General features: G+C 70.8%; 105 protein-coding genes and 1 riboswitch (1 of these 106 only partly in view). Of the genes, 55 read left to right on the plus strand and 50 right to left on the minus strand.

Going from position 1 to position 112,686, the window contains the following annotated elements:
• Positions 1 to 234: 234 nt before the first annotated feature.
• Entirely contained in the window at positions 235 to 597 is a 363-nt protein-coding gene (locus FH610_RS35860) for a COG4705 family protein (protein WP_205826318.1), read from the plus strand.
• Positions 598 to 687: 90 nt separating this feature from the next.
• Here the strand turns inward: FH610_RS35860 and FH610_RS43080 are convergent, their stop codons facing one another.
• A complete protein-coding gene (locus tag FH610_RS43080; RefSeq protein ID WP_161628159.1) occupies positions 688 to 837 on the minus strand; it encodes a hypothetical protein in 150 nt (49 codons plus the stop codon).
• Between the two features lie 68 nt (positions 838 to 905).
• Here FH610_RS43080 and FH610_RS35865 point away from each other — a divergent pair, with 68 nt between their 5' ends.
• Both FH610_RS35865 and FH610_RS35870 read left to right on the plus strand, forming a co-directional pair.
• On the plus strand, positions 906 to 1,433 hold the full coding sequence (locus FH610_RS35865) for an EF-hand domain-containing protein (protein WP_205826319.1): 528 nt from the start codon (positions 906 to 908) through the stop codon (positions 1,431 to 1,433).
• A 102-nt stretch (positions 1,434 to 1,535) separates the two neighbouring features.
• Entirely contained in the window at positions 1,536 to 2,465 is a 930-nt protein-coding gene (locus tag FH610_RS35870; RefSeq protein ID WP_139579689.1) for an SDR family oxidoreductase, read from the plus strand.
• A gap of 53 nt (positions 2,466 to 2,518) precedes the next feature.
• On the opposite strand, the gene FH610_RS35875 is transcribed toward FH610_RS35870, so the two are convergent.
• Positions 2,519 to 3,427, minus strand: a complete 909-nt coding sequence (locus FH610_RS35875) for an RNA polymerase sigma-70 factor (RefSeq protein ID WP_139579690.1) — start codon at positions 3,425 to 3,427, stop codon at positions 2,519 to 2,521.
• 546 nt (positions 3,428 to 3,973) lie between these two features.
• On the opposite strand from FH610_RS35875, the gene FH610_RS35880 reads away from it, so the two are divergent.
• Positions 3,974 to 6,115, plus strand: coding sequence for a prolyl oligopeptidase family serine peptidase (locus FH610_RS35880; RefSeq protein ID WP_139579691.1), 2,142 nt, complete (start codon positions 3,974 to 3,976; stop codon positions 6,113 to 6,115).
• Here FH610_RS35880 and FH610_RS35885 read toward each other — a convergent pair.
• The 3 genes from FH610_RS35885 to FH610_RS35895 all read right to left on the minus strand — a co-directional run bounded on the left by FH610_RS35885 (position 6,047) and on the right by FH610_RS35895 (position 10,036).
• The gene (locus FH610_RS35885) at positions 6,047 to 7,081 is read right to left on the minus strand and encodes a WxL protein peptidoglycan domain-containing protein (protein WP_161628161.1); all 1,035 of its coding nucleotides are present in this window, start codon (positions 7,079 to 7,081) and stop codon (positions 6,047 to 6,049) included. The two genes, FH610_RS35880 and FH610_RS35885, sit on opposite strands and share 69 nt — an antisense overlap.
• 76 nt (positions 7,082 to 7,157) lie before the next feature.
• Entirely contained in the window at positions 7,158 to 8,687 is a 1,530-nt protein-coding gene (locus FH610_RS35890) for a purple acid phosphatase family protein (protein WP_139579693.1), read from the minus strand.
• 116 nt (positions 8,688 to 8,803) lie between these two features.
• Positions 8,804 to 10,036 carry a HupE/UreJ family protein gene (locus FH610_RS35895; RefSeq protein ID WP_139579694.1) on the minus strand — a complete coding sequence of 411 codons (1,233 nt, stop codon included), beginning with the start codon at positions 10,034 to 10,036 and terminating at the stop codon, positions 8,804 to 8,806.
• A 175-nt stretch (positions 10,037 to 10,211) separates the two neighbouring features.
• Here FH610_RS35895 and FH610_RS35900 point away from each other — a divergent pair, with 175 nt between their 5' ends.
• Together FH610_RS35900 and FH610_RS35905 are read left to right on the plus strand one after the other, a co-directional pair.
• Entirely contained in the window at positions 10,212 to 10,883 is a 672-nt protein-coding gene (locus FH610_RS35900; RefSeq protein ID WP_205826320.1) for a type 1 periplasmic-binding domain-containing protein, read from the plus strand.
• A 152-nt stretch (positions 10,884 to 11,035) separates the two neighbouring features.
• Positions 11,036 to 12,547, plus strand: coding sequence for an alpha/beta hydrolase family protein (locus tag FH610_RS35905; protein WP_205826321.1), 1,512 nt, complete (start codon positions 11,036 to 11,038; stop codon positions 12,545 to 12,547).
• On the opposite strand, the gene FH610_RS35910 is transcribed toward FH610_RS35905, so the two are convergent.
• The 3 genes from FH610_RS35910 to FH610_RS35920 form a co-directional block, all read right to left on the minus strand.
• A complete protein-coding gene (locus tag FH610_RS35910) occupies positions 12,516 to 13,142 on the minus strand; it encodes a class I SAM-dependent methyltransferase (RefSeq protein ID WP_139579695.1) in 627 nt (208 codons plus the stop codon). The genes FH610_RS35905 and FH610_RS35910 overlap by 32 nt on opposite strands.
• A gap of 69 nt (positions 13,143 to 13,211) precedes the next feature.
• Positions 13,212 to 14,087, minus strand: coding sequence for a hypothetical protein (locus FH610_RS35915; RefSeq protein WP_139579696.1), 876 nt, complete (start codon positions 14,085 to 14,087; stop codon positions 13,212 to 13,214).
• A 130-nt stretch (positions 14,088 to 14,217) separates the two neighbouring features.
• Entirely contained in the window at positions 14,218 to 14,850 is a 633-nt protein-coding gene (locus tag FH610_RS35920) for an NAD(P)-dependent oxidoreductase (RefSeq protein WP_139579697.1), read from the minus strand.
• A 52-nt stretch (positions 14,851 to 14,902) separates the two neighbouring features.
• Between FH610_RS35920 and FH610_RS35925 the strand changes: the two genes are divergently transcribed.
• The gene (locus FH610_RS35925; RefSeq protein ID WP_139579698.1) at positions 14,903 to 15,382 is read left to right on the plus strand and encodes a MarR family winged helix-turn-helix transcriptional regulator; all 480 of its coding nucleotides are present in this window, start codon (positions 14,903 to 14,905) and stop codon (positions 15,380 to 15,382) included.
• Here the strand turns inward: FH610_RS35925 and FH610_RS35930 are convergent.
• A complete protein-coding gene (locus FH610_RS35930) occupies positions 15,379 to 16,569 on the minus strand; it encodes an MFS transporter (RefSeq protein ID WP_139579699.1) in 1,191 nt (396 codons plus the stop codon). The genes FH610_RS35925 and FH610_RS35930 overlap by 4 nt on opposite strands.
• Positions 16,570 to 17,286: 717 nt before the next feature.
• On the opposite strand from FH610_RS35930, the gene FH610_RS35935 reads away from it, so the two are divergent.
• The 5 genes from FH610_RS35935 (at position 17,287) to FH610_RS35955 (ending at position 26,084) form a co-directional block, all read left to right on the plus strand.
• Positions 17,287 to 17,979 carry a phosphoribosylanthranilate isomerase gene (locus tag FH610_RS35935; RefSeq protein WP_139579700.1) on the plus strand — a complete coding sequence of 231 codons (693 nt, stop codon included), beginning with the start codon at positions 17,287 to 17,289 and terminating at the stop codon, positions 17,977 to 17,979.
• Positions 17,976 to 18,659: a uracil phosphoribosyltransferase gene (gene upp / locus FH610_RS35940; RefSeq protein ID WP_139579701.1), complete on the plus strand. Its 684-nt coding sequence runs from the start codon at positions 17,976 to 17,978 to the stop codon at positions 18,657 to 18,659. Before FH610_RS35935 ends, upp begins: the two co-directional genes overlap by 4 nt.
• Positions 18,660 to 18,921: 262 nt before the next feature.
• Complete coding sequence (locus FH610_RS35945) at positions 18,922 to 23,019, plus strand: amino acid adenylation domain-containing protein (RefSeq protein WP_139579702.1); 4,098 nt, start codon at positions 18,922 to 18,924, stop codon at positions 23,017 to 23,019.
• A gap of 9 nt (positions 23,020 to 23,028) precedes the next feature.
• Positions 23,029 to 23,970, plus strand: a complete 942-nt coding sequence (locus FH610_RS35950) for a pseudouridine-5'-phosphate glycosidase (protein ID WP_139579703.1) — start codon at positions 23,029 to 23,031, stop codon at positions 23,968 to 23,970.
• A 224-nt stretch (positions 23,971 to 24,194) separates the two neighbouring features.
• Positions 24,195 to 26,084 (plus strand): adenylyl cyclase, encoded by a 1,890-nt coding sequence (locus FH610_RS35955; RefSeq protein WP_139579704.1) that lies wholly within the window; start codon positions 24,195 to 24,197, stop codon positions 26,082 to 26,084.
• Between the two features lie 57 nt (positions 26,085 to 26,141).
• Here FH610_RS35955 and FH610_RS35960 read toward each other — a convergent pair whose 3' ends face one another.
• Together FH610_RS35960 and FH610_RS35965 are read right to left on the minus strand one after the other, a co-directional pair.
• Positions 26,142 to 26,570 (minus strand): SRPBCC family protein, encoded by a 429-nt coding sequence (locus FH610_RS35960; RefSeq protein WP_139579705.1) that lies wholly within the window; start codon positions 26,568 to 26,570, stop codon positions 26,142 to 26,144.
• Positions 26,571 to 26,640: 70 nt separating this feature from the next.
• Positions 26,641 to 27,309: a class F sortase gene (locus FH610_RS35965; protein WP_139579706.1), complete on the minus strand. Its 669-nt coding sequence runs from the start codon at positions 27,307 to 27,309 to the stop codon at positions 26,641 to 26,643.
• Positions 27,310 to 27,586: 277 nt separating this feature from the next.
• On the opposite strand from FH610_RS35965, the gene FH610_RS35970 reads away from it, so the two are divergent.
• Positions 27,587 to 28,681: a glycosyltransferase family 2 protein gene (locus FH610_RS35970; protein WP_205826322.1), complete on the plus strand. Its 1,095-nt coding sequence runs from the start codon at positions 27,587 to 27,589 to the stop codon at positions 28,679 to 28,681.
• Positions 28,682 to 28,683: 2 nt separating this feature from the next.
• Entirely contained in the window at positions 28,684 to 28,848 is a 165-nt protein-coding gene (locus FH610_RS43085) for a hypothetical protein (protein ID WP_161628162.1), read from the plus strand.
• A 77-nt stretch (positions 28,849 to 28,925) separates the two neighbouring features.
• Here the strand turns inward: FH610_RS43085 and FH610_RS35975 are convergent, their stop codons facing one another.
• Both FH610_RS35975 and FH610_RS35980 read right to left on the minus strand, forming a co-directional pair.
• Positions 28,926 to 29,585: a response regulator gene (locus FH610_RS35975; RefSeq protein ID WP_139579707.1), complete on the minus strand. Its 660-nt coding sequence runs from the start codon at positions 29,583 to 29,585 to the stop codon at positions 28,926 to 28,928.
• Position 29,586: 1 nt separating this feature from the next.
• The gene (locus tag FH610_RS35980; RefSeq protein WP_139579708.1) at positions 29,587 to 31,575 is read right to left on the minus strand and encodes a sensor histidine kinase; all 1,989 of its coding nucleotides are present in this window, start codon (positions 31,573 to 31,575) and stop codon (positions 29,587 to 29,589) included.
• Positions 31,576 to 31,727: 152 nt separating this feature from the next.
• Here FH610_RS35980 and FH610_RS35985 point away from each other — a divergent pair, with 152 nt between their 5' ends.
• On the plus strand, positions 31,728 to 32,393 hold the full coding sequence (locus FH610_RS35985) for a DUF4386 family protein (protein ID WP_139579709.1): 666 nt from the start codon (positions 31,728 to 31,730) through the stop codon (positions 32,391 to 32,393).
• A gap of 61 nt (positions 32,394 to 32,454) precedes the next feature.
• On the opposite strand, the gene FH610_RS35990 is transcribed toward FH610_RS35985, so the two are convergent.
• Together FH610_RS35990 and FH610_RS35995 are read right to left on the minus strand one after the other, a co-directional pair.
• On the minus strand, positions 32,455 to 33,858 hold the full coding sequence (locus FH610_RS35990) for a hypothetical protein (RefSeq protein ID WP_139579710.1): 1,404 nt from the start codon (positions 33,856 to 33,858) through the stop codon (positions 32,455 to 32,457).
• Positions 33,859 to 34,125: 267 nt separating this feature from the next.
• A complete protein-coding gene (locus tag FH610_RS35995) occupies positions 34,126 to 35,439 on the minus strand; it encodes an MFS transporter (protein ID WP_139579711.1) in 1,314 nt (437 codons plus the stop codon).
• Between the two features lie 154 nt (positions 35,440 to 35,593).
• On the opposite strand from FH610_RS35995, the gene FH610_RS36000 reads away from it, so the two are divergent.
• A complete protein-coding gene (locus FH610_RS36000; protein WP_139579712.1) occupies positions 35,594 to 39,205 on the plus strand; it encodes a hydantoinase B/oxoprolinase family protein in 3,612 nt (1,203 codons plus the stop codon).
• Positions 39,206 to 39,417: 212 nt separating this feature from the next.
• Here the strand turns inward: FH610_RS36000 and FH610_RS45380 are convergent, their stop codons facing one another.
• A complete protein-coding gene (locus tag FH610_RS45380) occupies positions 39,418 to 41,499 on the minus strand; it encodes a cellulose binding domain-containing protein (RefSeq protein WP_139579713.1) in 2,082 nt (693 codons plus the stop codon).
• Positions 41,500 to 41,627: 128 nt separating this feature from the next.
• On the minus strand, positions 41,628 to 42,107 hold the full coding sequence (locus FH610_RS36010) for a hypothetical protein (protein ID WP_139579714.1): 480 nt from the start codon (positions 42,105 to 42,107) through the stop codon (positions 41,628 to 41,630).
• A gap of 70 nt (positions 42,108 to 42,177) precedes the next feature.
• Between FH610_RS36010 and FH610_RS36015 the strand changes: the two genes are divergently transcribed.
• Positions 42,178 to 43,167 carry a helix-turn-helix transcriptional regulator gene (locus FH610_RS36015; protein WP_139579715.1) on the plus strand — a complete coding sequence of 330 codons (990 nt, stop codon included), beginning with the start codon at positions 42,178 to 42,180 and terminating at the stop codon, positions 43,165 to 43,167.
• Between the two features lie 187 nt (positions 43,168 to 43,354).
• Positions 43,355 to 44,803 (plus strand): hypothetical protein, encoded by a 1,449-nt coding sequence (locus FH610_RS36020; RefSeq protein ID WP_139579716.1) that lies wholly within the window; start codon positions 43,355 to 43,357, stop codon positions 44,801 to 44,803.
• Positions 44,804 to 45,678: 875 nt separating this feature from the next.
• Here the strand turns inward: FH610_RS36020 and FH610_RS36025 are convergent.
• The 3 genes from FH610_RS36025 to lpdA form a co-directional block, all read right to left on the minus strand.
• Positions 45,679 to 46,524 (minus strand): HD domain-containing protein, encoded by an 846-nt coding sequence (locus FH610_RS36025; RefSeq protein WP_161628163.1) that lies wholly within the window; start codon positions 46,522 to 46,524, stop codon positions 45,679 to 45,681.
• A 158-nt stretch (positions 46,525 to 46,682) separates the two neighbouring features.
• Positions 46,683 to 47,864 carry an FAD-dependent monooxygenase gene (locus FH610_RS36030; RefSeq protein WP_139579718.1) on the minus strand — a complete coding sequence of 394 codons (1,182 nt, stop codon included), beginning with the start codon at positions 47,862 to 47,864 and terminating at the stop codon, positions 46,683 to 46,685.
• Between the two features lie 115 nt (positions 47,865 to 47,979).
• Complete coding sequence (gene lpdA / locus FH610_RS36035) at positions 47,980 to 49,380, minus strand: dihydrolipoyl dehydrogenase (protein ID WP_139579719.1); 1,401 nt, start codon at positions 49,378 to 49,380, stop codon at positions 47,980 to 47,982.
• Between the two features lie 174 nt (positions 49,381 to 49,554).
• On the opposite strand from lpdA, the gene FH610_RS36040 reads away from it, so the two are divergent.
• Positions 49,555 to 49,953, plus strand: coding sequence for an SRPBCC family protein (locus FH610_RS36040; RefSeq protein WP_079315200.1), 399 nt, complete (start codon positions 49,555 to 49,557; stop codon positions 49,951 to 49,953).
• A gap of 13 nt (positions 49,954 to 49,966) precedes the next feature.
• On the opposite strand, the gene FH610_RS36045 is transcribed toward FH610_RS36040, so the two are convergent.
• Positions 49,967 to 50,188 (minus strand): hypothetical protein, encoded by a 222-nt coding sequence (locus FH610_RS36045; RefSeq protein ID WP_139579720.1) that lies wholly within the window; start codon positions 50,186 to 50,188, stop codon positions 49,967 to 49,969.
• Between the two features lie 4 nt (positions 50,189 to 50,192).
• Entirely contained in the window at positions 50,193 to 51,116 is a 924-nt protein-coding gene (locus FH610_RS36050; protein ID WP_139579721.1) for a TIGR03620 family F420-dependent LLM class oxidoreductase, read from the minus strand.
• A gap of 383 nt (positions 51,117 to 51,499) precedes the next feature.
• Between FH610_RS36050 and FH610_RS36055 the strand changes: the two genes are divergently transcribed.
• From FH610_RS36055 to FH610_RS36085, 7 genes are all read left to right on the plus strand, one after another.
• Positions 51,500 to 52,072 (plus strand): COG4315 family predicted lipoprotein, encoded by a 573-nt coding sequence (locus FH610_RS36055; RefSeq protein ID WP_139579722.1) that lies wholly within the window; start codon positions 51,500 to 51,502, stop codon positions 52,070 to 52,072.
• A 357-nt stretch (positions 52,073 to 52,429) separates the two neighbouring features.
• Positions 52,430 to 52,903, plus strand: coding sequence for a GAF domain-containing protein (locus FH610_RS36060; protein WP_139579723.1), 474 nt, complete (start codon positions 52,430 to 52,432; stop codon positions 52,901 to 52,903).
• Between the two features lie 66 nt (positions 52,904 to 52,969).
• Positions 52,970 to 53,698: a GAF and ANTAR domain-containing protein gene (locus FH610_RS36065; RefSeq protein ID WP_139579724.1), complete on the plus strand. Its 729-nt coding sequence runs from the start codon at positions 52,970 to 52,972 to the stop codon at positions 53,696 to 53,698.
• A complete protein-coding gene (locus FH610_RS36070; protein WP_139579725.1) occupies positions 53,670 to 54,035 on the plus strand; it encodes an STAS domain-containing protein in 366 nt (121 codons plus the stop codon). Before FH610_RS36065 ends, FH610_RS36070 begins: the two co-directional genes overlap by 29 nt.
• 66 nt (positions 54,036 to 54,101) lie before the next feature.
• Positions 54,102 to 55,154 carry a quinone-dependent dihydroorotate dehydrogenase gene (locus tag FH610_RS36075; RefSeq protein ID WP_139579726.1) on the plus strand — a complete coding sequence of 351 codons (1,053 nt, stop codon included), beginning with the start codon at positions 54,102 to 54,104 and terminating at the stop codon, positions 55,152 to 55,154.
• Positions 55,155 to 55,183: 29 nt separating this feature from the next.
• Entirely contained in the window at positions 55,184 to 55,381 is a 198-nt protein-coding gene (locus FH610_RS36080; RefSeq protein ID WP_139579727.1) for a heavy-metal-associated domain-containing protein, read from the plus strand.
• 75 nt (positions 55,382 to 55,456) lie between these two features.
• The gene (locus FH610_RS36085; RefSeq protein ID WP_139579728.1) at positions 55,457 to 55,849 is read left to right on the plus strand and encodes a hypothetical protein; all 393 of its coding nucleotides are present in this window, start codon (positions 55,457 to 55,459) and stop codon (positions 55,847 to 55,849) included.
• On the opposite strand, the gene FH610_RS36090 is transcribed toward FH610_RS36085, so the two are convergent.
• Positions 55,815 to 56,675, minus strand: a complete 861-nt coding sequence (locus FH610_RS36090) for a pentapeptide repeat-containing protein (RefSeq protein ID WP_139579729.1) — start codon at positions 56,673 to 56,675, stop codon at positions 55,815 to 55,817. The two genes, FH610_RS36085 and FH610_RS36090, sit on opposite strands and share 35 nt — an antisense overlap.
• A gap of 126 nt (positions 56,676 to 56,801) precedes the next feature.
• On the opposite strand from FH610_RS36090, the gene FH610_RS36095 reads away from it, so the two are divergent.
• Complete coding sequence (locus tag FH610_RS36095; RefSeq protein ID WP_139579730.1) at positions 56,802 to 57,272, plus strand: hypothetical protein; 471 nt, start codon at positions 56,802 to 56,804, stop codon at positions 57,270 to 57,272.
• A 145-nt stretch (positions 57,273 to 57,417) separates the two neighbouring features.
• The gene (locus FH610_RS36100; protein ID WP_139579731.1) at positions 57,418 to 58,506 is read left to right on the plus strand and encodes a DUF4037 domain-containing protein; all 1,089 of its coding nucleotides are present in this window, start codon (positions 57,418 to 57,420) and stop codon (positions 58,504 to 58,506) included.
• Here FH610_RS36100 and FH610_RS36105 read toward each other — a convergent pair.
• The 4 genes from FH610_RS36105 to FH610_RS36120 all read right to left on the minus strand — a co-directional run bounded on the left by FH610_RS36105 (position 58,503) and on the right by FH610_RS36120 (position 62,664).
• A complete protein-coding gene (locus tag FH610_RS36105) occupies positions 58,503 to 60,143 on the minus strand; it encodes a beta-N-acetylhexosaminidase (protein WP_139579732.1) in 1,641 nt (546 codons plus the stop codon). The two genes, FH610_RS36100 and FH610_RS36105, sit on opposite strands and share 4 nt — an antisense overlap.
• Before the next feature lie 94 nt (positions 60,144 to 60,237).
• Complete coding sequence (locus tag FH610_RS36110; protein WP_139579733.1) at positions 60,238 to 61,113, minus strand: N-acetylmuramoyl-L-alanine amidase; 876 nt, start codon at positions 61,111 to 61,113, stop codon at positions 60,238 to 60,240.
• Positions 61,114 to 61,179: 66 nt separating this feature from the next.
• Positions 61,180 to 61,446, minus strand: coding sequence for a hypothetical protein (locus FH610_RS36115; protein WP_079315186.1), 267 nt, complete (start codon positions 61,444 to 61,446; stop codon positions 61,180 to 61,182).
• 114 nt (positions 61,447 to 61,560) lie between these two features.
• Positions 61,561 to 62,664 carry a LacI family DNA-binding transcriptional regulator gene (locus FH610_RS36120; RefSeq protein ID WP_139579734.1) on the minus strand — a complete coding sequence of 368 codons (1,104 nt, stop codon included), beginning with the start codon at positions 62,662 to 62,664 and terminating at the stop codon, positions 61,561 to 61,563.
• Between the two features lie 222 nt (positions 62,665 to 62,886).
• Here FH610_RS36120 and FH610_RS36125 point away from each other — a divergent pair, with 222 nt between their 5' ends.
• The gene (locus tag FH610_RS36125; RefSeq protein ID WP_240809397.1) at positions 62,887 to 63,609 is read left to right on the plus strand and encodes a TetR/AcrR family transcriptional regulator; all 723 of its coding nucleotides are present in this window, start codon (positions 62,887 to 62,889) and stop codon (positions 63,607 to 63,609) included.
• Between the two features lie 234 nt (positions 63,610 to 63,843).
• Here the strand turns inward: FH610_RS36125 and bldC are convergent, their stop codons facing one another.
• Positions 63,844 to 64,047 carry a developmental transcriptional regulator BldC gene (gene bldC, locus FH610_RS36130; RefSeq protein WP_013133571.1) on the minus strand — a complete coding sequence of 68 codons (204 nt, stop codon included), beginning with the start codon at positions 64,045 to 64,047 and terminating at the stop codon, positions 63,844 to 63,846.
• Between the two features lie 520 nt (positions 64,048 to 64,567).
• Positions 64,568 to 65,434 carry a DUF8083 family protein gene (locus FH610_RS36135; RefSeq protein WP_139579735.1) on the minus strand — a complete coding sequence of 289 codons (867 nt, stop codon included), beginning with the start codon at positions 65,432 to 65,434 and terminating at the stop codon, positions 64,568 to 64,570.
• A 134-nt stretch (positions 65,435 to 65,568) separates the two neighbouring features.
• On the opposite strand from FH610_RS36135, the gene FH610_RS36140 reads away from it, so the two are divergent.
• Both FH610_RS36140 and FH610_RS36145 read left to right on the plus strand, forming a co-directional pair.
• Positions 65,569 to 66,687 (plus strand): Leu/Phe/Val dehydrogenase, encoded by a 1,119-nt coding sequence (locus tag FH610_RS36140; RefSeq protein WP_139579736.1) that lies wholly within the window; start codon positions 65,569 to 65,571, stop codon positions 66,685 to 66,687.
• 151 nt (positions 66,688 to 66,838) lie between these two features.
• On the plus strand, positions 66,839 to 67,069 hold the full coding sequence (locus FH610_RS36145) for a DUF3073 domain-containing protein (RefSeq protein WP_079315184.1): 231 nt from the start codon (positions 66,839 to 66,841) through the stop codon (positions 67,067 to 67,069).
• A gap of 519 nt (positions 67,070 to 67,588) precedes the next feature.
• On the opposite strand, the gene purM is transcribed toward FH610_RS36145, so the two are convergent.
• Both purM and purF read right to left on the minus strand, forming a co-directional pair.
• On the minus strand, positions 67,589 to 68,617 hold the full coding sequence (gene purM, locus FH610_RS36150) for a phosphoribosylformylglycinamidine cyclo-ligase (RefSeq protein ID WP_139579737.1): 1,029 nt from the start codon (positions 68,615 to 68,617) through the stop codon (positions 67,589 to 67,591).
• The gene (gene purF, locus FH610_RS36155; protein WP_139579738.1) at positions 68,614 to 70,050 is read right to left on the minus strand and encodes an amidophosphoribosyltransferase; all 1,437 of its coding nucleotides are present in this window, start codon (positions 70,048 to 70,050) and stop codon (positions 68,614 to 68,616) included. Before purF ends, purM begins: the two co-directional genes overlap by 4 nt.
• Positions 70,051 to 70,501: 451 nt before the next feature.
• On the opposite strand from purF, the gene FH610_RS43090 reads away from it, so the two are divergent.
• On the plus strand, positions 70,502 to 70,795 hold the full coding sequence (locus tag FH610_RS43090; protein WP_161628165.1) for a hypothetical protein: 294 nt from the start codon (positions 70,502 to 70,504) through the stop codon (positions 70,793 to 70,795).
• Positions 70,796 to 70,807: 12 nt separating this feature from the next.
• Here the strand turns inward: FH610_RS43090 and FH610_RS36165 are convergent, their stop codons facing one another.
• The gene (locus FH610_RS36165) at positions 70,808 to 71,248 is read right to left on the minus strand and encodes a sterol carrier family protein (RefSeq protein ID WP_139579739.1); all 441 of its coding nucleotides are present in this window, start codon (positions 71,246 to 71,248) and stop codon (positions 70,808 to 70,810) included.
• Between the two features lie 119 nt (positions 71,249 to 71,367).
• Between FH610_RS36165 and FH610_RS36170 the strand changes: the two genes are divergently transcribed.
• On the plus strand, positions 71,368 to 71,916 hold the full coding sequence (locus FH610_RS36170; RefSeq protein ID WP_139579740.1) for an RNA polymerase sigma factor: 549 nt from the start codon (positions 71,368 to 71,370) through the stop codon (positions 71,914 to 71,916).
• Positions 71,913 to 72,899, plus strand: coding sequence for a hypothetical protein (locus tag FH610_RS36175; protein WP_139579741.1), 987 nt, complete (start codon positions 71,913 to 71,915; stop codon positions 72,897 to 72,899). The genes FH610_RS36170 and FH610_RS36175 overlap by 4 nt, the downstream gene beginning before the upstream one ends.
• 44 nt (positions 72,900 to 72,943) lie before the next feature.
• On the opposite strand, the gene FH610_RS36180 is transcribed toward FH610_RS36175, so the two are convergent.
• Positions 72,944 to 74,014 carry an FAD-dependent oxidoreductase gene (locus FH610_RS36180; RefSeq protein ID WP_205826323.1) on the minus strand — a complete coding sequence of 357 codons (1,071 nt, stop codon included), beginning with the start codon at positions 74,012 to 74,014 and terminating at the stop codon, positions 72,944 to 72,946.
• Positions 74,011 to 74,874, minus strand: a complete 864-nt coding sequence (locus FH610_RS36185) for an NAD(P)H-binding protein (protein ID WP_205826324.1) — start codon at positions 74,872 to 74,874, stop codon at positions 74,011 to 74,013. The genes FH610_RS36180 and FH610_RS36185 overlap by 4 nt, the downstream gene beginning before the upstream one ends.
• Positions 74,875 to 74,970: 96 nt before the next feature.
• Between FH610_RS36185 and FH610_RS36190 the strand changes: the two genes are divergently transcribed.
• Positions 74,971 to 75,906, plus strand: a complete 936-nt coding sequence (locus tag FH610_RS36190; protein WP_205826325.1) for an Lrp/AsnC family transcriptional regulator — start codon at positions 74,971 to 74,973, stop codon at positions 75,904 to 75,906.
• A gap of 14 nt (positions 75,907 to 75,920) precedes the next feature.
• On the opposite strand, the gene FH610_RS36195 is transcribed toward FH610_RS36190, so the two are convergent.
• Entirely contained in the window at positions 75,921 to 77,366 is a 1,446-nt protein-coding gene (locus FH610_RS36195; protein ID WP_139579743.1) for an MFS transporter, read from the minus strand.
• A 109-nt stretch (positions 77,367 to 77,475) separates the two neighbouring features.
• Between FH610_RS36195 and FH610_RS36200 the strand changes: the two genes are divergently transcribed.
• Positions 77,476 to 78,171: a TetR family transcriptional regulator gene (locus FH610_RS36200; protein ID WP_139579744.1), complete on the plus strand. Its 696-nt coding sequence runs from the start codon at positions 77,476 to 77,478 to the stop codon at positions 78,169 to 78,171.
• Here FH610_RS36200 and FH610_RS36205 read toward each other — a convergent pair.
• Positions 78,078 to 79,529 (minus strand): MFS transporter, encoded by a 1,452-nt coding sequence (locus FH610_RS36205; RefSeq protein ID WP_139579745.1) that lies wholly within the window; start codon positions 79,527 to 79,529, stop codon positions 78,078 to 78,080. The two genes, FH610_RS36200 and FH610_RS36205, sit on opposite strands and share 94 nt — an antisense overlap.
• A 273-nt stretch (positions 79,530 to 79,802) precedes the next feature.
• Between FH610_RS36205 and FH610_RS45385 the strand changes: the two genes are divergently transcribed.
• The 4 genes from FH610_RS45385 (at position 79,803) to FH610_RS36225 (ending at position 83,408) form a co-directional block, all read left to right on the plus strand.
• The gene (locus tag FH610_RS45385; RefSeq protein ID WP_139579746.1) at positions 79,803 to 80,555 is read left to right on the plus strand and encodes a collagen-like protein; all 753 of its coding nucleotides are present in this window, start codon (positions 79,803 to 79,805) and stop codon (positions 80,553 to 80,555) included.
• 272 nt (positions 80,556 to 80,827) lie between these two features.
• Complete coding sequence (locus tag FH610_RS45390; protein WP_276607727.1) at positions 80,828 to 81,682, plus strand: collagen-like domain-containing protein; 855 nt, start codon at positions 80,828 to 80,830, stop codon at positions 81,680 to 81,682.
• Between the two features lie 348 nt (positions 81,683 to 82,030).
• A complete protein-coding gene (locus tag FH610_RS36220) occupies positions 82,031 to 82,576 on the plus strand; it encodes a collagen-like protein (RefSeq protein WP_240809398.1) in 546 nt (181 codons plus the stop codon).
• Positions 82,577 to 82,745: 169 nt separating this feature from the next.
• Positions 82,746 to 83,408, plus strand: a complete 663-nt coding sequence (locus tag FH610_RS36225; protein ID WP_139579747.1) for a class I SAM-dependent methyltransferase — start codon at positions 82,746 to 82,748, stop codon at positions 83,406 to 83,408.
• A 24-nt stretch (positions 83,409 to 83,432) separates the two neighbouring features.
• On the opposite strand, the gene FH610_RS36230 is transcribed toward FH610_RS36225, so the two are convergent.
• Positions 83,433 to 84,599 (minus strand): PucR family transcriptional regulator, encoded by a 1,167-nt coding sequence (locus FH610_RS36230; protein ID WP_139579748.1) that lies wholly within the window; start codon positions 84,597 to 84,599, stop codon positions 83,433 to 83,435.
• A 108-nt stretch (positions 84,600 to 84,707) separates the two neighbouring features.
• Here FH610_RS36230 and FH610_RS36235 point away from each other — a divergent pair, with 108 nt between their 5' ends.
• The gene (locus tag FH610_RS36235; protein WP_240809399.1) at positions 84,708 to 86,816 is read left to right on the plus strand and encodes a M6 family metalloprotease domain-containing protein; all 2,109 of its coding nucleotides are present in this window, start codon (positions 84,708 to 84,710) and stop codon (positions 86,814 to 86,816) included.
• 108 nt (positions 86,817 to 86,924) lie between these two features.
• Here FH610_RS36235 and FH610_RS36240 read toward each other — a convergent pair whose 3' ends face one another.
• Complete coding sequence (locus FH610_RS36240) at positions 86,925 to 87,944, minus strand: aminotransferase class V-fold PLP-dependent enzyme (protein WP_139579749.1); 1,020 nt, start codon at positions 87,942 to 87,944, stop codon at positions 86,925 to 86,927.
• Positions 87,945 to 88,115: 171 nt separating this feature from the next.
• Between FH610_RS36240 and FH610_RS36245 the strand changes: the two genes are divergently transcribed.
• Entirely contained in the window at positions 88,116 to 89,033 is a 918-nt protein-coding gene (locus FH610_RS36245) for an alpha/beta hydrolase (protein ID WP_276607728.1), read from the plus strand.
• A 41-nt stretch (positions 89,034 to 89,074) separates the two neighbouring features.
• Complete coding sequence (locus tag FH610_RS36250; RefSeq protein WP_139579751.1) at positions 89,075 to 89,704, plus strand: antibiotic biosynthesis monooxygenase family protein; 630 nt, start codon at positions 89,075 to 89,077, stop codon at positions 89,702 to 89,704.
• A gap of 69 nt (positions 89,705 to 89,773) precedes the next feature.
• On the opposite strand, the gene FH610_RS36255 is transcribed toward FH610_RS36250, so the two are convergent.
• The 6 genes from FH610_RS36255 to FH610_RS43095 all read right to left on the minus strand — a co-directional run bounded on the left by FH610_RS36255 (position 89,774) and on the right by FH610_RS43095 (position 94,712).
• Positions 89,774 to 90,250, minus strand: coding sequence for a hypothetical protein (locus tag FH610_RS36255; RefSeq protein ID WP_139579752.1), 477 nt, complete (start codon positions 90,248 to 90,250; stop codon positions 89,774 to 89,776).
• 223 nt (positions 90,251 to 90,473) lie between these two features.
• Positions 90,474 to 92,729, minus strand: coding sequence for a phosphoribosylformylglycinamidine synthase subunit PurL (gene purL, locus FH610_RS36260; RefSeq protein WP_139579753.1), 2,256 nt, complete (start codon positions 92,727 to 92,729; stop codon positions 90,474 to 90,476).
• On the minus strand, positions 92,726 to 93,409 hold the full coding sequence (gene purQ / locus FH610_RS36265) for a phosphoribosylformylglycinamidine synthase subunit PurQ (RefSeq protein WP_139579754.1): 684 nt from the start codon (positions 93,407 to 93,409) through the stop codon (positions 92,726 to 92,728). The genes purL and purQ overlap by 4 nt, the downstream gene beginning before the upstream one ends.
• A 183-nt stretch (positions 93,410 to 93,592) precedes the next feature.
• A complete protein-coding gene (locus tag FH610_RS36270; RefSeq protein ID WP_139579755.1) occupies positions 93,593 to 94,042 on the minus strand; it encodes an ATP-binding protein in 450 nt (149 codons plus the stop codon).
• Positions 94,043 to 94,216: 174 nt separating this feature from the next.
• Entirely contained in the window at positions 94,217 to 94,462 is a 246-nt protein-coding gene (purS, locus tag FH610_RS36275) for a phosphoribosylformylglycinamidine synthase subunit PurS (RefSeq protein WP_139579756.1), read from the minus strand.
• Positions 94,463 to 94,538: 76 nt separating this feature from the next.
• Positions 94,539 to 94,712: a hypothetical protein gene (locus FH610_RS43095; protein ID WP_161628168.1), complete on the minus strand. Its 174-nt coding sequence runs from the start codon at positions 94,710 to 94,712 to the stop codon at positions 94,539 to 94,541.
• A 217-nt stretch (positions 94,713 to 94,929) separates the two neighbouring features.
• Here FH610_RS43095 and pdhA point away from each other — a divergent pair, with 217 nt between their 5' ends.
• From pdhA to FH610_RS36300, 5 genes are all read left to right on the plus strand, one after another.
• Positions 94,930 to 96,021, plus strand: a complete 1,092-nt coding sequence (gene pdhA, locus FH610_RS36280; protein ID WP_240809401.1) for a pyruvate dehydrogenase (acetyl-transferring) E1 component subunit alpha — start codon at positions 94,930 to 94,932, stop codon at positions 96,019 to 96,021.
• Positions 96,018 to 96,992, plus strand: a complete 975-nt coding sequence (locus FH610_RS36285; RefSeq protein WP_139579758.1) for an alpha-ketoacid dehydrogenase subunit beta — start codon at positions 96,018 to 96,020, stop codon at positions 96,990 to 96,992. Before pdhA ends, FH610_RS36285 begins: the two co-directional genes overlap by 4 nt.
• A gap of 16 nt (positions 96,993 to 97,008) precedes the next feature.
• Positions 97,009 to 98,445 carry a dihydrolipoamide acetyltransferase family protein gene (locus tag FH610_RS36290; RefSeq protein ID WP_139579759.1) on the plus strand — a complete coding sequence of 479 codons (1,437 nt, stop codon included), beginning with the start codon at positions 97,009 to 97,011 and terminating at the stop codon, positions 98,443 to 98,445.
• A gap of 71 nt (positions 98,446 to 98,516) precedes the next feature.
• On the plus strand, positions 98,517 to 99,443 hold the full coding sequence (locus FH610_RS36295) for an MvdC/MvdD family ATP grasp protein (RefSeq protein ID WP_139579760.1): 927 nt from the start codon (positions 98,517 to 98,519) through the stop codon (positions 99,441 to 99,443).
• On the plus strand, positions 99,440 to 100,429 hold the full coding sequence (locus FH610_RS36300) for a TIGR04500 family putative peptide maturation system protein (RefSeq protein WP_139579761.1): 990 nt from the start codon (positions 99,440 to 99,442) through the stop codon (positions 100,427 to 100,429). Before FH610_RS36295 ends, FH610_RS36300 begins: the two co-directional genes overlap by 4 nt.
• A gap of 96 nt (positions 100,430 to 100,525) precedes the next feature.
• Here FH610_RS36300 and FH610_RS36305 read toward each other — a convergent pair whose 3' ends face one another.
• A complete protein-coding gene (locus tag FH610_RS36305; RefSeq protein ID WP_139579762.1) occupies positions 100,526 to 100,933 on the minus strand; it encodes a hypothetical protein in 408 nt (135 codons plus the stop codon).
• Positions 100,934 to 101,040: 107 nt separating this feature from the next.
• Positions 101,041 to 102,270 carry a serine hydrolase domain-containing protein gene (locus FH610_RS36310; RefSeq protein WP_139579786.1) on the minus strand — a complete coding sequence of 410 codons (1,230 nt, stop codon included), beginning with the start codon at positions 102,268 to 102,270 and terminating at the stop codon, positions 101,041 to 101,043.
• Positions 102,271 to 102,581: 311 nt separating this feature from the next.
• Here FH610_RS36310 and FH610_RS36315 point away from each other — a divergent pair, with 311 nt between their 5' ends.
• Together FH610_RS36315 and FH610_RS36320 are read left to right on the plus strand one after the other, a co-directional pair.
• Positions 102,582 to 103,322 (plus strand): GbsR/MarR family transcriptional regulator, encoded by a 741-nt coding sequence (locus FH610_RS36315; RefSeq protein WP_139579763.1) that lies wholly within the window; start codon positions 102,582 to 102,584, stop codon positions 103,320 to 103,322.
• 156 nt (positions 103,323 to 103,478) lie between these two features.
• A complete protein-coding gene (locus tag FH610_RS36320) occupies positions 103,479 to 103,772 on the plus strand; it encodes a Dabb family protein (RefSeq protein ID WP_139579764.1) in 294 nt (97 codons plus the stop codon).
• 5 nt (positions 103,773 to 103,777) lie between these two features.
• Here FH610_RS36320 and FH610_RS36325 read toward each other — a convergent pair whose 3' ends face one another.
• Entirely contained in the window at positions 103,778 to 104,233 is a 456-nt protein-coding gene (locus FH610_RS36325) for a MarR family winged helix-turn-helix transcriptional regulator (RefSeq protein ID WP_139579765.1), read from the minus strand.
• 134 nt (positions 104,234 to 104,367) lie between these two features.
• On the opposite strand from FH610_RS36325, the gene FH610_RS36330 reads away from it, so the two are divergent.
• Together FH610_RS36330 and FH610_RS36335 are read left to right on the plus strand one after the other, a co-directional pair.
• Complete coding sequence (locus tag FH610_RS36330; RefSeq protein WP_139579766.1) at positions 104,368 to 105,531, plus strand: MFS transporter; 1,164 nt, start codon at positions 104,368 to 104,370, stop codon at positions 105,529 to 105,531.
• Positions 105,532 to 105,936: 405 nt separating this feature from the next.
• Positions 105,937 to 107,448, plus strand: a complete 1,512-nt coding sequence (locus FH610_RS36335) for a sodium:solute symporter family protein (RefSeq protein ID WP_139579767.1) — start codon at positions 105,937 to 105,939, stop codon at positions 107,446 to 107,448.
• Between the two features lie 148 nt (positions 107,449 to 107,596).
• On the opposite strand, the gene FH610_RS36340 is transcribed toward FH610_RS36335, so the two are convergent.
• Positions 107,597 to 109,420, minus strand: a complete 1,824-nt coding sequence (locus FH610_RS36340) for an acyl-CoA dehydrogenase (protein ID WP_139579768.1) — start codon at positions 109,418 to 109,420, stop codon at positions 107,597 to 107,599.
• A 146-nt stretch (positions 109,421 to 109,566) separates the two neighbouring features.
• Positions 109,567 to 109,639, plus strand: a riboswitch (guanidine-III (ykkC-III) riboswitch).
• Between the two features lie 5 nt (positions 109,640 to 109,644).
• Between FH610_RS36340 and FH610_RS36345 the strand changes: the two genes are divergently transcribed.
• Both FH610_RS36345 and FH610_RS36350 read left to right on the plus strand, forming a co-directional pair.
• Positions 109,645 to 109,890, plus strand: coding sequence for a CBU_0592 family membrane protein (locus tag FH610_RS36345; RefSeq protein ID WP_139579769.1), 246 nt, complete (start codon positions 109,645 to 109,647; stop codon positions 109,888 to 109,890).
• 41 nt (positions 109,891 to 109,931) lie between these two features.
• Positions 109,932 to 110,315, plus strand: coding sequence for a VOC family protein (locus FH610_RS36350; protein WP_139579770.1), 384 nt, complete (start codon positions 109,932 to 109,934; stop codon positions 110,313 to 110,315).
• A gap of 3 nt (positions 110,316 to 110,318) precedes the next feature.
• Here the strand turns inward: FH610_RS36350 and FH610_RS36355 are convergent, their stop codons facing one another.
• Positions 110,319 to 110,768 (minus strand): hypothetical protein, encoded by a 450-nt coding sequence (locus tag FH610_RS36355; RefSeq protein ID WP_139579771.1) that lies wholly within the window; start codon positions 110,766 to 110,768, stop codon positions 110,319 to 110,321.
• Between the two features lie 86 nt (positions 110,769 to 110,854).
• On the opposite strand from FH610_RS36355, the gene FH610_RS36360 reads away from it, so the two are divergent.
• Positions 110,855 to 111,301, plus strand: a complete 447-nt coding sequence (locus FH610_RS36360) for a GNAT family N-acetyltransferase (RefSeq protein ID WP_139579772.1) — start codon at positions 110,855 to 110,857, stop codon at positions 111,299 to 111,301.
• Here FH610_RS36360 and FH610_RS36365 read toward each other — a convergent pair.
• Positions 111,272 to 112,686 carry the 3' portion of a molybdopterin-containing oxidoreductase family protein gene (locus FH610_RS36365; RefSeq protein WP_139579773.1) on the minus strand. The gene runs 634 nt beyond the window's last position, so the window shows 1,415 of its 2,049 coding nt (coding positions 635–2,049); its start codon lies off the right edge, out of view; the stop codon is at positions 111,272 to 111,274. The two genes, FH610_RS36360 and FH610_RS36365, sit on opposite strands and share 30 nt — an antisense overlap.

A 112,686-nucleotide genomic window follows, 5' to 3' on the forward strand; every position in this document is an offset into this window, starting at 1 on the left:
GAATCGCCACCCGCTACGACAAGACTCCTGCGAGCTACCTCGCCGGCCTCCACCTCCGCGCTGCGATGATCTGGATCAAAGACCTCACCCGGACCACCCCTTGATCACAACCCGATACGCGCCCTAGCGCGCCCTGGCACAGGGCTAGGCGGATCGGGCACTATGTCATCACAACTCCTTGTATATGAATAGGCACTCTGTGTATTTATCCAAGAGAAGGATGTTATGTGAGGTATGTGGAAAACCTGCGAGGACCGCCTGGCGCACTGGCTTCCACATTCACGCTGCGGCACTCCGACAGCTCAGGTCTCGGCTACGGCGGAGGCGTGTGCTCGTCCCGCCCTGCTGGCGCTGCTCCTCGCCCTGAAGTACGTCCCTGTCGTGCCCAACGTGCTGCTGTTCTGGCTCGCCTTCGTCCTGACCCGACCCTTCGGCGCCACCGCAGGTGATCTCCTCACCAAGCCGACCACCATGGGGGGTCTCGACCTCGGAACCGCCGGCTCCTCCGCCGTCCTCCTCGCCGTTCTGTTCGGCCTCATGGGATGGGCCCATCTCCAGGAACGCCGCAACACCCTCGCCACGGCAAGCATCTCCTGAGCCAGATACAGGCAGCTGAACGGAGCGGGTCTTCTCCACGGGCGCCGTCATCGCGGACAGCCGCAACGACGGCGGTGTGGCGGGCTACGGCTACACCGGCACCACCATCCGCGACTCGATCGCGCTCAACCCGACGGTCACCGCACCGTCCTGGGCGCACCGCTTCCTGGGCCGGGTGCCGGCGAACAACGTCGCCACGCTGAGCGACTGCGGGCGCCATTGCTGTAACGGATTAGTCACCTATTGTGTATGGTCACCAAAAGTGACGCCTAGGCAACATGGAGTCTCCCCGAACAGCGGAGGCGGATGTGGCCAGTGAGTTCCAGCGGAAAAAGGTCAGCGGAGTCTTCCGGGCGATGGACGTGGACGGAGACGGCCGGCTGACCGAGGCCGACTTCCAGGCGCTCGCCCGCCGCTGGACGGCCGTCGCCGGATCCGTCGATCCGGAGCGACTCGCCTCCGTCATGACCGGCTGGTGGCCGGTGCTCCGTGCCGCCTCCGGCCCCGACGGCGACAACGCCGTCACCCTCGACGAGGTGCTCCTCGTCGTCGAAGGCCTCGGCGACAGGGCGGACGCCGTCTCCGCCACCGCCGACGCGATGTTCGAGGCCGTCGACCTCAACGGGGACGGCCTCATCTCCCGTTCCGAGTACGGCGTGCTCGTCGAGACGTGGAACGGGACGCCGGCGGCGACCGACGAGATCTTCCCGCGCCTGGACCTGGACGGTGACGGCCACCTCACCCGCGACGAGTTCCGCACCCTCTGGACGGAGTTCTGGGCGGGCGACAACCCGAACGCTCCCGGGACCTACGTCTTCGGCGCGCTGGTGGAATAGCCCAGGGTCGGCGTCACCGCCGCGGCTCGCGCGCGTCACAGATGGGGGCCCTGTCCTGTCTTGTCGGCAGACCGGAACTCTCTGTCGACCAGGAGGTTTGCTGTGGATGCCGTGAGCGTGCCCGATTTGACCGGCAGGGTGGCCGTGGTGACGGGCGGCAGTGACGGGCTCGGTCTCGGCTTGGCCATACGCCTGGCCCGGGCCGGGGCCGAGGTCGTGCTGCCGGTCCGCAATCCCGCCAAGGGCGCCGCCGCCGTCCAGAAGATCCACGCGGCTGTGCCGGAGGCCACCGTCTCCACTCGTGAGCTCGACCTGGCCTCGCTGGAATCGATCGCGGCGCTCGCCGCCACCCTTCGACGCGAGGCCCGCCCGATCGACATCCTGATCAACAATGCGGGCGTGATGGCCCCCGCCACCCGGCAGACCACCGTGGACGGCCTGGAGTTGCAGTTCGGCACCAACCACGTCGGCCACGTGGCGCTGGTGGCACGACTCCTGCCGCTGCTGCGTCTCAGAGGGGCGCGAGTCACCACGATGTCCAGCAGCGCCGCCCGCTCCGCCGCTGTCGACTGGGACGACCTGCAGAGTGAACGGAAGTACTCGCCGATCCGCTCGTACGGTCAGTCGAAGCTGGCCAACCTTCTCTTCGGGCTCGAACTGGACCGGCGCAGCAAGGCCGGCGGGTGGGGCGTCGTCAGCACCATCGCGCATCCCGGCACGACCCTGACCAATCTCTACGCGTCCGGCCCGAACCTGGGCCGCACCCGCTCCGCGCCCTACGAGAGGATCATGAAGCGGCTCCTCCGGTGGGGTCTGTTCGTACAGACGGTCGACGCCGGGCTGCAGCCGGCCCTGTACGCGGCCACCAGTCCACAGGCGCGGGGCGGCCGTTTCTACGGCCCCGACGGCATCGGCCAGTTCACCGGTCGGCCGACGGAGTTGCCCCTCTACAAATCGGTCCGGGTCGAGCGCGATGCGGCCCGGCTGTGGACCGTCTCCGAGCGACTGGCCCGGGTCGAGTTCCCCGCCTGAGGAAAGAAGGATCCGGCCTCATGCCCATCGGCCGCTACCCGGCGCGCGGCGGGTCAGCTCGCGGCGGACAGTGCGGCGATCTTGGCGGGGTTCATCATCCACAGCACCTGGTCGATGCCCTCGTCGGAGGCGTTGACGGTGAGGACCGTGAACAGCTCGCCGTCGTGGCGCAGCAAAGCGGCCGCCTGCCCGTTCACGTCGGCCCATTCCACCTCGACCCCGGCCCAGAACCGGTCCGCGAACGCTCTGATGTACTTCGCGACCCGGAACGCGCCGATCACGGGGATGCGCGAGGCCCGTACGGCACCGCCGCCGTCGGAGTAACTGATGACGTCCGCGGCGAGGAGCTCCTCCAACGCGGCAAGGTCGCCGGAGCGGGCGGCGGCGACGAAGGCGGTGAGCAGCCTGCGCTGGTCGGCTCGCTTCACCGGTGCTCGGCGCTCGGAGACGATGCGTTTGCGTGCCCTGCTGACGAGTTGCCGCACCGCGACCTCACTCGCCTCGATGATCTCGGCGATCTGCCGATAGGGATAGTCGAACGCTTCTCGCAGCACGTAGGCCGCGCGTTCGGTGGGCGAGAGCTTCTCCAGCAGGAGCAGGACCGCGAAGCCGAGGGCTTCGCCTCGCTCGGCGCCGAGGTGAGGGTCACTACTGGTGTCGACGGGTTCGGGAAGCCACGGGCCGACGTACGTCTCGCGGCGGACCCGCGCGGACTGGAGCGCGTTGATGGCGAGGCGCGTGGTCACCGTCGCCAGGAACGCCCCCGGGTCGGTCACGGTGCTGCGGTCGTAAGCCTGCCAGCGCAGCCAGACGTCCTGTAACAGGTCTTCCGCTTCGGTGGAACTGCTCAGGATCCGGTACGCGATTCCGAACAGGCGTGGCCGCACGCTCTCGAAGGTTGCCGCCGCCTGGTCGAGGTCTTCCGTCCCGCCGCGATGGCTCCCCGCACCGATATCCCCCATGGTGATGGCCCCGTTCCGCCGGCGGATGGACCCATACAGCTTTTCACCTGCCCGCCCGGGGCTTCGACAGGGGATCGCGGTTCGTGACGCCGGGTGGTGGTGATCCGGTCGCGTCCTTCTGCCGCCGGCCCTGGGATCTATCTCAAAAGGTTCCGAATTGCCTTCGTGTGATATTGATCTCCACTCGCATTTCCGTATGGCGTCGTTTCTTTCGGGGAATTTAGCGGGAGGATGATTGACGGCTCTTCGCTTCGCAGTGGTCTGAGGCCCGAGAGGCGGGGCCTGCGTTTATCGATCCCAGGCGCGGGGACGGTTGCCGTCGTAATCGCCTAAACCGGGCGAGTCGAACGGATCCAGGAGGCTGACATGACTGGATACCTGCCGTATCGCGATTCCACTCCCGCTGCCCGCATCGGCGGCGTACGCGGCTGGCAGGCGGACATTCTCCGCGGCGAGTCGTAGCCGAGTGAATCGAGGTACTGCGGCGCATGCGGGCCGCAGTGCCTCGACCTGTTACGGGGACCTGATAGAGGCGGGGGGAATTCAATGGCGCGATTGTTCTACCCTGCCGCTTGGCGCAGCGATGTGGTGGAGGATCTGTTCGGATTCCGGGTGTCCGATCCTTATCGGTGGTTGGAAGACGGCGATGACGCGCGCGTGCGGGACTGGGGCGCGGCCCAGGATCGTCTCTTCCTGGCCCACCGCGAGCAATGGCGTGAGAAGGAATCCTGGGCGTCTTCGGTGGACCAGGTGTCCTCCTTCGGCGTGTCGGAGCCCCCGATGGTGCGGGGCTCGCTCATGTTCCTCGCCGAGCAACTCCGCGGGGACGAGCAGCGGCGCCTGCTCGTCGTCGACGCCGAGGGCGACAGGCGGGTGCTGGTCGATCCGGTGGACGTCGATCCGTCCGGCCACACTGGGATCTACGCCTGGTGGCCGTCCCGCGAGGGCGAACGCGTGGCCGTCCAGATGGAGGTCGCCGAGCAGCCCGGCAGCGACATCACGGTGCTCGACGTGCGCACCGGCGAGGTGGTGGACGGACCGTTGCCGCGTGCCCGCAACACCTCGCTCGCCTGGCTGCCGGGAGGGGCCGCGTTCTACTACGTCAGCCGGGTCCCCGACGAGGAACTGGCCCCGGGCGACATGCGGCTGCACCGGCGGGTGCGGCTGCACCGGATCGGCGCGCCCTGGCAGGCCGACACGGTGGTGTTCGGCGGGGAGGACGCCCCGGACCACTATTACGGGCTCACGGTCGGTGCGGACGGTCGTCATCTCGCCGTCACCGCCGTGGTCGGGCCCGCCGCGCGGAACGACGTGTACGTGGCGGAACTCGTCGATCCGGAAGCTCCGCGCTTCGTCAAGGTCGTGGACGGGGCGGCCGTCGGCGCCCGCGTCCTCCCCCGCTTCCTCGCGGACGGCACCCTGCTGCTCGTCACCGACCACCAGGCTCCATGCGGCCGCGTCTGCGTGGCGGACCGGTACGACGCCGGCCCGGCCGCCTGGCGCACGCTGGTAGCCGAAGATCCTGCGGCTCCCCTGGACGAGTGCGTGGTCCTGGACGGCCCGGCGCTTGCGCGGCCTGTCCTGCTGGTGGCACGCGCCCGTCATGGCACCTCCGCCCTGACACTGCACGACCTGGCCGACGGCCGGCCGCTCACCGCGCTGCCCCTTCCCGGCGCGGGCGTCGTGTCCTCCCTGCGGACGAGCGTCCCGCACGGGCACCAGGCGTGGTTCAGCTACTGCGACGCGACCACACCTCCCACCATCTACCGCTACGACGCGGTGCTCGGCACGACGGAGCAGGAAGCCGGCGCCGCGACGGCGGGCCACACTCCGGAGATCCGCAGCCGCGCCGTCCGCTATCGCGCCGGCGACGGCACGGAGATCACGCTGTTCCTGTTCACTCCGGACGAGGACCACCAGGGGCCGCGCCCCACCCTCCTGTACGGCTACGGCAGCTTCGGCATGCCGATGCGCCCCTGGTTCTTCCCCCTGGCGGCCGCATGGGTCGGCGCCGGCGGCACCTACGCGGTCGCCTGCGTACGCGGAGGCGGCGAAGAGGGCCAACGCTGGCACGACGCGGGCCGGGGACCACACAAACACCGCGCGATCAGCGACTTCAACGACGCCGCGGCGTGGCTCATCGAGACCGGCGCGACCACCCGCGACCAACTGGCGATATACGGCCAATCAGCGGGCGGTCTACTGGTCACGGCCGCCGCCGTCCGGCGACCGGACCTGTACGCCGCGGTCGTCGCCGAAGGCCCGCTGTGTGACATGGTGCGCTACGAACGATTCGGCCTGGGATGCACATGGACCGACGAATTCGGCAGCGCCTCCCAGCCCGAACAACTCCAATGGCTCCTGTCGTGCTCCCCCTACCACAACGTCACGCCCGGAACCCTCTATCCCGCCTTCCTCTTCACCGGCGCGGTGACCGATCTGCAGACCGGAGAGGCCCATGTCACCAAAATGTGCGCGGCCCTCCAGCACGCCACCGCCGGCGACCGGCCGATCCTCATGCGCCGGGAACCCGACACCGCCCACGCCGCCTCGCCCGCGAGCAAGGAACGTGCCCTGACCGCGGACATCCTGGCCTTCGCCGCCGAACACACCGGCCTGTCACCGAAGACGACGGCCATGCCCCTTCGCGACCCCGCGGCGGAGCGTGGTCTTCCGGCGGCGCCGTGAGGCGAGAGCCGCGACGAAGAGCCCGCAGAGGACGACGAGGACAAGCAACAGCGCCCAGGGGAGGGTCCACGCGTGCGCGGTGCTCTCCACGACGGCGAGCGGGGCGACCGAGCCCGCCGCGTCGGTGAGCAGCGGGACGAGCGTGACCGTCCCCGTCAGTCTCAGCGCGGGAGTCACTCCGTGCACCGGTACGGAGACCTTCCAGGTGTCGCCGGGGAGCAGCCGGGGCGAGTCGTCGATGCGTCCCGCGCGGGCGCCCCAGTGCCCGAAGGGTCCGGACAGGGACACCGCCTGACGAGCGGTGAGAACGCTGTCGCCGCCGTTGCGGATCGTGTAGGTGACGGTGGCGTCGCCCGTCCCGAGCGGATTGGGCGTGCCGGAATAGCGCACCCGCAGGTCCTCCACCGACAGGCTCGGCTTCAGTTCTCCGCCCACGCGCAGGCGGATCCGGATGCCGCGACGCCGCCCGTCCGCCGCGCCGGTCGGGGCCGGTGCGGCGACGATGCCGCCCATGTACTCGCCGGGCGCGGCGTCGTCCGGAAGCGTGACCGTGAACGGGACCTCGGCCGACTCTCCGGGCCGGACCGTCACGTCGGGCCGGTCCGGGTGGACCCATGCACCCACCCCGGTCGACGTCGCGTCCTGGCCGAGCAGGTCGAGCCGGCCCTGCCGGGTGGTGAACGCGTCCGCGGCGTACACGCTGAGGTGGAGCGGCGTCGTGCCGTGGTTGGCGACCACGAGACCGTCCTCGATCCGCCCGCCCGGATCCAGTGTGTAGCTGTAGTTCCGCCGGTCGGACCCGAAGTCGCCGGAGGCCGTCGCGACCGTCCAGGAGACCTCGCCGTCCGCCGCCGCGGCGGGGCCCGTTCCCGCTCCCAACAGGCCGAACGCGGCGAGCAGCGCCACGACGACGGCCCGGGCGAGGGAGCCTGCTGCGGTTGTCGTACGCGGTCTCGGCGGGTGCATCTGCATGATCCTCGGGTGGTCTCGGGGAGTGGGGCCGGATCGGCTGATCGTGAGGGCCCCACTCGCCCTCGGTCGTCTACTGGAGCCAGTCGGACTCGGCCGCGGCCTGCTTGTCCTCGCCGGCCTTGCCTTCGTTCGTGTGGATCACGACCTTGTCGACGGTGGAGCCGACCGGCTGAGCGGCGCTCGCGCCGCTGTCCGGGCCGCACCAGGACTCCTGGCCCAGCTCCACCGCGGCGTTGGGGGCGGCGCAGGTGCCGCTGCGGATGTTCTCGACGACGAGCTTGTTCCCGCGCACCTGGACCCGCACGTACGTACGGACGTGCTCCTGGTTCTCGACCGAGTTGGCCCAGTGGCTCTTGGGGTTCAGCGGGTCGGGACCGTAGTTCGGGTCCTTGGTCGTGTCCGGAGCGGTGAGGTCGTAGTACTTCGAACCCGACGCCGAGTTCGCCGTCACGTAGATGACGCCGCCCGGGCCCTTGGACACCTCGGTGGCGCCGGGCTGCTCGTCCTTGTCCGCCTTCTGCCCGTTCTTGATCACGTAGCTGCGGGAGTAGCTGTGGTCGTGACCCTGCAGGACCAGGTCGACGCCGAGCTTCGAGAAGGCCGTCGGGAAGTCCTGGCGGCGCACCTTGTTGTCGGCGTCGTTCGCGTGGCTGGCCGGCGAGTAGATCGCGTGGTGGTAGATGAGCACCGTGTGCTTGGCGCCGGCGCCGTGCTTGTTGACGACATCGGTGATGTAGGCGATGTGCGCGGCGTCGGAGCCGCTGGCGTACGCGTTGCTGTTGATGTCGATGAACAGGATGTTCTTGTACGTGAACCAGTAGTCGCCGCCCGACCGGGTCGTCGCGCTGCCGTTGTAGTACGGCGCGGAGCGGTCGGTGTTCGGCGTCCAGAAGTGCTGCTCGTACGCCTTGCCGCCGACGTCGTGGTTGCCGATGGTGGCGGCCCAGGGGTACTGGCGCAGCTTGTCGGACGCGAGGAACGCGTTCCACTGCGTCTCGGTGTTGGCGGACTCGACCTGGTCGCCGCCGGAGACCAGCAGCTCGGCCTTCGGGTTGGCGGCGAGGGCGACGTTCAGGGTGTCCTCCCACCCGGCGCCGTCCTTCGCCACGTTGCCGGACGAGCCGATCTGCGGGTCGCCGAAGAACAGGAAGTCGAGATTGTCGCCGTTGAAGTCCTGGGTCGTGAAGGAGTACGTCGGGGACCAGTCGCCCTCGGCTCCGACCCGGTAGGAGTAGGCGGTGTTCTGCTTCAGGCTGTCGATCGTGGCGTGCGCGTTGTAGCCGCCGTTGACGACGTTCGCGGTGACCGTGGCGGGGAAGGTGACGGCGTTCGCGGGGAACCGGCCGTCGACGACCTCGGACGCCGGCGCGACCTGGACCACCTGCGCGGTGCCGGCCGAGGAGTACCACGACAGGACGCGCTGCGTCTCGTCGGCGCCCACCCCGAGGACGACGCCGGTGAGCGTCGCGCTGTCGGCGTGGGCCGCGGTGGCCAGGCCGCCGCCGAACACGGCGCCGGCGCTGAGGGCTGCCGCGGTGGCGCTCATGGCCACCCGGCGCAGGACGAGCCCGGGGCCCTGAGTCCCCTTGTCGAGCTTCATTGCTTTCCATCCATTTGGGGGTATTGGAGCGGTTTGCACGATTTCGGGACTCGATGGCGCGGAGATGAACGTGGAGCAGGCGGGCCGTTGCGCTTGCCGGAAGTTGTGAGGTGATCTCAGATTCCGGGAATTCTCTGCACGAACCACACCAGGCCCATCGCGGACACACCCGCCGCGATCGCCCCGGTCGTCCACAGCCCCACGATCGGCCGCCGGTGACGCAGCAGGGCGAGCAGCGGGAAGACGGCGACGATAACCGTCAGCTGGACGACCTCGATGCCCACGTTGAAGACGAGCAGCGACCACAAGAGCGTCCACGACCAGGCCTGATCGATGCCCAGTGCCGCGGCGAAGCCGAGACCGTGCACGAGGCCGAAGCAGAAGACCACCGCGAGCCGCGTCCAGCCCGTGCCGTCCAGGCCGAGGCGGCCGTGACCGGCCGTCTCCAGATCTGCGGCGTGCGACCGGTGTCGCCAGACGCGCCACAGATGCCAGCCCGCGACGACCGCGATCGAGAGGGCGATGACGGGCTCGACGAACGACGCGGGCGCCTCCACGAGGCCGAGGGCGGCGAGGACGAAGGTCACCGAGTGGGCCAGTGTGAAGGTCGTCGCCGCCAGCACGATCTCGCGCAGGCGGCGTGACCCCGCGATGAGCGCCAGCAGGAACAGGATGTGGTCGAGCCCGCCGAGCAGGTGCTCGGCTCCGAGCCGGAAGAACTCCCAGAACCGCTCGAACCAGGACTGGTGCGTGGAGAACGACCGATGCTGAGCGTCGAGGGCGGTGCTTCCGGACTTCAGGTCGAGATCGTAGGTGACGATCGTCTTGCTGTCGCGCACGTACCCCTCGGAGCCGGCGAACAGCGCGCTGCGCACCTCGTGCGCTTCGGCGGACCCCGGGCACCGGTAGTCGAGGGTCAGCCGCGCGTACGGGACGCCCTCGCGTCGCCCGATCGTGAAGCCGCCGTCCCTGACCGGGGCGCACGCCTCGCCCCCGGCGGTGACGCCGAAGCGTTCGCTGACGTACGCGACGACCGAGCCGGCGTGGGCGTCGAGAGCGGCGGCCTGCTGACCCGAGTCACCGGCCTCGAACGCCGCGGTGCCCGCTCTGAAGAGCGGGTCGTCCTTCTCGTAGTCGGCGGCGGAGACGACGAGCAGGTCGTACTCCAGCTGGAGCTCGGTGCGGACGTGCCCGGCCTGGGGCGAGTCGAGGTTGACGTAAACCGTCGAGGTGAACCCGTGAGCGAGGGCGGGCGGGGCGCCGAGCGGAGCGGAGAGGGCACTGAACAGGACGGCCACGGCTGCGGCGGCGATGACAGCACAGACACGACGCCGAGCGGCGGGGGACATATGACTCCTTTTCGGCTTTGCCGTACGAAATCTGCTCGATTGAGATGAACGAGCGGTATCTCGGACGAGAACCGTCGAGGAACCACGCCCGGCGGAGGCGGCCGCGGCGTCGGAGGCCGCAAATCATGCGGTAGGAAATAGGCGCACTTCCCACCGCCCCCGAAGGACGATCCCCATGCGCTCTCGGCTTCTGCCTGCCTGCACACTGGCCGCGGCAGTCGCGACCGCCCTGCTGGCCGGCGGATGCGGCTCCGGCGACGACTGGTCCCGGCCGCATGCGAAGCCCACCGCCGTCGGCACCCCCGGCCCGGGCTTCTTCCCGGCCGCGTCACCCGCCCCGGAGGCGACGATCACGCCCCGGCCCGGCTCCTGGAACGGGGTCCGTCCGCCGGAGGGCTACCGCGTGGTGCTGCTCACCGCGGGGGAGGACCGCCAGACCACGACGCTGGTGAGCGCGGTGACGGCGTGGGCCGAGGAGGAGCGCGTCAGCCTCAGGACCCTCACGGCCACGCGGCCGGACCAGTTCGTGCCGACCATCAGCAGGGCGATCGACATGAGGCCCGACCTCATCGTCAGCGCCGGCGACGCCCTCGTCGACCCCCTGGCCCTGGTCACCCCCAACCACCTCGACCAGCAGTTCCTCGTGGTCGGCGCGGAGCTGGCCGAGCCCACGGAGAACGTCACCGCCGCCGACTGGACCGGTGCGTCGTTCCGCGGCGAGGGGCTCGGCATGTCCTCGGCGTACGATCCCGCCAGCTTCACCCCCGAGCGCGCCGGGCGTGCGGTCCGGGCGGGTGCCGCGGCCGTGCTCAACGGCATGACCGGCATCGTGCTCTGGCTCGATTAGTGGAGTGTCCACTCAGGTTCGCCGGGCCGCTTCCGGGCCTTTGGTGATCAGACTCCGGGATCACCGTCGGCACGATGATGCGACTGCGGTCGCACGAAAGCGGGGACTCCAGGAGGACGCGCGAGCGGCCTGCGTGATCAACGATTGGTCGCGTGATCGAGACCATCGGGGGGATCGGCATGTCACCCCTGGAGATCCTGCTTCTGCTGGGCGTCGTCGGCCTGCTGTCGTCGCGGTGGTGCCCGCCCCGAGCCCGGCGGCCGGTCGCGCTCGCCGCGGCGGCGGTCGTCGCCGTGTCCGGGATCGTGCTGACCGTGCGCGGATTGCGCTGGCAGATGGCGCCCGCGCTCGCCGGCGTCCTGGTCGCGCTCGCGTTCGCCGTGCCAGTGCTCGCCGGACGCCCGGCGCGGCGGGTGAGACGGTGGCTCGCCCTGCCGGGAGTCGTGGTCTGCATCGGCCTGGTTTGCGCGAGCGCGACCGCTGCCTGGGCAGTGCCCGTGCCCGTGTTCCCCGGGCCGTCCGGTCCGTACGCGGTGGGCACGGCCGTGATGCAGTGGACCGACGTCTCTCGCCCGGAGCCCGCCACCGATGAGCCCGGCGACCACCGCACGGTCGTGGTCCAGTTGTGGTACCCCGCCCCCAAGGGCACGGCCGGTCCCCGTGCCCGGTATCTCGGCCGCACAGAGCGGGAGGCGCGCACGGTCGCCGACGGCCTGACCGGCTACATCGGCGTGCCCGCCTTCCTGCTCGACGACGCGGTCCGTGCCCGCACCGGCGCCGTGTACGACGCGCCCGCGGCGGCCGGGCGGTTCCCGATCGTGCTGTTCTCTCCCGGGCTGGGAGGCGTGCGCACCCAGAACACCGCGTGGGCGGAGGAACTGGCCGGCCGCGGCTACGTCGTCGCGGCCCTCGACCACCCGTACGACTCCGCCGCCGTCGTGCTCGACGATGGACGGACGATCCGCACGCGGGTCGTGGCCACCGGCGACGACGAGGAGGACAGACGGCTCGCGACCGGCTGGACGGCGGTCAGGGCCGCCGATCTCAGCTTCGTCCTCACCCAGCTCGGCCGCCTCGACAGGGGCGAGATCCGCGGCCCGCTGACCGGACGGCTCGACACCGCGCGGGCGGCGGCGACCGGGCACTCCATGGGCGGAGGCGCCGCCCTGCGGGCCGCCCGCCAGGACTCCCGGTTCGCGGCGGTGATCGACCTGGACGGCTACCCGTACGACCCCGCGCCCGGGTCCTACCATCAGCCGGTGCTCGCGCTCACCCATCCCGTCGACCCGGCCGACAACCCGTCGTACATCCCTCGTCTCACCCGGATCCTCTCGCTGAGCACGTCGGAGAGCTACCGGATCACGGTCCCCGGCGCGGCGCACCTCACCTTCGCCGACGCGCCGCTCTACATGCCGCCGGTGCCGTCCGTTGTCGGCTCCCTGGGCCGCACCGGGGGCCTGACCGTCACCACGGCGGCCACCATGGCCTTCCTCGACGCCACCCTGCGTGACAAACCCGGCGACCTGGCCACGCTCCTGCGCCCGTACGGCGATCTCACCGTCCACCGGCCCGTGCGGAAGGACGACACGGGGAACCGTGACGCTGACGACGGCCACGACGGTCTCGATCGGGTCAGGGCCGGACGGCCAGCACCCGGAAGCTGATTCCGCGGGCCGTCCGCGTCACCGACTCGATCGCGAAACCGGCCTGCTCCAGGTAGGGCCGGGGATCGCGGGTGAGATAGTCGGCCTCGAACCGCACCGACAGCGGTTCCAGCAGCCGCATCCCGGCCCGGATGACCGGGTTGCTCGACGGTCCGTGCTCGGCGAGCACGAACCGCCCGCCCGGCCTGAGCACGCGGTAGGCCTCGCGCGCGGCGGCCAGCGGATCCGGGATGGTGCACATCGTGAACGTGGACAGCACCGTGTCGGCGACGCCGTCGGGCAGGTCCAGGCGCTGCACGTCGCCCTGCCGCAGCTCGACCCGCTCGCCGAGGCCGGCCTCCGCCACCCGCCGCCGCGCCAGTTCCAGCATGCGCTCGGACAACTCGATCCCGACGACCGTGGTGCCGGCGCCGTACAGCGGGAGGTTGAGCCCCGTGCCGACCGCCAGCTCCACCACGTGACCGCGCGCCTGCCCGACGGCCCACTCCCGGCTGCCCGGAAACAGGCGGCGCTCCCAGGCCTGCATCTGGCTGTCATACCGGTCCGCCAGCCGGTCGAACACCCGGCGTACGTCGGCATCCGTGGTAGCCCGCATCCCACGACCTTTCACGATGGGGGAGGTCTCCGCGAATCGTTCCACGGCATGGGCCCCCTCCGGGAGGGCCTATTCGGCGGCGACCCTGTCATCCGGGTGAATAACCAGTGGGATTCCGAAGTTCGGCTGCCGGTTCGCCGGCAGGTCGTTGAAGTCCACGATGGCGGATGCCGGCGGCGCCGTGATCTTCACGTTCGCGTGCCATCGGTATCGGGTGTCCACCACGTTCCTCTGAATCCTCCGGACCCATTCGCCGTCGCGGGTGTAGTCATATTCCTTCGAGGAGTACCGCGTGACCAGGCGGACGGGCAACCCGGCCTTGTCCACGAACAACCTGAACGAAACCGTGTACTTGTACGGATTGTAAGGACCCTGCTCGCTGTACAGGTTCTGCGTCTTCAGGGTGCCGCGATACTCACCGGAGCGGAGGGAAGAGGCCTTCGAGATCACGAACTTGAGCCTCGCCGGGCTGAGGACGTCGACGAGCTGGTCGCCGCGCTGGCCGTAGTCCTGCCAGGACGGGTTGTCCTCGCCGAACGTGACCCAGGTCTTGCCTTCCGGCATCGGACCCCAGTGGAAACCCTGGACGTAGGTATAGCGGCCGACGTTGACCGCGCGAAGGGGAGTGCGCATGGCTTCCAGCTCTTCAGGGGGCAGGGCGGCCCGGAGACCGGGGGTGATCACCCCCCGGGAGGTGAGGTCGTAGCCGACTACTCCGGACTTTCCGAACCCGATCCTGCCGGTGGTCCGGCGGATATAGGTCTGCTTGTCTTCCGAAATGCTCGTCCGGGCCGTCTCGGAAACCAGAACCCCTCGCCCCGCCGCGAACTGCTGCCGGAGAGCGTGGACCGGGTCGGCGGATGAAGCGGCATGAGCGGCGCCGGCGCCGGTGAACAGCGCGGCGAGCACACCGAACAGAACGGCAAGCACATTGAGGCGCTTCATATCGCTCCCTGATTCGCGGCACGGGATGGAAATCCTGCCGCCTGCGAATCACGAAGTGATCTCGAAGACGGGCGTTTTTTCACTCTTCATCGATTTCCGTACGCCCGGCTGAGCCGTGGTCTGCCAGAAGTCAGTACGCGACGGTGAAACGGGTCCGGTGGTGGCGCGGTTGTTCGGCTTCGTCGAGCAACGCCACCGCGAGGTCCTCCATCGAGATCCGGGACTCGCCGTCGGCGTCGACCACCAGCTCGTCGCCGCCCACCCGGTACACGCCGGTCCGCTCGCCGGGGACGAGCAGGTCGGCCGGGCTCAGGTAGGCCCAGTCCACGATGGTGTTGGCCCGGCAGGCCGCCAGCTGCTCGACGCACGCCGCCGCGATCGGCAGCAGGAAGGACGGATAGCCCGCCCGGTCCATCAGGCGGCCGCCGCCCTCGACGGTCAGGCTGCCCGCACCGCCGACGAGCAGCAGGCGTACGCCGGTCTTGGCGCACGCCGCGAGCAGTGTGGTGGCGACCGTGACCAGTTGGCCCTCGTCGCCGGGCGCCGGGCAGGTCGCGGTGATCACCAGGTCCTGCCCGGCGGTCAGCGCGACGACGTCGTTCACGTCGGTCGCGTCGCCGACCCGGGCCCGTGCCTCGCCGGGCAGTCCGGCGAGCCGTACCGGATTGCGGGCCACGCCGGTCACCTCGTGTCCGCGGGACACGGCCTCGGCGACGACGCGCCTGCCCACGTTCCCGGTCGCCCCGAACACTGTGATGCGCATGCCGCTACTTCCTCTCGATTTGTGGGGGTGCCGCGGGCGGTACCCTTGCCGTGTGCCGGATCATGTGGACCACGTCCTGCAGCAGTGGGCCGATGCCCGCCCTGACCTGGACGTGTCCCCGATGGCGGTCTTCGGCCGGCTGTCGCGGCTGACGCAGCTCGTCAACAACGAGCTGCGCCGCACCTTCGCCGCACACGACCTGGACCCCTCGTCGTTCGACGTCCTGGCCACCCTCCGCCGCGGCGGCCGGCAGGCCCCGGCCGAGCTGATGCGCTCCGCCATGATCACCTCAGGGGCGGTCACCCAGCGCCTCGACCGGCTGGAGGCGCGGGGCCTGGTGACGCGGACGCCCAGCGACGTCGACGGCCGTGGTGTCCACGTCGATCTGACCGACGCCGGTCGCGAGCTCATCGACCGGGCGCTGCCCGACCACGTGGACACCGAACGGCGCCTGCTCGCCGGGCTCACCCCCGCCCAGCGGGAGAACCTGGCCGAGACCCTCAGGCAACTGCTGATGTCGCTGGGCGACTAGACCCGCTTGGCGGCGGACACCACCAGCGACGTCAGGATCACGAGCCCCGCCGCGACCCACAGCACACCGGTCACCGCGACCGCCCCGACGATGAGGCTGGCGAACAGCGCTCCCAGCGCGATCGCCAGGTTGAACATGCAGGTGTTCAGCCCGGTGGCGGCCTCGATGCCCTGCGGCGCCGCCTTGATGATCCAGGTCTGCACGCTCACCGGCAGGCCGCCGAACGCGAAACCCCACGCGATCAGCAGGATCGACCCGGTGACCGCGTTGCCGCCGAGGAACGGGAACGCCGCCAGGATGACCGCGAGCGCGACGCTGACCACGACGATCGTGCCGCGGACGTTGCGGCCCGCCCACGAGCCGGCGATGAGGTTGCCGACCATCCCGGCCACGCCGTACGCCAGCAGCAGCGGGCCGACGAACGCCGGGCCGACCCCGGAGATGTCCTGCAGGATCGGGCTGACGAACGTGAAGGCGCCGTAGTGCCCGGACACCAGCAGGAAGGTGGCGACGACACCGATCCGGACGGCGGGCGTGCGCAGCTGCTCGCCCAGCGTGCGCAGCCGGACGGGCTCGGTCGCCGGCATCTTCGGCAGCAGCACGGACAGCGCGATCACCAGCAGGAGCGCGACTGCGGCGACCGCGCCGAACGCGATGCGCCAGCCGGTGAGTTCGCCGACGAGCGTGCCGGCGGGGACACCGAGGACGTTGGCGGCCATGGCACCGAAGAAGATCAACGAGGTGGCCTTGGCGACATGCGACTCGGGCACCAGCCGGACACCGAGGCCCGCGGCGAGCGACCAGAAGCCGCCGATGCTGACGCCCACGAACAGCCGGGCCACCATCAGCACGGCGTACGTGGGGGTCACCGCGGACACGACGTTGGCCACCAGCGCCAGCAGGATCAGGCCGAGCAGGACCACCCGCCGGTCCAGCCCGCGGATCGCCACGGGGAGCAGCGGCGCGGTGACGGCGGCGACCAGGCCGGACACGGTCACCATCAGGCCGACCTCGCCGTCGGTGACGTGCAGGCCGTCGCCGATGGCCGTGAGCAGGCCCATGGGCAGGTTCTCGACGGTCACCACCAGGAAGGTCCCCAGCGCGACGGCGATCACCGCGATCCAGTTCTTGAGGGGGACGCGATCTGGCCTGTCGGTCCCGGCGGAGACGGACTCGATGACTGTCATCTGGTTCCTCCTGTGCGCGTGGGCCCGGTCCGGGCAGGCGTGAACGAACGTCGTGCGTCGGTTGGGTCGAGCTGTCGTGCCGATCGGCCCCGGCGGCCGTGGATCAGTGGCAGGCAAGTTCGCTTAGCACTAAGAGACATTACCTTAGTGCTAAGCGATTGGCCAGACGGGAGGCCGTCCGGGTTCGAGGTGCGCGGGCCGGTGGCGGCACCCGGGCAGCGTGGACGGGCGCGAGATCCGGTGATCGCGGCGCCCGGTGCCCGGGAACCGCGCCGGCGAACGATCTGGGGAAAGCGCTTGCTTGTGGTGCATTCTCACCACCGTTTCTCGCGCGTGCTCGTCGGGGCACTCCGAAACGGAGGCTAGTTCCGCGTTTCCCGTCGGGTCAACGAGAGTCGCACGCGACTCGGGGCGGGCCGTCAAACGATAGGGGTTGTAAGGGGTTGCCGGCCGTCTCTTCCGCGTTCGGCCCCGGGGCACCCGAAAAGTCCAAAGGTGTCACGGATCGTCCTGACATGCTGTGGGGCTGCTAGGGGTTGTGGGAAAAGCCCGTCGCCGCGAATTCTGAATACGCCTCGCAGGCCGGAGTATTCGCGCCGTTGCGAATTCCATCTCGACAGGCCGAACTTTCGCGGGCTGCTCAATGCCATCGTTCGTGGCCGATTGCAATTCGTTTCCGACCGAGGCCGCTCAGGCCGGTTCGAAAGGCGGGTCAACATGCAGGGACTGATTCAGGTAGCCGGTGTCATCGACCAGGCCGAGGCGGACCTGATCCGCGAGGAAGGCGCGGACTGGCTCGGCTTCGCCTTGCGGCTGCCGGCGAAGAACGAGGACCTGTCCGAGGAGGAGGCCGCGGCGATCGTCAAGGAGATCCAGCCGGAGCACAGGGGCGTCGTGATCACCTACCTGACCGACGCCGAGGAGATCAAGACCTTCTGCGAGGAGCTGGGCGTCACCGCGATCCAGCTGCACGGCGACGTGACGGGCGAGGAACTGCGGAAGCTGCGGCGCATCGCCCCCGACCTGTACGTGCTCAAGAGCCTCGTGGTCAAGCAGGACAACCTCGACGAGCTGGCCAAGATCGTGGACGAGGCGGCCGAGTGGGTCGACATGTTCATCACCGACACCTTCAACCCGGCCACCGGTGCCAAGGGCGCCACCGGACTGCTGCACGACTGGTCGATCAGCGCGGAACTGGTCCGGATCTCACCCAAGCCGCTGATGCTCGCCGGCGGGCTGAACCCGGACAACGTCGCCGCCGCCATCGCCGAGGTTCGCCCGGCCGCGGTCGACGCGCACACCGGCCTGGAGGACCCGGTGACGCGTCGCAAGGACCGGCTGAAGGTGCGCAAGTTCGTCCAGGAGGCCCGCAGGGCCTTCGCCCAGCTGGAGGCGGGTGAGAAGGCATGACCATCACGGCGACGCAGGCGGCCGGCACCACGAACGACACCGTGCATCTGCTGCCGCAGACCAGGCAGTTGCGGGCGCTGCACACGATCATCCGCGACCGGAACGCCGACCTGGAGCGCTTCGTCACCACGTCGGGCCGGATCATCCGCCAGCTCATCGAGACGGCCATGGATCTCCTGCCGTTCGAGCCGCTCGACGTGCAGACCCCGGTGGGGCGCACCTACCACGGCCTGCGGCCGGCCAGGCCGATCTGCGGGGTGTCCGTCCTGCGCGCCGGGGAGAGCATGGAGCACGAGCTGCGCGTGATGTCGCCGGGAGTGCGGATCGGCAAGATCCTCATCCAGCGGGACAAGGTCACGAAGCTGCCGCGGCTGTACTACTCCGCGCTGCCCGCGGACATCGACCGGCACAGCGTGCTGCTGCTGGACCCGATGCTGGCCACCGGCGGGACCGCGCTGGCCGCCATCGAGGTGCTGCTCGCCCACGGGGTCGCGGAGGACGACATCGTCTTCGTCACCCTGCTGTCGGCGCCGGAGGGCATCGACGCGGTCCACGCGCGTCACCCGAACCTGCGGATCGTGACCTCGGCCATCGAGGAACGGCTGAACGAGAACGCCTACATGATCCCCGGCATCGGCGACTTCGGCGACCGCTACTTCGGTACGGACGTCCCACGTTGACGTCTCCCCTCCCCGAGGGGAGGGGATTCCAACCGTCGCCGGTCAGATTCTTCCTGCTCCACCGGCGACAGCCCCGGGACGAACCCACCCCAGGGTTTCACGTGGCCTCCACAGGCTTCACGTCCCGTCGGCCCGGCGGTAGGCCCGACCGGCCTGCGGCGCAGGCCGGTCACCCCCGCGGGTGAGCGCGGGAAACGGGTGACGGCGTCCGAGGGCCACGGCTTCCCAGTAAACCCTTGTCCGTCCATCGCAGGGGGAGGAAATGATCACCACTCCAGTCGCTGAAGCGAGGCGGGAATCACCCGAGGACACCTGTCTTCCCGATCTGCTCGACGCTCAGGCCCGGTCGCGCCCCGATGCCACGGCGGTCGTCTGCGGAGAGCGGCGGCTGACCTTCCGCGAGCTCGCGGAGGGCGGCGCGGCCCTCGGCGGGCACCTGCGGGAGCTCGGCGTGGACCTCGACGAATGTGTGGGGCTCTTCGTAGAGCCGTCGATCGACCTGATGGTCGGCGTATGGGGGATCCTGCGGGCCGGCGGCGCCTACCTGCCGCTGTCCCCCGAATACCCGGAAGAGCGCCTCCGCTACATGATCGAGGACGCCGGCGTGCGGGTCGTCGTCACCCAGGACGAGCTCGTGGACAGGCTGACCGAGCTGGCGCCCGCCGGGACGCGGATCGTCACCCTGAAGGACGCGGAAGGCTTCGCGGGTTCGCCCGTAGGCGACCGGCACTCCGACCGCCACCCGGGCCTGCGTCCCGGCAACCTCGCGTACGTCATCTACACCTCCGGCAGCACCGGCAAGCCGAAGGGCGTGATGATCGAGCACCGCAGCATCGTCAGCCAGATGCGGTGGCTGCACGCCGGCTACGGGATCGACCAGGACAAGGTCATCGTGCAGAAGACGCCGATGAGCTTCGACGCGGCGCAGTGGGAGATCCTCGCGCCGGTCTGCGGCTCCGTGGTCGTCGTGGGCCCGCCCGGGGTCTACCGGGACGCCGAGCGGCTGATCGACGTCATCAGGACGCACGACGTCACCACGCTGCAGTGCGTTCCGACGCTGCTGACGGCGCTGCTGGACACCGAGGAGCTGCAGAGCTGCACCTCGCTCACGCAGGTCTTCACCGGCGGCGAGGTCCTGTCCAAGGTGCTGGCGACGAGCTTCTTCGACACCATGCCCGGGTGCGCGCTGGTCAACCTGTACGGCCCCACCGAGTGCACGATCAACTCGTCGGCGTACACCGTGGACCCGGCGACCGTCGACGAGGGCCCGAACGCGATCTCGATCGGGGCGCCGGTCGACCACACCGACTACCACATCCTCGACCTGGCCGGGGCGCCTGTGGCCGTCGGCGAGATCGGCGAGCTGTTCATCGGAGGCATCCAGGTGGCCCGCGGCTACCTGCACAAGCCCGAGCTGACCGCCGAGCGGTTCGTGGACAACCCGCTCGGCGAGGGGAGGCTGTTCAAGACCGGTGACCTCGCGTACTGGAACGCCGACGGCACCGTCCAGTTCGTCGGCCGCGCGGACAACCAGGTCAAGCTGCGGGGGTTCCGGGTCGAGCTGGACGAGATCAAGCTGGCCATCGAGACCCACGAGTGGGTCAAGCACGCCGCGGTCATCGTCAAGGACGACCCGCGCACCGGGTTCCAGAACCTGATCGCCTGCGTGGAGCTGAATCCCAAGGAAGCGGCGCTGATGGACCAGGGCAACCACGGCGCCCACCACCAGTCCAAGGCCAGCCGGCTCCAGGTCAAGGCGCAGCTGTCCAACGCCGGGGTCCGGGACGCCGCGGAGCTCGACGGCAGGCCGGTGATCGACCTGCCCGGTAAGCAGGCGACCGCGCGGCAACGCGGGCTGGCGTTCGCCCGCAAGACCTACCGGTTCTACGAGGGCGGGGAGGTCGGCCGGGGCGACATCCTGAAGCTGCTGGACAGGAAGGCCGAGGGCGCGCGCTCCCGCGGCCTCGACACCGTCGGCCTGGAGGATCTCGGCGAGATCCTGCGCTACCTCGGCCAGCACCTCAGCGAGGAACGCCTGCTGCCGAAGTACGCGTACGCCTCGCCGGGGGCGTTGTACGCGACGCAGCTCTACCTGGAGATCAACGGGATCGGCGACCTCCGGCCGGGCTTCTACTACCACCACCCGGTGGAGCACCGGCTCGTGCTGATCGGTCCGGCCGCCGGGGGAGCGGAGCCTCGGGTGAGGCTGCACTTCGTCGGCAAGAAGCGGGCGATAGAACCGGTCTACAAGAACAACATCCGCGAGGTCCTGGAGATCGAGACCGGCCACATGGTCGGCCTGTTCGAGGAGGTGCTGCCCGACTACGGCCTGGACATCAGGCCCCTGGAGTACGCGCCGGCCACGAAGGACCACCTGGACTGCGCCGCCGAGGACTACTACCTCGGCACGTTCGAGCTGGTCCCGTACGCGGGGCCGCGGCAGGACGAGGTCGACCTCTACGTCCAGGCGCATCCCGGGAAGATCGCCGACCTGCGGGCGGGCCAGTACGCCTACGAGAACGGGCGGCTGCGGCTGATCTCCGACGAGCTCATCCTCAAGAAGCACGTCATCGCGATCAACCAGCAGGTCTACGACCGGTCGAGCCTCGGGATCTCGGTGATCAGCAGGAACGCCGAGGACTGGCTGCACTACATCGACCTGGGACGCACGCTGCAGCACCTGTCGATGAACGACGTCAACATCGGGTTCATGTCGTCCGGATACAGCTCCAAGTCCGGCGACGACCTGCCCTCGGCGCGCCGGATCGACGGCATCCTCCGCTCCAACGGCCGGCCCACCGGCCCGTCCTACTTCTTCATCGGCGGCCGCGTGAGCGACGAGCAGCGGCTGAGCGAGGGGATGAAGGAGGACTCGGTCCACATGAAGGGACCGGCGGAGATGATCAGGGACGACCTGATCAACTTCCTGCCGGACTACATGATCCCGAACAAGGTCGTCGTGCTGGACCGGCTCCCGTTCACGGCGAACGGGAAGATCGACGTCAGAGGGCTGGCCGAGTCCGACGCGACGAACGTGGACAACGCCGACCGGCCGTACGTCGCGCCGCGGACGATGACCGAGCGCAGGATCGCCGAGCTGTGGAAGAAGGCGATGAAGCGGGAGACCGTCTCGGTGGAGGACGACTTCTTCGCCTCCGGTGGCAACTCGCTCATCGCCGTCGGGCTGATCAACAAGATCAACCGGGAGTTCTGCGGCTCGCTGCCCCTCCAGGTGCTGTTCGAGTGCCCCACCATCGAGAAGCTCGCCCGGCGGCTCGACGGAACCGAGTCCGAGGCGTGCTCCCGGCTCGTGCCGCTGCAGCGGGAGGGCTCCGACCAGCCCATCTACTGCTGGCCGGGCCTCGGTGGCTACACGATGAACCTGCGCACGCTGGCCGCCAGGATGGGCGTCACCCAGCCCTTCTACGGAATCCAGGCGTACGGCATCAACCCCGAGGAGGTGCCGTACGCGACCATCGGCGAGATGGCGGCCGAGGACGTCAAGGCGATCCGGCGGCTGCAGCCGTCCGGTCCCTACACGCTGTGGGGATACTCGTTCGGCGCGCGCGTCGCGTTCGAGGCCGCCTACCAGCTGGAGCAGGCCGGTGAGCGGGTGGAGCACCTCTTCCTGATCGCACCGGGCTCGCCGAAGGTCCATCTGGCGGGCACGTCCGAGCACGAGCGCGAGGCGGGTTTCGGCAACAAGGCGTACGTGACGATCCTCTTCTCGGTCTTCGCCGGCACGATCACCGGGCCGCTGCTGGAACGGTGCCTGGCCGAGGCCGTGGACGAGGAGAGCTTCGCCGCCTTCATCCACCGCAACTTCCCCGACCTGGACATCGACCTCGTACGCCGGATCATGCGGGTGGTGGGCGAGACCTTCGAGTTCAGTTACACCTTCCGTGAGCTGGCCCAGCGAAGGATCGACGCACCGATCACCATCTTCAAGGCCAGGGGCGACGACTACTCGTTCCTGGAGAACAGCAGCGGCTATTCGGCGACGGCCCCGGTCGTCGTCGACCTGGAAGCCGATCACTACGGCCTGCTCAAGGAACCGGAGATCGACGAGCTGGTCGCAGCCATCAGGGATCGTCTCGGGACGCACTGTAAGGAGATCATCATGCCGCACGTCAGCATCAAGCACTTCCCGGTCCCCCTTACCGAGCAGCAGCACTCCGACCTGGTCGCCGCGGTGACCAAGGCCATGACGAGCGCCTTCGGCTGCGAGGAGGGCTCGGTGTCGATCATTCTGGAGCCGGTCGCGAAGGAGCAGTGGGACGAGAAGGTCTACATCCCGGAGATCCTCAACCAGAAGCACAAGCTGAACAAGCTGCCGAACTACGGCCCGGCCGCGAACTGAGGGGCGACGATGACCCGGGAGCATGGGCGCGTCCCGCTGGTTTACAGCGAGGAGGTCGCGGACGCACTCGCCGAGAGGCGGCCGGTGGTGGCGCTGGAGTCGAACGTCATCACCCACGGCCTGCCCTATCCGGACAACGCCGCGACCGCGCGGAAGGTCGAGGACGCGGTCCGGGCGGGCGGCGCGATCCCGGCCACGATCTGCGTCGAGGGCGGCCAGATCAAGGTCGGGATGACGGACGAGGACGTCGAGCGGTTCGCCTCGACGCCCGGCATCCCCAAGGTCAGCAGCCGGGACCTGCCGGTGATCCTGGCCCAGGGCGGGCTCGGCGCGCTGACGGTGGCCAGCTCGGTGGTGGCGGCCGAACTGGCCGGCATCCCGTTCTTCTCGTCGGCCGGCATCGGCGGCGTGCACCGGGGCGCGGAGAAGACCATGGACGTCTCCTCCGACCTGATCCAGTTCACCCGGTCGAAGGTGGCCGTCGTCTGCGCCGGGGCCAAGAGCATCCTCGACCTGAACCTGACGATGGAGTATCTGGAGACCCACTGCGTGCCGGTGGTGTCGTACCGGTCGGACGACTTCCCCGCGTTCTACTGCGTCTCCAGCGGCATCCGCAGCCCGCAGCGGCTGGACGACGAGCGGGTGATCGCGCGGGCGGTGGAGAACCACTGGGCGCTCGGCAACAACAGTTCGTTCCTGATCACCACGCCGGTGCGGGAGGAGGACGCGATCGACGCGTCCGAGGTGGACGCGGCCATCGCCGGTGCGATGGCCGCCGCCGAGCGGGACGGCGTGCGCGGCAACGCGATCACCAAGTATCTGATGCGCGCCGTGGACGCGGCCACCGAGGGCCGGTCGTCCAAGGCGAACATGTCCGTGCTCGTCAGCACGGCGGAGGTCGGCGGGCGCCTGGCCGCCGCCCACGCGCGGTATCTCGAAGAGACCGCCTGATCCGAGCCCTGGACCGCCCCGGAGCCTGCCCGCTCCGGGGCGGTTCGGCGTTTTGGGGGAGCCGTGTCCGAAAAATCAAGGGATAGCGCCGGGGCCGGTTCGCGCGGTACAAACATCCCACACATTTTTTCAGGGCTTGATACAAGGCGGGCCCGCGAGAGAGCGCTCTCTCGGCTGCGTACGCAGCGGAAAGGACGAACCGTATGACGACCCAGACTCCTGGCATGGGGAGTCCCAGGAGGCGGCGCTCCGGCCGCCGGTTGATCGGCCGGGCGTTCACGTTCGGTCTCGTGCTGACGACCGCCGTCGTGACGGCGGGAACGACGGCCGCCACCGCCGCACCGGCCCCGGCCCACGGAAACCACGGGAACGGAGGAGCCCCCGACCTCGGGCCCGACGTCACCGTCTTCGACCCCGGCATGCCGGTCGACCAGATCCAGGCGACCCTGGACGCGGCGCACACGGCGCAGGTCGACAACGAGATGGGCGCCGAGCGCCACGCCTACCTCTTCAAGCCCGGCACGTACGGCACCGCCGAGCACCCGCTCCAGATCAAGGTCGGCTACTACACCGAGATCGCCGGTCTCGGCGCCTCGCCCACCGACGTCGTCATCAACGGCAAGGTCGAGGTCTACAACCGCTGCCTGGAGAACAACGGCACCGGCAACTGCCTCGCGCTCGTCAACTTCTGGCGCACGCTGTCGAACCTGTCGGTCAACATCAACGCGGCGGGGCAGGACGGCTGCCGCCAGACGGCGAACTTCTGGGCCGTCTCCCAGGCGGTCTCCATGCGCCGCCTCAACGTCAGCGGCGGCACCCTGTCGCTGATGGACTACTGCACCGCCGGCCCGCAGTACGCCAGCGGGGGCTTCATCGCCGACTCCCGGCTGCCGTCCGTCACCAACGGTTCCCAGCAGCAGTGGCTGACCCGCAACACCGAGATCGCCGGGTGGTCCAACGGCGTGTGGAACCAGGTCTTCTCGGGCGTCGTCGGCGCGCCGGACGAGTCCGGCTTCCCGAACCCGCCCTACACCACGGTGGAGAACACCCCCGTCAGCCGGGAGAAGCCCTACCTGTACGCCGACGCGCAGGGCGGGCTCAACGTCCGCGTGCCCGCCGCGAGGAAGAACACGCGCGGCGTCTCGTGGGCGAACGGCATGACGCCGGGCCGCACGGTGCCGCTGTCGGACTTCTACGTCGCCAAGCCGTCCGACTCGGTGCAGGTCATCAACAGCCAGCTCGCGCGCGGCAAGAACCTGCTGCTCACGCCCGGCGTGTACGACATCGCGCGGAGCATCGAGGTCAAGCGCCCCGACACGGTGGTCCTCGGCCTCGGGCACGCCACCCTCACCGCCGTACGCGGCGCGACCCCGATCGACGTCGCCGACGTCCCCGGCGTGGTCGTCGCCGGCGTCACCGTCGACGCGGGTCTCCAGAAGTCCCCCGTCCTGCTGCGGGTGGGCAGGGAACACGGCGGCCACCGGACCTCGGCGGACAACCCGACGACCCTGTCCGACGTGTACTTCCGGGTCGGCGGGCCGCACGTCGGCAAGACCGAGACCGCTCTCGAGGTCGACAGCGACAACGTGCTCATCGACCACACCTGGGTGTGGCGCGCCGACCACGGCGTCGAGGGCTTCACCGACACGCAGCGCTGGAACACCAACATCGGCCGCTACGGCGTCGTCGTCAACGGCGACCACGTGACGGCGACCGGCCTGTTCGTCGAGCACTTCCAGCGCTACAACACGGTCTGGAACGGCGAGGACGGCACGACGATCCTCTACCAGAACGAGCTGCCGTACGACCCGCCGACGCAGGCCGACTGGATGAACGGATCCGTGGAGGGCTACGCCGGCTACAAGGTCGGCGACCGCGTGAAGAGGCACACCCTCTACGGCGCGGGCGTCTACGTCTTCAACCAGAACAACCCGCAGATCCACACCGAGAACGGCTTCGAGGTGCCGCAGACCCCGGGCGTGCGGCTGCACCACATCATGACGGTCAACCTCAGCGCCGGGACGATCGACCACGTCGTCAACGGCGTCGGCGACGCGGCCGACACGACCAAGGTCGGCGCGCCGCAGTACGTCGCGGACTACCCGGCCCAGTAGTCACCCGCGTGGGCCGGGGTCCCCGATCGGACTCCGGCCCACCGTCGGCAGAACCGCTCACACGGCGTCGCCGGATTCGCAGCGCCGTCTGAGGCTCTCGGCCTCCGTGCGTACGAACCTGCGGGTCCGGCCGCCCAGCAGCAGGCCCATCACAGGCGCCAGCGGTCCTGACTGGTCGATCCCGAGCAGGACCGACACCCCGCTCTCCCCGGGCGTGAGCACGTGCGTCCCGACCGTGGTGACGCCCCCGCCGGTCGCCCGCCAGGCGAAGGAAGCGCCCTCGGTGAACTCGGTCACCTGCCAGACCATCGGGGGAAGCCCCGGCTGCTTGATCCGGACTCGGCCGCCGAGGCTCAGCGGGCCGTCGCCGAGGGGCTCGACCGTGGTCATGGTGGGGGTGAACTCGGGCCATCTGGCGACGTCCGTCATGACCCGCCAGACCCGCTCCGCGGCGGCGTCGATGTCGACGCTGGTCTCGAACCGCATGCCCGCCGTCACTCCCTCTTCGTCTCCGACCCGATAGGCCCGGCGGCTCGTGCGAGAGCCGCGGACACCCTTACGATGATGCAGCCGTCCCCTGCGGTCGATCAACGGGGCGAGGGCCGGCGACGAGGTGGGCGTAGACGATGACATTGTCACGGTAGTGGCCACTGGCGGTGTCGAAGGCTCCGCCGCAGGTGATGAGGCGCAGGCCGGGGAACTTCACCATTCCGTAGACCTTGCGGGTGGGGAAGCGGTCCTTCGGCACGCTCTCCAGGGAATCCACCTCGAAGATCGCCTGAGTGCGGTCCTTCCTGGAGATCCTCACCGTGTCGCCCGGCCGCAGGTCCCCGAGCCGGAAGAAGACGCCGGGCCCCTTCTTCGAGTCGACGTGACCGGCGATGACCGCGGGGCCGGTCGACCCGGGTGACGGGCCGAGGCGGTACCACCCGGCCTCGTCGACCCTGTCGAGAGGCGGGACCTCCAGCGTCCCGTCCGGATTCTTGCCCAGCGTCATCAGCGTGGTCCGCACCCCGATCCTCGGAATCTCCAGCATGACCGGGGGTGACGACGACAGGGCGCGTGCGGTGGCCTTCGGATGCGCCCGGGGGGCCGAGGCGCTGACGGGAGGCGCGGGCGGCGCCGCCTGACGGTCGCCGGAGCGCCCGGCGGCGACCGTTAAGGCGACCGTGACGGCGGCGGCCGCGGACAGGCCCAGAAGGGCGGCGACAGCGGCCCTGCCCATTTCATCACCGTTCCCGCGCTGAAATCTCCCGGCACATCTTATGTCGCTTTGATGTCAACCAGTCACCCCCGTCACGCGTGTAACCTTCTGGAAGTAGTCACCACAATGCGGCGGTTTGCTGGGAGCTGGACGGTTTTAAGTGGTTCAGTCGGAAATTCTGACCAGGCCGCCGGAGACCGGGCGCGGTCACGGGCCCGATGCCGGACACCGCGGACATGCCGCCGGGCCGGTCCGCCCGGGAAACCTCGCGGAGGTCCGCACGGGCCGGCACCGGGCCGTGAAGGGCGCCGACGGCAAGCGGGATCTCCCGGAGGTCGACCCCTCGCGCATGCACGTCACCGTGCTGGTCCCGGCACACGACGAAGAGGACCAGATCGCCGAGACGATCACGTCGCTGCACGGCCAGCGGCGCAGGCCCAACCGCGTCATCGTGATCGCGGACAACTGCACCGACAGGACCGCGGACATCGCACGCGCGCACGGCGCCGAGGTGATCAAAACGGTCGGCAACCGCCACAAGAAGGCGGGCGCGCTCAACCAGGTGCTCGAAGTTCTGCTGCCCCAGCTGGGGTCCCGGCATGCCGTACTGGTCATGGACGCGGACTCCGCGCTGGATCCCGGTTTCATCCACCACGCCGTCCTCCGGCTGGCCACCGGCGAACTGGCCGCGGTGGGAGGCACCTTCACCGGCAAGCCGGGCGGCGGACTGGTGGGCATGTTCCAGCGCAACGAGTACGCGCGCTACGCCCGGGACGTGCGGCGACTGCACGGAAAGGCGCTGGTGCTCACCGGGACGGCGACGCTGTTTCGCGCGCTCGCGCTCAAGGAGGTCGTCAGGGCCCGCCGCGGCGGTCGTCTCCCCGGCCGCGACCAGGTGTACGACGTGCGCGTCCTGACCGAGGACAACGAGCTCACCCTGGCGCTGCTGCATCTGAGGTTCCGCATCCTGTGTCCTGCGGAGTGCACGCTCACCACCGAGGTCATGGAGACCTGGAAGGACCTGTTCAAGCAGCGGCTGCGGTGGAAGCGGGGGGCGCTGGAGAACCTCACCGACTACGGCTGGACGCGGGTCACGTTCGCCTACTGGGGCCGCCAGCTCCTGTCGCTGGTCGGGATCATTGTGATCTTCGCGTACCTGGGCGCCACGGCCTGGTCGATCGCGGTCACGGGCACGCTCGACTTCCATCCGCTCTGGGTGGCGGTGACGGGCGTCTTCATGGTCGAGCGGATCGTGACCGTACGGAGCAGGGGCGGCGTGCAGATGGCCGTCGCCGCCCTGCTGGTCGTCGAAATGATCTTCGATGTCTTCCTGCAGATCACGCAGGCGAAAGCATTCTGGGACGCCGCCTGGCGTCGGGAAAGGAAATGGTGAACATGTACAACAACCCACCCATCGGGGGCGTCGCGGCGGGCTTCGGCGGTGCGGCGCTGACCGCCCCGTTCGTGGGCTGGAACGCGCTCTGGATCGCCCTGGGCCTGTTCACGCTGGTCTCGGCAGCGGTGGCGGTCAAGCGGATCATCCCGAAGCGCGGGGCCTGACCCACCCCGCCCCCTCCGTAGAGCGCTGGGCCGGCCGAACGCCGGCTCAGCGCCCGCCGGGCCGGCCGAACGCCGGCTCAGCGCCCGCCGGGCAGGCCGGCGCCGAGCCCGGCGTCCCTGGCCCGGGCCACCGCGGCGGCCCGGTCGCCGACGCCGAGCTTGCCGTACACCGAGCTGACGTAGTTGCGGACCGTCTTGTCCGAGACGTAGAGCCGGGAGGCGATCGCGGCGTTCGACAGCCCGCGCGCCATCAGGTCGAGGATCTCGACCTCGCGCTCGGTGAGCTCGGGCAGGACGGGGTTGGCGACGGGCCGTCGGGACTCGGCGCCGACGAGCCCGGCGAGCGCCCGGGCGGCGTTCCGGCCGAAGTAGGCGCCGCCGTCCCGACACGCCTCGAGCGCCCGCAGGATCTCGGCCCGGCCCGCCCCCTTGAGCAGATAACCGCGCGCGCCCGCGCGTACGGCCGCCGCCAGCGACTCGTCGGACTCCAGCATCGTCAGCACCACGACGGCAACGTCCGGAAGCTCCGCCCGCAACCGCCCCGTGGCCTCCACGCCGTTCATGACCGGCATGTGAAGGTCCATCAGGACGACGTCGGGCGCGAGCCGGACCGCCAGTTCGACGGCGGCCGCGCCGTCACCCGCCTCGCCCACGACCGTCACGTCGGGACGGCCGGACAGCGCCGCGATCAGCCCCTCGCGGTACATGGGGTGGTCGTCCACGATCAGCACGCGCATCTCACACCTCGACTCTCGGCAGCCGCACGCGGATCTCGGTGCCGCCGCCCGCCGGGGCCAGGATCTCGCATTTCCCGTCAAGCTGGGCGGCGGCCTCGGTCATCGACTCCAGGCCGACCCCTGCGCGCCAGCCCGGGGCGGAGCCGGTCATGCCGACGCCGTCGTCTCGAACGGTGAAGTGCAGCGCGCCGGGAGACAGCGCCACGTCGATGTCGCAGCGGCCGGCACGCGAGTGCCGGGCGGTGTTGGCCAGCGCCTCGCCCACGATGCGCAGAGCCGCCGCCTCGGTGGCGGCAGGAAGCGGGGGCAGGCCCTGCGCGGGCAGGTTCAGCCGGACCGCGAGGCCGGGGCGGTCGAAGGCCGCCGCCTGTGCGCGGAGCGCCTCGGCCAGGCCGAGGTCGTCGAGGGCGGACGGGCCGAGGCCGTCCACGATCCTGCGGACGTCGCCCACGGCGCCGGCCAGCCACACGGCGCAGCGGTCGGCCAGCTCACCCGCACCGTCCGGGTCGTCGGCCGCCAGGTCGCGGATGGTCTCCAGCTGCAGCTGTACGGCCGACAGGCTCGGCCCGAGATGGTCGTGGAGGTCGCGGCGCAGCCGGCGGCGTTCCTCGGCGCGCGCGGCGACCAACGCCCGCCGTGACCGGTCCAGGTCCGCGGCGAGCCGGGCGGCGTGCGCCGCCGCGCCCGCCTGCCGGGCCAGCACGTTCAGCAGCCGGGCCTCGGCGGGGCGGAACTCACCGGCCCGCGGCCGGGTCAGCACGAGCTCTCCCACGGCCTCCCCTGCGTGCACCAGCGGCACCCGCACCGGGTCGGCGCCGACGTCGTCCCCGTGGCGGGACTCCGGCCCGTCGAGCACCAGCACCCACACGGCCGGCACCCGCAGGATCCTGGCGACGTCCCCGGCCAGCCGTTCCAGTGCCTCGGCGGGGGCCGCCGCCGTCTCCAGCGTCGCCCCCAGCCGCCCCAGCGCGTCGTACGGGTCGGCCGCGTCGCCGTACAGCAGCCGCCGGACGCCCCGCTGCAGCAAGCGGTGGACGGGAGCCACGCTGATGGCCACCACGGCCGCGGCGACGAGGGGAGCGCCGAGGCTACGGCCCAGCAGGTCCCCGAGCAACGCGACGACCACCGTGTAGCAGAGGGCGATCTCGGCCGACATGAGCGCCCAGACCAGGCCGCGGCGCAGCACGGTCTCCATGTCCCACAGCCGGTATCGCTGGATCGCCGCCACCACGGAGACCGGCAACGGCACGGCGGACGCCGCCAGCAGCACCCCCGAGCCGCGCGCCGGCACCGCCTGGGCGGCGGCCAGCAGGAGCAGCGTGCCGGCCATTCCCGCGAGGACCCAGGCCAGCCGGCCGCGCTCGTCGCCCTCGGCCCGGCGCAGGCGTACGCCCAGGGAGGCGAGCCCACCGAGGGACGCCACGGCGATCAGTGCCAGGCTGACCGGCAGCAGCGCCTCGGCACCCGCGACTCCCAGAGGGTTGGCCAGGCCGCTTTCGGCCAGCGCCGGGTCGTCGCCGTGCTCCCAGGGCAGCAGCGCCCAGGCGGCCGACCCCGTCGCCGCGGCCGAGCAACCGGCGTACATCAGGGGGCGGAACACCCGCGACGGCCGTTCCCCGGACGGCAGCCAGTAGGGGACGACGGCCGCCACGATCACATAGGCGGGCAGCCAGCTCCAGGTCGACAGCCACAGCACGGCCAGGTGGCCGGGCCAGTGCAGCACGGCCGCGGTGGCGGCGTACTCCGCGGTGAGGGCGCCGGTCGCGGCGCTCACGCTCACCGCGAGGAAGAGCCGGCCCAGGACGGCCCGACCGCGCCGGATGAGGAACGCGCCGGGCGGGCCGTACACGAGAGCCGTCACCGAGATCCACAGCCAGTAGTCGTCGGCGAACCCCGCCGGCGACCGCAGCCGCAGTCCGAACGCGGCCAGGGTCGCCGCCGCGGCGGCTCCCGCGACCGACTCCCCGATCAGCACCGTACGCGCATGCATGAGGTGAATTGTCCGTTATTTGATGTCCCGTCCGCATGGGACAAATCGTCCTTATCCCAGAAGGGGGCGGCGGGCTCAGGCGGCCCGGGACAGGGCCACGTCAGTGTTTCGGCATGCGGCGGACGGGCCGCCACGCACGAAGGAAACACGTCATGAGAACCAACAAGCCCTACCTGCTCGCCGCGGCGGTCCTCGCCGGCCCGATCGCCGGAGTGGTCTGGCATCTGGTCGACACGGTCGGTCTGCCCCGCACCGACGCGGCGGACTACCTCGCCCAGGTGGCCGCCGACCGGGACGGCTACGCCCTCGGCACCCTGCTTTACATGATCTTCGTCGGATGTTCCATCCCCGGCGGCCTGGCGGTCGCGCGGGTGCTGCGCGACCGGGCGCCACTGGCCGGGACGATCTCCGGGCTGCTGCTCGCCCTGGCCGGGGTGCTCGGCCTGATCGTTTCCGGCATGCGGCCGGTGGTGCTGGGCCTGGCGCCCGAGGGCGGCGTGGCCGCCGAGGCCGTCGCGGCCTACGAGAGATACCAGGGCTCGGCGTGGTTCGGCGGGATCATGCTGCCCATGCTGGCCTCGGCCGTGGTCGGGCTGGTCACGCAGGTCGCCGCGATCCTGCGCACCGGCGCACTGCCGCGCTGGACGGCTCCGCTCCTGGTGGCGGGTTTCGTCCTGTCCAGCGGAGAGTTCTCCCTCGCCGTCACGGTGGCGGGCGCGCTGCTCCAGCTCGCGGGCACCGTGCCGCTGGCCGCCAGGCTCCTCGCGGCCCCCGGGGCCGCGAGCGAGGCCGAGCCGGCGCCGGCGGTCCTCGCCTGAGGCCGAGACGGCGGAAGGCCCCTCCCGTCGCCGTGACGAGAGGGGCCTTCCCGCTTGGTGATCAGGGACGGACGCCGTATAGAAGACGCCTGCCCACTCCCGGGAACTCGGTGACGGACCAGAGCATCGGCGTGCTCGTGGCCCGATTCCAGTAGAGGTCCTGGACGCCAGTGCCGGCGTAATGACGGGCCACCGCCGTCGAGCCCGGCCGGGTCACGAAGCGCCCGGCGGCGCCTCCGTGGCTCGTGGTGAACTGGTACGTCCCCTTCCACGACACGCCGCCCTGCGCGTAGCGGACCGGCTGGCCGAACACCTCGGTCGGCCTCGCGGTGCCGCCGGAGGTCCGCAGACAGCCCCTGGTGCAGGGGGTGCTGTCCGGCAGCAGCGGGAAGCGCGCCACGCGTCCCTTGCCGCAGGCCGAGCTCGTGCACCACTCACCCGTGAGGAAGCTCGGCGGCGAGGTGCTCCTGTCGAGACCCGCGTACGTGTAGCACGGTGGGTAGTGGAGGTCGCCCGCCCGGCACTTCTGCGGCGTGGTCAGAGGGCCGACCGACGGCCGCCAGATGCCGCGCAGCGGCAGGATGAAGCGGTAACCCTTGGAATAGAACCGGCCTTTGTACAGACCGAAGGGGCGGGTGGCGGCCTGCGGCGACGTCAGGTCGGTGCGCGGGCTGAGCGCCAGGTCGATCAGGTTGTGCAGGTCGAAGACGAGTATCCCGTTGAAGTCGTGCCTCGGGCCGTCGTCCGCGACCAGAAGGTATTGGTGATACCAAACGAAACCGCCCGCGTGGGTCGGCACCGATTCGAACGTGACCCCGTTCTTCCCGTATCGCGGCAGCGCCAGCAGCACATGCTGATAGCGGTGTGCGAAGGACCCCATCGGCGCCTGCTCGTCCAGGAACGTCACCCTGGAGGCGATGGGCGTCCTGTTGGTCGCGCTCGCCCGGCGATACCAGCCGAACGCGAAGGCCCGCTCCCCGTCGACGACCCCGTTCGCGTTCGCGTCCCAGGTGCCGCTGACTCCCTGGGGGAACCACCTGTTCGTCGTGGAATCCACGGTGTTGAGGCAGATCCAGTAATCGCTGCGGACCGGATACGGGCCGCCCAGCGCGCCGTGGGAACGCTTCGCCTCCGGACAGCCGACGGGACCGCTCAAGGCGGTGTGGTCGGACTGGCCCAGCAGTTGGGAAAGGTTCGTGTACCGGTACGACTTCGGCAGGGCAAGGGCACCGCGCAACTGGGTGATGAGCTGCCGGTACGACCTCTTGTCGGGTCCGATCTCATCCCAGCGCAGCGAGTAGAGGGTGTTCGTGTTCGTGCCGAGCCTGGTCATCGGTGTCGGATGGTTCGACGGATCGTGGGCCTGCGGCACGCCGGCCGCCGCGCTCTGGCTCACCGCCAACGCCGCCGTGAGCACGGCGGCGGCCGACGCCGCCATCAGCGCGCGGAAGGGACGGGATCTCACGTGTTCTCCTGACTGGCCCGGATGATTTCGGGCGTGCTTGTCCGCAAGGACGGTGCTGAATGCAGTTGGAATACGCGCGACGGCGAATCGCCTTTCACGCGTGTCGGGCCGCGCCGAATTCCCCGGCGGCCATGCGTCGAAACATAGCAATGGCAGGTCAGGACGTGCGTGGTGCTTGAAGTGCGCTCGCCTTAATGAAACCGCAAACAAACGAGGCGGACGCGTTTGGCGCCGCTCGTTCGATGTGATGTGGCCGGACTTGTCTTTTCAGTCGGAGCCGGAGCCGGTTTCTGCGGGGTGGGCGCCGTGCCGCACGGTCTGCTCGTGCCGTCCGTCGGCCTCCTTCGCGACCGCCCGGCCCCCGCGCAGGGCGGCGGTCGCCGTCGCGACGGCGGGGACCAGGATGACCGCGGCCGCGATGTTGACCGCACGGAAGCCGCCGGCGGCGAGGATCGGCCCGGCCAGCGCGGCCGCAGCGGCGCCCGCGTAGTTCATGCCGGCGTCGGTGGCGCCCTGCAGCGGCACCCGGACGTGGTCGGCGGCGGTGCCGGCGAGCAGCGCGGACGCGGAGATCACCGACGCCGACCAGCCCACGCCGAGGACGGTCAGCGCGAGCGCGGTGAGGGCGCTGCCCTCCGCGGCGGAGGCGGCCACGAAACCGAGCACGACGGCCGTCGCGAGCATCAGCATCCCGGCGCACGCCATGCGGACCGCGCCGAGCCGGTCGGCCAGCCAGCCGAAGACCGGGCTGAGGGCGTACATGCCGAGCACGTGCAGGCTGATCACCACGCCCACCAGCTGCAGTGACATGCCGTGGTGCTGCATGTGCAGCGGCGTCATCACCATGACCATGACCATCATCGCGTGCGCCACCGCGATGAGCACGACCGCGAAGCGCGCCGCCGGGTCGGCCGCCGCCCAGCGCAGCGCCGCCACCGCTCCCACTGCCCGGGTGCTCTTGTCCGCCTCGCCGGCGGCCGGCGCGGACGACCGTGCGGCGGGTCGGAGGAACACCGCCACCACCGCGCCCGCCAGGGCGAAGGACACGACCGAGAACACGTAGGGGCCGGTGAGGCCGGGCAGCCCGAGCCACCGGCCGAACCGGTCGGCCACCTCGCTGAGGTTGGGGCCGGCCACGGACCCGATCGTGGTCGCCCAGATGACGATCGACATCGCCCTGGCCCGGGCGCCGGGAGCCGCGCCGTCCGCGGCGGCGTACCGGGACTGCAGGTTCACCGCCTGCCCGACGCCGAACAAGGCCAGCCCGGCCAGCAGCACGACGAGCTGTGCGACGACGGCGGCCGCGACGATCAACGCGCCGCCGAGCACGGCGATCGCGTACCCGAGGGCGAGCGAACGGCGCCGGCCGTGCCGGGCCGCGACGCCGGCCAGCGGCACCGCGGCCACCGCCGCGCCGAGCACGCTCGCCGCCTGTCCGAGCCCCGCGAGGGACGTGCCGCCGAGCCGCTCCAGGAGCAGCCCGCCGACCGCGATGCCGGAGGCGACCGCGACGCCGCCGAGCAGGTTGCTGGTGACGAGGGCACCGATGCCCCCACTGCGCTTCACGCTCGGCACGGACATCACTGCCGGAACCACCTTCCCCTCGGGCCGGTCCGGTGTGATCCGGGAAACGGCACTCGATGATATGTCCGGCATGAGGTGATGCGTCTCCCCCCGAGAGCCGGGGGCGCGCGGCCTTGATACAAGGGATGTACGGGCGTGCGGAGGGGGTCCGATGCCTGGAGACCGGTGGCAGTTCTGGGTGGACCGTGGCGGGACGTTCACCGACGTCGTCGCCCGGCGCCCGGACGGGCGGCTGGTGACGCGCAAGCTCCTGTCGGAGAACCCCGCCCGCTATCCCGACGCGGCGGTGGCGGGCATCCGCGCCCTGCTGGACGTCCCCGCGGGCGAACCGATCCCGGTCGAGCGGATCGAGTCGGTGCGGATGGGCACCACGGTCGCCACCAACGCACTGCTGGAACGCCGGGGCGAGCGCACGGCGCTGGTGATCACCAAGGGGTTCGGCGACGCGCTGCGCATCGGCTACCAGAACCGCCCGCGCATCTTCGACCGGCGGATCGTGCTGCCGGAGATGCTCTACGAGCGCGTGGCCGAGGTGGACGAGCGGATCACCGCCGACGGCACGGTGCTCCGGCCGCCCGACCTCGAAGGGCTCGCGCCGCGGCTGCGGCGGCTGCGCGAGGAGGGCGTCCGGGCGGTCGCGGTGGTCTGCCTGCACAGCCACCTGCACCCGGCGCACGAACGGGCGATCGGGAGCCTGGCCAGGCGCTCGGGCTTCGCGCAGGTGTCCTGCTCCAGCGAGGTCAGCCCGCTGATGAAGCTGGTGCCGCGCGGGGACACCACCGTGGTCGACGCCTACCTTTCTCCCGTCCTGCGGCGGTACGTCGAGGCGGTGGCCCGGCAACTGCCCGGCGTACGGCTGATGTTCATGCAGTCGAACGGCGGGCTGGCGGAGGCCGGGCACTTCCGCGGCAAGGACGCGATCCTGTCCGGCCCGGCCGGCGGCATCGTCGGCATGGCGCGCATGTCCCGGCTGGCCGGTCTCGACAAGGTGATCGGCTTCGACATGGGCGGCACCTCGACCGACGTGTCCCACTACGCGGGCGCGTACGAGCGGGTGGTCCAGACCCAGGTGGCCGGCGTGCGGCTGTCGGCGCCGATGATCGCCATCCACACGGTGGCGGCGGGCGGCGGGTCCGTCCTGCGTTTCGACGGCGGGCGATACCGGGTCGGCCCGGACTCCGCGGGGGCCGACCCCGGCCCGGCCTGCTACCGCAACGGCGGCCCGCTGTGCCTCACCGACGCCAACGTGATGCTCGGCCGCATCCAGCCCGGCCACTTCCCCGAGGTCTTCGGCCCGGACGGCGACCTGCCGCTGGACGCGGATGAGGTGCGGCGGCGGTTCGCCGAGACGGCCGCGGACATCCGCGGGCGCACCGGCGACGAACGCGACCCCGAGCAGGTCGCCGAGGGCTACGTGCGGGTCGCGGTCGAGAACATCGCCAACGCGATCAAGCAGATCTCCGTGCGGAAGGGCCGTGACGTCACCGAGTACGCCCTCACCACGTTCGGCGGGGCCGGAGGGCAGCACGCCTGCGCGGTGGCCGACGCGCTCGGCATCCGCACCGTGCTGGTGCCGCCGATGGCGGGCGTGCTGTCCGCCCTGGGCATCGGGCTCGCCGACACGACCGTGATGCGGGAGCAGTCGGTCGAGGCCCGGCTGGAGCCCGCCGCAATCCGGCGCCTGACCGGCCTCGCCGACACCCTTGAGGTGGCGGCCCGCCGCGAACTGTCCGACGAGGGGGTGCCGGACGGGCGGATCCGGGTGACCCGGCGGGTGCGGCTGCGCTACGACGGCACCGACACGTCGCTGCAGGTGGACCTGACCGGGACGGACACGATGGTGACCGCGTTCGAGGCCGCCCACCTGCGGACGTACTCCTTCCTCATGGACCGGCCGCTGGTCGCGGAGGCGGTCTCCGTGGAGGCGGTGGGCCTGACCGAGCAGCCCGATCTCTCGGACCTCGCCTCCGCGGCCCCCGCCGGGGCGCGGACGGCGATCACCGTGCGGATGTACACCGGCGGCGTGTGGCGCGAGGTGCCGCTCTACCGGCGGGAACGGCTGCGCCCCGGCGACACGCTCAGCGGCCCGGCGATCGTGGCCGAGGCCGACGCGACCACCGTCGTCGACGACGGCTGGCGGGCCGGTGTGACGGCGTACGGGCACCTCCTCCTGGAGCGGGAGCGGGCGCGCCCCCGGGCCGCCGGCGTGGGCACCGAAGCCGACCCCGTGATGCTGGAAGTCTTCAACAACCTCTTCATGTCCGTCGCCGAGCAGATGGGCGCCCGGCTGGGGGCCACCGCGCAGTCGGTGAACATCCGGGAGCGGCTCGACTTCTCCTGCGCGTTGTTCGACTCCGGCGGCGACCTCATCGCCAACGCGCCGCACATCCCGGTGCACCTCGGGTCGATGGGCGCGAGCGTCAAGGAGGTGGTGCGCCGCCGGGGCGGCGGGATGCGGCCCGGAGACGTGTACGCGATCAACGACCCCTACCACGGCGGCACCCACCTGCCGGACATCACGGTCGTCACCCCCGTCTTCGACGACGCGGGCCGGGAGATCCTGTTCTTCGTGGCCTCCCGCGGACACCACGCCGAGATCGGCGGGCTGACGCCCGGCTCCATGCCCGCGAGCAGCAGGAGCGTGCGGGAGGAGGGCGTGCTGTTCGACTGCCGGCTGCTGGCGGACCGTGACGGCCTGCGCGAGAAGGAGACGTGGCGGCTGCTCACCGAGGGGCCGTACCCGTCCAGGGACCCCGCGACCAATCTGGCCGACCTGCGCGCGCAGATCGCCGCGAACGCCAAGGGCGTCGAGGAGGTCGGCGCGATGATCGGCCACTTCGGCCTCGACGTCGTGCGGGCCTACATGCGGCACGTGCAGGACAACGCCGAGAGCGCGGTCCGCGCGGTGATCGACGCCCTCAGCGAGGGCCGCTACCGCTACGAGATGGACTCCGGCGCCGTGATCTCGGTGGGCGTCTCGGTGGACCGCGCCCGCCGCACCGCGACGATCGACTTCACCGGCACCTCGCCCCAGCTCGGCACCAACCTCAACGCGCCGTCGGCCGTGGTCGCCGCCGCCGTCCTGTACGTCTTCCGCACCCTGGTGGCCGACGAGATCCCGCTCAACGACGGCTGCCTGCGGCCCCTGCGCATCGTCGTGCCCGAGGGGTCGATGCTGGCCCCGGCGTACCCCGCGGCCGTGGTCGCCGGCAACGTCGAGACCTCGCAGGCGATCACCGGCGCGATCTACGCCGCGCTCGGCGTCCAGGCCGAGGGGTCGGGGACGATGAACAACGTCAGCTTCGGCGACGAAAGGCGCCAGTACTACGAGACCGTCGCCTCGGGGTCCGGGGCGGGAGACGGATTCGACGGGGCGGCGGCGGTGCAGACCCACATGACGAACTCCCGGCTGACCGACCCCGAGGTGCTCGAATGGCGGTTCCCCGTGCTGCTGGAGGAGTTCGCCGTCCGGCGCGGCAGCGGAGGTGCCGGACGGTGGCGCGGCGGGGACGGGGCCGTGCGCCGCATCCGGTTCCGTGCGCCGATGACGGTCAGCGTGCTGTCCGGCCACCGCCGGGTGCCGCCGTACGGCATGGCCGGCGGCGCCCCGGGCGCGCTGGGCGTCAACCGGGTGCGGCGCGCGGACGGAAGCGTCGTCCATCTGGCGGGATGCGACTCGGCCGGGGTGGAGCCGGGCGACGTGCTGGAGATCGAGACACCCGGCGGCGGGGGATACGGGCCCCCGGACGGCGGCCCCTCCTGAACGTGCTCCCTGAATAGGCTCCGCCCTCCTCGGCCTTCGCGGCGAGGAGGGCGGGCTTCCAGCGGTTTCGCCGTTACCACACCGGGCGGCTTTTTCTGGCGATGGGCCGCGGGGTTCGCGCCTGACACGGCAGGCGCTTGCTCAGGAGTCTCTCATCCGGCCCTCACGGCCGGGTGCAAGACGACTCCATGATCACTCCAAGAATTCGCCGGTCACAGCGTCGAGCAGACGGTGCCGTTCAGGCGGAACACGGTGGGAGAGGGGTAGGCCCCCTCGTTGGCGCCGACGAACCCGACGGTGACAGAGCCGCCCGCCGGGATCGTCCTGGTCGTTTCTCCTGCTTGCTCACCGGGGACGACCCGCACGTCCTGTCCTTCGGACGTCCACGTGCCGCCCGACCCGCTGGAGACCCGCTCCCCGGCGACCGGGAACCGGAACGTCAGCGCCCAGTCCGTGAGGTCGGCCGCGCCGCGGTTGGTGACCGTAACCTCGGCGATGAAGCCCCGCCCCCAGCCCTGCGTCACCCGGTAGCGGACCGCGCAGGTGCTGTCCGGCGGCGTGGGGGCGGTGAAGGTCACCGGCGCGGACGGCCGCGACAACCGCCCGGCCCGGTCCCTGGCCAGCACGTTGACCGTGTAGGAGGCGCCGGGCTCCAGGCCGCGCAGCGTCAGCGAGGTGCCCCGGGTCGTGCCCAGCAGGACGGTGTCCGCGCCCGTCTGCCGGTACACCTCATACCTGTCCACGTACCTGTCGACGGTGCGACCGGCCGGCGGCCAGCTCACCGTGACACCGCCCGGGACGCCGTCCGCCGTCGGTGTGCCCGGGGCCGGTGCGGGCTTCGGGCCCTTCGCCGCCCGCACGGTCATGGTCGTGATCGAGTACGGCGGGAGCGTCCGGGTGTACGCGTCGCCCTGCTCGGCCCGGACGATCGTGGCCGCCCCCCTCGTGAAGGTGTACGTCACCGGCGCCCGGCCGGAGGGGGTGAACCCGGTGTAGCGGAGCCGCACGGGGTAGGCGGTGGCCGGGTCCTTGTTGATCATTACGACCGCCAGGTCGCCGCCGGCCTGCCGTACGGCGTGCACGGCCACCTTCGCCCGGTCGGAGGCCGCCCTGACCAGGTCGTCGCCGGGCCGGGCGGCGGTGCCGAGGATCTCGATGCCGTGGTAGGAGGGGAACGGCGTGTTGACGGGGGGTTCGCAGACGCCGTCGGCGCACTGGCCGAGCGACAGGAAGCCGATGTCCTGGAAGTCGGTCTCGCCGTCGATCGTGCTGATCCTCTCGACCGCGTTGTGGGTGTCGAACCAGTCCACGGTGAAGACGCCGTTCTCCAGCGCGGTCAGGTAGGCGTCGGCGGCGAACAGCCCGGCCGCGTGCACGTTGCGCCCGATGTTGGAGGCGACCTCGGTCAGCGCGAGCGGCACGTCGCGGCCGCCCAGGGCGGCCACGTCGGCCCGCACCTGGGCCAGCATCTCGGCGAGCCCCGGCGGGGACGCCAGCAGCTTGGCGACGTCGCCGGTCGTGTCCGGGATGCTCGTGCCCGGATACCAGTGCACGGTGAAGAAGTCGATCTCGGGCGCCACGACCGGGATGACCGTGTGGTTCCAGCCGGCCGAGTCGCCGGCGGCGACCACGCCGTCCGGCCAGCTCCCGGGGATGGTGAGCACCGCCCCGACCTTGATCGTGGGATCGACGGCCTTCATCGCCCGGACGAACTCGAGCGTGGTGCGGGCGTAGGCCGCGGGGCTCTTGTCCGGGTGGTCGTCGGTCTCCCAGGTGGCGCCGTAGTGGCCGTTGCCGTAGAGCTCGTTGCCGACCTCCCAGTACTTCACGCCGTACTTCTTGGTCTTGTTGGCGTAGCGGACCCACCCGGCGGCCTCCTCCGGGGTGCCGGTGCCGTAGTTCGCGATCACCACGGCCTGCGCGCCCGCCGCCCTGACCGTGCCCATGAACTGGTCGAACCCCGTGCCCGGGGCCACGGTCCCGCCCGGCGCCGTGTGGGTCTCCCAGTGGTAGAGGTCGCCGTACGACCCGCCGGGATAACGCACCGCGGCGATGTGCGCCCGCTTGTACAGCCGCGCCACCTCAGGGTCGTTCATGTGCGGGTCCCAGATGGCGGCGTTGGCGCCGTACGCCGCCTCGTGGAGGGTGCCCAGCCCGGCGTTCGCGTTCACCGTGATCTCGACGGCTCCGGCCTGTCCCGGTGGGGCGGGCGGCGGACTCTGGGCGGGGTCCGCCGCCGCGAGCAGGGAGGCGGCAAGGAACGCGGCGAGCGGAACGGCCAGGGCGCGGCGCATCAATCACTCCGGTGTCGAAGGGGGACCGGTTCGTGGAGCCAGGCCCCGACGATCATCCGCGGTGATCTCCTGGTCAAGTGCCCGGGGCGTCACCCCTGATCAACGCGCTCGTCGCACTCGTGGTTCTTTCATCGGCGGCCTCCCGTCGTGCCCTCGGGGAGCGTGTCGGAGAGGTAGGCGCCGAGGTCGGGGTCGCCGGGAGCGAGCATGTGCCGCACCCACGCGTCGCGTTCGTGCAGGATCGGCGGCAACTCCCAGACGCAGCCGATGAGCGGGCGTTCCAGCCGGATGAAATGGGTGGGATCCCGGTCGGGGCAGCCCAGCACGGGCTGACCGGCCACCGCGTTGCCGTAGTGCAGGGCGTTGTCCCACGCCCAGGTGTAGGCGTTGATGTAGGCCCCGTCGTCCCCGCCCCGGTGGAGGACGACGAAGGCGGCCGGGGGCGTGCCGTCCGGTTCCGGCAGCAGCTCGGGCAGGACGGCGTACGCCGCCTTCTCGACCTCGGGGTCGATGCCGGCCGGGTCGGCGGTGACGTGGTAGCGCTTGACGTGGTAGCCGCTCACCTCGATCGGGGGCGGCACGAAAAGCAGTTTCTCCGCGAAAGCCATGACGGGCACGGTAGGACCGCTTCGCTGACATCTTCTGGCAGTGGAGTCGTGACAGTGGAATCCTGACACTGTGCGCGCGTCCCGGCTGCTGTCGATCCTCCTGTTGCTGCAGTCGCGCGGCCGGGTGACGGCCCGGCAGCTCGCCGAAGAGCTGGAGGTGAGTGTTCGCACGATCTACCGGGACGTCGAGTCGCTGCACGCCGCCGGCATCCCGTTGTACGGCGAGGCCGGGCACGAGGGCGGCTACCGGCTGATGGACGGCTTCCGCACCCGGCTCACCGGCCTGACCGAGCGGGAGGCCGGGGCGCTGTTCCTGGCCGGGCTGCCGGGACCGGCCGCCGACCTCGGCCTCGGCGCTCTGCTGGCCGCGGCGGAGCTGAAGGTCGAGGCCGCGCTCCCCGCCGGTCTGCGGGAGGAGGCCCGGCGGGTGCGGGAGCACTTCCATCTCGACGCGCCCGGCTGGTACTACGACGGCGACCGTTCGCCCTACCTGCCGGAGGTCGCCGAGGCCGTCTGGAACGCCCGGGTCGTCCACGTCCGCTACCGCCGCTGGGCGGAGCCCTGCGAGGTCGAGCGGAGGCTGGAGCCGTACGGGCTGGTCCTGAAGGGGGGAAAGTGGTATCTCGTCGCGCGGTGCGACGGAGCCCTGCGCACCTACCGGGTCGGCCAGATCCTCGCGCTCACGGTGACCGGTGAGACGTTCGCGCGCCCGGAGGGCTTCGACCTGGCGGGACACTGGCGCGAGCATCTGGCCGGCTTCCGCTCACGGCTGCTGCGGGGGCACGCGGTGATCCGGCTGTCGCCGGGGGGCAGGGAGCGGCTCGCGGAGGTCATGAGCTCGGCCGTCGCCGGGGCCGTGGACGAGACGGCGGGCCCGCCGGACGAGCGGGGCTGGGTCACCGCCACGGTGCCCGTCGAGTCGGTGACGCACGCGCGGACGGAGTTCCTCAAGCTCGGGGCCGAGGTGGAGGTCCTGGAGCCGGCCGAGTTGCGGCGCGAGATGGCGGCGGCCGCGCACGCTCTCGCGGCCCTCTATCCGCCACCGTCGAGGCTCGAATGAAAATGCGTCCGCAATTGCGGCGGGTCCGATAAAAGCTGATACCAACTCGGCGAGCGCCCTGACAGAGTGCGGTCCGAGTTCTATCCTTGACGGCGTCACTGACAAGATTCTCGCGATTGCGGGAGAAGAAGTGCCCAAGACCACGCGTACGCCGCGAAGGGAGAAAGCGCGAAGCGAGGGCGCGCGAGTGGACGGGCTTCGTGATCCGGATGTCGAGACCTTCGTCGGCGCGATGGGGACGCGCATGCGCGTGGACGCCGAGACGGTCGGAGTCGACCTCCGGACCCTGGAGATCCAGGTAAGACTGCACCTGCCCCGGTTGAGCAGGCCGGCCATCGCCGGCTGGTCTCCGGACAAGGTGTACGAGGAGATACGGCTGCAGGCCGTCATCCGGGCGGCCCAGGTGCGCCAGTCCGCGGAGGACGCCGCGTACCAGGCCCACGCCTCCGTCCTCCTCAACGTGAACAAGGCGCACCGGGACCTGAGCCTGTCGTTCGGCGACGGCTACCGCACCCGCCTGCGCTTCGCCGAGGTCAGGCCGGGCATCGGCCATCTGGTCCAGTCGAGACTGCACTACCTGCACAGTGAGAGGGCCGACACCGTCCTCCAGTTCGGGCTCTTCCTGCCGGGCGCGACGATGCCGATCACGTACGTCGCCTTCTCGCGATGCGACCGCCAGTACGTCCTGGACGCGCTCACCGGGCACGGGCTGGACGTGAATCCCGACCGGATAATGGTCCTGACAAGAATGCACGGGCTGGCGGGAATTCCGGCGAACCTCATGAGCCTGACCATCGCCCGCGCGGTCCGGGAGATCAGGGCGGAAAACGCCGGGGATTATGTCATCACGGCATACAATCCCATGCTCGGTTTCGACGGCACCTCGTTCCTCGCGTCGGGATTCAGGCCGATCGCCCTGTCACCCGTGGCGTATCGCTACGACGACAAAGGCCTTTTCCAGACACGCCGGATATCCGGGGTGTCGGTGCCGCAACTCCTGGACACCCCGGACAACGTGCTCATGGTCCTCGGCGCCACCTCGGCCGCGAAGCGGAGCGTCGGCGGGATCGAGAGCCTGATCAGGGTGTCGCGCCGGACCCACTCCGGCGGCGACCACGTCAGACCCGTCAAGGCGGACTTCACCTCGCCGCAGTGGACGGACCGCCTGCTCGGCTACCGCCGGATGCTGGAGTCCTGCTGGTCGGACCGCACGGTCCATCCGCGCTATCAGGAGTCGCCGGTCCCCCAGGGCGACCCCCGGGGCCAGTGCGGGGTCACCTCCGTCTGGCTCGCCCGCAGGCTCCGCGCCGACCTGCTGCTCGAACCCGTCTACTGCTACGGAAGGCTGCGCGTCGGCCGCGACGACGCCGAGGACGTGAGCCATCACTGCTGGGTCGAGATCGGCCCGGCCCACGACCCGCGGCGGTTCGTCATCGACCTGACCGGCGACCAGTCGGACGGCGTACGCGAGCCGATCATCCTGGGCGAGCACCGGGCACTGGCGGACCGGGGGCTGCGGTACGAGACCGCGGCGAGCCTGCGCCTCGACGAACTGCCGAAGGACCGGGTGTGGCCGCGCTTCCTCGCGCTCGACGACCGCCTGCGCGACCTGGACGAGCTTCGGAGGCGGACATGATCTCGGACGTGAACATGACCGGGGTCCGGCCCTCGGTGCTGCTGCTGTCGTCCGACAGCAGGCGGCGGTACGCGGAGGACGTCCTGAGGGCGCTGGCCCTGCCCAGAGGGGCGATCATCCAGTTCCGGTACGAGACCGACTACGTGGCGGGCGCCCTGCAACAGGCGATCGCGAACGGCTCCGCGGTCGGCCGGCGGTGCCTCGTGGCCTTCCTCGCGGATCGGGAGTCGCCCGAGACGGAGCCCTTCGTCGTGCCCGTGCGCTTCGCGACGGTGGTGGCGACCGCCTGCGTGGCCGACATGGCCGTGTTCCGGCTCAGGGTGGACGACTACGCGAACCTGGAGGAGTTCCCGCTGGCCGAGGCGGACATCAGGGCCAAGGGCGGCTGGTTCGTGGACAGGCTCGCGGAGGCCAACGGCGGGCGGTGGTATCCGGCCACCACCCGCTTCCCCGACCTCCATCTGCACGAGCGGCCGGGCGACGACCCCGTCGCGTGGCTCGGGGTGGCCCGTCGGCTCGCCCGGCATCCCACCTACAGGTCCTCCTACTTCGTCCGCACCGAGGAACCGCTGCTGGGCAGGGACAGGACGGGCGCGCTCGACGCCGAGGGCCGGTTGCACCTGAGCGACGGCGACTCGGTGAAGATGCGGGTCAGCTTCTACTCCGACGGCTACACGCCGACCGCGAAGCGGCTCGTCTGCACGACCGACGGCACCTTCCTCAAGATCGCGTCCGACGACTCCTACGACGTGGCGTCGCGATACGACACCGTGGAGTTCTGGCTGCGGCCCGAGATGCTGGGCTTCGACGCGCTCGCGCGGGTCGGGATCACGCTGGCGGCCGACACCCGGGCGGGCCCGATGCCGGGAGGCGACTCACTGACGACGAGCGCCGGGTTTCCTGTGGTCGTGCGCCGCTCGCGGTCGCGCCTCCTCACGCGGGTGTCGGCCAGCGCGGCCGGGGCCGTCCTCGTCGCCCTGCCCGCCGTGCTCGGGCCGGGCGTCGGCCTGCCCGTGAGGGTGCTGTGCGCCGTCTGCGGAGCGGCCCTGCTCGCCGTCGCGAACATCGTCATCTCCCACGCCAGGTGACACCCCACCGGAGAACAGGTGCGGGCGCCGCGCGAACTCCCGGCACAGCTCGTCGAACAACGGCAGCAGTGCCGGGCAGCTCATGCGGATCTTCCGCCTGGCCGTGATCTCGGTGTGCTTGTACGCCGCCCAGGTCGGCCGCAGCGGATGGTGGTCGGCCAGCAGCACGTTGACGTGGGGGAGCAGCTTGTCCAGCGCGTAGACGAACCTGCTCTCCGGGTCGCGCTGCGCCTTGTAGCCGTACAGGTCCTCGACGAGCCAGGGGAAGGTCCCGCCGAAGTCGCGGGTGATGATCTCCCGTGCCTCCTCCTCGCGTACGGCCTTCTTCTCCCGTTCCGCCGGGTCGGCGTAGACCGAGACGTCCCCCGCGTGGACCTCCGGCAGGTCGTGGACCAGCGCATACCTGGCGATCCTGCCCGGGTCCAGGGCCGGGTCGATCAGCGGGGCGAGGCAGACCGCGACCAGGCCCAGGGCGAAGGAGTGCTCCGCGTCGTTCTCACGCCGGGTGACGTCCTGCGGCACCACCGAGGACCGTTCGATCACGCACGGCGGGAAGACCAGTTCGCGCATGAGGGCCATCAGAGTGTTCGCGCCGACCGGGGAGCCGGTGTTTTCCGCGTCGTCCCTCGCCATCGGGCCGCCCTCGCATTGTTCGCCCGTACGCGGCCACGGCATTTCGCGCACGGCCTGATTCCCAGCGTAACCGACCATTCATCGACGCCGTGGGAAGTGTTTCCTGTGTGAATGGCGCGGAAGCCGAATGCCTGTTCGGTAATCGGCATTTCCGCATTTCAGGCCGCATAGTCCCGGAGCGTTATCGAGGTGGCCGCCTTGGTGCTCATCTTGTCGAGCACGCGCATCAGCGGCCCGGCCGTGAGCACCCGGTAGGCCAGATTGCGCCGCCGGATCGCGCCCCGCGTCGCCGGGGCGAGGAAGGAGCCCGCGTTGCCCGCGACCCGCTGGCACGCCTTGGCGAACCCTCTGATCAATCGCTCGTACTCCGGGAACGCGGCGCGGTGGTCGCCGCGGGCGGCGGCCAGCTCGCCCGCCAGCACGTACGCGGCCACGACGGCCATGCCGGCCCCCATGCCGCCGCAGGTGGCGCCGTAGCCGGCGTCGCCGAGCAGCGCGATCCGCCCGCTCGTGTAGTGGTCCATGTGGACGAGGCTGATCGAGTCGAAGTAGAAGTCGGACGCGTCCGGGACGGCCTCGATCAGCCGGGGGACCTCCCAGCCCGCTCCCGCGTACTCGTTCATGACGATCTTCTTCTGCTGCGCCACGTCGCGGTGGTCGAACTCCAGCCCGGGGGCACGGAAGACGCACATCACCCCGGCGGTCGCCCCGTCCCTGGCGCCCGCGGCCGCCACTCCGCGGCCGGGCTCGTTGTAGAGCAGCGTGTCGCGGCCGAGCCCCAGGTGGTCGGGCGCACTGAAGATCGCGACGTGGTGGCCGGACGGCCGCACGAACCGCGATTCGGGGCCGAAGGCCAGCCGCCGCACGTTCGAGTGCAGGCCGTCCGCGCCGATCACGAGGTCGAACGTCCGGGGCGCTCCACGCTCGAAGGTCACCTCCACCCCGTCCGGGGTCTCGGTCATGGACGCGATGGAGTCGCCGAAGACGTACTCCACGTCGTCCCTGGTGAGGTCGTACAGCACGCGGGCGAGGTCGCCGCGCAGGATCTCCACCTCGCCGCCGGCGAACTCGGTGGGCAGCGCGACGACCTGTTCGCCGCGCCAGTCGACCACCCGCCACGGGCCGGGATCGGTGCGCAGGCGGCGGATCTCGTCCAGGACGCCCATCCGCCGCAGCACGTTCATGTGGACCGCCCCCCGGAAGTCGACCGCCTGGCCGCCCTCGCGCAGGGCCGGAGCCCGCTCGACGACCGTGGGGGCGAAGCCGTGCCGGCGCAGCCAGTAGGCGACGGCGGGCCCGGCGATGCTCGCGCCGGAGATCAGAACCGATGGGGTCGTCATGCGCGCTCCTCTGGATCGGAGGCCGCCTGGTGTCGCGGCCACGAGAAGAGCGTCGGCCCCGGCGCTGACGGACCACCCACCGGCGGCTGACCGGCCGCCACCGGCGCCGACCGGCTCACATGTTGATCATGTGTCCGGCCAGACCGTGGATCGCCTCCTTCACCGCCTCGCCCAGGGTCGGGTGGGCGTGGACGTTGCGCGCCACCTCGTGCACGGTGAGGTCCCACTGCTGGGCCAGGGTCAGCTCGGGCAGCAGCTCGGTCACTTCGGGCCCGATGAGGTGGGCGCCGAGGATCTCGCCGTACTTCGCGTCGCTGAGCACCTTGACGAACCCGTTGGGGTCGCCCAGGCCGTGGGCCTTGCCGTTGGCGGTGAACGGGAACTTGACCACCTTCACGTCGAAGCCCTGCTCGCGCGCCTGGGCCTCGGTGTAGCCGAAGCTCGCGATCTGCGGCTGGCAGTAGGTCGCCCGGGGGATCATCACGTAGTCGAGCTCCATCGTCTCCGCGCCCGCGATGGTCTCGGCGGCGATGACGCCCATCGACTCGGCGGCGTGCGCCAGCATGAGCTTCGCGGTGACGTCCCCGATGGCGAAGATGTGCGGCACGTTCGTGCGGCAGCGGCCGTCGACGGCGATCGCGCCCCGCTCGGTCAGCCGTACGCCGGTGTGCTCCAGGCCGTATCCCTCGACGCGCGGCTGGAAGCCGATGGCCTGCAGCACCTTGTCGGCCTCCAGCACGGAGGTCTCGCCGTTCCTGGAGACCGTGACCCGCACCTTGTCGCCGCTGTCGTCGATCGACTCGACCCGGGTGGAGGTCAGCACCTCGATGCCGAGCCGGCGGTAGCGCCGCGCCAGCTCCGCCGAGACCTCCTGGTCCTCCAGCGGGACCATCCGGTCGAGGAACTCGACGATCGTGACCTTCACGCCGTAGTTGTGCAGGACGTACGCGAACTCGACGCCGATCGCCCCGGCGCCCGCGATGATCACGCTCTCCGGCAGCGCCTCGCTGAGGATCTGCTCCTCGTACGTCACCACGCGCTCGGACAGGGACGTCCCCGGCAGCAGGCGGGTCGTCGCCCCGGCCGCGATGATGCAGTGGTCGAACGTCACCGTGCGCACCGAGCCGTCCGCGCCGCGCACCTCCATGGAGTCCGGGCCGGTGAAGGTGCCGCGGCCGTCATACTCGGTGATGCCGTTCTTCTTCATCAGGTAGTGGACACCCTTGACGCGCCCGTCCGCCACCTGGCGGCTGCGGCGGAAGGCCGCACCGTAGTCGAGCGTGATCGGGCCGTCCGCCTGGATGCCGAACGTCTTGGTCTCGTTCGTCAGGATGTGGGCGAGTTCGGCGTTGCGCAGCAGCGCCTTGGAGGGGATGCAGCCGACGTTGAGGCACACACCGCCCCAGTAGCGCTCCTCGACGACCGCTGTGCTGAGCCCGAGCTGGGCCGAACGGACCGCGGCGGTGTAGCCGCCGGGCCCGGCGCCGAGGACGACGACATCGTAATGATCGGTCATGGACCGGACCCTACGCCGCCGTGCGCATCCGTCCGGGGAGGGGGTGCCCACCAGGCGCCGACGTCGTGGGACCGGCTCGGGGCCGCTGCGCGGCCTCGCGTGGTGAGACGGAGGATGGACCGGACGGCGGCGGGTAGGGGCTCCCTACGTCGTCAGAGGGAGGAGTGACGGACCATGACCGAGTTCGAGCGGTCCCGCAGGATGCCCGCGCCGGCCGACCAGGTGTTCCGCCAGGCGTGCGACGTCGGCAAACTCGATCTCTGGATGCCCCGTGAGCTGCACGTACACGCGGAGGAGCCGCCCGCGGTCACCGTCCACGAGGACGAGACGGGACAGGACGAACGCGCGCTGCTGCGGGCCGAGCAGGACCAACTGCGGATGGAGTGGGGCACGCGCGATGTGGACCGGTACGCCGGATGGCTGCAGGTCGCCGGCATCGACGACGACAGCAGCGACGTGACGGTCCACCTGTCCTTCTTCGACGAGCGGCACGCGCCCCCGGCCGAGGCGGTGGAGCGGGCGCTGGACGACAGCCTCGAACGGCTGGCCGAGCAGGTGCGTCAGGCGGCCTGACCGTCTGCCCGGCCTACTCGGCCTGCCCGTCGGGGTCCAAGCGGTCCGCGTCCCCCGGGTGGTCCCGGTCGGCGGACGGGGTGAGCGGCAGGGGCGGGGCGAACGCGGAGGCCCGGGCGCCGGCCAGGCCGAGAACCTGGCGTATCCACGCCTCCAGGCCCGTCGGGTCCGGCGGGGTCAGAGGCTCCTGCCCGCCGTGTTCTCCGCGTCCCCGCCCGGGAGTCGCCGCGGTCACGCCGTCACCCCAGGAGGGCGGGGGCCAGCAGCCGAAGGTGCTCGATCTGCGTGCCGACCGAGTCGGCCAGTGGTTGAACGCACACGTGGTCGGCCCCCGCGTCGTGGTGGGCGCGTACCCGCTCGGCGATCGTCTCCGGCTCGCCCCAGACCACGATCGCGTCGATGAGCCGGTCACTGCCCCCGCCCGCGAGGTCGTCGTCGGAGAAGCCCAGTTCGCGCAGGTTGTTGGTGTAGTTGGGCAGGGAGAGGTACATCGCGGCGTACTCGCGGGCGATCTCCCGTGCGCGGTCCGCGTCCGCCTCGACCACCACGGCCTGCTCCGGGGCGAGGACCGGGTCCGGTCCGAGGATCTCGCGGGCCTTGGCGGTGTGCTCGGGTGGCACGAAGTAGGTGTGGGCGCCCTGGGTGCGCCGCGCCGCGAGTTCGAGCATCCGGCGCCGGAGCGCCGCGAGCATCCGGGGCGGCGTCTCCGCCTGCGGCAGCTCGATCGACGCCCGGTCCATCCCGTCGAGATAGTCCCGCATGTACTCGAGCGGCGCGGAGTAGTCGTGGCCGCGAGGGGCGACCAGCGGCTTGTGACTGACGCCGAGGCCGAGCACGAACCGCTGGTCCCACGCCTCCGCGAGGGTCGCGGCGCCGTTGGCGGCGGCGACGGGGTCGCGGCCGTAGACGTTGGCGATGCCCGTGGCCACGTGCAGCCGTCCGGTGGCCGACAGCAACAGCGCGGCGTGCGTGAACGCCTCTCGTCCGGCCGGGGTCTCACCGATCCACAGCGCCGGGTATCCGAGCTCCTCGATCTCCGCCGCGGCCTTCCTCGCCCGTGCCGCCGGGGTCGCCGCCAGAGAGGACAGCCACACTCCCGTACGGCCGAGGCGGCGCCTCAGCTGGGACGGTTCCACGGTGGACGGTTGCGTGCGCTCGGCCATCCGGACGCTCCTTGTCTGTCAACGCGAGATCGGGCGAAGGGGGCGGTTCGCCAGGGACGTCGCCCCCGCGGGGCCGGACGGCCGCGCCGGCGGGCGTCGCAGCCTCAGCATCGCATCGCACGCGCCGGTGACCTCGGCACCTCCCCGCGATCGGTTCACGTGTCGGGGCGCACCGCCGCGCCCGTACGGCTTACTCCGATTTCCCCGAATCCGGCGGTTCATCCGCATTGGTCGCTGATTCGCCCCAGGGGCGGCGAGAGGTCCGTGAGGCGGAACCCACGAAACGGCAAAGGCATGTCCCGGATCCTCGCGTCCGGGCGGCGGGGCCGCCCTCGCCGCGTGTCTCCTGGGAGCCGACTCGCTCACTTCCCAGGAGGCCGAACATGAGGAAACTGCTGTATGCCGGCGCGGTCGCGATCAGCCTGCTGGCCGCCGGATGCGGCGGTGCCGGCGACGAGGGCGCCAGCCGCGTCGCCAACGACCAGCTCAACGAGTCGCAGACGCCCGAGCCCTCCGAGTACCCCTCGGGGACGACGCCGTCCGCCACCGGATACTCGGCGTCGCCGACATCGCCCGTCCAGGCGTCCCCCACGGGGCCCGCGCGCATCGACGCGGCGCCCACCTCGCTCGGCAGCGTGCTGGTCGGCGTGGACGGCCGCACGGTGTACCTGTTCACCAAGGACAAGGGCGGCGCGTCCGCCTGCACCCAGGCGTGCGCCGCCGCGTGGCCGCCCGTGCTCACCGCCGGTGCGCCCCAGGCCGGTACGGGCGTGCACGCGAACCTGCTCGGGACGCTCCACCGGGAGGACGGCACCACGCAGGTGACCTACAACAAGCACCCGCTCTACTACTACGCGAAGGACCAGAAGGCCGGCGACGTGCTCGGCCAGGGCCTGAAGGACTTCGGCGGCGAGTGGTACGCCGTCACCCCGGAGGGCAAGAAGGCCAAGCGTTAGTCCCGGAGCGCGGGGCCATGCTGTGCGACAGCCGGGCGAGCAGGGCCGACAACTGCCCGCGCTCGTCCGGCGACAGCGGCGCCAGGGGCGACTCCAGCTCCCCGAACGTGGTCCTCGACGCTGCGCTCGAGCAGAGTCGGTGGCCGCGGCGGGGGAGAGCAGGCCCCGTTGCCCCGTCCGTTCCCGATCCGCCTTCCCCCCGCAGGAGGGCGGATTTCTCGTGTCCTCTCCAGTTCTGCCGGCCAACCCTTTCGGCAACCCTGGGGATCACCTGGCTACCACTGCTCGGAGCCCACTAGGCTTAGGGCACTCCGCCCTGTGTCCGCGGCCGCTTGATCATCTGAAAGTGGGCTCGCGATGGCCTCGGACGCGTCGTCTCTTCTCGAGAACATCCTCACCGGCATGGCCGACCTCTTCGGGGTCGACGGCGCCGCGTTGATGCTGCTCGACGGCCAGGACCGCCTCCGCGCGATCGGGGCGACCGACGACGACGGCGTACTGCTGGAGTCCGCCCAGGAGTCCGTGGGCGACGGTCCCGCCATCGAGAGCGCCGCCAGTGGCGGCCTCGTCGCGATCCCCGATCTGCACGCCGCGAGGCCCATGGGGTTCCCGCACGTGGCCGTCCACGCCCCGCCGGTCCGGGCCGTCCTCTCCGTACCGCTCATCGAGGATCGCGAACTCATCGGCGTCCTGGACTTCTACGCCCGCGACGGGCGCGCCTGGGACCGCACGGAGGCGGAGGCCGGATCACGTCTCGGCGAGCTGATGGTCATCGTTCTTCAGGTCCTGGCAGAGATCAGGACTGATCGAGCCCCCTCCGGGCAGTTGTGATGGCCGAATCGGCGCCTCTCCCCCAGGCCACAGCGGTGCGAGGTGAGGTTCACGAGAGGATACGGAATGACCCATATCGATCCTGAGGCTCTTGTCGCCAGCCTGCGACGTCTGCAGAAGGACAGGGCGGCGACCGGGATCGTGCACCACCTTGAGCGCATCGTCCAAGTGGTCGACCGGCTTTTCGGATACTCCGGCGCCGGCCTGATGTTCGCCGAGGAGGACCGCACACTTCGCTATCTTTTCGCCACCGACGAGCGTGGCCGCAGCCTCGAGCGCGCTCAGGCGGTGACGGGCCAGGGCCCGTGTGTGGCGGCGTACGTGGGCGACACCGCGGTGACGACGGTCGACGTGCGGGACGACCGGCGGTGGCCGGCCCTGCGTGAACTGCTGCACCCCGAGGTGCGCGGGGTGGCGGGAGTGCCGATCCGGCTCGGCGGCGTGCCCGTGGGCACCCTCAACGTCTACCAGGACGCGCCGCACGAGTGGCAGGAGAGCGACACCCAGGCCCTCCACGCGTACGCCCACGTGATCGAGCAGGTCCTCGTGGCGTCGATGGAGGCGGACGAGAAGGCGGAGCTCGCCGACCAGCTCCAGTACGCCCTGGACTACCGGGTCGTGATCGAGCGGGCCATCGGCTATCTCATGGGCAAGCACGATCTGACGGCCTCGCAGGCATTCACCGGGCTGCGCAAGCAGGCCAGGGACAGTAGACGGAAGGTGTCCGAGCTCGCGGCGGAGCTGCTGGGCGAGCAGGGCCAGAGGAATGTTGCGAATCCAGACCACGTCGTCTGAGGCCGGCATCCGGATGGCCGTGAACGGCGACCTCGACGTGTCGGGGGTGCCGGAGTTCCACGCCTGCCTGCGGCAGGTGCTGGGGACCTACCGGCCCGGGCACGTCGAGGTCGACCTGGCCGGGGTCGGCTTCCTCGACTGCGCGGGCGCGCGGAGCCTCCTGTGGGCCGACGCGCGCGTGCGGGAGTGGGGCGGCGGCGTGACCTTCGTCCGCCCCGCCCCGCCGGTGCTGCGGCTGCTGCGGCTGCTGGGCTTCGACTCCGCGCTGTCCATCCGTACGGCGTCGCACGTGCCGCTGCCTCAGCCCACGGCCGAGGCCCGTCCCCGGCCCAACTGACCGGACGTACGGCCGGTGGGGCCGGCGGACGGAGGTGGGCCGTGACCGGGCGATAGTCTTGCCGTGATGTATCGACTCGTGTTCACGCAGGTCCTGAGCCGCCTCGACGCGGAGGCCGTCCACCACCTCACGATCAGGCTGCTCCGCCTGCTCGGGATGTTCCCGCCCCTCGTGCGGCTGTTGCATCGGCTGCTCGCGCCGAGGGCGGAGTCGCTGCGCGTCCAGGCGTTCGGCGTCCACTTCGCCTCGCCGTTCGGGCTCGCCGCCGGGTTCGACAAGGACGCCGGATGCGCCGAGCCGCTGTCGGCGCTCGGATTCGGGCACGTCGAGGTCGGCACGATCACCGCGCACGCCCAGCCCGGCAATCCCCGGCCGCGGCTTTTCCGCCTGCCCGAGAGCCGGGCGATCATCAACCGGATGGGCTTCAACAACGCCGGGGCGGCGGCCGCCGCCAAGCGGCTGCGCAGGGTGCGCCACATTCCGGCCGTGGTCGGCGTCAACATCGGCAAGACCAAGGTCGTGCCCGAGTCCGGTGCCGTGCGCGACTACGTGGACAGCGCGCGCAGGCTCGCGCCGCTCGCCGACTACCTCGTGGTCAACGTGAGCTCGCCCAACACCCCGGGCCTGCGCGACCTGCAGGCCGTGGACCGCCTGCGGCCGCTGCTGTCGGCGGTGAAGGAGGCGGCGGGGCGCACCCCGCTGCTCGTGAAGATCGCGCCGGACCTGGCGGACGAGGACGTGGACGCCGTGGCCGAGCTCGCCGCCGAGCTCGGGCTGGCGGGCGTCATCGCGACCAACACCACGATCAGCCGCGAGGGCGTCGCGAGCACCGAGGCGGGAGGCCTGTCGGGACAGCCGCTCAAGGCCCGCTCGCTGGAGGTGCTGCGCCGCCTGCGCCAGAAGGCCGGCGACCGGCTCACGCTCGTCTCCGTCGGCGGCGTGGAGGACGTCGACGACGTCTGGGAGCGGCTGCTGGCCGGTGCCACCCTCGTGCAGGGCTACACCGGCCTGATCTACGAGGGCCCCCTGTGGCCGTCGCGGATCAACCGGCAGCTCGCCCGCCGGCTGCGACGGCACGGCTACGGTTCGGTCCGCGAGATCGTCGGCCGCACCGCATGAATCCCCTTCTCCCGAGAATGGAGAGCCCCATGGGCGTCAAGACCTACACCGTGCAGGGCATGACCTGCGGCCACTGCGTGAGCTCGGTAAAGGAGGAGGTCGGCGAGATCCCCGGCGTCACCGGCGTCGAGGTGGATCTCGACAGCGGCCGCCTCGACGTCTCCGGCGACGTCGCCGACGACGCCGTGCGCAAGGCCGTCGAGGAGGCCGGCTACACGCTCGTGTGAGCTTCGGCCGCGCCCATCGGTCGCGTCGACGCCACCCGCGCCCGCCCGCCTGCGCCGCCGGTAGGGTGATCCGCCATGGGTGCCCTGGTCGACTACTTCACCGCCGATTCCGACCCGTCAGCCCGGCGTGCCCTGTCCGCCGGGCCGGGTGCGGTCGACCTGCCGTACGTCGACTGCAAGGGGTGGCTCGACGAGCTCGACACGCTGGTCGCCGAGCTCAGCGGACGCGACCTCAGCGAGTTCGGCGACGCCGAGACGGTCGTGGGGGACGACGAGGGGCCGGCCCTGGAGCGCATGGCGTCCGAGACCGTCGAGGCGCTCGCCGCCGTGGACGACGCGCGGCTGCGCGAGTACGCCGAGGAGGAACTGCTCGACGAGTTCGAGGTCGAGCAGTTCACGGCCCTGCGCGACCTGGCCCGCACGGCCATACGGCTCAACCAGGGGATGTACTGCTGGATGTGCCCCTGAACGCCTCGAACAGCTCCTCGCGGAGGGCGGGCGGCAGCCTGCGGCCCATGTCCGGCGGGCTCACCACCGCGTGGTCGTCGTTGCGCTCCACGGCGTTTCCGGCGAGGAACTCCAGGCTGAAGCGGGCCTTCTCCCGGTGCTTCTCGACCGGCCAGGTCTCCACGAGCGGCAGCACCGCCCGCACCCGCGCGGTCACACGGTCGAGGAGCGCACAGCCGGGCGGGGGCCAGCGCTGCGCGTGCAGGTCGATGTGCCTGAAGGCGACGTCGTCCAGCTCGGCGGCGGTGAAGTCGTTGCCGGTGAACGCGTTGCGCTCCCTGCCCAGCGCGGCCTGCTCATCCATGGGGCGACCCCAGAAGTTGATCTCGCGGAGCCGCCCGGAGAAGACGCAGTCGAGGAACTCGGCCTGCATCGTGAACGTCTGCTGCCTCAGCCGGGCTCGGTCGAACACGCACCTCTCGAACCGCACGTTGCCGAACGAGGTGAGCGGCGCGAAGCGCGTACGCCGGAACACGCAGTCGCGGAAGACCGACTGCGGCCAGCTGACGCGGTCCCACGTCCCTCCGGCGGCGGTGGCGCCCATCGACAGATGCTCGAAGGTGGCGCCGGTGAAGTCGCATCCCTCGAACTCGCTGGAATGAGAGCTGAAGTCGGCGAACCGCGTTCCGGAGAAGTCGACGTTCACCAGCCGGGCCCGGTCGAAGCACACGCCCGGCACTCCGGGCGGCAGCTCGAAGCGCTGGTCGCGCAGCTCGCCACGGGCGATCCAGTCTCGCCGCCACTCTTCCGGGCTCGGCCGCAGGCTGAACCGCTCGGACGCGCTCACGCGGTCCGCCCGCCGCGGCCGTCGCCCGCGGAAAGGCGAATCACGATCATGCGCTCCGAAAGTACGAGATCATGCATGCGCGGAGTCTCGCAGCCCGCCCCGACAAAGCTAAGCGAGCGACCCCCCATGAGCGCCATCTACGACCAGGCCGACGGCGAGCGGATCGCCGTGGCCGACAGCGGTGATTCCGTGAGCATCATCAACCGCTCCGGGAGGATCGTCGTCGCCAAGAAGGACGTACGCAGGCTCGCCGAGCGGGTCCTCGCCGCGGCGGGCCGGATGGCCGTCGTCCTGTTCCCGCCGGCCCTGCGGAAGGACACGCTGTCGGTCTCCGGCCCGTCCGGACGGTGGAAGGTCCGCGTCTCGCCGAAGAACGGCGCGCGCGTCCTCGTCGAGGTCGATCCGCAGGGTCTCGGGCCGGCCGAGGCCTACGAACTCGCCGCCGCCGTCGCGGTGGCCGGGCGCCACATCGGCGACGCCGCACAGGCCGACCTGCGCCTGACCGCGAGGATCCGCGAGGTGATCGACACCTACCAGGGCCTCGACGCGGAGAAGATCGCGGCCGCCATCGTCGCCGAGGTCCTCGACGGAGCGTGACACCCCGCCCGCCGCGTCCCCGGCACGCCTGATCGTGACAGTGCCCGCCGTATCTCCACCGGCACCTGCGGGCCCGCGCAGACGCGCGGTGACCCGGGGAAAAGCCGGTTGCCCCGTGCGACGGAGTCTGCGGAGGATGTCGGCCATGGGAGACGGGCACGTGCGCGGACTGGAGCTGTCGCGGCGGTTCTACCTGGAGGCGGTGGCACCGCTGCTGGCGCGGCGCTTCGGCGGCCTCACACACACGGCGGCCCTCCTCGGGCCGGGTTCGGAGGTGCTCGGGTACGACACCGAGCGGTCCACCGACCACGACTGGGGTCCACGGCTGCAACTGTTCCTGAGCCCCGAGGACGCCGCCGTCCACGGCGAGGCCGTGGACGCCGCGCTCGCCGGGAGCCTGCCGCCGGACTTCCTCGGCTATCCCACGAACTTCGGCCCGCCCGGGGCTGACGGCACCCGGCACATGGAGACGTCGGACGGGCCGCTCCGGCACGGAGTCGTGGTGGCCGACCTGACCGCGTGGCTCACCGGGCATCTCGGGTTCGACCCGATCGCGGGCGTCGGCCTGTCCGACTGGCTGGCGACGCCCACCCAGACGCTCGCGGAGATCACGGCGGGAGAGGTCTTCCACGACGGCCTGGGCCTGCTCCTGCCGGTGCGCCGGCGCCTCGCCTGGTATCCCGGCGACGTCTGGCGCTACATCCTGGCCTGCCAATGGCGGCGGATATGCCAGGAGGAGGCGTTCGTGGGCCGCGCCGGCGAGGCCGGTGACGAACTGGGCTCGGCCGTCACCTGCGCTCGCCTGGTGCGCGACCTCATCCGGCTCGCCCTGCTCATGCACCGCCGCTACCCGCCGTACGGCAAGTGGCTGGGCAGCGCCTTCGCCGCCCTGCCGTGCGCCCCGGCTCTGGCGCCCGTGCTCAGGGCGGCCATGTCGGCTACCGGGCGGCGGGACCGCGAGCACCACCTCGCCGGCGCCTACGAGGCCCTCGCGGCCCTGCACAACGCCCTCGGCCTCACCGCGCCCGTCGATCCGCGGACCCGGCCCTACCACAACCGGCCCTACCGGGTGCTGCGCGCCGAGCGCTTCACCGAGGCGCTGCTGGAGACCATCGCCGATCCGGAGGTGCGGCGGTTGCCTCTGACCGGCGCGGTGGACCAGTACGTCGACAGCACCGACGTGCTGGGCGACCGCCCCCGCGTGCGGCGCGTCGCCGACGCGGCGCGTCGTTAGAGGCTGGGCCGGGTGGAGTCGGCCGACAGGCTGAGCTCGTGCAGGTGGCGCATCACGTCGTGCACGGCGACGGCGCCCGGGCGGTGGCGACGCCATCCGCTGCCGCCCCGCTGCCAGGGCCGGGGGCCGGACAGCGGGCGATACTCCACGCCGAACGCGTCCAGCCGCGCCAGGTGGGCCTCGACGCGGCGGGCGAAGTCCTCGGGCCCGGCCGGGCCGCCGGTCCACGCGACCTCGGCCGCCGCGCAGCCCCGGGGCCAGGCGCGGTAGTCGAGCGTCCGGCCGTCCGGGATGCGCTCGCTCCACAGCTGGAACTGGACGCCGATCACCCGGGCACGCTCCTCCTCCGGCCACTCGGGCGGCGCGGGCGCGAAGGCCGCCACATCGGCCACGGTGATCGCGTCTCCGAGGCCGGCCGGCTCCTCGGGCGAGGCCGCCTCGGCGTAGTCGAAGTACATCGGGAAGACCGGCGTCGCCACCACGTCGTGTCCCGCCGCCGCGGCCCGGCGGGCGACGTGCTCGCCGCGCCAGGGCATCACGATCGTGTCCGGCCGCAGCCTGCCGCTGACGAACGCCTCGTCCCACACCACCGTGCGGCTGCCGTGTTCGGCCAGCGCGTCGGCGAGCCGCCGCAGGAACCAGGCGTGCAGGTCACCCGTGCTCTCCAGGCCCAGCGAGGCCTGGTGGGCCGAGATCTCGGCCGATGCCGCCCAGTCGTCGAGGACGCACTCGTCGCCGCCGATATGGAAGTAGGGCACCTCGCCCAGGGCGTCGGCGATCTCGGCGAACACGGTGGTCAGGAAGTCGACGGTCGCCGGAAGCGGGGACAGGATCGCCGGCGAGATGCCCCACCGGTCCAGCACCTCGTAGCGCTCCTCCGGCCGGGACGCCAGCGCGGGATAGGCGGCAAGCACGGCGGAGGCGTGCCCCGGCACGTCGATCTCCGGCACGACGGTCACCGCGCGCGCCCGGGCGTATGCCGCGATCTCCGCCAGGTCGGCGAGCGTGTAGTGGCCGCCGTGGGGGACGCCGTCGAAGGCGAGTTCCTCCCCCTTGTGGCTGGTGATCGTCCGCGGGCGGTGCGAGCCCACCTCGTGCAGCAGCGGGAACGCCCTGCTCTCCACCCGCCAGCCCTGGTCGTCGGCCAGGTGGAGATGCAGCCGGTTCAGCTTGTGCAGCGCCATCAGGTCGATCATCCGCAGCACCTCCCGCTTCGGCAGGAAGCTGCGGGCCACGTCGACGTGCGCGCCGCGCCAGGAGAACCCGGGCCCGTCCTCCACCCGCCCGCAGGGGACCGTCCAGGACGTCCCGGGCACGAGGGCCGACCGGAACGCCTCGGCCGGCAGGAGCTGCCGCAGCGTCTGCCCGGCGTAGAAGGCGCCCGCCCGGTCTCCGGCCGCGATGCGCACGCCGTCGCCGGCGATCGTCATCGCATAGGCCTCCGGCCCGAGCCGGGGGTCCTCCTCCACCCGCACGGCCGACGTGGCGGCGTCGCCGGGCCTGAGGTCGAGCACAGGGAGCGCGAGCCGTACGGCGTCGGTGAGCGGGGCCGGGCCCGACACGGCGGAGCCGGGCGCGATCTCGGCCGACCCCGAGCCCGTCTCGACGAGCCTCGGCAGGGGAAGGAGATGCTTCATGCCGCCGATGATGCCAAACCCCATCGGCGGTCCCGCCACTCCGTCCACAGCCCCCTGAGAGCCGCCGAGAGCCGCTGAGGGCCCTGAGGCGCGATCAGCGGGCGGAGGTGAGGTAGTCCGCCAGGCCCTTCGCCAGCGACCGCGCCATCCTCGCGCGGAACGCGGGGTCCTTGAACCTGGCGGCGTCCTTGGCGTTGCGCATGTTGCCGCACTCGATGAAGATCTTCGGCACCGTCGACAGGTTGAGCCCGCCGAGGTCGCTGCGGTAGTTCAGCGCCTGCTTGCCGATGTAGGTCGAGTACGGCAGGCCGGTGCCGCTGCGGAAGGCGTCCCGCACGTTCTGACCGAGCCGCGCCGAGTCCTTCACGACCGGATCGACCGGCCCGCCGATCTTCTTCGGCATGATGATGTGGAACCCGCGGAGGTTCGCCGCCGCGCCGTCGCCGTGGATGGAGATCGCCGCGTCCGCGTGGGCCTTGTTCCCGATGGCGGCCCGCTGGTTGATGCAGGGACCCCACTCGGTGCTGCTCGTCCGGGTGAGCTTGACCGTGGCCCCTTCGGCTTTCAGGAGCTTCGCGAGCCTGTTGGACACGTCCCAGGTGAAGGCCGCCTCGGTGTAGCCGTCGTTCGTCGACGTGCCGGTCGTGTCGCAGGCCTTCTTCTGGTTGAAGATGTCGACCAGCTGGTTGATCTCCTTGGTGTGGCGGAAGTTGCCGCCGTTGTGGCCCGGGTCGATCACCACGACCTTCCCCGTCAGCGGCAGGGCCTCCGTCTCGGAGGAGGCCGTACGGGTGGTGGGGACGGTCGTCCCGGCGGCGTCAGACTGGTCCTGGGTCGCGGCCGGCCGTCCGAGCTGGGATGAGGTGGCGGGGGCCGCGGCCCCCGTGTCGGAGACCTCAGCGCCGCCGCAGGCGACGGCTCCAACCCCGCACAGGGCCAGGGCTGCGGCGGCGAGTGGTCGTCTGATCACGGTCGAAATCCCTTCCCGGAGGTGTGGTCTCCCCAACCTAACCGGAACGGAGTCGTGATCAGACCGTTACGCCGGAAACCTGCCCACCCACGCCGGCTCGGGGACCTCCTGCCGATGCAGGAGAGCGGCCAGCTCACGGGCGTCCTCGGCGTCGAGGCCCAGCACCACGCGGGGCCGTCCCCAGGGGTGGTCGATCGAGTGGGCGACGTAGCTCGCCACCGACTCGGCGACGTCCTCGCTGCCCAGCCCCCGGCTCTCCCTCCAGTGCGCCCAGGCCCGCTCCAGTTCGCCGGCGGCCCGCTGAGCGCAGGAGACCAACTCAGGATCACGCATGAATCCCCCCGATTCCCGGTCGCCGGTCCGCGGGCAGCCCTTCCGCGACCCGCCGGGGGCCGGCGCCACGGCTGAAGTCAACACCGGCCGCGAGGGGACACGTCGGTGATTGACCTAGCTTTGGCCACCACTTGGAGCGGGCCCGGTGCTGCGCCGTACGACGAGCTGCGGGCTCACCTGCCGCAGCCGGGCGGTCTTGCCCGGCTCGGTGATGCGGTCGCTCAGCAGTGCCGCCGCCGAGCGGCCCATGGCCCGCCGGGGCTGGTCCACGCTGGTCAGCGAGATGTGGGTGACGGCCGCGAGATGGGTGTTGTCATATCCGACGACCGACAGGTCCTCGGGCACCCGTAGCCCCAGCTCGCTCGCCGCGGTCAGTACGCCCATGGCCACGATGTCGTTCGCCGCGAAGATCGCCGTCGGCCGGGGGTCGCGCTTCAGCAGCGCCAGCGCCGCGCGCCGGCCGCCCTCCTCGCTGAAGTCGCCGTGCTCGACCATGATGTACGGCGCCAGCGCGTGGCGGCGCATGGCCACCAGATAGCCCTCGCACCGGCAGCGGGCGGCCGACGAAGGAGCGCCCTCGATGTGGGCGATGCGCCGGTGGCCCAGCTCCACCAGGTGGTCCACGGCGTAGCGGGCGCCGAGCTGGTCGTCGTCGACGACGATGTCCACGCCCTCGAGCTCGACGTCGCGCTCGCCGACCACCACGGTGGGCGTATAGGCCGCGGCCTCGGCCAGCGTGTCGCTGGACGGCGCGACCCCGAGCAGGACCAGGCCGTCCACCCGCAGCTCGAGGAACGCCTCGACGGCCTCGTCCTCGAACGCCGGGTCCCAGCGGCCGCTGCCGATCAGCAGCCGCAGCCCGTCGCCGTGCAGGCTCTCCTGCAGGCCGTCGAGGAACTCCGCGTAGAAGGGGTTGTGCAGGTCGGCCACGAGCGCGCCCACCAGATGGGTGCGCCCCTCGACCAGGCTGCGGGCGACCGCGTTCGGGCGGTAGCCGAGCTCCCGGGCGGCCTGGAGGACCGCCTCCCTGCGGTGCTCACTTACGTGCGGGGAGCCCCGCAGCACGAGAGACACCAGCGACTTGGAGACTCCTGCCCGCTCCGCCACGTTGCGGATCGTCGGGCGTGGCCGCGGGCTGAACCCATCGGACAGTCCGCCGGCGGGGATGGCGACCCCGACGTCTTTCCGGGCAGTGGTCTGCATGGACGGTCCTGACATGGTTCTCCCCACGATGCGTGGACGTGCACCTGACACACCAAACGATCGAGTTGCCCTGAGGGTACGGGTTGATCGCGGTAAGACAGGATCCTTCCTCTAATCGGGCGTTGGGAAGGTTAGCCGCACCATGGGAAGGACGGCGGAGCCGGGAGGGGGTTCCAAGGGGAAGCCTTGATATGGCCGCTCCCCCTCTCAGGGGGCCGATTCGCTAGGGTGCGGGATGTGAGTGCCACAGGCCAAGCGGAAGACGGGGCACGGCCGGCGCGCCGCAGGCTCAGCGTGGACCGGCGGCGTGAAGAGCTCATCGCCGCCGCGCTCGAGCTGTTCAGCAGGCACGACGCCGAGGACGTCTCGATCGACGACGTGGCGGCTTCCGCGGGCGCGTCGAGGGCGCTCGTCTACCACTACTTCGGTGGCAAGCAGGAGCTCTACGTGGCGGCCCTGCGCAGCGCGGCCGCCGAACTGCGGGCGCGGTTACAGCCGCAGGGCGAGGGCGGGCCGCTGGAGCAGCTCAGCTCGGGCCTGACGCGTTATTTCGACTTCGTCGAGGAGCACGCGGCCGGCTTCGCCGCGTTGCTCAGGGGAGGCCCGGCCAATCGCGCCGGGGAGATCGGCGAGATCGTCGACGGGGTGCGGCAGCGCATGCTGCGCATGATCGTGCATCAGATGGGGGTCGACGCGCCCGGTCCGGCGTTGCGCGTCACGCTGAGGTCGTGGGTCGCCTCGGTGGAGACGGCCGGCCTCGACTGGCTGGAGCACCGCGACATGGAGCGGGCCGAGCTGGAGCGCCTCCTGGTGGACCAGATGGTCGCGCTCCTGCGGGCGGCGAGCGGGCACGATTCCCGGGTGCGGGTGCTGCTGGAGACCCTGCTGCCCGTGCACCCTGCCTCTGAGAACCGGGCCTCTGAGAACCGGGCATCTGCGAATCGCGAGGCCGTTCCCTGAACCCCTCACGGCGTTCGTGAGACGTTCCGAGGCGCGAAGGCCAGGGCCGTACGCATGGGGAGACGGGGGGAACCACCGGGGGCGAACGGACCGTGTACGCGGGGAGGCGCCGGGCGGGCGGCGCCGACCCCAGATCCCCTCCCATGACCAGTAGCGGTCACGGGAGCGTGGTGGACGCGCTCACATCCCCGACGCGAGCGCGCCGTCGTTCCCCCGTGGCGTGACGGCCACGTCCTACTCGGACCGCTGCTGCGGAATCCCCGCGAGCAGTGCCCGGACCTCGGTCTCCCGGTACCGCCGGTGACCGCCGAGGGTGCGGATGGACGTCAACTTGCCCGCCTTCGCCCACCGGGTGACGGTCTTGGGGTCGACGCGGAACATCGTGGCGACCTCCGCCGGGGTGAGCAGTGGCTCGGCCTCGGGTGTACGAGCTGACATTTGTGCGGCCTCTCCTCCGTTGGACCGCCGGCAGCGATCCTGCGACTTGTCTGGCGCAAGTGCCTCTTCCGCCAATCCCTGCCCCGTCGCGTCGGCCGGAGCGGCATTGTCCGCCTCGCCCGCGAGAACTCCTCGCAGGCTCGGACCTTCCGCGGGCCCGGAGTCGTCGCCGACAGCGCTGTGTCGGCTCCTCCTCCGCCTAGCGATGCACCACTCTGGACACCGCTGCGTTCGGGCAAATCTTGTCGGTCGCGGCACTGTCACGGATGTCCTTCAATGATCCAAAAACGTGCGGTTTCTAGGATCATTTACGGCATCACCCGATGTGACCATACAGCCACGTAGCGCGATTGGCGAGCCCTCTGGGCACAACGTCTCGACCACGGGTTGATGTCACGCTCGGTGATTCTAGCGACACGTTTCGTGGTATCGCAGTGAAAACGGCAAACTACTCAGTTCGTAGATGTGAGATCGACTATGTCATGACCAGAATCGGCAGGTCAGGGAATGTTCCTGACCGTCAGTTTGCCGACTCGAGGGCGCGGATCGACCTCCAGCGGAGAATCACCCGCTGATACATCGCGAAGGCAAGTTCTTCCTGACCGTTGTCCAAACCCGCGAGGGCGGTCGCCACCTCGGCGACGGACTGGTCGCCCTGGAGGGTCCGGTCGTCCATCAGGTGGACGAGGCCGCCGTAGTCGAGCTCCACCAGCGAATGGGGGTGGAACTCCTCCAGCCAGCGGCCCACCTCCTCGACCTCGGTGAGGGCCGCCACCTGCCCGACGTGCCTGCGGATCACCACTAGCGCCCGGGCCACCCGGCGCCGGGCCTGCGCCATCGAGGTGACGTACAGCATGTTCCTGGGCGGCGCGGCGGTGGTCTGCGCGCCCGCCTCGGCCGGCTGCTCCGAGCCCAGCACGAGCCAGCGCTCGGCCGAGTCGAACGGCACGAACCACGCGATCGGCACATGCCACGTGCTCGTGCGAATGTGGGTGCGCAGGGACTGCTCTCCCCGCTTGAACCGGTCGAAGTCGTCGGCGGTCTGCTCCGCGATGGCCTGGGGCACGAACCGGGAGGCGAGCTTGACGGGGACGCTCCCGCGGAACGACGCGAACGCCAGCCACGACCGCAGCCTGCTCTGCCAGGGGCAGACGTACAGCGTCTCCTCAACCCGGCGCAGGTACGCGTTGGGGCTCTCCCGCTCGGGCGCCGGCAGCGGCGGGACCGGCAGCAGGCGGCGGACCGCCTCGCCGTGTTCGACCTCGAGCGCGCCCGCCCGGCGCGGCCGGTCGCGCGACTCGGCGTACCGGACCCAGCGAGCCTGATCCTGCGGGGCGAAAGCGGTCAGCGGCTCGTACACACGGAGATAGGCGGCGTAGGGGAGCACACCAGAATCGTGCCACGTCGCGGGACGCATGTGCAGCACCGTCCCGGCTTTTCATGATCGTTTTGCGGGTACATCGGATAAGCTGAAGGCCGATCGCCGCAACGAGGCGGCGTACACGATCAGGAGTCACCACCGTGACCGACGTTTTCGGGCTGTCCCACAAGGATTCCAGCTCCGGCGGCGACACGAACCCCGCCCAGCCGGTGCGACACGAACAGGTCGTCTTCTGCTCCGACGAGCGCAGCGGCCTGTACGCCATCATCGCGATCTACAGCACCGCCCTCGGACCGGGGCTCGGCGGCACCCGGTTCTACCCCTACCAGAGCGAGCAGGCCGCACTCGCCGACGTGCTCAACCTCTCCCGGGCCATGGCGTACAAGAACGCGCTGGCCGGCCTCGACCACGGCGGCGCCAAGGCCGTCATCATCGGCGACCCCGCGACCGACAAGAGCGAGGCTCTCCTGCGGGCCTACGGCAGGTTCGTCCAGTCGCTCGGCGGGCGCTACTACACGGCCTGCGACGTGGGCACCTACAGCGAGGACATGGACGTCGTGGCGCGCGAGTGCTCCTACGTCACCGGCCGCACCCAGGCGCACGGCGGCGCGGGAGACTCCTCCATCCTCACCGCCTTCGGCGTGTTCCAGGGCATGCGGGCCGCAGCCGACCACGTGTACGGCGCCTCCTCCCTGAGCGGCAGGCGGGTCGGTGTCGAGGGGGTCGGCAAGGTCGGCCACCGCCTGGTCGAGCACCTGCTCGAGGACGGCGCCGAGGTCGTGGTCTGCGACGTCGACGAGCAGGCCGTCGAACGGGTGCGGCAGCGCCACCCCGCCGTCGAGGTCGTGCCCGACGCCGCCACACTCGCGGCCTCCGACATCGACGTGTACGCGCCCTGCGCCCTCGGCGGCGCGCTGGACGACGAGACCGTCCCCCGGCTGAAGGCGAAGATCGTCTGTGGTGGGGCCAACAACCAGCTCGCGCATCCCGGCGTCGAGAAGCAGCTCGCCGAGCGGGGCATCCTGTACGCCCCGGACTACGTCGTGAACTCCGGCGGGGTCATCCAGGTCGCCGACGAGATCGAGGGCTTCGACATGGGCCGGGCCCGCGCCCGGGCGGCGAAGATCTTCGACACGACCTTGAGAATCTTCCGCTCGGCCGAGGAGGAAGGCGTCCCTCCCGCTGTCGCAGCGGATAGGCTGGCAGAGCGGAGAATGTCAGAAATCGGTCGGCTAAGGGGTATTTGGCTCCGGCGCTGACCGCCGCCGCTCGTACGACGTACCGAGCGGCGCACAAACCAGGTACGGTAATAGGCGAACGAGAGACTGACGCCTGAAGTCAGGTGGCGTCGGTGCGCGGTGCGTTAGTGACGAGGGGTCGGGCACGGCCCCGCATGAGGGGGTCGAGCCAATGGGGCGCGGCCGAGCCAAGGCCAAGCAGGTCAAGGTCGCCCGTCAGCTGAAGTACAACAGCGGCGGTACGGATCTTGAGCGCCTGCGCGCGGAGCTCGGAGTCGTGGACGCCGACGATTCCGGCCACAGTGACGAGCATGACCCTTACGACGAGTTGGCTGATCGCTACGCCGATTACGCGGCCGTCGACGACGACGACGGCGACGATGATCGCCGTGGGCGGCGTTGACCCGGTTCTGATCGCCAGGTGAGTGACCCGGCGGGGACGTTCCCGCCGGGTTCTCTCAATGTCCGCGAATCGCTCTCCCACGAGCCTCTCGCCTCCGGTACGGAGACGGGTGCGGGGTGAGAGTCGGCCGGCCGCGCGGTGTTGCGGTCGGCCGCATATATGGCCAGACACGGTCACGGCCGGTCGGCGTGATCGGCGTGTCTCCTCATTGTCGAGTCGTCGTCGAGTCGCCCAGGCCGGGGCCGTCGTGGTCGCCGTCACGGTGCGATGCCCGGGTGCTCGCAGCGGCGAACCCGGGAGAGTCCACCGTGCCGCACCTCCCGAGTGTGACGGATCGCACGAGGGCGCGGACATCCGCCGGCCGTCAGCGCCCGGACGGGCGGGTCGCCACGACGTGACCGCCCGTGACCTTTAGTGCCTATGTTCCGGACGACCGGCCGCCGACCGATCAGCCGCGGCCGCCGCCGCCCGCCACGACCTCCACCCGGCGACCGTTCATCGGGCCGGGCGGCCCGGACCTCACTGACGGAAACGGGCCCGTCCCTCGCCCGCGACGACCTCACCCAGCACCCAGGCGGGCAGGCCGCGACCGGTCAGCAGAGCGAGTGCCTTGTCGGCCTCCGCCGCCGGGACGATCGCGCACATGCCCACGCCGAGGTTGAACGTCTTGTCCATCTCCTCCTGGGGCACGCCGCCACGCCCGGCCAGCACCTCGAAGATCGCGGGCGGGGTCCAGGAGTTCCGGTCGAGAAGGGCGTCCACCGTGCCGGGCAGTGACCTGGCCAGGTTGGCCGCCAGCCCGCCGCCGGTGATGTGAGCCAGGGCGTGCACCTCGGTCTCCCGGATGAGCGCCAGGCAGTCGAGCGAATAGATGCGGGTGGGCTCCAGCAGTTCCTCGCCGAGCGTGCGGCCCAGCTCGGGCAGCTCCTGCTCCAGGCCCAGCCCGGCGGTCTTGATCACGTGCCTGACCAGCGAGTAGCCGTTGGAGTGGACACCGCTGGAGGCCAGCCCGAGCACCACGTCTCCCGGCACGACCCGGTCGGGGCCGAGCATCTCGTCCGCCTCGACGACGCCGGTGCCCGCGCCCGCGAGGTCGTACTCGTCGGGGCCCATCGCGCCGGGGTGCTCGGCGGTCTCCCCGCCGACCAGCGCGCAGCCCGCGAGCCGGCATCCCTCGGCCACACCGCCCACGATGTCGGCGATCCGCTCGGGCACGACCTTGCCGCACGCGATGTAGTCGGTCATGAACAGCGGCTCGGCCCCGCAGACCACGAGGTCGTCCACGACCATGCCGACGAGGTCGATGCCGATCGTGTCGTGCTTGCCGAGCTGCTGGGCCAGCATGACCTTGGTGCCGACGCCGTCGGTGGACGTGGCCAGCAGCGGCCTGCGGTAGCGCAGGAACGCCGAGGCGTCGAAGAGCCCGGCGAAGCCGCTGGCGTCGTCCACGACCTCCGGCCGCCGGGAGCGCGCCACCCGCGACTTCATCAGCTCGACCGCGCGGTCGCCGGCCTCGATGTCGACGCCGGCGTCGGCGTAGCTGGTCATCGCTGAGCCTCCAGCACGAACTTGCCCACCCTGTCGTCCTCGATCGGAATGGGGTACTCACCGGTGAAGCACGCGCGGCAGAGCCGGTCGGCCGGCAGCGTCGTCGCCCGGGTGAGCCCCTCCAGGGAGATGTACCCGAGGGAGTCGGCGCCGAGCGAGGAGCGGATCTCCTCGACCGACAGCGATCCGGCGATCAGCTCCGCGCGGGTGGCGAAGTCGATCCCGTAGAAGCACGGCCAGGCGACCGGGGGCGAGGAGATCCGCACGTGGACCTCGCTGGCCCCGGCCTCGCGCAGCATCTTCACGATGGCCCGCTGGGTGTTGCCGCGGACGATCGAGTCGTCCACGACCACCAGGCGCTTGCCCTCGATGACCTCGCGCAGCGGGTTGAGCTTGAGGCGGATGCCGAGCTGGCGGATGGTCTGCGACGGCTGGATGAACGTCCGGCCGACGTAGGAGTTCTTCACCAGGCCCTGGCCGTACGGGATGCCGCTCTGCTCGGCGTAGCCGATGGCGGCGGGGGTGCCGGACTCGGGCGTGGGGATCACGAGGTCGGCGTCCACCGGGTGTTCGCGGGCCAGCACGCGGCCGACCTCGACCCGGGTGGACTGCACGCCGCGCCCGGCGATCGTGGTGTCGGGGCGGGCGAGGTAGACGTACTCGAACAGGCAGCCCTTGGGCTCGGCCGACGCGAAGCGCTGCGAGCGGACCCCGCGCTCGTCGATGGTCAGCAGTTCGCCGGGCTCGATCTCGCGGATGAACGACGCGCCGACGATGTCGAGGGCGGCGGTCTCGGACGCCACCACCCAGCCGCGCTCCAACCGGCCCAGCACGAGTGGGCGGATGCCCTGCGGGTCGCGGGCGGCGAACAGCGTCGTCTCGTTCATCCAGACGAGCGAGTAGGCGCCCTTGACCTCCGGGAGCAGCTCGGCCGCCACGTCCTCGACCGGGCGCGAGGAGTCCTGCGCCAGGAGAGCGGTGAGCACCTCGGTGTCGGTCGTCGCCCGGGTGGAGCCCGGTGCGAGCCGTTCGGCGAGGTAGGCGGTGTTGATCAGGTTGCCGTTGTGGGCGAGCGCCAGCCCCTTGCCGTCGCTGGAGTTCAGCGTGGGCTGCGCGTTCTCCCAGACGCTCGATCCGGTGGTGGAGTAACGGCAGTGTCCGATGGACAGGTGTCCCCGAAGGGTGCCGAGGATCGACTCGTCGAAGACCTGGGCCACCAGGCCCATGTCCTTGTAGACGAGGATGCGGTTGCCCTCGCTGACCGCGATGCCCGCGGACTCCTGCCCGCGGTGCTGCAACGCGTAGAGGCCGTAGTAGGTGAGTTTGGAGACGTCCTCCCCAGGCGCCCATACGCCGAAGACGCCACAGGCGTCCTTCGGAGCGCGGTCCTGGGGGTCGAGGTCATGGCCCAGCCGGCCGTCGCCCTTCAACACGTACTTGAGTCTATTTGGGCGTTGGCGCTGCTCAAACCCGGGCATGCCCGTCAGGCGCCGGAAGCATCACCCGCCCTTTGCCGTGTCGCCCCTGCTCACACGCGGAATTCGGGGCAGCCTGGGCTTTCGGGCAGGCCCTAAGAATCGGATATGGCCCAGAACCGATACGGGAGGGATGAGCGTGGCGACACCCGACGACCCCGGGCGCCCACAGGAGCCGCATGGCCCGGGGGCCCCGGAGGAGCGGGAGCCGTCGGCGGGAGGACCCGCAGGCCCGCCCTATGGACAGCCCCCCTCCGGAGGCTCGCCCTATGGCCGGCCTCCTTATGGACAGCCTCCCTACGGGCAGCCGCCGTACGGGGGGCCGCTGCCGCCGCCCCCGGGACCCGGCGGACCTCCCGGTGGCCCCTGGGGGCCCCAACCGGGCGGCGGGCTCGGGACGGCCGCGCTGGTGCTCGGGATCTGCTCGATCGTCCTGCTGCTGGTCTGCGGCGTCGGCACGCTCGTGGCGGTCGTCGGGCTCGTTCTCGGCATCGTGGCGATCGCCAGGAACTCCAACCGGGGCAGGGCGGTCGGAGGGGTGGTGCTGAGCACACTGACCCTGCTGCTGGCCTTGATCATGAGCGTTGCGCTCTACAACTGGTTCAAGACCAGGCACGTCGGCGAGTGCTTCGACCGCCGGCTCTACCCCACCCAGGAGGACGCGCAGCGGTGCGTGCAGGACAAGCTCTCCGGGCTCCGGTGACCCGGGCGGGGGTCACCAGAGAGGGAGCAGCGCGGACAGGTCGGCCCGGGAGCCGCTGGCCGCGATCTTCCCGGCGGCGGTGGCGTCGGTCCACGACAGCCGCCCGGTCGCCAGTTCGAGCCAGGTGCGAGGGTCGGTCTCGATGACGTTGGGCGGAGTGCCCCGCGTGTGCCGGGGCCCCTCCACGCACTGCACCGCGGCGTGCGGGGGGACCCGCACCTCCACCGACCGTCCCGGCGCCCGCGCCGCCAGGTCCTCCAGCAGATGCCGTACGGCGGCGCGGGCGGCGGTCCTCAGCGGCGTGAGCCCCGCCTCGTAGGCGTCGAGCACGGCCAGCACGCACGCGTTGCCCGCCATGCTCGCGGGACCGTCGAACGGCGGCCGTCCGAGATCGGCGAGCTGGGCGTCGAGCGCCTCTCGGATCTTCCCTGGGTCGAGTCTGCGTGCCGGCACCGGCCCATTGTCCCGGATCCCGCCTCCGCTCGATCGCGGGGGAAATGATGGGCGGTCTCCGTACATGAGAGGGGTGTCCGCAGTAGCACCGACAAGGGGAACGATCATGGGAATCGCTCGTGGATGACGAACCGCCGGCCAGGTTCGAGGCCGTCTACCGGGAGACGTACGGCCGGCTCACGGCGTACGCCGCGCGCCGGTGCGACTCGCCGCAGGACGCGGCCGACGTGGTCGCCGAGGTCTTCACCGTCGCCTGGCGGCGGGTGCACGAGTTACCGGCGGGAGACGAGGCCGTCCTGTGGTTGTACGGCGTGGCGCGCAATGTGGTCGCCAACCACCGCAGGGGCGAGCTACGCCGCCAGGCCCGCAGCGCGCGCCTCGACGCCGAGCTGGCCGACCTGTACGGAGACTCCCCCGACAGCGGGGTCGAGTTGTCCGCTATCGCCGAGGCGTTCAGGAGCCTGTCCGACGACGACCGCGAGTTGCTGTCGCTGGTGGCATGGGAGGGGCTGGGGCGCGAGGAGATCGCCATAGCGCTCGGCCTGTCGCGCAACGCCGTACGCATCCGGCTCTACCGCGCCCGAAGGCGCTTTTCCCGCGCGCTCGCCGAGGCGGGCGTCCATCTCACGTCGCAGAGCCGGCTGGCGCCGGCCGGGAGGTCGCTGTGAAGGGCATCAACGAGACGATCGGTCCGCTGGCCCGGGTCGAACCCGGTGCGCCGGGTGCCCACCCGTCCGACGCGGGGGCACGGGCGTTGCTGGCCTCGATCACGGCCGAGCCGCCCGGCGGCGGCGTGCCCGCACCGGCGCGTGCGAGGCGTCGTGGTCCCCGCCGGGTGGCGCTGGGCCTGGGTGCCGCCGCTGTGGCCGCCGCAGGTGTCGTCGTCGGCCCGAGCCTGCTGAACGACGGAGCCCTCACCACGCCCTCCTACGCGGTGACCAAGGACTCCGACGGGGTCGTGTGGGTCAAGGTCCGCGGCTTCCGCGACGTCGCCGGGCTGACCAAGCAGCTGCGTGACCTGGGGGTTCCCGCCATCGTCGACTACGCGCCTCCGGGGAAGAAGTGCCGGGAGCCGCGCGCCACCTACGTGGAGGACATCCCCCAGGGCCTCTACGACCCCCCGAGAAACATCCCAGGTGAGAAGGAGGGCTGGCAGATGCGAATCGACACCAGGCTGTTCAAGCCCGGCCAGACCTTCGTCTGGACTCTCACGGCCCTGCCCGACGGGGGAAGCAGCACCAGCACGATCCTCATGGAGGACCCGGTGAAGCCGTGCGTGCTCGTGCCCGACGTCATCCCCAAGAGGCTGAGGGACTCGGAGTTCCTGAGCTATCGCGAGGCGACCGCGAAGGGCCGCTCGCTCGCCGGATACCGGGTGGGTGGGAAGACGGTGGGCGAGGTCGTGCCGGAGATCGAGAAGCGCGGCCTGAAGGTCGCCTACTGGATCATCGAGCCCAACGCGCGGAACCTCGGAGGCTACGCCATCGATCCCCGCAGACAGAACGTTCCCGTCGGCAAGGACTGGACTGTCTGGGAGGCGGAGGAGTCCACCCGCAAGCCCGGACTGATCCGCCTGCTCGTCACCAGGGAACACCTCGACTGGAACCCGGTCTACGGCGACGGTTCGCGCGACAACGTGATCAAGGAGTGACACCTTCCGTACGGCGCCGCGGAGCGCGGAGCCGTACGGGGGTCTCAGGTGACCGGATCGGCCTCGTGACCTGCCGGGAGCGGGTCCTGGCCGAGGATCCGAGCGCCGTCGGCGGCGGAGGCGCGGACCGCGGCGAAACCGGAGTCGATCATCTCGCGCTCGTACGAACGCAGTTCCGCGATCAGGGGACGGTCACCGGCGAGAGCGGCGGCGAGGCCGGCGGCGTCCCGGAGGGCGAGGTTGGCCCCGGCTCCCCCCGCCGGGCTCATCGCGTGGGCCGCGTCGCCGAGCAGCGTGACGCGGGTGGTGTCCCAGGGAGCGATCGGAACGCTGGTGCGTAGTGCGAGCGGAAAGACGTCGTACCACTCGGTGATCATCTGCCGTATGCGGGGATGCCAGCCGTACGTCATCTCCATGACGAGAGATCTGAGCAGGTGCGGCTCGGGTGGCAGGTCCTCGGCGCGGGCGCTGAAGGAGAAGGTGGCGTAGTCGCGGGTGAGTGCGATGCCCACCACACGGTGGCGGGGCCCGGTGACGGCGCTGAACACGTGGTCCAGGTCCTCGGCCGACTCTCGTGGGATCTTGCCGTAGAGCTGGGTGAGGCCGGTGCCGACGACGCGGGCGTGCGGCAGGTGCTGCCGGCGGACGGCGGAGCCGACGCCGTCGGCGCCCACCAGCACATCGCCGGTGGCCGTGGTGCCGTCGTCGAAACACGCGGTCACATGCCCGGCCTCCGCCTCGAAGGCGATGAGGCGCTTGCCATAGGTGACCAGCCCCTTCACGTCGGCCAGCAGGGTGTCACGCAACTCCTGCCGGTCGACCGACAGGTGCCGACCGCCGAAATCGTGTTCTTCCAGCACCCGCAGTGCCGGGTCGAGACGGACGAACCGCGGCTTGGGCGTGTGGGCGGCGGCCAGGAACGCGGCCCAGCGCTCCGGCGCGAGCACGGATGCCAGCGCGTCGATGCCCAGGTCGCCGAGATGAAGACGGTATCCCTGCCCACGGATCGCGGGCGAGGCGTCGCGTTCGTAGACGGCCACGTCGACGCCGGTCCCGCGCAGTCCGTTGGCCAGGGCCAGGCCGCCGAGACCGGCTCCGATGACGATCACTTTCATCGCGGCTCACCGCCGAAGCCGGCCGCGTGCTCGGCGGCCCACGCCGACAGCGGCGTGGCCGGAGCACCCGTGATGTCGAGCACGGCAGTGCTGACGGCGGGTGGCGGGGCGGCGATCAGCGTGGCGTAACCGTCGAGTAGTTCGTCCACGAAACCGTCGGGGAAGCCGGGATCGGCCAGCAGCCTGGCGCGTTCTTCCTCCCGTGTCAGCTCGTGCCAACGCAGCGGCCGCCCGATCGCCTCGCCGATGATCCGCACCTGCTCTTCCTGGGTGAGGACTTCGGGCCCGGTGAGGGTGTACCGGCGCCCGGCGTGCCCGTCCTCCGCCAGGGCGTGCACGGCCACCGCCGCGATGTCGTCCTCGTGGATCGGCACCGTCTTGAGTGATCCGTAGGCGCCTCGCACGACGTCGCCGGCCTTGATCTGCTCGCTCCACCACAGGGTGTTGGCCATGAAGGTGCTGGGGCTCAGGATCGTCCACTCCATGCCGGACTGCTCGATCAGGTGTTCCACGGTGGCGTGCCAGCGGGCGACCGGGGTGGGCTGCAGCTCGGGGGCCACCCCCGGGCGTGCGTCGCCACCCGTCATGAAGACGACCCGGCGGGCCTGGCGCTTGAGCGCGTCGACGAGAGGCCGGGCGGGTTCGGCCGAGTGGAACGGCCACATCAGGAACGCCGCCTCGACACCGTCCAGAGCGCCGGATGTGTCCAGCTCCGGTGTGACGACCTCGACGCCCGCGGGGAGGCGGGCGGTCCGCGGGCGCCGGCTGGTCGCCCGTACGGCGGCGCCCGCCCGGGCGAGCCGCTCCGCGACGCGCCGGCCGACGTTTCCCGTGCCGCCGAAAACCAGGTAAGTGCTCATGTGCCCACGATCAACGGCGACCGGTAGCACGCGCAGGCCAGAGGTGTCGTAGCGGCGGAAAATCGCATGAGATCATGAAATATGGCGGAAAGCGGCGTGCTGGATGACCTCGATCGTGCTCTCGTGCACGCGCTCCAGATCGACGGCCGGGCTTCCTTCCGGCAGATCGCCGAGGTCGTCGGCACCTCCGAGCACACCATCGCGCGCCGCTACCGCAGGCTGCGCTCTCAGGGGCTCCTGCGGGTGGTCGGCATGCTCGACGGCACCCGCTTCGGGCAGACCTCCTGGGCGGTTCGTCTGGTGTGCACGCCGGACGCCGCCGGGCCGGTGGCCGAGGCGCTGGCCCGGCGCGAGGACACCGTCTGGGTGCGCCTGCTGTCCGGCGGCACCGAGATCGCCTGCGGGGTCCAGTCCGGCGGGGATGGGGACGACCTGCTGCTGAAAAAGCTCCCCAGGACTCCGCGCGTCGTGTCGATGTCGGCACACGCCACGCTGCACATGTTCGCCGGATGGCGCAGCCGGGCAGCCGTGCTCTCGGACGAGCAGGCCGCGCGCCTGCGCCCGGATCGCGTGGACGAGCACGAGATCACCCTCGGCGGCGAGGACCGTGCCCTGGTGCGGGTGCTGGCCCGGGATGGCCGGGCCGGCTTCGGCGAACTGGCGGCGGCGGCCGGGTGCTCGCAGACCACGGCCCGCCGCCGGCTGGAGCAGCTGCGCGCGGGCGGCGCGCTGCGCTTCGACGTCGAGATCCCCGCCCGGGCGCTCGGCTACCGCGCGGAGGCATGGTTGTGGATGAAGGTCGAGCCTCGGGCGCTGACCTCGGTCGGCGCGGCCATGGCCGGGCACGCCGAGGCCGACGTGGTGGCCGCCACCACCGGCCCGACCAACCTCATGGCAGGGGTGACCTGCCGGGATGCCAAGGCCCTCTACCACTACCTGACGGAGCGGGTGGCGACGCTGGACGGAGTGCGCGAGGTGGAGACCGCCCCGGTGATCCGCACCGTCAAGCGGGTGGGCACCTTGCTGCCCTGAACGAACGCCGGGAGTCAGGCGACCGGCTCGGCCACGGCGGGCTCGCTGGGCTCGGCAGAGGCAGAGGCGGAGGCGGAGGCGGCGGCGGCGGCCCGGGTGCGGCGCAGGGAGTAGACGCTGACCGGCACGCCGACCAGCACGATCGCGGCCGCGATCAGCAGTGTGAACCGGTACGCCTCCAGGAAGGCGTGCAGCGGAGCGCCGCCGACCGCGCTCTGCCTGGCGCTGAGGATCGCGCCCAGGATCGTGATGCCGAGCAGGCCGAAGACCTCGCGGGAGACGTTGAGCACGCCCGAGGCCACGCCCGCCCTCGCGGGGGGCATCGCGTTCAGCACCACGTTGGTCAGCGGGACGAGCAGGCCGGCGCCCGCGCCGTACAGCAGGAACCAGGGGAGCAGGTCGCCGTAGTGGGAGCCCTCGCCCGCGCTCGACAGCCCGCCGATGGCCACCGCCATCAGGCCGAGGCCGACGGCGACGGTGCCCGCGCTGCCGAAGCGCTCGGCGATCCGCGGTGAGACGCTCGCGATCACCGCCATGAGCAGTGCCATGGGCACGAAGCCCGCGCCCGCCGCCGTCGGGGAGAACCCGAGCGCGCTCTGGAGGTAGAGCGCGGTGAAGAAGTAGATGCCGAAGACGCCGAACGACCACAGGCCCATCGACAGCAGGCCGCCGCTGAAGACCCGCTCACGGAACAGCGTGAGGTCGATCATCGGCTGCGCCGTACGGGACTCGACGACCAGGAACGCGACGGCGGCCACCGCGAAGACCGCGAACGCCCCGAGGATCGGCGCCGAGGTCCACCCACGCGACTCGCCCTCGATGAGCGCGTAGGTGAGGGCGAACAGCGCCACGGCGGAGGTGGCCAGGCCCGGCAGGTCGAGAGACGCCCGCCCGGACGCGGCCCGCTCGACCCTGATCGAACGCAGGCCGATCACGGCCGCGACCACGCCGATCGGCAGGTTGATCAGGAAGATCCAGCCCCAGTCGGCGTTCTCGCTGAGGAACCCGCCGGTGAGCGGACCGATCGCGAGGGCCAGGGCGCCGACCGCGCTCCAGATGCCGACGGCCGTCGCCCGCTCGCGCGGATCGGGGAAGATCCGCGGCAGCAGGGCCAGCGTCGACGGTGTCACCAGCGCCGCGCCGAGCCCCTGCACGGCCCGCGCCGCGATCAGCGTCTCCTGGCTCCCGGCGAGGCCCGCCGCCACCGACGCGAGCGTGAAGACCGCCAGGCCGCCGAAGAACGCCGTCCGGGGGCCGAAGACGTCCGCGAGGCGCCCGCCGGCGAGCAGCAGGCCCGCGAACACCAGGATGTACGCGCTCACGATCCACTCCAGGCCGGAGATCGTCAGCGCCAGGTCCCGCTGGATCGTCGGCAGCGCCACGTTGACCACGTTGTTGTCCAAATAGGTCATGAAAGTCGCGAGGGCCACCGCGACGAGCGCCCACCACCGTCCGGACATGTGTCCTCCTCTTGTACGAGGTACATGTACGGCGTACATGTACGGTGCATAGGAGACCTTGTACGGCGTATAGTTGTCAAGTGCCGAGGAGGTAGGGAGGCTGCGGGCCATGGCGAACGCGGAGCGGCTGAGCCGTCTGAGTCTGATCGAGAAGGCCCTTGAGCTGGCCGACGCCGAGAGTCTGGAGTCGGTCACGGTGCGGCGGCTCGCCCATGAGCTCGGGGTGACGCCGATGGCCCTCTACTGGCACGTCAAGAACAAGGACCAGTTGTTCGTCTGTCTCGCCGACCATCTGCTCGCCACGGTCACTCCCGAGTTCGACCCGGCCGCGCCGTGGAACGCGCGGCTGCGGGTGATGGTCGAGGCGCTGATCGGGGTGATGCGGCGGCACCGGTACATGCCGGGGCTGTTCGCGATGGTCGAGAAGCAGGAGCTCCCGAGCTTCAGCCGGGCGACCGACACCGCGCTCGACCTGCTCGGCCAGGCGGGTTTCACGCTGAGCGAGGGCTACGCCGTCTCCACATACCTGCTGCACGGCGCCATGGCCCTGGTCGACAACGAGCCCGGCTGCCCCGGTGCGTTCACCGCGGCGGAGGCGGCCGAGTTGCGCCGGCAGAAGCGGCTGGCCCTGGAACGGCTCCCCGCCGACGAGTTCCCCCGCATCGTCGAGTACGCCAAGACGATGGAGGAGGAGCCCGATCTCGACGCCTACTACGCGTTCGGCCTGGATCTCCTGATGTCCGGGGTCGAGGCCATGGCCGCGAAGAGGACGCCGGACAGCGCGACGCAGAACAGCACGAGATAGGTGGTGCGGAACCCCGTCATGAGCTGCCGCAGCGCGGCCGGGGACACCTGTGAGAGCGTCCCTGCGTAGATCTGGTCGCGCAGCGCCGGCACCACCGAGGCGGTCAGCACGCTCAGCGTCGTCGCCACGCTGAGCACGACGCCGACGTTCATGACCATCAGGCGGAAGCCGTTCACCACCCCGCGGCTCTCCTCCGGCAGCGCGCTCATGACCTGCGTCGTGTTGCCGGTCAGGAAGGTGCCGCTGCCGCATCCGCACACGAAGAGCCCGATCCCGATCACCCAGTACGGCGTGGCCGGGCCGGCCGAGACCGTGAGGACGAGCAGCCCCGACGCCGTGAGCACGCACCCGCCCACCGACAGCGCGTACGGGCTCACTCTGCGGCCCAGCGCGCCCGACAGGGGAGAGGCGATGGTCATGCCCACGGGGACCGGCAGCACGCCCACGCCGGCGGCCAGCGCGTCGGCCCCGCGCGCGGCCTGGAAGTAGAGCCCGGCGAGCAGGATCAGCGACGAGCGCGCGAGCGCGTTGGCGAACGACGCCAGATTGGCGCACAGCAGCATGCGCCCGCCGAACAACGTGAGGTTCAGCACCGGGTTGCGGGCCCTGCGCTCCACCGCGAACAGCGCGGGGACGAGCGCGGCGGCGGCCACGCCGGGCAACGGCTCGCCCTGGCTGATGGCGATCAGCACGGCCGACAGCGCGGCGAACACGATCAGGTTGCCCAGCGCGTCCACGGACTGGCGGGGGCCGGCCGGGACCTTCCGCAGCACGGCCGCGCCCCAGGCGAGCGCGACCACCCCAGCCGGGACGTTGATCCAGAAGATCCACCGCCAGCCGAGCGTGTCCGCGATCAGGCCGCCGAGGGTCGGCCCGGCGAGCTGGGCCACCGAGAGCGTGGCCATGTAGACGCCCATCCCCTGGCTGAGCCGGTCGGGCGGGAAGGCGGCGGTGACGATCACCGTGCCGTTGGCCAGGATCATGGCCGCGCCCAGCCCCTGGAGCGCCCGCAGGGCGATGAGCACGCCGACGTCCGGCGCGATCCCGGCGAGCAGTGACGCGCCCGTGAACAGGGCGAACCCGACGAGGTAGACCTCCCGCCTGCCGAGCAGGTCCGCGACACGGCCGAAGAAGACCAGTGTCGCGGTGCTGATCAGCAGGTGCGCGAGCAGGATCCAGCTCGACGCCAGCGGTCCGGCGTCGAAGTGCCGTACGACCGCGGGAAGGGCGACGTTGAGCGTGCTGGAGCTGAGCCCGATGAGGACGAGACCGAGCCCGGTGACGGAGCAGACCCTCCAGGCGTACCGGAGGGCCTTCGCATGGTCGGCTGAGCCTGGCTCTCGGGGGGTGTCGGCCATGCCGTCGATTCTGACGTACGCCGTACGTCTGGATTGTCCCGGGACCCACTCTATGGGCGTGGTGCCGAATCGGCCGACACTCGATTGGAACGTTCTTGACCGCCGGGGCTTACGGATAGCGGAGATACGCATACGTGATGTTTGGCATGACAACCCACATATCCCTCGACGCGTGAATCACGTGCGTAACTTCTGTATTCCGTGCACTTCATGTGCCTTAGAAAGGGAAGTCCCGTGGCTATCAAGTTGCCGGGTGGACGCACGATCGGCCTGATGACGGCTGGTGCTCTGGCTGGATCGGTGCTGGTTCTGGGTGGCGCGGCCACCGCTTCGTCGGCGAGCGACGCCGCCTTCTACGCGTGTGTGAACAAGAGCACGCGGTATATGCGGCTGGTGAACGCCACGACGACGTGTAAGCCGGCCGAGACCAAGGTGTCGTGGAACAGGACCGGTCCGCAGGGTCCGGTGGGCATCGGCGGCACCGGCCCGCAGGGTCCTGCCGGTCCGCAGGGGCTGCGTGGTCCCCAGGGCATGCGCGGCATGCAGGGCCCGAAGGGCGACACCGGCGCCACGGGCCCCAAGGGCGACAAGGGCGACACCGGTGCCAAGGGTGAGCCCGGCAAGGACGGTGCACCGGGCAAGGACGGCAAGGACGGCGCTCCGGGCCGCGACGGCGTCGCGAGCATCTCCGCCAAGCAGAAGGAGTTCAACTTCGGCATCGGTGGTGGTTCTGTGCAGCTGACCTGCGACGGCGGTTACGCCACGGGTGGCGGGTTCACCGGCACGAAGATCATCGGCGAGATCACCACCAACGGCCCGATCCTCACCGGCGGCAAGCCCACCGGCTGGCTGGTCGGCGGCACCTCGACCAAGGGCACCGCGTACGTGATCTGCGCCGGCGTCGGCGGCGGTGGCAACAGCGCTCGCAGCAACGAGAACGAGACCACCGAGGAGAACGGCGGGAACAAGAAGCCCGGTGCGGAGAGGACCCAGCAGTCCGGCTCCGGCGGTGCTTCCGAGGGCTGATCCGGCGAAGACGCTCGTCTGAGGCGGCCCAGTAGAGGTGAGGTGGTGGAGGCCGTGGGGGGCTCCACCACGCCCTCGTCCCGGACCGGTTGTCGTGACCGCTCGAACTCACCGCTAGCGGAGATGCGCATACGTGATGTCCGGCGTGGCGACCGGCACATCTCCTGACGTGTGAATCACGTGCATAGCTTCTGTGTTCCCCACACTTCGTGTGATCAAGAAAGGGAAGTCCCGTGGCTATCAAGTTGCCGGGTGGACGCACGATCGGCCTGATGACGGCTGGTGCTCTGGCTGGGTCGGTGCTGGTTCTGGGTGGCGCGGCCACCGCTTCGTCGGCGAGTGACGCCGCCTTCTACGCGTGTGTGAACAAGAGCACGCGGTATATGCGGCTGGTGAATGCCACGACGACGTGTAAGCCGGCCGAGACCAAGGTGTCGTGGAACAGGACCGGTCCGCAGGGTCCGGTGGGCATCGGCGGCACCGGCCCGCAGGGTCCTGCCGGTCCGCAGGGGCTGCGTGGTCCCCAGGGCATGCGCGGCATGCAGGGCCCGAAGGGCGACACCGGTCCGCAGGGTCCCAAGGGCACCGACGGCAAGGACGGCAAGGACGGCAAGGACGGCGACAAGGGTGACACCGGTCCTCGCGGCCTTCCCGGCGAGGACGGCAAGCCGGGCAAGGACGGCAAGGACGGCGAGCGCGGCCCCGCCGGTCCGCAGGGTTCCAAGGGTGCCGACGGCAGGGACGGCAAGGACGGCGAGGACGGAAAGAGCGCCTACGAGATCTGGAAGGCGCAGCCGGGCAACAGCGGCAAGACGGTCGCGCAGTTCCTCGCGTCGCTCAAGGGTGAGAAGGGCGACAAGGGCGACCCGGGTGACTCGGGCGGCTCTGGCTCTGGCTCCGGCGGCGCGGGCAGCGCCACCTACAAGTCCGACAGCTTCAACTTCGGCGGCAGCGGCGGCACCAAGATCGTCATGTGTGAGAAGGGGATCGCCACGGGCGGCGGCTACAACGGTAGCTTCAACGGGCAGTTCTGGGTGAACGGCCCGTACTTCCTGGGCAACAAGCCGCTCGGCTGGCAGGTCTCGGGCAAGAACTCCAACGGCACGGTCTACGTGCTCTGCATGTGACGTGGCCGGCGAGGTGGTGGGGTCCGTGGGGCTCCGCCATGCTCGCGTCCGGCCCATTTCTTGACCACTCGGACTCACTGGTAGCGGAGATGCGCATACGTGACGCTGGGTGTGACAACCGGCATATTTCGTAATGCGTGTTTTATACGTACAACCTCTGTGCCCACGCAGTTCGTGTGCCTCAGAAAGGGAAGTTCCGTGGCTATCAAGTTGCCGGGTGGACGCACGATCGGCCTGATGACGGCTGGTGCTCTGGCTGGATCGGTCCTTGTCCTGGGTGGCGCGGCCACCGCTTCGTCGGCGAGTGACGTCGTGCTTTATGCCTGTGCCCATAAGACCACGGGTGACATGCGTCTGGTCGACGACACCGAGGCGTGCAAGACGACCGAGACCAAGGTGTCGTGGAACCAGGCCGGTCCGCAGGGTCCCGCCGGTCCGCAGGGCCTCCAGGGCGAAAAGGGCGAACCCGGCCAGGACGGTAAGGACGGTAAGAACGGCGCTCCGGGTCAGGACGGTAAGGACGGCGCTCCGGGTCAGGACGGCAAGGACGGTGAGGACGGCGCCCCAGGTCAGGACGGCAAGAGCGCCTGCGAGATCTGGAACAAGGGCGCCTGCAGCGCCGGCGACGAGGCCGACTTCCTGAAGTGGCTCAAGGGCCAGGGCTCCGGCGGCGCCCCGACGCTGACCTCGCGGATGGCGAGCCAGTTCATCTCGGGGAACAGCGCATCCGTCTCCTGCGCGGCGGGAGAGACGGTCACCGGCGGCGGCTACAAGATCAACTCGAGTAGGACCGTCACGGGCAGCTACATGAGCGGCAACGGCTGGAGGGTCGAGCTGGCGAGCGACGGCGAGGGCAACGGCCTCGTCTACGCCATCTGCACCAAGATCTCGTAAGAGCGGCCCGGTGGAGTCCGCGGGGCTCCGCGGACGCGCCGCCCATACTTGCCGTACGCGATGAGGCGTTGGCGTACGGCACTGCGAAGGCCCTTCCGGAGGGGTTACCGGAAGGGCCTTCGTCGGTTTCGGGGGCCGTTGCCGGCTCCGGAGCCTAAGGTGTCCGATCATGACCGAGCCCTCCTACCTGCAGGCCGCCCGGGTGGCCTACGACGCCGTCGCCGGGGACTACGCCGATCGCCTCCGGCACCAGTTGAACGAGAAGCCGTTCGAGCGCGCGATGCTCGCCGCGTACGCCGAGATCGTGCGGGCGTCGGGCGTTCCCGGGCCGGTGGCCGACGTCGGCTGCGGGCCCGGCCGGATCACGGCGCACCTGCACGCGCTCGGCCTGGACGTCTTCGGCGTCGATCTGTCGCCGGGCATGATCGCGGTGGCCCGGCGCGAGCATCCGGACCTGCGATTCGAGGAGGGGGCGATGGCGGCCCTGGACATCGCCGACGCGGCCCTCGGCGGCGTCGTCGCGTGGTACTCGATCATTCACACCCCGCCGGAGCGGCAGCCGGCGGTGCTGGCCGAGTTCCACCGGGTGCTGGCTCCGGGCGGCCATCTGTTGCTCGCCTTCCAGGTCGGTGACGAGCCCTTCCATGCGGCGGAGGTATTCGGCCGGCAGGTCGCGCTCGACTTCCACCGCCTGTCGCCGGACCGAACGGCGACGATGCTGGCCGAGGCCGGACTGCCAGTGGTGGCACAGCTGAAGACCGAACGCCGCGAGTTCGAGCGAACCCCTCAGGCGTACCTCGTCGCCCGCAAACCAGCGCCTTCCCGGCTGTGAGACGGAGACCCTCCTCGGGTCGGCTCAGACGGCCGGGAACGAGGTGTCGCCCGAGGGGGATGGGCGGTAGCGGCCGGAGAGGCGGGCGAGTTTGAGGCTGAGATGCAGGCTCAGCCGCTCCTCGCCGTCCCTGAGATCGGTCTCCGCCAGCTCCTCGACCCGGCGGAGGCGATAGTAGAGCGACGTACGGTGCAGGCGGAGCCGGCGGGAGACGGCCTGGGCGTTGCCGGCGAGGTCGAGGTAGATCTCCAGGGTCTCCAGCAGCGGCCGGTGCTGGGCCTCGTCCAGCAGCCGTGCCAGCCCCGGATGGAGGTTGCCGTGCGGCACTCCGGACAGCATGCGATAGACACCGAGGCCGTCCCACTCCGCCGAGCGCCCGAACTCCGGCACCTTCGCGACGACCTCGGCGGCGTGCAACGCCTCCTCGTACGACTCGGCCGCGAGGGAGAGCGAGGAGCGTGGCGAGCCGATCCCGACCAGGACCGGCGTCCCGAGGGCCGCGTGCATCTCCTCCGAGAAGGCGCGGGTGCCCGCGGTGAGCAGTACGGCGTGGTCGTAGCGCACCAGGTGCAGGGGATGGTGCCTGGCCAGGCGCCGCCGCAGGGCCAGCAGCCCGCGTTCCAGCGTCAGCCGCAGGGTCTCGTCGGCCCCGCCGCGGACGGGCCTGGCGACAGCCACGGTCACGGGCACGCCGTGAGGGAACGCACCCGCCTCGATGAGGGTCCTGTCGGCGTCGGGCTCGCGGAGCAGCAGCCCGGTGACGGCCTCCAGCTCGCGGCGCGAGGCGAGCTCGGAGGCCAGGCTCTCGTGGAACAGGGTCAGGGCAAGGGTGGGCGTGGCCTCCGCCGCGGCCGCGATCTCCGGCTCGGTCATGGCCGGAGCCGCGTCGATGAACCAGAGGAAGCCGAGCGGCAGGCCGTCGTGCCGGACAGGGACGCAGACCCGCGGCAGCAGCCCCAGCTCCGGGGCGCCGGGCGTGCGCAGCGGTTCGGTCGCCTCGTGGATGCCCGCGGCGCGCAGGAAAGCGCGCACGTCGGGGGTGGTGTGGCGGCGCAGGATCGAGTGGCGGCGGACGTCGTCCATCAGCCCGTCCTGCTCGCTGTAGGCGACGACGCGCTGGCGGCCGTCCTCGAGCAGCAGGGGTCTTTCGAGGCGAAGGGCGAGGTCGTCCACGATTCGCTGCAGATCCACCACTCGGCCTCCACCTGGACGCTTCGACATTTGTAGGAGAAGGGCCCGTTCGTCTTCCCTACAAGTGACCGATGATCTGCGTCAATAGTCTCTATAGCGTCATAATTCGTGAAACTCTCAAAAACGCTGTTCCCGGGCATAGTGGCGGCTATTGCGCTCGCCCCGCTCGCGCTGACGGCGGCTCCCGCCTCCGCGGCTCCCGGCGGAGACCCGGATCACCCTTGGCGTCGTGACCACTGGCCCCAGATCCAGCCCTGGCAGCGCGACCAGCCGGACGAGGCGCAGGCCCTGCGTGGCCGCCCGTCGCGGGTCGTCGCGCCGATCGACCCGCAGAACTGGAAGAACCCCGACCACATGACGTGGGCGGACTACAAGAAGATCCCGGGCACCGACTGGGCGAACCCCGCCGTGAAGGGCTCCGCGCGCACCTTCAAGGGCGCGCTCGTGCTGGTGGACTATCCCAACCAGCCGTTCGTGGTCACCCGGCCGCAGAACTCGACCGTCTTCGGCAACCCCAGCGCCGAGGCCCACGACATCCCCCGTGACCAGGTCGCCAAGTTCTACCAGGACTTCCTCAACACCCCCAACCAGCTCAACAAGGGCCACACCCTGCACGAGTACTGGATGGAGGACTCCGGCGGCCGGTACGGCGTCGACCTCACCGCCTTCGGCCCCTACACCATGCCGGGCAAGTCGTACGAGTACGGCATGGAGTATCAGCGGGACGCCTGCCCGGCGGGGGACAACTGCAACAGGAACCTGCGTACGGACGGCAACGCCGCCTGGCTGAACGACGTCGGCCAGGAGGTGGCGAGCCAGTTCGACTTCGTCTTCTACCTGAGCGCCGGCCAGGACGAGTCGTCGACCTGGCAGGAGTTCGGCATGATGAAGTTCCCCACCAAGGAGGACGTCACCGACGACTTCGGCCCGCCGGACCCGAACCTGCCCAACTGGTCGAAGACGCGCTACGTGGACTGGACCTCGTGGGCCGCGGGCTCGGCGTTCTGGCCGAACGCGCGCTTCGGCATCGACTCGGTCCAGACCGAGAGCTCCGGCATGGGGACGTTCGCCCACGAGTTCAGCCACATCATGGGCATCGCCGACAACTACAACAACCCGTACGGTGTCCCGGCCCGCCGGGCGTACACCGGCATCTGGGAGATGCTCAGCCGGGGCAGCTTCAACGGACCGGGCGGCCCGCACAGCCGCTGGCTGATCCCGCCCACCGCGGGCGCGTCCATGGGCGCCCAGCACATGCTGCGCAACAAGATCAAGCTGAACATGGTGGACGAGCAGAACGTCCTGCGCCTGTCGCGTGACGCGCTCGCCCAGTCGGGCCTCGTCGTCGCCGACGTCACGGCCCGCGCCGTCCAGCCGGGCAATAACGGCCTGACGGGCGTGAACATCGCCTTCGGCACCGGCGACAAGTCCACGGGCTCGTGCAACACCGCGACCGATCCCCTGTGCGACGGCGGCGGCTACGACAACTACACGGTCGAGGTCGTCGACCGCGTGGGGACCGACTCGTTCACCCCCGACTCCGGTGTGCTGCTGGCCAAGACCAAGGACCAGGACAGGGCGCCGTTCGAGTGGGTGATCGACGCCAACCCGCAGGACATCGACATGACCGACTACGTGCTGCCCGACGGCACCAAGGTCCCGATCACGATCGGCGACTACCGGCAGCTCGCCGACGCGCTCTTCCACGCCGGCACCGACTCCGGCAGCCGGTACGAGTACGTGGACCAGGTCAACCGCCTGCAGTTCTACGTCATCGACCCGCACCGCGACCGCGACGGAACGCTGTCGTACACGGTCGCCGTCCGCTCGCTCGACGGGTCGGGCCCGCAGAAGCGGGGCGTGAAGCTGCTCCCGGGCGCCGGAGTCCCCACGGCCCAGAAGGGCGTGTCGACCTGCCGGTTCCCGCTGTTCAACACCGGCAAGGCGGCGCCCGCGCAGGGACAGCACCCCGAGGACGTCGGCAAGTACCTCAACAGCGACGTCTACCGCCTGCAGGCCAAGGTCGACGGGAAGGGCTGGTCGGTGATCACGCCGAACGCCCTCACCGCGGTCGGCTTCGGCACGCACGACGACGTCACCGTCCACGCCCAGCGTGCCGACGGCGGCAGCCGCCTGGCCACCGTCACGCTCACGGCCACCTCGGAGAGCGACCCCACCAAGACCGCGACGGCCGAGTGCCACGTCATCGGTCTCTAGGGTGACCGCGCCCGCCCTCCCGGCCACCCCTCCCGCCGTGTCGGCGGCGCCCCGTGGTGGCGCCGTGACCACCGGTCTGGGGTGCGCCGGAGGGTTCGGCGCCCGGGCTCAGATCAGCGCCGCGACGGCGGTGTCCACGTCGGCTTCCGTCGTGTAGAGGTGGAAGGCGAGGCGTGCCGCGCCGTTGCGGACGGATGCGCGGATGCCGGCCGCCGCGAGCCGCTGGGCCGCGCCCGGGCGGGTGACGCTGACGATCGCGCTGTCGCCGGGCGGCATGCCGAGGCCGGTCCGGAACCGGTTGGCCAGCCGTACGTCGTGGTCGTTGATCGGACCGATGCCGATCTCCAGGAGCAGCTCCAGCGTGGGGGCGGCCGCGACATAGGAGAACCAGGGGGTGGCGATGTCGAATCGCCGGGCGTCCTTCGCCAGCCGCAGGGGCGGGCCGTACGACGCGTCGCCGTCACCGGCGTACCAGTTGGCGGCGATCGGCCGGATGCGGTCGCGCACGGCCGGGCTCACGTAGCAGAAGGCGGTGCCGCGCGGGCACATCAGCCACTTGTACGCCGAGACGGCGAGGACGTCGAAGGGCGTCGCGTCGACCGGCGTCCAGCCGACCGCCTGGGTGGCGTCGGCGACGACGAGTGCGCCGTGCGTCCGCGCCGCCGCGACGACCTCGTCCGCGGCCGCGACCTCACCCGTCGCGGACTGGACCAGGCTGAAGGCGACCGCGTCCGTGCGCTCGTCGATCGCTCCGGGCAGGTCCGCGGGCGGCACCGTGCGCACGTCGAGATCGTGCGCGAGCCAGGGGAACAGGTTCGACGTCTGCTCGATGTCGGGGACGACGACGCGCGAACCGGGCGGCAGCGAGGCCGCGACCGGGGCCAGCACCTGCGACGCGGAGGCGCCCACGGCCACGTCGTCGGCCGCGACGCCGACCAGCCGCGCGAACGCGGCGCGCGCGCGATCGGTGGACCGGTCCCACTTGTCCCAGCCGTTGGCCCCGCGACGCCACTCGGCCAGCGCGCTCTGTAGCGCCTCGAACGCCGGCTCGGGCGGTATGCCGTAGCTCGCGGTGTTCAGCCATCCCGGCTCCGGATCCCACAGACGTACCGCCTCGTCAAGATTCATCCTGGTAAGCCTAGGTCGTATCTGACAAATCATGGCCCTGCTGCGCGTGGCCCAGGCGGCGACTGGGCACGACACCACGATTCGGCGTCGACCGAAGTGTTTCCGCGACAGTGTTGCCTCATGGCCGAGATGACCTCTGCGCACTGTCGTGCTCGTGACGTCGAAAGCTCGATGCTCTCGACTCCTGGCGAGCCAGACCTGTTCGTCAGCCGGCAGCGCCCGTGCCGTGGCCGCGAGCCGCGGTCCTTGCCGGCCGTGCTCTACGTTCACGGTGCCACTTTCCCGTCCGCGTTGTCGGTGAGCTATCCGCTGGACGGCCGGTCCTGGGGGGCGGATCTCGCCGAAGCGGGCCTGGACGTCTGGGCGTTCGACTTCGCCGGGTTCGGCCGCTCGGAACGCTACCCGGGCCAGGATGGAGACCCGGCCCGTGTCCCGCCGCTGGGCAGGGCACACGAGTCGGCCCGCCAGCTCGAACGCGTGTTGAAGCACGTCGTAGCCGTCCGCGGCGGTGGGCGGGTGTCGTTGCTGGCGCACTCATGGGGAACCATGGTCGCCGGCCTGGTCGCCGGGCGCTTTCCGGAATCGGTCGACCGGCTGGTCCTGTTCGCGCCGTTCGCGCGCCGTGATTTGACCGGCCTGCCGGATGCGGCCGCTCTGGGCGGCTGGTTTCCCCTGACTGTCGCCGAGCAGCACTCCCGCTTCGTCAGCGACGTCCCGGACGGGCACCCACCCGTGCTGACCCCGCAGTTCGACCAGTGGGCGTCGGAATGGCTGGCGACCGACCCGGTCTCCGGCGGGGGCAGCACGCCGAGTGTGCGTACCCCCAGCGGGCCACGGGCCGACATGCTCGCCGCGTGGTCGGGCGATCTGCCCTACGAGCCAGGTCTGATCGAGGCGCCGACCTGCATCGTCCGGGGTGAGTGGGACTCGATGTGCACGGACGAGGACGCCCGTGGCCTGTTCGCCGCGCTCACGTCATCGCCGCTGCGGCAGGACGTCAAGATCAGTGAGGGAGGCCACCTCATGCATCTGGAGTCCGGCCGTCGCGCACTCTACCGCGCAGCCGCGGGGTTCCTGCTCGGCGCGTGATCGTCCGTGCCTGCTGTCACCACACCTATGGAGGTGTCTGAATGTTCGTCGTGTTGTTCGAGGTCCAACCCCACGCTGAGCTGTGGGATGAGTACCTCGGCGTCGCCGCGCTACTGCGGCCGGAACTCGAAACAGTCGATGGCTTCGTCGACAACACCCGCTTCGCCAGTGCCCGCACGCCCGGCCGGTTGCTGTCGTTGTCGACCTGGCGGGACGAGAAGGCGCTCGTCCGATGGCGCGCCCATGCCGTCCACCACGAGCACGGGCAGCGACGGGGCCGGTCCGAGATATTCACCGACTACCGGATTCGGGTCGCCGAGGTGACCCACGACACCCATGCCCCCGACGGCATCCCGGTCGTCCGGAGCAGGAGCGACGTGACGGAGACCGGGTCCGCCGCCGCCGTCACGATTCTCGAACCACTCGACGCAGCGCGACCTGACGCGCTGCTCGACCTTCGCGCAACCGCGGGGCTCGTCGACGTCGAGCGCTACGACGGCGTCCTCGACCCCCACGCCCCACTGCTCTTGGCTTCTTGGACCGGCCCTGACGCCGCAGAAGCCAGCACCCCGCCGCTCACGGACGTCCGGATCCGCCATGCCACAGTGATCCGCGAATATGGGATGCGCGATCGCCGGGAGGCTCCCCAGTACTTCCCGGACGTCCGGTGACCGCGGCCGGGCCCGCAACGTCTCCTCCGACGTGCTGGCCGCCGTCGTCGAACCCGAAGGTCGCTCCGGTCAGGCGGAGCGACGGACGCTGCGGAAGTAGGCGTTCGCCACCGGGCTGAACATGAGAGCCATCGCTCCCCACACCGCCGACAGGTGCAGCACCCGGCTGAAGGTGAAGGCGAGGGTCATGGCGTCGGCGCCGGCGAAGAACTCGACGATCGAATGTCCGTCCATCAGCCACTGAACCGGCTCGACGACCAGCGATAACGTGCCGAAGACCCCCAAGGTCAACGCGAGGGCGACACGTGCCCGGCCTCGCCCCTGACGAAGGCGCACCGCCAGGAAGATCGCCGCGGCGAAGACCGCCAGCCGGAACCCGAGACCGCCCGCCAGGCCGGCCAAGGAGGCCGATCCGTCGGCGAGCATGCCGGCGACGGCCAAGGCGGACTCGAACACGCCGGCACCTACGGCGGTGAACCAGAGCGACGATGAGGTCTTGACGGAAGCGGGAACGGCAGGCGAGCCGACCAGGAGCTGCGCGGACATGGCGACCTCTTCGAAAAGCGAGCGATGAGCGATACGCGATTAGTCTCCATCGCGAGGGCGTGCTCGATCATGCCCGCGCTCCCCCCAGCCGAAGGTAGGGAAGGCCCTACCGCGCCCCTATCCGCTTCACGGGCGGCGCGACGTGCTCTACGGCGACCGTGACAGGCGAAGGCCCTTCCGGACGACGGACGATCCGTCCGGAAGGGCCTTCACTCGATCAGAATCAGCCGAAGACGCGCGGGAGCGCGGATGTGTGCACTTCGCGAAGCTCCTCGACCGGGACGTCGAGGACGCCCTCGACCGTGAGCGCGGAACCGCCGGTGAGGCCGAGCCCGGAGCAGGGGACCTCGTGGCGGGCGCACAGGTCGGCGAAGGCGTCGAACGCCTCGGGCCGTACGCACACCAGCGCCCGCGCGGCCGACTCGCTGAACAACTCGGCGAAGGCGTCCTCGCCCGGCAGGGTGACCGTGCAGCCGACGCCCTGGGCGAGGCACGACTCCGCCAGGGCGACGGCGAGACCGCCGTCGGACAGGTCGTGGGAGCCCTCCAGCAGCCCGCGGGCCGCCGCCTCGGTCAGCACCGCCGCCAGGCCGCGCTCGGCCTCCAGGTCCGCCTGCGGCGGCAGGCCGCCCAGGTGGCCGTGGACGACGTGCGCCCACTCCGAGCCGCCGAACTCCTCGCGGGTCTCGCCCAGCAGGAGGACCCGCAGGCCCGGAGCCGTGAAGCCGGACCTGACCCGCTGCGCCACGTCGTCGATCACGCCGAGCACGCCGACCACCGGCGTCGGGTTGATGGCAGTCGAGCCCGTCTGGTTGTAGAACGACACGTTGCCGCCGGTCACCGGCACACCCAGGGTCCGGCAGGCGTCGGCCAGCCCGCGTACGGCCTCGGAGAACTGCCACATGACCTCGGGGTCCTCCGGCGAGCCGAAGTTGAGGCAGTTGGTGACGGCGAGCGGCTTCGCGCCGGTCACCGCCACGTTGCGGTACGCCTCCGCCAGTGCGAGCTGCGCCCCCGTGTACGGATCGAGCTTCGCGTAGCGGCCGTTGCCGTCGGTGGCGAGCGCGATGCCCCGGGTGGTCTCCTGCGCGCCCGGCATGACCTCGGAGATGCGCAGCATGCCGGCGTCGGCGGGCTGGGCCAGGACCGTGTTGCCCCGGACATACCGGTCGTACTGAGAGGTCACCCACTCCTTGGACCCGACGTTGGGCGAGCCGAGCAGGGTGAGCAGGGTCTCCCGCAGGTCCTCGGGCCTCGGCAGGCGCTCGGGACCGTCGGCGTTGAGCGCCGCCTGCCCGGCCGGCTCGTGGAAGGGGCGCTCGTAGACCGGGCCCTCGTCGGCGGCCGTGCCCGGCGGGATGTCGACGATGACCTCGCCGTCCCACGTCATGACGAGCCTGCCGGTGTCGGTGACCTCGCCGATCACAGTCGCCGGAACATCCCACTTGTCGCAGATCGCCATGAAGGCCGGGATGTCGTCGGGCGTGACGACCGCCATCATGCGCTCCTGCGACTCGCTCATGAGGATCTCCTCGGGCCGCAGCGTGGGATCGCGCAGCGGGACGAGGTTGAGGTTGACCTCCATGCCGCCGGTGCCCTTGGCGGCCAGCTCGGTCGTGGCGCAGGACACCCCGGCCGCGCCGAGGTCCTGGATGCCGACGACCACGTCCGCCTGGTAGAGCTCCAGGCAGCACTCGATCAGCAGCTTCTCCATGAACGGGTCGCCGACCTGTACGGCGGGCCGCTTGGCCTGCGACTCGTCCTCGAAGGTGGCCGACGCCAGCACCGACGCGCCGCCGATGCCGTCCGCGCCGGTCCTGGCGCCGAACAGCACGACCTTGTTGCCGGGGCCGGGCGCGGTGGCCAGCTTGATCTGGTCCTTGCGCAGCAGGCCGACGCACAGGGCGTTGACCAGGGGGTTACCGATGTAGCAGGGGTCGAAGACGACCTCGCCGCCGATGTTGGGCAGGCCGAGGCAGTTGCCGTAGTGGCTGATGCCCTCGACGACCCCGGGCAGCACACGGCGCGTGTCGGGCTGGTCGGCCCCGCCGAAGCGCAGCGCGTCCATGACCGCGACCGGCCGGGCGCCCATCGACATGATGTCGCGCACGATGCCGCCGACGCCGGTCGCGGCGCCCTGGTGCGGCTCGACGTACGACGGGTGGTTGTGCGACTCGATCTTGAAGGTGGCGGCCCAGCCGTCGCCGATGTCGACCACGCCGGCGTTCTCGCCCATGCCGACGAGCAGGGCCTCCGACTCGGGTGCCTTGGTCCCGAACTGCCGCAGGTGCACCTTCGACGACTTGTAGGAGCAGTGCTCGCTCCACATGACCGAGTAGATCGCCAGCTCGGAGCTGGTCGGGCGGCGGCCGAGAATGTCGCGTACGCGCTGGTACTCGTCGTCCTTCATGCCCAGCTCGACGTACGGCTGGCGCTCGTCCGGCGTCTCCTGCGCCCGCGTGACGGAGTCCAGGGTCATGCGTTCACCAGTCTCTTCAGGATGGAGGTGAAGAAGTGGCGGCCGTCCACGCTCGGCGCGCCGGTCAGGTCCTCGACCGCGTGCTCCGGGTGGGGCATGAGGCCGACGATGTTCCCGGCCTCGTTGGTGATCCCGGCGATGTCGTTCAGGGAGCCGTTCGGGTTGCCGCCCGCGTAGCGGAAGACCACCCGGCCCTCGCCCTCCAGCGCCGCCAGCGTGGCCGCGTCGGCCACGTAACGGCCCTCGCCGTGCTTGATCGGCAGCACGATCTCCTGGCCGTCCGCGAAGTCCGCCGTCCACGCCGTACGCGTGCTCTCCACGCGGATGCGCTGGTCGCGGCAGATGTAGTGGAGACCCTCGTTGCGGGTCAGCGCGCCCGGCAGCAGGTGCGCCTCGCAGAGGATCTGGAAGCCGTTGCAGGTGCCGAGCACGGGCAGCCCTGCCTGGGCGGCCGGGATCAGCTCGGTCATGAGAGGGGAGAACCGGGAGATCGCCCCGCAGCGAAGATAGTCGCCGTAGGAGAACCCGCCGGGCAGGAAGACGGCGTCGACTCCCTTGAGGTCGTGATCGGCGTGCCACAGGGGCACCGCCTCCGCTCCGGCCAGCCGTACGGCTCGCGCGGCGTCCTGGTCGTCGAGTGTTCCGGGGAAGGTGACGACGCCCACCCGGGCAGCGCTCATGACAGTTTTCCCTCCAAGGGTCCCCGCCAAGGCGGACGCCACCGTCATCTGGCCGGACGGCGGTCTGTGGCGGTACACCTCAGGGTATCGGAGCCGCCAAATCGACTCCCCCTGCGGAGGCCTACTTCCGATCACTCGTCGCGCCGGGCTCGGGGAGCCCGGCGCGGTGGGGAGCCGGGGTCCTCAGACCCCGGCGAGATGACGGTCGAGAGTGAGGTGGTGGGCGATGGCGTCCTCGTCCCAGTCGAGTTCCTTGCTCAGGCGCACGGTCGTGCCGCGCCCGGGCGTGATGTCGAACGAGAGATCGTCAACGACGGCGCGCATGATCAGGATGCCCCGGCCGTTCTCGGTCTCCGCCGACGGATACTGGCGGGGAATCATGTGCAGCCCCTCGCCTTCGTCGGCGACGCGCAACTCGCAGCGGCCGTTGCCTATGGTGGCCATGACCTCGTAGCGGTTGGCGGGACCACCGTGCCGCACCGCGTTGGCGCACGCTTCGGACGTGGCCAGGAGTATGTCGGACACGCACTCTTCGGTCACCCCGAGAGACCGCAGCGCGTCTCCCACCACTCGGCGGACCATCGGGATGCCGATCGCGTCCCGTGGCATCGCCAGTGAGAACTCAATATCCACCGGACCCCTCCCCGGTGTCGAAGGTCACCAAGGAAGGCTTCCCCGATGAATCAGGGCTAACCGCAAAATCACGTCCCCGTTATTCAGGACGCACTGGATAGGTGGGTTCGAGACGGACCGATGCCCGATTAGGGGTGGACAAGCTGCGGGAACAGTGGTGTGAAATGCGTCACTTCACCCCTCGACGTGGATCGTGAAGTCCTCGATGACCGTGTTCGCGAGCAGGGTTTCGGCCATCTTTCGGACATCCGAAAGCGCGGCCTCGTCGGCCGGGCCGTCCAGCTCCAACTCGAACCGCTTGCCCTGCCGCACCCCGGAGACCCCGGAGAAGCCGAGTCGCGGCAGCGCCCGGGCGATCGCCTGGCCCTGCGGGTCGAGGATCTCCGGCTTGAGCATGACGTCGACGATGACGCGCGCCACGATGTTCCTCCAATTCGAATGAGGGCCCGCCGAATTCGGGGAGGTCCGCCCGTTCGGAGGTCCGTTTGGGTCAAGCCTAGTGCCGCCTCGTCGGCTCGTCCCCGACGGGCCGCGACGCCGCGCCGGGCGCCCACGGCGGGGCACGCCGGCCGACGTCGTCGTCCTGGACCACGACCTCGACCGCCTCGGCGTGGCCGAACCGGCGGGGGTGGACGCGTGGCCGACGATGCCGGGCGGGCGGGTGGTCCACCGCTCCTGAGACGTGGCGCCGGGGTGTGGCGTCCCACAGTCCGGGAATCGGAGAAGTGTGGACGGGCGGGCGGGGCCTTGCGCTGAGGGGTGTGAGTTCTGCCACGATGTCCACATATGCGCCCGGTCGCCCACCCCAGCGGCCGTACGCCCGACGACCCGGCCTTCCTGCGGGGGTGACCCCACCCGCGGGGGCCCGAGACGCACAGGAGTGGCACGTGACAGCCGACGCCCCTCGTGGTGTACACGCACCCCCGGAGCTCGTCCAACTGCTCACCCCGGAGGGGGAGCGGGTCGAGCATCCCGACTACGACATCGAGCTGACCGCGGAGGAGGTCCGCTCCCTCTACCGTGACCTGGTCCTCGTCCGCCGCGTCGACCTGGAGGCCGTCGCGCTCCAGCGGCAGGGCGAGCTCGGCATCTGGGCGTCCCTGCTCGGGCAGGAGGCGGCCCAGATCGGCTCCGGCCGGGCGCTCACGGACGCCGACATGGCCTTCCCCACCTACCGGGAGCACGGTGTGGCCTGGTGCCGCGACGTCGACCCGGTCAAGCTGCTCGGCCTCTTCCGCGGCGTCAGCAACGGCGGGTGGGACCCGGCCGAGCACAACTTCCACCTCTACACGATCGTCATCGGCTCCCAGGCCCTGCACGCGGTCGGCTACGCCATGGGCATCCAGCGCGACGGCGCCGAGGCGGCCACGATCGTCTACTTCGGCGACGGCGCGACCTCCCAGGGCGACGTGAACGAGTCCTTCATCTGGGCCTCGGTGTTCAACGCCCCCATCGTGTTCTTCTGCCAGAACAACCAGTGGGCCATCTCCGAGCCGCTGGAGAAGCAGTCGAAGATCCCGCTCTACAAGAGGGCCTCCGGCTTCGGCTTCCCCGGGATCCGCGTGGACGGCAACGACGTGTTCGCCTGCCTCGCCGTGACCCGCCGCGCGCTGCAGAACGCCCGCGACGGGCAGGGGCCGACGCTGATCGAGGCGTTCACCTACCGCATGGGCGCGCACACCACCTCCGACGACCCCACCCGCTACCGCCTCGCCGACGAGCTGGAGGCGTGGAAGCTGAAGGACCCCATCGAGCGGGTCAAGGCGTACCTGTTCAAGAACCAGCTCGCCGACCAGGAGTTCTTCGAGAAGATCGACGCCGAGGCCGACGCGCTCGGCAAGGACGTGCGAAGCCGGTGCCTGGCGCTGCCCGACCCGCCACCCCGGGCTATCTTTGATCACGTGTACGCCGGCGCCCACGCACTCCTCGACGAGGAACGCGAGCAGTACCTGACCTACCTGGCGGGGTTCGAACGATGACCACACTCACTCTCGCCAAGGCGTTGAACGAGGGCCTGCGCCGCTCGATGGAGGACGACCCCAAGGTGCTCGTGATGGGAGAGGACGTCGGCAAGCTCGGCGGCGTCTTCCGTGTCACCGACGGCCTGCAGAAGGATTTCGGCGAGGACCGCGTGATCGACACGCCGCTCGCCGAGTCGGGCATCATCGGGACGGCGATCGGCCTGGCCCTGCGCGGCTACCGGCCGGTCTGCGAGATCCAGTTCGACGGGTTCGTGTTCCCGGCCGCCGACCAGATCATCACCCAGCTGGCCAAGATGCCGCTGCGGTCGCTCGGCACACTCAAACTGCCGGTCGTCGTACGCATCCCCTGCGGCGGCGGCATCGGGGCGGTCGAGCACCACTCGGAGTCGCCCGAGGCGTACTTCACCCACACGGCGGGCCTGCGCGTGGTCGCGTGCTCCAACCCGGCGGACGCGTACACGATGATCCAGGACGCCGTCCGCTGCGACGACCCGATCATCTTCTTCGAGCCCAAGCGCCGTTACTGGGACAAGGCCGACGTCGACCTCGCCGCCCCCGGCCTGCCGCTCGACCGCGCCCGCACCGTACGGCAGGGCCGCGACATCACGCTGATCGCGTACGGGCCGATGGTGAAGACCTGCCTGGAGGCCGCCGCGGCGGCGGAGGAGGACGGGCGGGACATCGAGGTCATCGACCTGCGCTCGCTCAACCCTCTCGACGTGGATGTCCTGACCGAGTCCGTGACGCGGACCGGCCGGTGTGTCGTCGCCCACGAGGCCCCCGTCTTCACCGGCTTCGGGGCCGAGCTGGCGGCGCGCATCACCGAGCGCTGCTTCTACAGCCTGGAGGCGCCCGTGCTGCGGGTCGGCGGGTTCTCCACGCCCTACCCGCCGTCGCGGCTGGAGGACCACTACCTGCCCGACCTGGACCGCGTGCTCGACGCCGTGGACCGCTCGTTCGCGTACTGAGGGGGAGGGACTTCTCATGCTCCGTGAGTTCAGACTCCCCGACGTGGGCGAGGGGCTGACCGAGGCCGAGATCGTCAAGTGGCACGTCGCCCCGGGCGACTCGGTGAAGATCAACCAGACGATCGTGGAGATCGAGACGGCCAAGGCCGTCGTCGAACTGCCGTGCCCCTACGAGGGCACCGTCTCCGCCCTGATGGTCGGCGAGGGCCAGACCGTCGACGTCGGCGCCCCGATCATCTCGGTCGACGACGGCGAGGGCGGTGACGGCGCCGGCGCGGGCCGGGAGGCGCTGGCGGACGACATGGTGCCGGACGCGCGGAACGGCGCTCCGGCGAAGGAGGAGCGCCAGCCGGTGCTGGTCGGGTACGGCGTCAAGACGAGTGCCACCCGCCGCCGCCCCCGCAAACCGGCCGCGTCCGCTCCGCCGGTTGCGCCGGTTCCGCCCGCCCGGACCGCCGCGCCCCCGCCGGTCACTCCCGTTCCGGCCACTCCTGCCCCGGTCGTCGCGGCCCCGGCCGGTGCGGCGGGGGGTGTTGATGGGGCGGCGAGTGTTGACGTAGCGCGGGGCGACGGCTCCGCGTCCGCACGGGCACGCGTCCTGGCCAAGCCGCCGGTCCGCAAGCTCGCCAAGGACCTCGGCGTCGACCTGACGACCCTCATGGGCACCGGCCCCCAGGGATCGATCACCCGGGCGGACGTGGAGGCCGCGGTGGCGGCGCCCGCCCCCGTTCCGGCCGCCGCGCGGCGGGAGGCCGGGGCGCGGGAGGAGCGCATCCCGGTCAGGGGGGTCAGGAAGGCGACCGCGCAGGCGATGGTGGCCAGCGCGTTCTCGGCCCCGCACGTGACCGAGTGGCTGCAGGTCGACGTGACCGAGACCATGGAGGCGGTCCGGCGGCTGCGTACGCTGCCCGAGTTCGCCGAGGTCAAGGTCTCCCCGTTGCTCCTTGTGGCGAAGGCCCTGATCACCGCGGTGAGACGGCACCCGATGGTCAACGCCACGTGGACCGGCGAGGAGATCGTGGTCAAGCACTACGTGAACCTCGGCATCGCCGCCGCCACCGATCGCGGGCTGATCGTGCCGAACGTCAAGGACGCCGACGCGATGGCGCTGCCCGAGCTCGCCCGGGCGCTGGGCGAGCTCACCGAGCGGGCGCGGGCCGGGAAGTGCCAGCCCGCCGAGCTGAGCGGCGGCACGATCACGATCACCAACGTGGGCGTCTTCGGCGTCGACGCCGGCACGCCGATCCTCAATCCCGGGGAGGTGGCGATCCTCGCCGTGGGCCAGATCAGGGACATGCCCTGGGTGGTCGACGGGCAGCTGGCGGTCCGCAAGGTCACCACGCTGGCGCTGTCGTTCGACCACCGCGTGGTCGACGGCGAGCTCGGCTCGTACGTCCTGCGCGACGTCGGCGCCATGCTGGAGGACCCCCTCCGCATGCTTGCCTGGAGCTGAGCGGGGACCACTCAAGTCGGATGCAAGATCCGAACCAGTGAGGCTCAAGATCGGATTCCTACCGTTCGCTTGTGATCCTCATACTGAGCGACCGGCAGGACACGACCGTGCGCCGTGTCCTCCCGAAGATCGAGCGCCTGGGTGTCCCCGTGACCTGGTGGGACAGCGGTGAGTTTCCCGCCAGGTCACGGGTGACCGCGGCCCTCGCCGACGGTTCGCGCCGGCTGACGCTGGACACCGGCGCCCAGGTGGTCGATCTCGCCACGGTCACCGCCGTGTGGAACCTGCGCCCCAACCGATCGGTGGCCGCGGCGAACGTGTCGGACCCGACCCACCGGGCGCACGTCGAGTGGCAGTCCCGTTTCCACCTCGACGGTGTGTGGGAACTCGTGCGGGCCCGCTGGCTGCCGTGCCCGCACCCCGTCACCGGCCGGACGCGCAACCGTCTCGTCCACACGGCCCTGGCCGCCGAGCTGGGCTTCGCGGTGCCTGAGACCGTGTACACGAACGATCCGGCGGAGCTGGTCCCGGCGTACGAGCGCGCCGGAGGCAGACTGCTGGTGAACCTGCTCGACCCCGAGGACCTGCGGGTCGACGGACAGGATCACCGGGTGCACACCACGCTGGTCCGCCGCCGGCACCTCGCCTCCCGTCACCGGTTGCAGCACGAGCCGGTCATCCTGCAGCCCTGCCTGCCCCGGACCGTGGACCTGCGGGCGGTCGTCGTGGGCGACCGCGTGTTCGCCGTACGGGTGGGCGAGCGGCCGGGTGACGGGCCGGGCGACTTCGCCGTGCACCGCCTGCCGGAGGAGGTCGAGCGCCGGTGCGCGGCCCTGGCCGCCTCGCTCGGCCTGAGCTACGCGGTCGTGCATCTGGCACTGACCGGAAACGGCGAGCACGTCTTCCTGGAGATCGATCCGAACGGCGCGTGGGCGCCGGTGGAGGAGAGCACCGGACTGCCGGTCAGCGACGCCATCGCCGCCTGGCTGGCGGCATGACCGCGGTATCGGTGACGGCGTTCGCCGCGGTCCTCGCCGAAGCCGTCGAACTGCTGCGCGGCCTGCGCCGCCGCCCCACGGCCGTTCCCGAGGCCAGAAGCCTGGCCGCGGCGTGGGCGGCCACCCATCCGGAGGCGCGGGCCCAGCTCGTCGTCGGCATGCGTCCGGACAGCCCGCTGGTCGACTACGACCTGCTCGTCGAACATCCGGAGGGTGGCACCGTGGCCCTTTCGGCCTCGCCGGACGACGGCGTGCCCTGGCCGGCCGAGCACTCGGCCCACTGGGCCGCCGGATATCTGGTCACGGTCGACCGCGTGCGCCTGCGCGTCGCCGAGGCGCTCATGCTGCTGCCCAGGCGTCCGTACGGCGATCGCGACGTCCACGACGAGATCGTCGAGCAGTGCCTGCTGATGAACGAGACGCTGGAGGACGGCGAGCCCCTCGACGACGCCGACATCCGGGCCGCCGCCGAGGAGTTCCGCACCGGCCACGGCCTGCGTGACCGCGCCTCCACGCTGGCCTGGCTGGCGGAGATGTCGCTGTCCGGCGAACAGTTCGAGGCGTTCATCGCCGGGATCGCGCGGCGGCGGCGCTTCCGGCGGCGCAAGGAGGCCGAGCTCGCACCGGGCCACTTCGCGGCCCACCGCTGCGACTTCGACCGCGTACGCGCGCTGTGGGTGACCGGCTCACAGCCGGTGAACGGCGAGTTGCTGCGCGGCGTGGGCGGCCTGGTGGGCTGCGGGGAGGCCGTGGTGACCGTCGGCGCGCGGTGGGCCAGGGACCTGCCCGCGCCCCTGCGCCACGCCGCGCACGACACGCTGGTCGGTCCCGTGGCGTACGGCGACGGCTATCTGACCGGGATCGTGCTGGAGCGCCGGGTGGGGAGGGACGACCCGGAGACACTGGCCGCGGCGGGCGAGACCGCCTTCGACGAGTGGCTCGCCGGCCGGCGCAGGCGGGCCTCCATCGAGTGGCACTGGCTGTGAGGACCTGGCTGAACGTGATCGGCGGCCGGGTGACGGGCATCGCCGGGCGGGTCGTCGCCGCGTCCCGGGGTCCGGAGAGGACCCCGGGACATCCCGTCAGGCGGCGTCGAGAGCTGCGGTGATCTTGCGGGCCATGTCGGCCATGGTGGGGCTGGGCCCGCCCTTCTGGGCCAGGGTGGCTGCTTCGACGGCGACGATGACGGTGCCGCGGAAGTTGTCGGCCTCTGCCGGAGCCTGCTTCTTGAGCAGGCTCATGGCCGACGTCAGGGCCGGCAGCACGTGGTCGGCGAGTTCGGCCACGGACTTGCCGTCCAGGTTCATGCCCGTCGACTTCTCGGCGAGCACGTGCCCGACCAGGCCGGTCGCGGAGGTCAGGGCGATGGAGCCCGCGGTGGCGACCTTGTGGGGCGAGCCGGCGGCGCCTGCGGCGGCCAGCAGCGAGACGGCGCCGTAGGCGGCGGTCCGCAGGGTGATCTTGTCCTGATCGGTGAGGGTGACGGACATGGTCGTGTGGTCCTTTACATCTGTTGCACGGATGGGGAAAAGGGTCCTGCCGGTGCCCGGGGCGTCGGGGGCCTGAGGGCGGGGTCTGTCGGGACGCGGGCTCGGTGTCAGTCGTCGATCGCCTGGTAGAGCGTGGTCCAGAAGTCGTGGATGAGCTGCATCGAATCCGGGGTGGACGCCCCGACCTGGGTGAGCAGGAGCCCGGTGAGTCGCTTGACCGGGTCGGCGTAGGCCGCGGTGCCGCTTCCGCCGTCCCAGCCGAACTGGCCGACGGAGGCGTAGTCGCCGCGGTAGGTGCGCACCGCCATCCCGAAGCCCCAGCCGCCGTGCTGCCCTTGGCCGTGCGAGATATGGACGTTGTCGACGGCCATGGCGTTGCGGGCGGCGTTCTGCTCGGGCGTGAGGCGGTTGGTGGTCATCAGCTCGACGGCGGGCCGGGACAGGATCCGCTTCCCCTTGTGCACGCCGCCGTTGAGCAGCATGCGGAAGTAGGCGTGGTAGTCGTCGACGGTGGAGGTCAGTCCGCCGCCGCCGCCCTGGAACGCCGGAGGCTCGCTCCACCGTCCTCCCTCGGCCTCGTCCCACACGAGGAACTCGCCGGTCTGCGGGTCGGGGGCGTAGAGGGCCGGCAGCCGGTCGATCTTGTCGGAGGGCACGTGGAAACCGGTGTCGGTCATCCCCAGCGGATCGAAGATGCGCTCGCGCAGGAACTCCTCGAACGACTGGCCCGTGACCCTGGCCACCAGCACGCCGAGCAGGTCGCTGCTGATGTGGTACTGCCAGCGCTCTCCGGGCTGGTACATCAGCGGAAGCGTGCCGAGGCGGCGCATCCACTCATCCGGCTCGGGCATCGGCACCGGCAGATTGGGCGTGAGCCCCTGCTCGAAGACCGCGTTCATGATCGGAGTGCCCAGCGACGTCATATCCATGCCGATCCCGAACGTGGAGGTCAGCACGTCCCGCACGGTGATCGGCCGCCGCGCCGGCACGGTGTCGTCCAGCGGTCCGTCGATCCGCTTCAGCACCCGGCGGTCGGCCAGTTCCGGCAGCCACGGCTCCACCAGGTCATCCAGTCGCAGCCTGCACTCATCAAGCAGGACCATCGCCGCCGCGACCGAGACCGGCTTGGACGTCGAGGCCATCCGGAAGATCGTGTCCCGGCGCATCGGCGCGCCACCGTCATGACGCATCGTCCCGATCGCTTCGACGTGCGTCCGGTCGCCCCGGCTGACCAGGGCGACGAGCCCGGGAATCCGCCCCGACTCGACATACCGCGCCAGCACCTCACGCAGCCTGCGCAGCCCGGTCGCGGAGAAGCCGCCGTCGCCGGTTTCCATCATGAATCTCCTCACGCACAGTGGTCGATCTGCCCTTATCGGGACTCCCTCTGCGGCGCCACCGGCACCCGCAGGTGTTCGGGAATCTCTGAACGTCTGCGACACTACATTGCGTTCATTAATCGGTCAACAAGCAAAGCGAGCAGGTAGTGCCTGCTAGGGCGGAATATCAGAGTGCTCATTGCAATGACAGTGAAGCTGAATGCAATGAGCGATCGGACGTGCATTGCAATGGACTACGAGTGAATGCATACTGTGCAGCATGCGGGCGCCGAGCTCCGCGCATGCCGGCAGACAGGAGACGAGCACCCATGCCCGGAGGCAGACTCACCGACGAAGACCGTCAGCACATCGCTGCGGGGCTGGCCGAGGGGCTCGGATACGCGGAGATCGGCCGGCGTCTGGGGCGGCCCGCCTCGACCGTCATGCGGGAGGTCACCCGCAACGGCGGGCCCGACGATTACAGGGCCGAGCGGGCGCACGAGGCCACGCGGCATCGTGCGCGCCGGCACAAGCGGGCTCAGCCTCCGGCGCCGCCGATCCCCGACAGCGGCCATGGGCGCGACCCCCAAGCGGTGCAGGACTTCACGGAGTCCTTCATCGCCCTCCTCGTTCAGCAGGGGCTGCCCCGGATGGAGGCCAGGGTGCTGGCCTGCCTGTACGTCACCGACTCCGGCACTCTCACCGCCGCCGACCTGGTCCAGCGGCTTCACGTCAGCCCTGCCTCGATCTCGCACGCCGTCGCCTTCCTGGAACAGCAGGGGATCCTCAGGCGGGAGCGGGTTCCCGGCGCGCGGCGCGAGCGCTATGTCATCGACGATGAGATCTGGCTCCGGTCGATCCTCGCGTCTCTGCAGATGAACGAGGCCCTGGCGGCCGCATCGCGGCGCGGAGCGGAGATCCTCGGGGCCGCGACCCCGGCGGGCGGGCGCTTCGAGTCCTCCGCCCAACTTCTGTCCCTCGTGAGCGAGGCCTTCCGGCAGGTCCTGGAGCAGTGGCAGAGCCCGGCCGCGCGGAGCGCTCCCCGGCCGGTGCGAACGCCGGGGGACTGACACACGCTTCGGCTGACGGGCCGACCCGGGCGCCGGCGCCCGACCGGCCGGCCCGAACAGGCACCGCGCCTGCGCCTTCGCCATCGATGATGAGAGGATGAGCGCCGTGAAGAGCGCGGCCGGTCGGCCGCGTGCGTCTCATCCCAGGGGGAGTGCATGTTCCGCCACGTCGTGCTGCTGAAGTGGACCGAGGACGCCACCGAGGAGCAGCGGGCCGAGGTGGCAAGGCGGCTGGGCGGGCTGCCGGACGTCATCCCCGAGCTGCGCTCCTACCAGATCGGCTCGGACGCGGGCGTCAACCAGGGCAACTTCTCCTTCGGCGTGGTCGCCGACTTCGACTCCCCCGAGGACTACGTCGTCTACCGCGACCACCCGGCCCACCGGGCGGTGATCGACGAGTGCATCACGCCGATCCTCGCCGCCCGCGCGGCCGTGCAGTACGTCCTCTAGGTCCGCTACTGCGCATGCAGTGATTCGACCGCTTCGACCAGAGGGGCGAGCCGGGGGTTCCGGGCTGCCTGGTCGAGGGCCTCCCGCAGGGCGGTGTCGTTCGTGGGCCGGGCCTCGGCGAGCAGCGCCAGGCCCGCGGGGCTGACGTCGGTGTAGATCCCACGGCGGTCGGTGGGGCACAGGTAGCGGGTGAGCAGTCCCCGCTCTTCGAGCCGGGTCACCAGGCGCGTCGTCGCGCTCTGGCTGAGCACCACGGCGTCGGCGACCTGCTTCATCTGCAGATGGCCGCCGGGGCCGTCGTGCTGCCGGCTGAGCGTCTCCAGCAGGGAGTATTCCCGCACGCTCAGCCCGTGTTTGCGCTGCAGGGCGCGCTCGATGTGTGCCTCGATCCTCTCGTGCAGCAGGGAGAGCGCGCACCAGCCCTGCGCGAGTGCGGTGAGGGCGGGATCGGCGGCCGTCATCGACTCTCCCTCCGTTCGCGTGTGACTCAGACGAGGATACTCCACTCCTGCAATAGTCCGCGCTTGCAAGTATCAAGCGTCTGCAACTATTGTCTGCGCCTGTTACTAGCTCCTGCAATCGTTGGGGGACGTTCATGCCTCTCGCACTCGTAGCCCTGGCCATCGGGGCCTTCGGGATCGGGACCACCGAGTTCGTGATCACGGGATTGCTTCCGCAGGTGGCGTCCGACCTCGGGGTCTCCATCCCGACCGTCGGCCTGCTCGTCACGGGCTACGCCCTGGGCGTGGTCGTCGGCGCCCCGCCGATGACCGTGCTGGGGACGACCATGTCCCGCAAGCGCGTGCTGATGCTGCTGATGGCGCTGTTCATCGCCGGCAACCTGCTCTCGGCCCTCGCGCCGGGCTTCGGAGTGATGCTGGCCGGCCGAGTGGTCGCCTCGCTGGCGCACGGCGCGTTCTTCGGCATCGGTTCCGTGGTCGCGGCCGAACTGGTCGCCCCGCACCGGAGGGCCGGGGCGATCGCCCTGATGTTCACCGGTCTGACCGTGGCCAACGTCGTCGGCGTACCCCTGGGCACCCTGGTCGGCCAGGTCGCCGGCTGGCGGACCACCTTCGCCGTCGTCGCCGGGCTCGGCGCCGTCGGCCTGATCGGCATCGCCGCGCTCGTGCCCGAGATGCCGCGCCCCCAGGGCGTACGCCTGCGTCACGAAGTGGCCGCACTCCGCGACGTCCAGGTGTTGCTGGCGATGGGCATGACCGTGCTCGGGTTCGGCGGCGTCTTCGCGGCCATCACGTACATCGCGCCCATGATGGTCCGGGTCGCGGGCTATCCCGAAGGGGCGGTCACCTGGCTCCTGGTCCTCTTCGGCCTCGGCATGGTCGCCGGCAACCTCGTCGGCGGAAGGTTCGCCGACCGCGCGCTGATGCCGATGCTGTACGTCTCGCTGGGCGCCCTCGCGGTCGTCCTCGCCGCCTTCACGCTGACCGCGCACAGCAAGATCCTGGCCGCGGTGACCGTCGCCCTGATCGGGGCGCTCGGCTTCGCCACCGTGCCGCCGCTGCAGAAGCGCGTGCTCGACCTGGCCCACGGCGCGCCGACGCTGGCCTCGGCCGTGAACATCGGCGCCTTCAACCTCGGCAACGCCCTGAGCTCCTGGCTCGGCGGCCTCGTCATCGCGGCGGGCCTGGGCTACACCGCGCCCAACTGGGTGGGCGCCCTCCTCACCGCCTCCGCGCTCGTGCTCGCCGCCCTCTCGGCCGCCCTCGAACGCCGCTCCGCCGTGGTCGCGGCCGTCTGACCTTCTTTCTCGTGCCCTGGGCCTTTCACACTCCCGGGCATGCTCACGCGAGGGGCGGGGGCGGCGCCCCTCGTCCTCCCGCTCGCGCGCGTGCCCTGCCGGACGATCACCGGTGCCAGGCGGTGACGGGTCCGTTGTGTGCCGCTTGCTGGAATCTCATTTCGCCGCACACTTTCACCCCCCACCCCGCGCGAGATCAAGGCCGTTCCTGATAACGATTCAGATACGCGAAGCTGGTTCATGAGTATGAACGTGCTGTGACCTGCATCACGGCCTCGATCCGCTCCCTCGTACGCCCGTGACCTGCGAACCCGCCATTGACGGCGGGAGGGGGGCGGGCGCATCGTAACGAGGCCAGGCGGTTGTCGGTCCGGGTGCCGCCGTTCACCCGGAGGTACGACGCGCGTGAACCCATTGGACTGGTTCGTTCTGGGCGCCTATTTCATCGTCATGGTGGCGATCGGCGTCTACTCGCACCGGCGTATCGGCAACATCAGTGACTTCTTCACCGCCGGGGGCAAGATGCCCTGGTGGCTGGCCGGCATCTCGCACCACATGTCCGGCTACAGCGCCGTCATGTTCACCGGGTACGCCGGCATCGCCTACCTCTATGGCGCCACCTCGTACGTCACCTGGGCCTTCCCGATCGCGATCGGCATCGCGATCGGCTCGGTGCTGTTCGCCCCGAGGCTTAACCGCATCCGGTCGAAGCTCAGGGTCAGCTCGCCGCTGGAGTTCCTCGCCAAGCGATACAACGTACCGACCCAGCAGGCGCTCGCCTGGTCGGGCGGCCTGCTGAAGATCGTGGACGTCGGCGCCAAGTGGGCCGCGATCGCCACGCTGCTGTCGACGTTCACCGGGCTGTCGCTCAACCAGGGCATCCTGATCACCGGCGTCGTCACCGCCGTCTACTGCACGGTCGGCGGTCTGTGGGCCGACGCGCTCACCGACTTCGGGCAGTTCGTCATCCAGCTCCTCGCCGGCGTCGTCATGCTGTTCGCCGTCCTCGCCAAGCTCGGCGGCATCAGCGCGGTGGGGGACATGTGGGACAGGCTCCCGCCCGAGCACGCGCAGCCCCTGAACGGCCCGTTCACCGTGACGTTCCTGCTCGCGTTCCTGTTCATCAAGACGTTCGAGTACAACGGCGGCATGTGGAACCAGGCCCAGCGCTACATGGCCGCGCCGTCGGCGGCCCAGGCGGCCCGCGGCGCCCGCCTGTCGGCCGTGCTGTGGGCGATCTGGCCGCTGCTGCTGTTCTTCCCCATGTGGGCCGCGCCGCTGCTGGTCCACGCGACCAAGCCGGACGCGAGCGACTCCTACGCGCTGCTGACCACCCAGCTCATCCCGCACGGCCTGCTCGGCCTGGTGATCGCCGGCTTCTTCTCGCACACGATGGCGATGGCCTCCTCCGACGCCAACGCGATCGCCTCGGTCTTCACCCGCGACGTGATCCCGGTGCTGTCCCGCGCGGCGCGGGCCTGGGACACCAGGGCCGCCCTGGTCGCGGCCCGGGTCACCACGGTGGCGTTCATCGCGCTGTCGATGACCGTGGCCACCCAGGTCAACAGCCCGGTTTTGAAGGACATCATCACGGTCGTCATCAAGTGGGTGGCCGGGCTCATGGGCCCGATCTCGATCCCGCTGCTGCTCGGCATGCTGCCGCTGTTCCGCAGGTCCGGCCCGACGGCCGCGCTGGTCTCGTGGGCGGCAGGCCTGTTCGTCTTCTGGCTCACCAACTACGGCATGAGCGACGTCTCGACCGCCGTGGCGACGGCCGCGCCGGTGGCCACCTCGCTGGTGCTTTTCACGATCATCGGCTTCATCCGCCCGGAGAACACCCCCGAGCGCGAGGAACTGCTCCAGACCGTCAACACCGACGAGGACAGCGCCGCCCGGCCGCTTCCGACGTCCGCCTGAGGATGTGCCTCCGCCCGAGGGTGCGCCTCCCCTGACCGCCGCGCCGCTTCCCGCGTTCACCTGACCGGCCCGGGAGCGGTGCGGCCCAGAGACGCGGTACGGCCGCCGCACCGTCACGTGTGCGGCGGCCGTACCGAACCAGAACAGATCAGAAGGACTCTTCCGGCAGTTCCATGAGGTCCTGGCCGGTGGCGGCGAGCACGCGGCGCTCGGCGGCCACGCGCGGCAGCACGGTCTGCGCGAAGAACGAGGCCGCCGCGATCTTGCCTGTGTAGAACGCCTTGTCCTCCTCCGAGGCGGACAGGGCGTTCAGCGCGATCTCGGCCTGGCGCAGCAGCAGCCAGCCCAGCACCAGGTCGCCCAGCGCCATGAGGAACCGGGTGGTGTTGAGGCCGACCTTGTAGACCTCCTGCGGCGTCTCCATGGAGGCGATCGCCCAGCCGGCCATCGTGTCGGCCATGGCCTTGACCTCGTCGGCCGCCTCGTCGAGCAGGCCGCGCTCGACCTTCAGCCGCCCGTTGCCCGCCTCAGAGGCGGCGAACGCCTTGATCTCGCCGAGCAGCGACCCCAGCGCCGCGCCCTGGTTCTTCAGGACCTTGCGGAAGAACAGGTCCTGGCCCTGGATCGCGGTCGTGCCCTCGTACAGCGAGTCGATCTTCGAGTCGCGGATGTACTGCTCGATCGGGTAGTCCTGGAGGAAGCCCGAGCCGCCGAGCGTCTGCAGCGAGCGGGCCAGCAGCTCGTACGACCGCTCGGAGCCGACGCCCTTGACCAGCGGGAGCAGCAGGTCGTTGAGCGCTTCGGCGGCCTCGTCGCGGCGGCCCTCGAACTCCGCGATCTGGATCTGGTCCTGGATCGTCGCCGTGTAGATGACCAGCGCCCGCATCGCCTCGGCGTACGACTTCTGCAGCATGAGTTCGCGGCGTACGTCGGGGTGGTGGGTGATCGTCACGCGCGGGGCGGTCTTGTCGCCCGAGCGGGTGAGGTCGGCGCCCTGGACGCGGTTCTTCGCGAAGTCCAGCGCGTTGAGATAGCCGGTGGACAGCGTGGCGATGGCCTTGGCGCCCACCATCATGCGCGCGTGCTCGATCACCATGAACATCTGCCGGATGCCGTCGTGCGCGTCGCCGACCAGGTAACCGATGGCGGGGTGCTTCTCGCCGAGCGTGAGCTCACAGGTCGTGGAGACCTTCAGGCCCATCTTCTTCTCGACGTTGGTGACGTACACGCCGTTGCGCTCGCCCAGCTCGCCGGTCTCCAGGTCCACCAGGTACTTCGGCACGAGGAACATCGACAGGCCCTTGGTGCCGGGCTTGGCGCCCTCGGGCCGGGCCAGCACGAGGTGGAAGATGTTCTCGGCCATGTCGTGCTCGGCGCTGGTGATGAAGCGCTTGACGCCCTCGATGTGCCAGGTGCCGTCGGGCTGCTGGACCGCCTTCGTGCGGCCTGCGCCCACGTCGGAGCCGGCGTCGGGCTCGGTCAGCACCATGGTCGCGCCCCAGCGCCGCTCGACGGCCATCTCGGCGAACCGCTTCTGCTCCGGGGTGCCGAGCTCGAACAGCAGGTGGGCGAAGGCCGGGCCGCAGGCGAACATCCACACGGCGGGGTTGGCGCCGAGCACCATCTCGGCCATGGCCCACACCAGGCTGCGCGGGGCGGGCGTGCCGCCGAGCTCCGGCTGCAACTCCAGGCGCCACCACTCGGCGTCCACCCAGGCCTGGTAGGAGCGCTTGAAGCTCTCCGGCATGGTCACGCTGTGGGTGGCGGGGTCGAAGACGGGCGGGTGGCGGTCGGCGTCCTCGAACGAGTCGGCGATGGGGCCGGCGGCGAGCCGGTTCACCTCGTCCAGCACGCTTCGCGCGGTGTCCTCGTCCACCTCGGCGAACGGGCCGGTGCCGAGGATCTCGCTGCGCCCGAACACCTCGAAGAGGTTGAACTCCAGGTCGCGGAGGTTGCTCTTGTAGTGACCCATCTGTGTGCGCTCCTAGAACCGAACCCGGGGGTAACGTACTGGTCGGTAACTCTAAACGAATGCTACCCGCGAGTAACCGGCGATATCCATGGTCTGTGCCACAGTTCGCACGGATTGGTTAGGTGCGACCGGTATGGTCCCATGATGTGAAGGCCGTGATCCGCGGCCCTCCCGGACGAGGTGCCCTCCGTACCCGGACGAGCGAAGACGGTGGGCGGAATGACATGGACCAAGTTCTGCAGATCGCCGGCGCCGTCCTCATCCTCGGCGCGTTCCTGCTCTCCCAGATGAACGTCCTGGACAACCGTTCGAAGATCTACCTCACGCTCAACCTCGTCGGCTCCGTGGTGCTCGCGTGGCTCGCGTACGCGGACGACGACTGGGGATTCCTGCTGCTGGAGGGGGTCTGGGCCATCGTGTCCGCGGTGGGCCTCGTCCAGTCCCTGCGGCCGCGGCGGACGGCAACGTAACCTGCTTGACAGCTTTACCGGTGTCGCGATTGGCTGGGCGCATGATGGAGATCCACACGATGACGATCGACTGCGCCCGGCCGTATGAGCTGGCCCAGTGGTGGAGCGAGGCCCTGGGCTGGCCGCTCGTCGACTCCGAGCCGGAGGACGACGAGGTAATGCTGGACCGTCCTGACGGCCCTCCGCACCTGCTTTTCATCCAGGTGCCCGAGGGCAAGACGGTCAAGAACCGCCTGCACCTCGACGTCGTCCCCTCCGGGGAGCGCACCCGCGACCAGGAGGTGGAGCGGCTGCTCGCGCTCGGGGCCAAGCCGTACGAGGACCACCGCACCCCGGAGGGCACCGGCTGGGTCACTCTCCTCGACCCCGAGGGCAACGAGTTCTGCGTCTGCCGCGGCGAGTACGAGCGTGCCGCCTCCGCGTGAGAATTAGGAGCTCTTGGCCCGGCCGCGCATGGAGAACGTGAGAACGGTGGTGATCAGCAGCACGAGCGCGCCACCCCACAGCGCGTCCCAGGCCGAGCCGAAGACGCCCTCGTGGTCGATCACGAGCTGCACCGGGTACATGAGGGCCGCCGCGCCGAGGGCCGGGTAGAGCGAGAAGCGCCAGGGGTGGCGCAGCGCCCACAGACGGGCCTGCCGGGTCACCCGGTCGCCGACGTCCGGCTTGGAGATCGCGCCGATCGCCGCGACGAGGGCGAACACGGTGATCCCCGCGCACAGGGCCCAGGTCAGGTCGGCCGGGCCGGGCAGGATGACGCCCAGGAGGAAGCTCGTGGCCGCGACCGCCCCACCGGACGTCGCCGCGGCCCGCCAGGGCGCGCCGCGCAGGGCCGCGCCGGCCAAGGACATCTCGTCCATGCGGGTCAGTTCGTTCATGACTACAGCGTGCCTTTCCGGGCGTTTCTCCGGCATCGGGGAAGTCCCTGAGCCGCCCCTGACGCCACCCGGTTAGGCTCCCCGGCATGTCGCTGCACTTCCGTACGGCCCGGCGTGAGGACGTCCCCGTCATCGTGGCCATGATCAATGAAGACCCGATCACCGCCGCCCGTCCGTCTTCCGGAGAGCCGGACTACTACGCCGCCTTCGAGGCGGTGGACGCCGACCCGCGTAACGAGTTGATCGTCGTGGAGTCGGACGGCGAGGCGGTCGGGACCATGCAGATCACCTACATTCCCGGGCTGTCGCGGCGGGGTGGCGAGCGCGCGCTGATCGAGGCGGTCAGGGTCGCGGTGCCGCATCGCAACCGGGGGATCGGCCGGGAGATGATGCGGTGGGCGGTCGAGCGGGCCCGGGAGCGTGGCTGCGCGCTGGTGCAGCTCACCTCCGACAAGGCCCGCATCGAGGCCCACCGCTTCTACGGCTCGCTCGGCTTCACGGCCTCACACGAGGGGTTCAAGCTCCTCCTCTGACAGCGGGGCGACGTCGACGAAGTTGTCGTGGTAGACCGGGCCCCGGCCCATGTCGGCGTCCCGCTCGTCGACCAGCGCGTTGGGGTTGGCGCCCGCCGACAGCTTCGGCCAGTGGCCCTTCGGCGCCGCCACCACCCCCTGCGCCACCCGGTCGCTGACCTCCACGTACGCCCTGAACTCGCCGTTGCCGTTGAAGACCCGTGCGGCCTGCCCGTCCACGAGCCCCCGGGACGCGGCGTCGGCCGGGTTGACCAGCACCCGCGGGCCCTTCGACCGCTTGCGCAGCTCCGGGTTGTTGGCGAACTGCGTGTTCAGGAACGTGTGCGCGGCCGGGGTGATCATGACGAGCGGGTGCGGCCGGTCGGCGGGAGCCGTACGGGCGGTGAACGAGGGGACGTAGCCCGCCACGCGCGGCAGCCCGGCGGCCTCGGCCTTCGCGGAGGCGAACTCCAGCCGCCCGCTCGGCGTCGGGAAGCCCTCCGTGAACGGCACGAACGGGTCGGCCACCGGAAGCCGGGCCCACCCCTGCTTGCGGCACTCCTCCAGCGAGATCCCCGCCTGGGCGAGCGTCTGCCCGGCCAGTTCGAGGTCGCTGTCGTAGAGGGACGGCTCGGTCAGGCCCATCAGCCGGGCGAGCCGGCGGAAGGTCTCGGTCGTGGAGAGGCACTCGCCCGGCGGCTCGACGGCGGGCTCGTTCCACACCATGTACATGTGCCCGTAGCCGTGGTGCACGTCCAGGTGCTCGATCTGCATGGTCGCGGGCAGCACGTAGTCGGCGTAGTCGACGGTGTCGGTCGGGAACTGCTCCATCACCACCGTGAACAGATCCTCCCGTGCCAGCGCCGCCCTGATCCGGTTCTGGTCGGAGGTCGAGCCCAGCGGGTTGGCCGCATAGACCCACAGGCACTTGACCGACTCGTCCAGCCCGTCGGCCAGCCGGGTCATCGTGAGCGTACGCACGGGGTGGGGGAGCAGGTCGTCACGCGGATCGGGGCCCGTGGGGGCGTATCCCGAGGTGGAGTAGGCCACGCCGCCGCCCGGGTGGCGCCAGTCGCCGGTGACGCCCGGGATGCACGCGATCACCCGCATCGCGGCCCCGCCGCCCGCGTGCCGCTGGATGCCCATCGTGGCCCGGATGCCGGTCGGCCGGGTGTGCGCGAGCCGTACGCCGAGGGCGCGGATCCGCTCCTCGGGCAGGCCGGTGATCTCCGCGACCAGCGCCGGCGGATGCCTGCGGATCTCGGCCTCGAACTCGTCCCAGCCGGTCGTGTGCTCCTCGATGTACGCGCGGTCCTCCGCGCCCTCCTCCAGCACGACGTGCAGCAGGCCGAGGGCGAGCGCGGCGTCGGTGCCCGGCCGGATCGGCAGATGCTCGTCCGCCTGGT

It is taken from the genome of Microbispora catharanthi, from assembly GCF_006334915.2.
Lineage (GTDB): Bacteria > Actinomycetota > Actinomycetes > Streptosporangiales > Streptosporangiaceae > Microbispora > Microbispora catharanthi.

Coding starts and splice junctions, on each gene's coding strand:
- FH610_RS35920 (WP_139579697.1), bottom strand. CDS start 14,850: ATGCGCATCACAGTGTTCGGGGCGACCGGGAACGTGGGCAGGCGCGTC.
- FH610_RS36340 (WP_139579768.1), bottom strand. CDS start 109,420: ATGGGTCACTACAAGAGCAACCTCCGCGACCTGGAGTTCAACCTCTTC.
- FH610_RS35975 (WP_139579707.1), bottom strand. CDS start 29,585: ATGCGCGTGCTGATCGTGGACGACCACCCCATGTACCGCGAGGGGCTG.
- FH610_RS36285 (WP_139579758.1), top strand. CDS start 96,018: ATGACCACACTCACTCTCGCCAAGGCGTTGAACGAGGGCCTGCGCCGC.
- FH610_RS35900 (WP_205826320.1), top strand. CDS start 10,212: ATGCGCTCTCGGCTTCTGCCTGCCTGCACACTGGCCGCGGCAGTCGCG.
- purQ (WP_139579754.1), bottom strand. CDS start 93,409: ATGAGCGCTGCCCGGGTGGGCGTCGTCACCTTCCCCGGAACACTCGAC.
- lpdA (WP_139579719.1), bottom strand. CDS start 49,380: ATGACCGATCATTACGATGTCGTCGTCCTCGGCGCCGGGCCCGGCGGC.
- FH610_RS36320 (WP_139579764.1), top strand. CDS start 103,479: ATGTTCCGCCACGTCGTGCTGCTGAAGTGGACCGAGGACGCCACCGAG.
- FH610_RS45390 (WP_276607727.1), top strand. CDS start 80,828: ATGACGGCTGGTGCTCTGGCTGGGTCGGTGCTGGTTCTGGGTGGCGCG.
- FH610_RS35965 (WP_139579706.1), bottom strand. CDS start 27,309: ATGGGCAGGGCCGCTGTCGCCGCCCTTCTGGGCCTGTCCGCGGCCGCC.
- FH610_RS36085 (WP_139579728.1), top strand. CDS start 55,457: ATGGGTGCCCTGGTCGACTACTTCACCGCCGATTCCGACCCGTCAGCC.
- FH610_RS36200 (WP_139579744.1), top strand. CDS start 77,476: ATGGCGAACGCGGAGCGGCTGAGCCGTCTGAGTCTGATCGAGAAGGCC.
- FH610_RS35935 (WP_139579700.1), top strand. CDS start 17,287: ATGCAGGGACTGATTCAGGTAGCCGGTGTCATCGACCAGGCCGAGGCG.
- FH610_RS36010 (WP_139579714.1), bottom strand. CDS start 42,107: ATGGCTTTCGCGGAGAAACTGCTTTTCGTGCCGCCCCCGATCGAGGTG.
- FH610_RS36145 (WP_079315184.1), top strand. CDS start 66,839: ATGGGGCGCGGCCGAGCCAAGGCCAAGCAGGTCAAGGTCGCCCGTCAG.
- FH610_RS35960 (WP_139579705.1), bottom strand. CDS start 26,570: ATGCGGTTCGAGACCAGCGTCGACATCGACGCCGCCGCGGAGCGGGTC.
- FH610_RS35860 (WP_205826318.1), top strand. CDS start 235: ATGTGGAAAACCTGCGAGGACCGCCTGGCGCACTGGCTTCCACATTCA.
- FH610_RS36040 (WP_079315200.1), top strand. CDS start 49,555: ATGACCGAGTTCGAGCGGTCCCGCAGGATGCCCGCGCCGGCCGACCAG.
- FH610_RS45385 (WP_139579746.1), top strand. CDS start 79,803: ATGACGGCTGGTGCTCTGGCTGGATCGGTGCTGGTTCTGGGTGGCGCG.
- FH610_RS35955 (WP_139579704.1), top strand. CDS start 24,195: ATGGGGAGTCCCAGGAGGCGGCGCTCCGGCCGCCGGTTGATCGGCCGG.
- FH610_RS36080 (WP_139579727.1), top strand. CDS start 55,184: ATGGGCGTCAAGACCTACACCGTGCAGGGCATGACCTGCGGCCACTGC.
- FH610_RS35875 (WP_139579690.1), bottom strand. CDS start 3,427: ATGGGGGATATCGGTGCGGGGAGCCATCGCGGCGGGACGGAAGACCTC.
- FH610_RS36030 (WP_139579718.1), bottom strand. CDS start 47,864: ATGACGACCCCATCGGTTCTGATCTCCGGCGCGAGCATCGCCGGGCCC.
- FH610_RS36245 (WP_276607728.1), top strand. CDS start 88,116: ATGCTCTCGACTCCTGGCGAGCCAGACCTGTTCGTCAGCCGGCAGCGC.
- FH610_RS36105 (WP_139579732.1), bottom strand. CDS start 60,143: ATGAAGCATCTCCTTCCCCTGCCGAGGCTCGTCGAGACGGGCTCGGGG.
- FH610_RS36255 (WP_139579752.1), bottom strand. CDS start 90,250: ATGTCCGCGCAGCTCCTGGTCGGCTCGCCTGCCGTTCCCGCTTCCGTC.
- FH610_RS35890 (WP_139579693.1), bottom strand. CDS start 8,687: ATGAAGCTCGACAAGGGGACTCAGGGCCCCGGGCTCGTCCTGCGCCGG.
- FH610_RS36250 (WP_139579751.1), top strand. CDS start 89,075: ATGTTCGTCGTGTTGTTCGAGGTCCAACCCCACGCTGAGCTGTGGGAT.
- FH610_RS35910 (WP_139579695.1), bottom strand. CDS start 13,142: ATGCGGGCTACCACGGATGCCGACGTACGCCGGGTGTTCGACCGGCTG.
- FH610_RS36305 (WP_139579762.1), bottom strand. CDS start 100,933: ATGTCCGTCACCCTCACCGATCAGGACAAGATCACCCTGCGGACCGCC.
- FH610_RS36065 (WP_139579724.1), top strand. CDS start 52,970: ATGACCCATATCGATCCTGAGGCTCTTGTCGCCAGCCTGCGACGTCTG.
- FH610_RS36100 (WP_139579731.1), top strand. CDS start 57,418: ATGGGAGACGGGCACGTGCGCGGACTGGAGCTGTCGCGGCGGTTCTAC.
- FH610_RS36350 (WP_139579770.1), top strand. CDS start 109,932: ATGATGGAGATCCACACGATGACGATCGACTGCGCCCGGCCGTATGAG.
- FH610_RS36220 (WP_240809398.1), top strand. CDS start 82,031: ATGCGTCTGGTCGACGACACCGAGGCGTGCAAGACGACCGAGACCAAG.
- FH610_RS36025 (WP_161628163.1), bottom strand. CDS start 46,524: ATGGCGAGGGACGACGCGGAAAACACCGGCTCCCCGGTCGGCGCGAAC.
- purL (WP_139579753.1), bottom strand. CDS start 92,729: ATGACCCTGGACTCCGTCACGCGGGCGCAGGAGACGCCGGACGAGCGC.
- bldC (WP_013133571.1), bottom strand. CDS start 64,047: ATGTCAGCTCGTACACCCGAGGCCGAGCCACTGCTCACCCCGGCGGAG.
- FH610_RS36315 (WP_139579763.1), top strand. CDS start 102,582: ATGCCCGGAGGCAGACTCACCGACGAAGACCGTCAGCACATCGCTGCG.
- FH610_RS35880 (WP_139579691.1), top strand. CDS start 3,974: ATGGCGCGATTGTTCTACCCTGCCGCTTGGCGCAGCGATGTGGTGGAG.
- FH610_RS36355 (WP_139579771.1), bottom strand. CDS start 110,768: ATGAACGAACTGACCCGCATGGACGAGATGTCCTTGGCCGGCGCGGCC.
- FH610_RS36075 (WP_139579726.1), top strand. CDS start 54,102: ATGTATCGACTCGTGTTCACGCAGGTCCTGAGCCGCCTCGACGCGGAG.
- FH610_RS36070 (WP_139579725.1), top strand. CDS start 53,670: ATGTTGCGAATCCAGACCACGTCGTCTGAGGCCGGCATCCGGATGGCC.
- FH610_RS35885 (WP_161628161.1), bottom strand. CDS start 7,081: ATGCACCCGCCGAGACCGCGTACGACAACCGCAGCAGGCTCCCTCGCC.
- upp (WP_139579701.1), top strand. CDS start 17,976: ATGACCATCACGGCGACGCAGGCGGCCGGCACCACGAACGACACCGTG.
- FH610_RS45380 (WP_139579713.1), bottom strand. CDS start 41,499: ATGCGCCGCGCCCTGGCCGTTCCGCTCGCCGCGTTCCTTGCCGCCTCC.
- FH610_RS36095 (WP_139579730.1), top strand. CDS start 56,802: ATGAGCGCCATCTACGACCAGGCCGACGGCGAGCGGATCGCCGTGGCC.
- FH610_RS35945 (WP_139579702.1), top strand. CDS start 18,922: ATGATCACCACTCCAGTCGCTGAAGCGAGGCGGGAATCACCCGAGGAC.
- FH610_RS35930 (WP_139579699.1), bottom strand. CDS start 16,569: ATGACAGTCATCGAGTCCGTCTCCGCCGGGACCGACAGGCCAGATCGC.
- purM (WP_139579737.1), bottom strand. CDS start 68,617: ATGACCAGCTACGCCGACGCCGGCGTCGACATCGAGGCCGGCGACCGC.
- FH610_RS36310 (WP_139579786.1), bottom strand. CDS start 102,270: ATGGAAACCGGCGACGGCGGCTTCTCCGCGACCGGGCTGCGCAGGCTG.
- FH610_RS36290 (WP_139579759.1), top strand. CDS start 97,009: ATGCTCCGTGAGTTCAGACTCCCCGACGTGGGCGAGGGGCTGACCGAG.
- FH610_RS35980 (WP_139579708.1), bottom strand. CDS start 31,575: ATGCATGCGCGTACGGTGCTGATCGGGGAGTCGGTCGCGGGAGCCGCC.
- FH610_RS36050 (WP_139579721.1), bottom strand. CDS start 51,116: ATGGCCGAGCGCACGCAACCGTCCACCGTGGAACCGTCCCAGCTGAGG.
- FH610_RS36195 (WP_139579743.1), bottom strand. CDS start 77,366: ATGTCCGGACGGTGGTGGGCGCTCGTCGCGGTGGCCCTCGCGACTTTC.
- FH610_RS36000 (WP_139579712.1), top strand. CDS start 35,594: ATGCCTGGAGACCGGTGGCAGTTCTGGGTGGACCGTGGCGGGACGTTC.
- FH610_RS36360 (WP_139579772.1), top strand. CDS start 110,855: ATGTCGCTGCACTTCCGTACGGCCCGGCGTGAGGACGTCCCCGTCATC.
- FH610_RS35950 (WP_139579703.1), top strand. CDS start 23,029: ATGACCCGGGAGCATGGGCGCGTCCCGCTGGTTTACAGCGAGGAGGTC.
- FH610_RS43085 (WP_161628162.1), top strand. CDS start 28,684: ATGTACAACAACCCACCCATCGGGGGCGTCGCGGCGGGCTTCGGCGGT.
- FH610_RS36345 (WP_139579769.1), top strand. CDS start 109,645: ATGGACCAAGTTCTGCAGATCGCCGGCGCCGTCCTCATCCTCGGCGCG.
- FH610_RS36205 (WP_139579745.1), bottom strand. CDS start 79,529: ATGGCCGACACCCCCCGAGAGCCAGGCTCAGCCGACCATGCGAAGGCC.
- FH610_RS35985 (WP_139579709.1), top strand. CDS start 31,728: ATGAGAACCAACAAGCCCTACCTGCTCGCCGCGGCGGTCCTCGCCGGC.
- FH610_RS35995 (WP_139579711.1), bottom strand. CDS start 35,439: ATGTCCGTGCCGAGCGTGAAGCGCAGTGGGGGCATCGGTGCCCTCGTC.
- FH610_RS36300 (WP_139579761.1), top strand. CDS start 99,440: ATGACCGCGGTATCGGTGACGGCGTTCGCCGCGGTCCTCGCCGAAGCC.
- FH610_RS35895 (WP_139579694.1), bottom strand. CDS start 10,036: ATGTCCCCCGCCGCTCGGCGTCGTGTCTGTGCTGTCATCGCCGCCGCA.
- FH610_RS36115 (WP_079315186.1), bottom strand. CDS start 61,446: ATGCGTGATCCTGAGTTGGTCTCCTGCGCTCAGCGGGCCGCCGGCGAA.
- FH610_RS36240 (WP_139579749.1), bottom strand. CDS start 87,944: ATGAATCTTGACGAGGCGGTACGTCTGTGGGATCCGGAGCCGGGATGG.
- FH610_RS35915 (WP_139579696.1), bottom strand. CDS start 14,087: ATGAAGCGCCTCAATGTGCTTGCCGTTCTGTTCGGTGTGCTCGCCGCG.
- FH610_RS36225 (WP_139579747.1), top strand. CDS start 82,746: ATGACCGAGCCCTCCTACCTGCAGGCCGCCCGGGTGGCCTACGACGCC.
- FH610_RS36060 (WP_139579723.1), top strand. CDS start 52,430: ATGGCCTCGGACGCGTCGTCTCTTCTCGAGAACATCCTCACCGGCATG.
- FH610_RS36325 (WP_139579765.1), bottom strand. CDS start 104,233: ATGACGGCCGCCGATCCCGCCCTCACCGCACTCGCGCAGGGCTGGTGC.
- FH610_RS36330 (WP_139579766.1), top strand. CDS start 104,368: ATGCCTCTCGCACTCGTAGCCCTGGCCATCGGGGCCTTCGGGATCGGG.
- FH610_RS36120 (WP_139579734.1), bottom strand. CDS start 62,664: ATGTCAGGACCGTCCATGCAGACCACTGCCCGGAAAGACGTCGGGGTC.
- FH610_RS36055 (WP_139579722.1), top strand. CDS start 51,500: ATGAGGAAACTGCTGTATGCCGGCGCGGTCGCGATCAGCCTGCTGGCC.
- FH610_RS36185 (WP_205826324.1), bottom strand. CDS start 74,874: ATGAGCACTTACCTGGTTTTCGGCGGCACGGGAAACGTCGGCCGGCGC.
- FH610_RS36180 (WP_205826323.1), bottom strand. CDS start 74,014: ATGAAAGTGATCGTCATCGGAGCCGGTCTCGGCGGCCTGGCCCTGGCC.